The 115,343-nt window shown below is 39.3% G+C and carries 97 protein-coding genes and 1 pseudogene (2 of these 98 cut by a window edge); 28 read left to right on the top strand and 70 right to left on the bottom strand.

Annotated elements, in window-relative coordinates:
• From H6731_10160 to H6731_10130, 7 genes are all read right to left on the bottom strand, one after another.
• On the bottom strand, positions 1–1,298 hold the 5' portion of the coding sequence (locus tag H6731_10160; GenBank protein ID USN50610.1) for a pentapeptide repeat-containing protein. 16 nt of this gene lie to the left of the window's left edge; only the first 1,298 of its 1,314 coding nucleotides appear in the window; it begins with the start codon at positions 1,296–1,298; the stop codon falls past the left edge of the window.
• Positions 1,299–1,405: 107 nt separating this feature from the next.
• Positions 1,406–2,338 carry a radical SAM protein gene (locus H6731_10155; GenBank protein USN50609.1) on the bottom strand — a complete coding sequence of 311 codons (933 nt, stop codon included), beginning with the start codon at positions 2,336–2,338 and terminating at the stop codon, positions 1,406–1,408.
• A 49-nt stretch (positions 2,339–2,387) separates the two neighbouring features.
• Complete coding sequence (gene secG / locus H6731_10150; GenBank protein USN50608.1) at positions 2,388–2,816, bottom strand: preprotein translocase subunit SecG; 429 nt, start codon at positions 2,814–2,816, stop codon at positions 2,388–2,390.
• A gap of 40 nt (positions 2,817–2,856) precedes the next feature.
• Entirely contained in the window at positions 2,857–3,609 is a 753-nt protein-coding gene (locus tag H6731_10145; GenBank protein USN50607.1) for a triose-phosphate isomerase, read from the bottom strand.
• 8 nt (positions 3,610–3,617) lie between these two features.
• Entirely contained in the window at positions 3,618–4,811 is a 1,194-nt protein-coding gene (locus tag H6731_10140; protein USN50606.1) for a phosphoglycerate kinase, read from the bottom strand.
• Positions 4,811–5,833, bottom strand: a complete 1,023-nt coding sequence (gene gap, locus H6731_10135) for a type I glyceraldehyde-3-phosphate dehydrogenase (protein USN50605.1) — start codon at positions 5,831–5,833, stop codon at positions 4,811–4,813. The genes H6731_10140 and gap overlap by 1 nt, the downstream gene beginning before the upstream one ends.
• A 104-nt stretch (positions 5,834–5,937) precedes the next feature.
• The gene (locus H6731_10130) at positions 5,938–6,369 is read right to left on the bottom strand and encodes a hypothetical protein (protein USN50604.1); all 432 of its coding nucleotides are present in this window, start codon (positions 6,367–6,369) and stop codon (positions 5,938–5,940) included.
• A gap of 119 nt (positions 6,370–6,488) precedes the next feature.
• On the opposite strand from H6731_10130, the gene rdgC reads away from it, so the two are divergent.
• A complete protein-coding gene (rdgC, locus tag H6731_10125) occupies positions 6,489–7,178 on the top strand; it encodes a recombination-associated protein RdgC (protein ID USN50603.1) in 690 nt (229 codons plus the stop codon).
• A 10-nt stretch (positions 7,179–7,188) separates the two neighbouring features.
• Positions 7,189–7,839, top strand: coding sequence for a hypothetical protein (locus tag H6731_10120; protein USN50602.1), 651 nt, complete (start codon positions 7,189–7,191; stop codon positions 7,837–7,839).
• 125 nt (positions 7,840–7,964) lie between these two features.
• Here the strand turns inward: H6731_10120 and H6731_10115 are convergent, their stop codons facing one another.
• On the bottom strand, positions 7,965–8,273 hold the full coding sequence (locus H6731_10115; GenBank protein ID USN50601.1) for an SCP2 sterol-binding domain-containing protein: 309 nt from the start codon (positions 8,271–8,273) through the stop codon (positions 7,965–7,967).
• A gap of 205 nt (positions 8,274–8,478) precedes the next feature.
• Here H6731_10115 and H6731_10110 point away from each other — a divergent pair, with 205 nt between their 5' ends.
• Complete coding sequence (locus H6731_10110) at positions 8,479–8,904, top strand: hypothetical protein (protein ID USN50600.1); 426 nt, start codon at positions 8,479–8,481, stop codon at positions 8,902–8,904.
• A 129-nt stretch (positions 8,905–9,033) separates the two neighbouring features.
• Here the strand turns inward: H6731_10110 and H6731_10105 are convergent, their stop codons facing one another.
• Complete coding sequence (locus tag H6731_10105) at positions 9,034–9,654, bottom strand: hypothetical protein (GenBank protein USN50599.1); 621 nt, start codon at positions 9,652–9,654, stop codon at positions 9,034–9,036.
• A gap of 387 nt (positions 9,655–10,041) precedes the next feature.
• On the opposite strand from H6731_10105, the gene H6731_10100 reads away from it, so the two are divergent.
• Positions 10,042–11,307 (top strand): HD domain-containing protein, encoded by a 1,266-nt coding sequence (locus tag H6731_10100; protein ID USN50598.1) that lies wholly within the window; start codon positions 10,042–10,044, stop codon positions 11,305–11,307.
• A gap of 75 nt (positions 11,308–11,382) precedes the next feature.
• The gene (locus H6731_10095) at positions 11,383–12,036 is read left to right on the top strand and encodes a hypothetical protein (protein USN50597.1); all 654 of its coding nucleotides are present in this window, start codon (positions 11,383–11,385) and stop codon (positions 12,034–12,036) included.
• Here the strand turns inward: H6731_10095 and H6731_10090 are convergent.
• The 3 genes from H6731_10090 to hutU all read right to left on the bottom strand — a co-directional run bounded on the left by H6731_10090 (position 12,026) and on the right by hutU (position 15,944).
• Positions 12,026–13,231, bottom strand: coding sequence for an imidazolonepropionase (locus H6731_10090; protein USN50596.1), 1,206 nt, complete (start codon positions 13,229–13,231; stop codon positions 12,026–12,028). The two genes, H6731_10095 and H6731_10090, sit on opposite strands and share 11 nt — an antisense overlap.
• A 61-nt stretch (positions 13,232–13,292) precedes the next feature.
• On the bottom strand, positions 13,293–14,162 hold the full coding sequence (locus tag H6731_10085; GenBank protein USN50595.1) for a hypothetical protein: 870 nt from the start codon (positions 14,160–14,162) through the stop codon (positions 13,293–13,295).
• 117 nt (positions 14,163–14,279) lie between these two features.
• Positions 14,280–15,944: a urocanate hydratase gene (hutU, locus tag H6731_10080; GenBank protein ID USN50594.1), complete on the bottom strand. Its 1,665-nt coding sequence runs from the start codon at positions 15,942–15,944 to the stop codon at positions 14,280–14,282.
• 1,045 nt (positions 15,945–16,989) lie between these two features.
• Between hutU and H6731_10075 the strand changes: the two genes are divergently transcribed.
• The 3 genes from H6731_10075 to H6731_10065 all read left to right on the top strand — a co-directional run bounded on the left by H6731_10075 (position 16,990) and on the right by H6731_10065 (position 19,495).
• The gene (locus H6731_10075) at positions 16,990–17,901 is read left to right on the top strand and encodes a hypothetical protein (protein ID USN50593.1); all 912 of its coding nucleotides are present in this window, start codon (positions 16,990–16,992) and stop codon (positions 17,899–17,901) included.
• A gap of 467 nt (positions 17,902–18,368) precedes the next feature.
• A complete protein-coding gene (locus H6731_10070; GenBank protein USN50592.1) occupies positions 18,369–19,226 on the top strand; it encodes a S8 family serine peptidase in 858 nt (285 codons plus the stop codon).
• An 8-nt stretch (positions 19,227–19,234) separates the two neighbouring features.
• Complete coding sequence (locus tag H6731_10065; GenBank protein ID USN50591.1) at positions 19,235–19,495, top strand: hypothetical protein; 261 nt, start codon at positions 19,235–19,237, stop codon at positions 19,493–19,495.
• A gap of 127 nt (positions 19,496–19,622) precedes the next feature.
• Here the strand turns inward: H6731_10065 and H6731_10060 are convergent, their stop codons facing one another.
• From H6731_10060 to H6731_10015, 10 genes are all read right to left on the bottom strand, one after another.
• The gene (locus tag H6731_10060) at positions 19,623–21,083 is read right to left on the bottom strand and encodes a hypothetical protein (protein USN50590.1); all 1,461 of its coding nucleotides are present in this window, start codon (positions 21,081–21,083) and stop codon (positions 19,623–19,625) included.
• Positions 21,084–21,396: 313 nt separating this feature from the next.
• Positions 21,397–22,983: a hypothetical protein gene (locus tag H6731_10055; protein USN50589.1), complete on the bottom strand. Its 1,587-nt coding sequence runs from the start codon at positions 22,981–22,983 to the stop codon at positions 21,397–21,399.
• Between the two features lie 604 nt (positions 22,984–23,587).
• The gene (locus H6731_10050) at positions 23,588–24,112 is read right to left on the bottom strand and encodes a hypothetical protein (protein USN50588.1); all 525 of its coding nucleotides are present in this window, start codon (positions 24,110–24,112) and stop codon (positions 23,588–23,590) included.
• 73 nt (positions 24,113–24,185) lie between these two features.
• Complete coding sequence (locus H6731_10045; GenBank protein USN51980.1) at positions 24,186–25,691, bottom strand: SpoVR family protein; 1,506 nt, start codon at positions 25,689–25,691, stop codon at positions 24,186–24,188.
• A gap of 21 nt (positions 25,692–25,712) precedes the next feature.
• On the bottom strand, positions 25,713–26,822 hold the full coding sequence (locus H6731_10040; GenBank protein USN50587.1) for a DUF444 family protein: 1,110 nt from the start codon (positions 26,820–26,822) through the stop codon (positions 25,713–25,715).
• A gap of 10 nt (positions 26,823–26,832) precedes the next feature.
• A complete protein-coding gene (locus H6731_10035; GenBank protein USN50586.1) occupies positions 26,833–28,893 on the bottom strand; it encodes a serine protein kinase in 2,061 nt (686 codons plus the stop codon).
• Between the two features lie 21 nt (positions 28,894–28,914).
• Entirely contained in the window at positions 28,915–30,567 is a 1,653-nt protein-coding gene (locus tag H6731_10030; protein USN50585.1) for a hypothetical protein, read from the bottom strand.
• A gap of 65 nt (positions 30,568–30,632) precedes the next feature.
• Entirely contained in the window at positions 30,633–32,057 is a 1,425-nt protein-coding gene (locus tag H6731_10025; GenBank protein ID USN50584.1) for a metal ABC transporter permease, read from the bottom strand.
• An 8-nt stretch (positions 32,058–32,065) separates the two neighbouring features.
• Entirely contained in the window at positions 32,066–33,163 is a 1,098-nt protein-coding gene (locus H6731_10020; GenBank protein ID USN50583.1) for a zinc ABC transporter substrate-binding protein, read from the bottom strand.
• A 17-nt stretch (positions 33,164–33,180) separates the two neighbouring features.
• Positions 33,181–34,413: a hypothetical protein gene (locus H6731_10015; protein ID USN50582.1), complete on the bottom strand. Its 1,233-nt coding sequence runs from the start codon at positions 34,411–34,413 to the stop codon at positions 33,181–33,183.
• A 281-nt stretch (positions 34,414–34,694) separates the two neighbouring features.
• On the opposite strand from H6731_10015, the gene H6731_10010 reads away from it, so the two are divergent.
• Complete coding sequence (locus H6731_10010; GenBank protein ID USN50581.1) at positions 34,695–35,465, top strand: hypothetical protein; 771 nt, start codon at positions 34,695–34,697, stop codon at positions 35,463–35,465.
• A 162-nt stretch (positions 35,466–35,627) separates the two neighbouring features.
• Here H6731_10010 and H6731_10005 read toward each other — a convergent pair whose 3' ends face one another.
• From H6731_10005 to H6731_09990, 4 genes are all read right to left on the bottom strand, one after another.
• Positions 35,628–36,062: a hypothetical protein gene (locus tag H6731_10005; GenBank protein ID USN50580.1), complete on the bottom strand. Its 435-nt coding sequence runs from the start codon at positions 36,060–36,062 to the stop codon at positions 35,628–35,630.
• Between the two features lie 237 nt (positions 36,063–36,299).
• Positions 36,300–38,135 carry an aspartate--tRNA ligase gene (gene aspS, locus H6731_10000; protein ID USN50579.1) on the bottom strand — a complete coding sequence of 612 codons (1,836 nt, stop codon included), beginning with the start codon at positions 38,133–38,135 and terminating at the stop codon, positions 36,300–36,302.
• Between the two features lie 28 nt (positions 38,136–38,163).
• Positions 38,164–39,339: a molybdopterin molybdotransferase MoeA gene (locus tag H6731_09995; GenBank protein USN50578.1), complete on the bottom strand. Its 1,176-nt coding sequence runs from the start codon at positions 39,337–39,339 to the stop codon at positions 38,164–38,166.
• A complete protein-coding gene (locus tag H6731_09990) occupies positions 39,336–40,493 on the bottom strand; it encodes a ThiF family adenylyltransferase (GenBank protein ID USN50577.1) in 1,158 nt (385 codons plus the stop codon). The genes H6731_09995 and H6731_09990 overlap by 4 nt, the downstream gene beginning before the upstream one ends.
• A gap of 66 nt (positions 40,494–40,559) precedes the next feature.
• On the opposite strand from H6731_09990, the gene H6731_09985 reads away from it, so the two are divergent.
• From H6731_09985 to H6731_09975, 3 genes are all read left to right on the top strand, one after another.
• Positions 40,560–41,096, top strand: coding sequence for a GNAT family N-acetyltransferase (locus H6731_09985; protein USN50576.1), 537 nt, complete (start codon positions 40,560–40,562; stop codon positions 41,094–41,096).
• An 85-nt stretch (positions 41,097–41,181) separates the two neighbouring features.
• On the top strand, positions 41,182–44,886 hold the full coding sequence (locus tag H6731_09980) for a hypothetical protein (GenBank protein USN50575.1): 3,705 nt from the start codon (positions 41,182–41,184) through the stop codon (positions 44,884–44,886).
• A gap of 39 nt (positions 44,887–44,925) precedes the next feature.
• Positions 44,926–46,344, top strand: coding sequence for a hypothetical protein (locus tag H6731_09975; protein ID USN50574.1), 1,419 nt, complete (start codon positions 44,926–44,928; stop codon positions 46,342–46,344).
• Between the two features lie 168 nt (positions 46,345–46,512).
• Here the strand turns inward: H6731_09975 and H6731_09970 are convergent, their stop codons facing one another.
• The 6 genes from H6731_09970 to H6731_09945 all read right to left on the bottom strand — a co-directional run bounded on the left by H6731_09970 (position 46,513) and on the right by H6731_09945 (position 52,744).
• Positions 46,513–47,238, bottom strand: a complete 726-nt coding sequence (locus H6731_09970; protein USN50573.1) for a DUF2141 domain-containing protein — start codon at positions 47,236–47,238, stop codon at positions 46,513–46,515.
• Positions 47,239–47,242: 4 nt separating this feature from the next.
• The gene (locus tag H6731_09965) at positions 47,243–48,064 is read right to left on the bottom strand and encodes an NTP transferase domain-containing protein (GenBank protein USN50572.1); all 822 of its coding nucleotides are present in this window, start codon (positions 48,062–48,064) and stop codon (positions 47,243–47,245) included.
• Positions 48,042–48,521 (bottom strand): cyclic pyranopterin monophosphate synthase MoaC, encoded by a 480-nt coding sequence (moaC, locus tag H6731_09960; protein ID USN50571.1) that lies wholly within the window; start codon positions 48,519–48,521, stop codon positions 48,042–48,044. Before moaC ends, H6731_09965 begins: the two co-directional genes overlap by 23 nt.
• Positions 48,522–48,543: 22 nt before the next feature.
• On the bottom strand, positions 48,544–49,191 hold the full coding sequence (locus H6731_09955; GenBank protein ID USN50570.1) for a hypothetical protein: 648 nt from the start codon (positions 49,189–49,191) through the stop codon (positions 48,544–48,546).
• Positions 49,192–49,374: 183 nt separating this feature from the next.
• Positions 49,375–51,690: an ABC transporter substrate-binding protein gene (locus H6731_09950; protein USN50569.1), complete on the bottom strand. Its 2,316-nt coding sequence runs from the start codon at positions 51,688–51,690 to the stop codon at positions 49,375–49,377.
• Positions 51,691–51,697: 7 nt separating this feature from the next.
• Entirely contained in the window at positions 51,698–52,744 is a 1,047-nt protein-coding gene (locus H6731_09945) for a hypothetical protein (protein USN50568.1), read from the bottom strand.
• 280 nt (positions 52,745–53,024) lie between these two features.
• Here H6731_09945 and H6731_09940 point away from each other — a divergent pair, with 280 nt between their 5' ends.
• From H6731_09940 to H6731_09930, 3 genes are all read left to right on the top strand, one after another.
• Positions 53,025–54,221, top strand: a complete 1,197-nt coding sequence (locus H6731_09940) for a thiolase family protein (GenBank protein ID USN50567.1) — start codon at positions 53,025–53,027, stop codon at positions 54,219–54,221.
• A 13-nt stretch (positions 54,222–54,234) separates the two neighbouring features.
• A complete protein-coding gene (locus tag H6731_09935; protein ID USN50566.1) occupies positions 54,235–55,455 on the top strand; it encodes a 2-isopropylmalate synthase in 1,221 nt (406 codons plus the stop codon).
• 427 nt (positions 55,456–55,882) lie between these two features.
• A complete protein-coding gene (locus H6731_09930; GenBank protein USN50565.1) occupies positions 55,883–56,416 on the top strand; it encodes a hypothetical protein in 534 nt (177 codons plus the stop codon).
• A gap of 699 nt (positions 56,417–57,115) precedes the next feature.
• On the opposite strand, the gene H6731_09925 is transcribed toward H6731_09930, so the two are convergent.
• Entirely contained in the window at positions 57,116–57,331 is a 216-nt protein-coding gene (locus H6731_09925) for a hypothetical protein (GenBank protein ID USN50564.1), read from the bottom strand.
• Positions 57,332–57,359: 28 nt separating this feature from the next.
• On the opposite strand from H6731_09925, the gene H6731_09920 reads away from it, so the two are divergent.
• The 4 genes and pseudogenes from H6731_09920 to H6731_09905 all read left to right on the top strand — a co-directional run bounded on the left by H6731_09920 (position 57,360) and on the right by H6731_09905 (position 60,703).
• Positions 57,360–57,614, top strand: coding sequence for an IS1 family transposase (locus H6731_09920; protein USN50563.1), 255 nt, complete (start codon positions 57,360–57,362; stop codon positions 57,612–57,614).
• A gap of 199 nt (positions 57,615–57,813) precedes the next feature.
• Positions 57,814–57,978 (top strand): annotated as a pseudogene (locus H6731_09915) (transposase).
• A 462-nt stretch (positions 57,979–58,440) separates the two neighbouring features.
• A complete protein-coding gene (locus H6731_09910) occupies positions 58,441–58,899 on the top strand; it encodes a hypothetical protein (protein ID USN50562.1) in 459 nt (152 codons plus the stop codon).
• Between the two features lie 280 nt (positions 58,900–59,179).
• Complete coding sequence (locus H6731_09905; GenBank protein ID USN50561.1) at positions 59,180–60,703, top strand: hypothetical protein; 1,524 nt, start codon at positions 59,180–59,182, stop codon at positions 60,701–60,703.
• Here H6731_09905 and H6731_09900 read toward each other — a convergent pair.
• The 3 genes from H6731_09900 to lnt are packed head-to-tail and all read right to left on the bottom strand — an operon-like array spanning position 60,645 to position 64,552.
• Complete coding sequence (locus tag H6731_09900; protein USN50560.1) at positions 60,645–61,511, bottom strand: A/G-specific adenine glycosylase; 867 nt, start codon at positions 61,509–61,511, stop codon at positions 60,645–60,647. The genes H6731_09905 and H6731_09900 overlap by 59 nt on opposite strands.
• Positions 61,512–61,520: 9 nt before the next feature.
• On the bottom strand, positions 61,521–62,618 hold the full coding sequence (gene prfB, locus H6731_09895; protein ID USN51979.1) for a peptide chain release factor 2: 1,098 nt from the start codon (positions 62,616–62,618) through the stop codon (positions 61,521–61,523).
• 35 nt (positions 62,619–62,653) lie between these two features.
• On the bottom strand, positions 62,654–64,552 hold the full coding sequence (gene lnt / locus H6731_09890; GenBank protein ID USN50559.1) for an apolipoprotein N-acyltransferase: 1,899 nt from the start codon (positions 64,550–64,552) through the stop codon (positions 62,654–62,656).
• Between the two features lie 308 nt (positions 64,553–64,860).
• Between lnt and H6731_09885 the strand changes: the two genes are divergently transcribed.
• Complete coding sequence (locus H6731_09885) at positions 64,861–65,931, top strand: hypothetical protein (protein ID USN50558.1); 1,071 nt, start codon at positions 64,861–64,863, stop codon at positions 65,929–65,931.
• Between the two features lie 118 nt (positions 65,932–66,049).
• Here H6731_09885 and mnmA read toward each other — a convergent pair whose 3' ends face one another.
• The 3 genes from mnmA to H6731_09870 all read right to left on the bottom strand — a co-directional run bounded on the left by mnmA (position 66,050) and on the right by H6731_09870 (position 69,892).
• Complete coding sequence (gene mnmA, locus H6731_09880; GenBank protein USN50557.1) at positions 66,050–67,150, bottom strand: tRNA 2-thiouridine(34) synthase MnmA; 1,101 nt, start codon at positions 67,148–67,150, stop codon at positions 66,050–66,052.
• Between the two features lie 28 nt (positions 67,151–67,178).
• Entirely contained in the window at positions 67,179–68,948 is a 1,770-nt protein-coding gene (locus H6731_09875; GenBank protein ID USN50556.1) for a protein kinase family protein, read from the bottom strand.
• A gap of 98 nt (positions 68,949–69,046) precedes the next feature.
• Positions 69,047–69,892, bottom strand: coding sequence for a hypothetical protein (locus tag H6731_09870; protein ID USN50555.1), 846 nt, complete (start codon positions 69,890–69,892; stop codon positions 69,047–69,049).
• Between the two features lie 382 nt (positions 69,893–70,274).
• On the opposite strand from H6731_09870, the gene H6731_09865 reads away from it, so the two are divergent.
• A complete protein-coding gene (locus tag H6731_09865; GenBank protein ID USN50554.1) occupies positions 70,275–72,914 on the top strand; it encodes a leucine-rich repeat domain-containing protein in 2,640 nt (879 codons plus the stop codon).
• 324 nt (positions 72,915–73,238) lie between these two features.
• Here the strand turns inward: H6731_09865 and gmk are convergent, their stop codons facing one another.
• Genes gmk through H6731_09840 form a run of 5 tightly spaced genes read right to left on the bottom strand, consistent with a single transcriptional unit; the run spans position 73,239 to position 79,538 of the window.
• Positions 73,239–73,847 (bottom strand): guanylate kinase, encoded by a 609-nt coding sequence (gmk, locus tag H6731_09860; GenBank protein ID USN50553.1) that lies wholly within the window; start codon positions 73,845–73,847, stop codon positions 73,239–73,241.
• Positions 73,848–73,860: 13 nt separating this feature from the next.
• Positions 73,861–74,778, bottom strand: a complete 918-nt coding sequence (locus H6731_09855) for a YicC family protein (GenBank protein ID USN50552.1) — start codon at positions 74,776–74,778, stop codon at positions 73,861–73,863.
• Entirely contained in the window at positions 74,762–75,892 is a 1,131-nt protein-coding gene (locus H6731_09850) for an ABC transporter permease (protein ID USN50551.1), read from the bottom strand. The genes H6731_09855 and H6731_09850 overlap by 17 nt, the downstream gene beginning before the upstream one ends.
• 8 nt (positions 75,893–75,900) lie before the next feature.
• Positions 75,901–77,808, bottom strand: a complete 1,908-nt coding sequence (locus tag H6731_09845) for an ABC transporter permease subunit (GenBank protein USN50550.1) — start codon at positions 77,806–77,808, stop codon at positions 75,901–75,903.
• Positions 77,809–77,834: 26 nt separating this feature from the next.
• Positions 77,835–79,538: a peptide ABC transporter substrate-binding protein gene (locus H6731_09840; GenBank protein ID USN50549.1), complete on the bottom strand. Its 1,704-nt coding sequence runs from the start codon at positions 79,536–79,538 to the stop codon at positions 77,835–77,837.
• Positions 79,539–79,710: 172 nt separating this feature from the next.
• Here H6731_09840 and H6731_09835 point away from each other — a divergent pair, with 172 nt between their 5' ends.
• Together H6731_09835 and H6731_09830 are read left to right on the top strand one after the other, a co-directional pair.
• Entirely contained in the window at positions 79,711–80,226 is a 516-nt protein-coding gene (locus H6731_09835) for a hypothetical protein (GenBank protein ID USN50548.1), read from the top strand.
• 4 nt (positions 80,227–80,230) lie between these two features.
• On the top strand, positions 80,231–81,199 hold the full coding sequence (locus H6731_09830; protein ID USN50547.1) for a phosphoribosylaminoimidazolesuccinocarboxamide synthase: 969 nt from the start codon (positions 80,231–80,233) through the stop codon (positions 81,197–81,199).
• A gap of 270 nt (positions 81,200–81,469) precedes the next feature.
• On the opposite strand, the gene H6731_09825 is transcribed toward H6731_09830, so the two are convergent.
• The 6 genes from H6731_09825 to H6731_09800 all read right to left on the bottom strand — a co-directional run bounded on the left by H6731_09825 (position 81,470) and on the right by H6731_09800 (position 86,181).
• On the bottom strand, positions 81,470–82,201 hold the full coding sequence (locus H6731_09825) for a Fic family protein (protein USN50546.1): 732 nt from the start codon (positions 82,199–82,201) through the stop codon (positions 81,470–81,472).
• Positions 82,191–82,730, bottom strand: a complete 540-nt coding sequence (locus H6731_09820) for a hypothetical protein (GenBank protein USN50545.1) — start codon at positions 82,728–82,730, stop codon at positions 82,191–82,193. Before H6731_09820 ends, H6731_09825 begins: the two co-directional genes overlap by 11 nt.
• A 65-nt stretch (positions 82,731–82,795) precedes the next feature.
• Positions 82,796–83,281 carry a tRNA (uridine(34)/cytosine(34)/5-carboxymethylaminomethyluridine(34)-2'-O)-methyltransferase TrmL gene (locus H6731_09815; GenBank protein USN50544.1) on the bottom strand — a complete coding sequence of 162 codons (486 nt, stop codon included), beginning with the start codon at positions 83,279–83,281 and terminating at the stop codon, positions 82,796–82,798.
• Between the two features lie 77 nt (positions 83,282–83,358).
• Positions 83,359–84,186 (bottom strand): hypothetical protein, encoded by an 828-nt coding sequence (locus H6731_09810; GenBank protein ID USN50543.1) that lies wholly within the window; start codon positions 84,184–84,186, stop codon positions 83,359–83,361.
• A 116-nt stretch (positions 84,187–84,302) separates the two neighbouring features.
• Positions 84,303–84,731, bottom strand: coding sequence for a nucleoside-diphosphate kinase (gene ndk, locus H6731_09805; protein ID USN50542.1), 429 nt, complete (start codon positions 84,729–84,731; stop codon positions 84,303–84,305).
• Positions 84,732–84,741: 10 nt separating this feature from the next.
• The gene (locus H6731_09800) at positions 84,742–86,181 is read right to left on the bottom strand and encodes a glutamate--tRNA ligase (protein USN50541.1); all 1,440 of its coding nucleotides are present in this window, start codon (positions 86,179–86,181) and stop codon (positions 84,742–84,744) included.
• A 242-nt stretch (positions 86,182–86,423) separates the two neighbouring features.
• Here H6731_09800 and H6731_09795 point away from each other — a divergent pair, with 242 nt between their 5' ends.
• Together H6731_09795 and H6731_09790 are read left to right on the top strand one after the other, a co-directional pair.
• Positions 86,424–86,789 carry a hypothetical protein gene (locus H6731_09795; protein ID USN50540.1) on the top strand — a complete coding sequence of 122 codons (366 nt, stop codon included), beginning with the start codon at positions 86,424–86,426 and terminating at the stop codon, positions 86,787–86,789.
• Positions 86,790–86,958: 169 nt separating this feature from the next.
• Positions 86,959–87,273 carry a hypothetical protein gene (locus tag H6731_09790; protein ID USN50539.1) on the top strand — a complete coding sequence of 105 codons (315 nt, stop codon included), beginning with the start codon at positions 86,959–86,961 and terminating at the stop codon, positions 87,271–87,273.
• Between the two features lie 81 nt (positions 87,274–87,354).
• Here H6731_09790 and sucD read toward each other — a convergent pair whose 3' ends face one another.
• The 6 genes from sucD to H6731_09760 all read right to left on the bottom strand — a co-directional run bounded on the left by sucD (position 87,355) and on the right by H6731_09760 (position 94,642).
• Positions 87,355–88,227 carry a succinate--CoA ligase subunit alpha gene (gene sucD, locus H6731_09785; protein ID USN50538.1) on the bottom strand — a complete coding sequence of 291 codons (873 nt, stop codon included), beginning with the start codon at positions 88,225–88,227 and terminating at the stop codon, positions 87,355–87,357.
• 21 nt (positions 88,228–88,248) lie between these two features.
• Entirely contained in the window at positions 88,249–89,406 is a 1,158-nt protein-coding gene (gene sucC / locus H6731_09780) for an ADP-forming succinate--CoA ligase subunit beta (GenBank protein USN50537.1), read from the bottom strand.
• A gap of 281 nt (positions 89,407–89,687) precedes the next feature.
• Positions 89,688–91,358, bottom strand: a complete 1,671-nt coding sequence (locus H6731_09775; protein ID USN50536.1) for a leucine-rich repeat domain-containing protein — start codon at positions 91,356–91,358, stop codon at positions 89,688–89,690.
• An 87-nt stretch (positions 91,359–91,445) separates the two neighbouring features.
• Complete coding sequence (lipB, locus tag H6731_09770; GenBank protein ID USN50535.1) at positions 91,446–92,090, bottom strand: lipoyl(octanoyl) transferase LipB; 645 nt, start codon at positions 92,088–92,090, stop codon at positions 91,446–91,448.
• An 84-nt stretch (positions 92,091–92,174) separates the two neighbouring features.
• On the bottom strand, positions 92,175–92,978 hold the full coding sequence (locus H6731_09765; protein USN50534.1) for a hypothetical protein: 804 nt from the start codon (positions 92,976–92,978) through the stop codon (positions 92,175–92,177).
• A 317-nt stretch (positions 92,979–93,295) separates the two neighbouring features.
• Positions 93,296–94,642 carry a sodium-dependent transporter gene (locus H6731_09760; protein ID USN50533.1) on the bottom strand — a complete coding sequence of 449 codons (1,347 nt, stop codon included), beginning with the start codon at positions 94,640–94,642 and terminating at the stop codon, positions 93,296–93,298.
• A 301-nt stretch (positions 94,643–94,943) separates the two neighbouring features.
• Between H6731_09760 and H6731_09755 the strand changes: the two genes are divergently transcribed.
• The gene (locus H6731_09755; GenBank protein ID USN50532.1) at positions 94,944–97,334 is read left to right on the top strand and encodes an AAA family ATPase; all 2,391 of its coding nucleotides are present in this window, start codon (positions 94,944–94,946) and stop codon (positions 97,332–97,334) included.
• A 25-nt stretch (positions 97,335–97,359) separates the two neighbouring features.
• The gene (locus H6731_09750; GenBank protein USN50531.1) at positions 97,360–98,013 is read left to right on the top strand and encodes an IS1595 family transposase; all 654 of its coding nucleotides are present in this window, start codon (positions 97,360–97,362) and stop codon (positions 98,011–98,013) included.
• Positions 98,014–98,240: 227 nt separating this feature from the next.
• Here H6731_09750 and lipA read toward each other — a convergent pair whose 3' ends face one another.
• From lipA to H6731_09735, 3 genes are read right to left on the bottom strand one after another with little or no spacing between them, the layout of a single operon-like run.
• Complete coding sequence (gene lipA, locus H6731_09745; protein USN50530.1) at positions 98,241–99,116, bottom strand: lipoyl synthase; 876 nt, start codon at positions 99,114–99,116, stop codon at positions 98,241–98,243.
• A 1-nt stretch (position 99,117) separates the two neighbouring features.
• Positions 99,118–99,624, bottom strand: a complete 507-nt coding sequence (locus tag H6731_09740) for a DUF2505 family protein (protein ID USN50529.1) — start codon at positions 99,622–99,624, stop codon at positions 99,118–99,120.
• A 16-nt stretch (positions 99,625–99,640) separates the two neighbouring features.
• The gene (locus tag H6731_09735; GenBank protein ID USN50528.1) at positions 99,641–101,053 is read right to left on the bottom strand and encodes a sodium:glutamate symporter; all 1,413 of its coding nucleotides are present in this window, start codon (positions 101,051–101,053) and stop codon (positions 99,641–99,643) included.
• A gap of 297 nt (positions 101,054–101,350) precedes the next feature.
• On the opposite strand from H6731_09735, the gene H6731_09730 reads away from it, so the two are divergent.
• On the top strand, positions 101,351–102,355 hold the full coding sequence (locus H6731_09730; GenBank protein ID USN50527.1) for a hypothetical protein: 1,005 nt from the start codon (positions 101,351–101,353) through the stop codon (positions 102,353–102,355).
• Positions 102,356–102,798: 443 nt separating this feature from the next.
• On the opposite strand, the gene H6731_09725 is transcribed toward H6731_09730, so the two are convergent.
• The 11 genes from H6731_09725 to mreC all read right to left on the bottom strand — a co-directional run.
• Positions 102,799–103,470: an ABC transporter ATP-binding protein gene (locus tag H6731_09725; protein USN50526.1), complete on the bottom strand. Its 672-nt coding sequence runs from the start codon at positions 103,468–103,470 to the stop codon at positions 102,799–102,801.
• Positions 103,471–103,475: 5 nt separating this feature from the next.
• Entirely contained in the window at positions 103,476–105,395 is a 1,920-nt protein-coding gene (locus H6731_09720) for an FtsX-like permease family protein (GenBank protein ID USN50525.1), read from the bottom strand.
• Between the two features lie 45 nt (positions 105,396–105,440).
• Positions 105,441–107,141: a lysine--tRNA ligase gene (locus H6731_09715; GenBank protein ID USN50524.1), complete on the bottom strand. Its 1,701-nt coding sequence runs from the start codon at positions 107,139–107,141 to the stop codon at positions 105,441–105,443.
• 12 nt (positions 107,142–107,153) lie between these two features.
• Positions 107,154–107,600 (bottom strand): 3-hydroxyacyl-ACP dehydratase FabZ, encoded by a 447-nt coding sequence (fabZ, locus tag H6731_09710; GenBank protein USN50523.1) that lies wholly within the window; start codon positions 107,598–107,600, stop codon positions 107,154–107,156.
• A complete protein-coding gene (locus tag H6731_09705; protein ID USN50522.1) occupies positions 107,587–108,540 on the bottom strand; it encodes a hypothetical protein in 954 nt (317 codons plus the stop codon). Before H6731_09705 ends, fabZ begins: the two co-directional genes overlap by 14 nt.
• Positions 108,541–109,128 (bottom strand): OmpH family outer membrane protein, encoded by a 588-nt coding sequence (locus H6731_09700; GenBank protein USN50521.1) that lies wholly within the window; start codon positions 109,126–109,128, stop codon positions 108,541–108,543. It abuts the gene before it with no gap.
• A gap of 372 nt (positions 109,129–109,500) precedes the next feature.
• Positions 109,501–110,940: a pyruvate kinase gene (pyk, locus tag H6731_09695; protein ID USN50520.1), complete on the bottom strand. Its 1,440-nt coding sequence runs from the start codon at positions 110,938–110,940 to the stop codon at positions 109,501–109,503.
• 27 nt (positions 110,941–110,967) lie between these two features.
• Entirely contained in the window at positions 110,968–112,287 is a 1,320-nt protein-coding gene (locus H6731_09690) for a rod shape-determining protein RodA (protein ID USN50519.1), read from the bottom strand.
• On the bottom strand, positions 112,284–114,452 hold the full coding sequence (mrdA, locus tag H6731_09685; GenBank protein ID USN50518.1) for a penicillin-binding protein 2: 2,169 nt from the start codon (positions 114,450–114,452) through the stop codon (positions 112,284–112,286). The genes H6731_09690 and mrdA overlap by 4 nt, the downstream gene beginning before the upstream one ends.
• Positions 114,449–114,976: a hypothetical protein gene (locus tag H6731_09680; protein USN50517.1), complete on the bottom strand. Its 528-nt coding sequence runs from the start codon at positions 114,974–114,976 to the stop codon at positions 114,449–114,451. The genes mrdA and H6731_09680 overlap by 4 nt, the downstream gene beginning before the upstream one ends.
• Positions 114,976–115,343, bottom strand: partial view of a rod shape-determining protein MreC gene (gene mreC / locus H6731_09675; GenBank protein USN50516.1) — the end only. The gene runs 511 nt beyond the window's last position; the window shows 368 of its 879 coding nt (coding positions 512–879); the start codon falls outside the window, past its right edge; it ends in the stop codon at positions 114,976–114,978. The genes H6731_09680 and mreC overlap by 1 nt, the downstream gene beginning before the upstream one ends.

Genomic DNA, 115,343 nt, shown 5'->3' with positions numbered 1-115,343 from the left:
GAGCTGAGATTATCATGATTATGATGCGCACTTAGATGCAGGTGATCCATGCCATCGCTGCCACATCCTCCAGTGTAGACACCATGAGTATTGAAGAAGCTGCTCAATGTCATGTGAACATTTACTGCTGTATTAAGCACACCGTGGGCTGCTCCATGCACAGCACCAACGCCAGTATCAAGCACCCCATGAACCAAATTGCCTGCCACATTGAGAACAGTGAATCCACCATCTATCAAAAACGCACCAATGCCAACACCTGTAGCTGCAAGATCAGCAAAACCATGAAGAATATGAGTAGCCATATCTGCTGTCACTTGAACCAGTCCATGATCGGTGACGATATAGGCGCCAATGAAATTCACATGACTGCCAATTTGTACTCCTTTAAAGGAAACTCTGTGGTCAATGAAAGCACCACTAAAATTCACATTATCAAGCTTAGCTCCGGCAAATGAGCTTATTACAGTTGATTTTCGTCCTTTCGCTACGCCAAAGTGAGCACCATGAAAGTTTGTATTGGTGATCATGGTATTTTGAAAACTCACACCCATTAACTGACCACTCATGCTGCTTTGACTGATGGAACCTTTAGAAAAATTAACCTTATACATCGGTCCATTCCAAGAAAGATCATTGATGACCGCCTTAGAAAGGTTCAACTTTGACCAGGTAGATTGGGTAAAGCAATTATGATTGAGCTTTAGATTTTTATGTTTAGTCCATCGGAAGTGGTGTTTTGTTCCCCAGACATGACCATGTACATGGTGATGATGAAAATCGCCATTGTGCATTAGCAATGCGATATCGACATCATCACCCAAAAGCTGACAATTAGACTGTGTGATAGTTGCTCCGCAACCTGCTTGTGCGCTTTGCTCTAGAGAAAATTTTTGTTGCACTGCTTTCGATTGAGAACATTGACCCATATCATTTTGAGCACTTTGCTGAGCAGCACCGCATTGACTGATTGTTAAACCTGCATCATCGTCGCTGCTGCTGTAGCTATCACTATCGCTATCACTGCTGCTATCATTAATTTCAATAATTTTTACGCCTTTTTGGAGAAAGCTTTGTTGAGCGCTTTGCTCTGCACACTGTTGAGCCGACGCTTGCTTGGCACATCCGCTTTGTTGCAGGCTCGTTTGCTTAGCACATGAACTTTGTTGGACGCTAGTTTGCTTAGCACATGCATTTTGTTGAGCAGCACCTTGTGCTTGGCCTTGATTCATGGCCTGAGCTCCCAAGGACATGGCCATCGCCACTAGACCACTTGCGATAACTGGTTTATTAAACATATGAGCTGACCTCGTTAGTTTTTGTGTCGTTACTGGGCTAGCATTTGGGGTCAGCTTATTATTCCTAACTAAAAATTCTTATTATTTTTTTATTTGCTAGCTTTTACCTATCCTCCTGTCTGCGACATAGAAAATAAACGCCGACGATGTTTGTTGAGACTTGGATGAAATGATTCTTTATTCTCGACCGATTGTTTTATGCATGCTTCAAGTTTTTTTTCGTCTTCTTTTAAAAGATCTACGCCTACGGAATCATAGAGACAGCCATAGAGTTTTCCCGACGCACTCAGACGCAAGCGATTACAATTTTCACAAAAAGGTTGAGTATCTGAAGCGATAAGGCCAAAATTCACATTCAATGCTGAAAAATAAAACTGCTGTGCCGGATCGCTTGCATGTTTGCGAGGCATAGCAATCACTTCGCCGTAACTTTTAATTTTCTCAATTATTTTTTTTCCACTCAAAAAATTTTCTTTCACAAAATCTTGGGCTGATCCCGTATTCATCAATTCAATAAAGCGCACTTCGAGCTTATATTTTTTTGCCATAAGTAAGAAATCTAGCAGTTCATCGTCATTGTTCGACTGCTGCACAACCATGTTGAGCTTAGTTTCAAAGCCTATGGCTTGAGCTTTTTCAATGGCATTTAAAACACTTGCCACACTTCCTTTGCCCATAAGATTTGCATAGCGAGATTCATTCAAACTATCTAAGTGAAAAGTAATGTGCCTGAGACCTGCCTGCCATAGAGATTGAGCCCTTTTGGTAAAAAGCAAACCATTGGTAGTAAGAGCACGTTTACTGCCAGGAAAATATTCAGAAAATATTTCAACTATAGACGGCAACTCTTTTCTCAACAAAGGTTCTCCGCCGGTGAAGCGAATTTTTTCAATGGGAATTGTTTGCAGTGCACAAGCAAGTTTTTGGTAGGAGCTCAGCGATAATTTTTGATTGGAAAACTTTTGTGGAGGATCACAATAATTGCAGCGCAACTGACAATTTTCCAGCACGCTTATGCGGAGCGTATAAGAAGAGAGCATAAAAAAAGACTCCCATAAGAGAGCCTCTATAACAAAAAGTCAGTACAAATTATTCCTGAACATTTTCACCATTCGGAGCTGCTGCTGGTTCTTGTAGTTTTCCAGCCTCACCTGCATCTTCGGCTTTCATGCCTTCTTCTTGATTCAAAGTTCCTTCAGCGGGCTTATCAGACGCTGGAACTTTGCTTGGTGCTGAAGATGACGCTTGCGAACTTTTTTCTAATGCATCGAGAACTGATTTATTGCCCGCCGAAGACGACATATATGAGAGAGCGAAATTTGTTACCATGAAGCATACCGCTGCTCCGAAAGTAATTTTTGATAAAAAAGTATTGGCACCGCGACCGCCAAATACCGTATCACTACCCGCGCCACCAAGAGCAGCACTTGCACCACCTCGGTTGCCCGGCTGCAACAAAACCACCATGATCAAGAACAAAGCCACCAATACCTGCAATACAACAACCAATGCTAACATTTCGTTTTATCCTAAGCTTAAGAGTCCATTTAAAACTGTTTTAGTCTAATTCATTTTTGTTCAACTCTTTGACCATAGACAAAAATGATTCAACCTGCAATGATGCGCCCCCTACCAAGGCTCCGTCCACATGAGGCATTGCTACAATTTCCCTAATATTATCAGCTTTTACCGAGCCTCCATAGATAACTTTGGCAGGTCTTTTATCTAAAATCTTAAAAATTATGCCATGAGCTTCATCCGCTTCTTTTGCAGAAGCTGAGCGGCCGGTCCCAATGGCCCACAGCGGTTCATAGGCAAAAATAATTTCACCATCCAGATCTTTAATGTGCTCCATCACAAGCTGACACTGTCTATTTAAAACTGCTTCTAGTTGACCTTCATCTCTTTCTTTGAGACTTTCGCCTACACAAATTATTGGAGTTAGCCCACCCAATAAGCAAGCTCGAGCTTTTTTCGCAACATCACTATCGCTTTCTTTAAAGATTGACCTTCTTTCAGAATGACCAACAATCGCCATACTGACTCCGATTTCGCGTAACTGTGCAACCGACCACTCTCCAGTAAATGCTCCTTTTTCTTCATAAAAAACATTTTGAGCGGCAACTTTGATAGAACTTTTACAAAGTTTTTGAACGCTAAAATCAAGCATCAAGGCGACAGGCGCAATAGCCAAATCAACATGTTTCACAGCGGCAATAACTGGAACTACACGCTCAAAAAAGTCCCCTGCACTTGCTTTGCTATGATGAAGTTTCCAATTGGCAATCAGTAATGGTTTTTTACTGCCCATATTTTTTCCTAATAAAATCCTAAAGCTTCAAGACCAGGCAGCACTTTTCCTTCGAGAAGCTCCAAAGCTGCACCGCCTCCGCTAGAAACAAAATCAATTTTTTCAACCAGGCCAGCATGTTTAAGAGCAGCGATAGAATCTCCACCACCAACTACCGTATAGCCTTGAGTATGAGCCAATGCATTCATTATTTCAGCGGTTCCATGAGAAAATGCTTCAACTTCGCACATTCCTAAAGGACCATTCAAAAATACGGTCTCAGCTCTTTTAATCACCCCACAAAACTCAGCCCTGCTTTGAGGACCTATGTCAAATCCTGCCTGTGTCGGCGCAAATTCACCTGAAGCAACAACTTTTATATCACTCTGGTCCTGTGCTCTGGCAACAACATGGTCAGTCGGCAAATAAATTTTTACTCCAAGTTCTTGCGCTTTGCGCAGCAGATTCGATGCCTGCATGAGTTTATCATTTTCCACCATGCTTACGCCCACTTCAAAGCCTTGAGCCTTCAGAAAAGTATATGCCATAGCCCCACCTATAATGAGTGCATCTACTTTTTTTACCAGCTGCGTGAGCACGCCGATCTTACTGCTTACCTTTGCTCCACCAACAATGGCAACAAAGGGACGGTCTGCATGATAAAGGAGCTTATCAAAGGCCTTTAATTCTTTTTTCAACAACAAACCGCCCATGGGTTTTTCAAAAAATTTAGCCACGCCTACTGTTGATGCGTGAGCACGGTGAACAGCACCAAAGGCATCATCTATATAAAAATCCATCCCGCGAGCAAGCATCTTAGCAAAAACTGGATCATTTTTTTCTTCACCACCATGAAAGCGCAAATTTTCTAGCATGATAAGGCTGGCAGGAGGAGCATTGGAAATGATACGGCTTACTCCATCACCCACGCAATCATGAACAAAAATTACTTCTTGATTGAGCAAATCTCTCAAATAATCAGCTACGGGCTGAAGACTCAGCGCTGGTCTCACTTTAGCTTTGGGGCGCCCAAGGTGAGATATAATAACAACTTTGGCGTTGGCTCTTAAAAGTTTGCGAATACTGGGAATTGCAAGCTCAATTCGTTGAGCATCTAAAATATTTCCCTCAGTATCTATGGGAACATTAAAATCCACCCTGCACAAAACATTTTTGCCAGATAACTGATCACTCTCTACTTCATCGAGCCATAAAATTGACATTATTTTTCACCGTTTGTGCATAACAACTGTAATAAATCCACTGCGCGATTAGCAAAACCCCACTCGTTATCATACCAAGATAGAACTTTTATCAAATCGCCATCGATCACTTCAGTACACAATGAATCAACAATAGAAGAGCAATTAGTTCCCAGCATATCCACCGAAACCACCGGGTCGTCACAATAACCTAAAATCCCTTTCAAAGTAGTTTCCGATGCTTGTTTTAATGCATTATTTATTTCTGCTACGTTGGTATTTTTCTCCACATGGCAAACCATATCGATCAAGCTGACATTTGGAGTTGGCACACGAATCGCCATTCCTTGAAAGCGCCCTTCCAACTCAGGCATAACCAATGAAATTGCTTTTGCTGCACCTGTGGTAGTTGGAATCATCGACACAGCGGCCGCACGAGATCTGCGCTTATCTTTGTGGGCTTTATCAAGAATATGCTGATCATTGGTATAACTATGAATGGTGGTCACTGAAGCTTTTTTAATAACAAATTGTTCATGCAGAACTTTTGCTACCGGAGCAATACAATTAGTTGTACACGAGGCTGTGGAAATAATTTTCATATCTGGACGATAGTCACTGCTATTAACTCCATAACAAATGGTTGCATCTGGAGAATCTTTAGCTGGCGCGCTCAGAAGCACTTTTTTTGCACCAGCATCGATATGTTTTTGCGCTTTGTCTCGACTCAAAAAAAGTCCTGTAGATTCCAAAACCACATCAACACCAAGCTCTCTCCAGGGAAGCTCGGCTGGTTCCCTTATGGCAAGAGCTTTGATCTTTTGTCCGTTGACATTAAGATAGCCATCTTCTCTGGAAACATCGCCTTTAAACCGGCCATGTACTGAGTCATACTTAAACAAATATTCCAGTTCATCTAGCTGAGCCAAATCATTGATAGCCACCACTTGAGCATGCGCTCCGAGCAGTCTACGCTCTTCTAAAATACGCAATGCAACACGACCAATACGTCCAAAACCATTGATAGCAATTTTGTAACTCATAGCTTAAGGCCTTTGATTATTTTTTATGCGCTTGAAAACTTAGCAACACGAAGTTTCGTGTCAAGTTGAGCCTGCTTAAAGTTCTATCAACTTTACTAAATTCTTTAGCGTTCAATTGGGCGCTTTGCTAAAAGCTCACTCCCAGAGAGATGCTTACATGCTGTTAAATACTCACAATATTCTTCTATCTGCCTGACAGCATCTTTTGTCTGATCCAAGGATGAAAATATCAATTCAAAATTTTGTGCTAGCCTTAAAGAATCTTCCTTGTTGAAATTTTCATTAAAGTGCACCTCTATAAAGTCATAGTAGCGATATTTATCGGATTCATCTAAGCTCGGCACATCATAAGCGTTGACATTGTTCCACCATATTTCTTGACTAAGAAGAGCATAAAAAATATCTGCTTTGACTGAAGGAATTTCAAACATATAAAAGCTACTATTTTCTTCAAAATCTGCTTTTTTATCTTCTAAAGCAAACAGTAATCCGCCAAAAATATAAAATATTAAAACCATAAGAGTTTTAGTTTGCATGCTTCCTCTCAAATTAACTTTTAATAAAAAATGAATTAGAGGTTTATAATATTTCTTAATTTTTATGATTAAATTTTTTCGAGACACGAAACTCCCCCATTTGCATTGGAGTCTTGACTGTGATTGAAGCCTTACAATTATTTTCAAAGCCTTACTTTGCTCATAAAGGATTTTCTATGTCGTTGCTCCAAGGAACTATGGGCTACCAACGTTTTCGCTTAGCTCAATCTGATTTAAGCGCTGCTGATATCGCTCAGAAATTATCTCTTTTTAAATTTCGCCCCCTTCACCCTCAAGGCGAAGACAACGAAAGCGCAGGATGGGTAGCTTTTCAGTCTGAATATGATCACGAAAAAAGCATTGAAGTGTCTGATTTTTATTACGATGGCAAAATTATTTTATGTTTAAGAGTAGATAATTTGATCGTTCCTAAACAGCTTTTAAAGTCATTAGTCAAAAAAAGCTTAAATAATTATTTTCGTGATCATCAAAAAGCTGCAGATAAGACAGTACGCAAAGAGATCGAACGCGCTGAGATCCAAGGTTTACGGCAAAGAATTTTAGCCAAAAGCCGTTTTGTAGAGGCAGTCTGGGATCTTAGTGGCGAATTAAAAATACTAAGCCGCAGCCATAATTTGGTGGATAGATTTTTAGGAGTATTTCAGGATAGTTTTTTGACTCGCCCAGAGCGTCATGATTGCGCGTCACAGACCTACGATTATTGCCTAAAAAACGACTCTATTATTGTTATGGATGCCCTCCATCACACACCACTTTTTACGCCACCAACACGAATCGATGTGCAGTAAGGGGATAAACATGCTTACACACACAAAAGAAATTGCTCGGCTTAGAGATAATGCTTCTTTCTTGGCTTATGAATATTTAAGCTGGCTTTTTTTACTGCTCGACCGAGAAAACGCCGGTGAAATTATTTCAGACATCACCAAAGATGTGCTTTTTAAGGAAGATATTAAAATCACTCTTGGCACCAAACTTGTCACCTGTCTTTTTAATCATAAGGAGCAAAAAACCTCTATCACAAGCCCTTGCTTAGAGGAGAGCCACGAAATTTTTGCCAGTCTTCGCAATGGCCACATGGTGGAATCTTTGGCAATAATGATTGGGTTTTCTGACTATTCCTTGCATGTTCAACTCAATGCCACTGACTTTGCCCTCACTCAAATCAAATTAAAAACAGATTATGAAAATGATGATCTCAATCAAGAAGAGAGCTTGAGCGAGCAGGATAAAACTCGAGAAGCGATTTTCTTACGTATGAGTGCAATAAAGGATCTAGAAAAAATACTCGACGCGCTTTTTTCAAGATTTTTGCAGATTCGCTTAAAAACATATCAACAAGAGCTTAGCCACATGCGCCAACACATTGACAAGCGACTGAGCCAAGTTAACAAAAATAATGAAACACCACCTGCACCACTTCATCAAGAAACGCCATTGGAACTTTAACTTTGGCTCTCAACTTTTTTGTTCATTTTGGTCAATAAAAAAGGCGGATACACCGCCCTTTTTCAATACAACAATTCTAACAACTGCTGATAATCCACTTTATTTTTGCAGTACTTTTCTACGAGCTAGCTCAACAAGGACTGCAGTTTAAGCGCAAGGGACATATCGCCCTTCACTCGGATCTTCCCTTGCATAAAAGCCATAGTGGGATTTAATTTTCCTGTGGCAAGCTTCACCCAATCATCAGATTCTTTGATGGTGATAGTACATTGCGCATCGCCATCAGATTTTTGTACCCAGCCATCTTCCTTAGTAAGATCCACGAGCCATTTTTCACCAGCAATATCAAACAAATAGCTTGCATTGATCTTTTTTGCTTTGTCCTTAGTAAGACGTTTACTCATTTCATCAAACACTACCTGAGGAGTTGCCATAGCTCACCTACTTATCTTATCAGAGGCGTTTAACGCCAATATTGTGCCTTGGCCTTGTGACAAATGCGATTACTAATGTCAAGGAAAACCTGAGAGGCTGTTGTGGAAGGCACGGAAAAATTTTTGAGTTACATTTTTATGGGCGCTACTGGGAATAAATTATCATCAAGAAACTTTATACCACACATAGATCGGGTGATTATATATGAAAATTTACACTACGGTGCTGCTTTTTTATTCCTCTTTAATAAATCTTACAGCACGCACTAATTCAATATTATCGTCAGGCTATTTAGCAGACAATGAAAGCAGTATTGAACAAAAATTATTTGACCCTGATGACTCTTCGCAAAGCTCTATAGGAAATAAATATTTTTCGTTTTATCATGCCGCATTAAAACTTGATACCAGTGACTCTGGAAAGCAACACTCGAAATCAAAAACTGAATTTTTTAATTATTCTGGCACTAGTGATGACAATGATTTCTATAAAGATTATCTACTTTTTTTGCGCGATCAAAAACACATCAAAGCCAATGATGAAAGTGAGCAAGCTCTCTTTGATTCTAAGGCAAAAACTGAAATTTTCAATTGTTTTGGCAGTAGTAATGACAATGATTTTCATGAATAAAAGCTGCTTCGTTTTTGCTCAGCAAGAAAATAACAAGGCCAAAAATGTGGCTTATTAATCAAGCCAAGAGTTTAAAAGCAAACTACAAAAAAATCTGCATAATTAGTTTTATCGTAGAAATCTTAGCTTTTACGCATGAGAACTTGCTGATCTTCGCTCATAAATATGTACCGGTGTGCTGCGCATCCAACTCATATCCAAGCGTAAAATTTTAAGCAGGCGAAAATGCTTTTCATCGGGAAGCTCTTGCAGACTTACTAGGCGGAAGGGGTGCGTAAATTGTGCCAATCTTTTACTTACCTCTTTCATAAATTTAATTGAAAAGGCTGTGGAACATACATAGATGACCGTCGCTTCACTTAGATCAACACTCATCAAATCTTTGTGCAAAAGAGTAATTTTCGATTTGAGTAGTGGTTCGTATTCGCATGCTCTCCCAAAAGCAACGGATGCCTCTTTGTAGCGTAGTAAAGACAATTCAACACCAACGGATTTTTTTACCAGCGTAGTAAGCGCGGTATGAATAACAACTTTCCCCACTCCCGAGCCCAAATCATAAAAAACATCTTTTTTATCAAGTTTGAGAAAAGCTAATAACTTATTGAGCGCAGCATGTCTTATCTCGCCGTAAACGGGTGATCCTTTGCTTTTTTTCACCCGCTGATTATCTTCCGAAGGAATTTCAAAACCGCAGAGATCTTTATAAATTCTATTCATGAGTGTGCGAGTAGTTAAAAGTTGCTGTGTCACCTGTGCTCCTTATTAAAAACCTTTAAGGATATTTTACGAGCCGCTGATAATAATACAATAAAACAACTGATTTCATGATGTTAGACACAGAAATATTCATACGTATCCTCAAGAATAAACTGCAGCTTTAATTTCTGAACGCCCGCAGTGATAACGAGGACTAGGAAGAAATTAAACTGAAGTTTATTTTTGTAAGCCTTAAAACATATCCCAAGAATAAACTGCAGCTTTAATTTCTGAACGCCCGCAGTGATAACGAGGACTAGGAAGAAATTAACTGAAGTTTATTTTTGGGATTGAAACTTTACTATGAAACTGAACATCTCTTTTTTTACCAGAAGATAAAAGTAATAATATATAGGAATTTAAATTATAAGAGGCGATACCATGACCACAACATCGCAAATACGAGATCCCATCCACGGCGTTATTTACCTAAACTCTCAAGAACGAGCTGTCATTGAATCTCATGCTTTCCAAAGACTAAGGGGTATCAAGCAACTAGGCTTTGCTGATTTTGCTTTTCCTGGCGCGACCCACACACGCTTTGCCCACAGTTTGGGGGCAATGAATTTTGCAGGTAAAATGTTTGATAGAATCATGGCTAAAAGCACGATTAATCAAACTTCACTCAGTTTATTTCGCCAAGTTGTACGCTTAGCCGCACTGCTTCATGATGTCGGTCATCCGCCACTATCTCACACAACAGAAATGTTGATGCCATTAAAAACTCCATCTCAAACTTCGAAAAAAAACGAGCGAGTAAAGCACGAAGACTATAGCTTGAGCATAATCTTAAACTCTTCTCTCACAGAATGTATTAAAAAAAATTTTGGTAGCGACATGGCAATTATGGTAGCCGCATTGCTTGCCAAGGATTCCCAAAATAATTTTTTTGCTGTTGCTAATATCGATTACTCCCCTTTACTTCGACAAATTATTTCTTCCGAAATTGATTGCGACCGCATGGATTATCTTTTGAGAGATAGTTTTTATTGTGGAGTAAACTACGGCAAATTCGATAGCGATTGGTTAGTTGAAAATCTGCTCTATATTATAGACCACAAAAAAGCTTATCTTGCTATTAAAGCACGAGCCCTATTTGCTTTTGAAGATTTTTTACTGTCACGCTATCACATGTTTTTGAGCGTTTATCTACATCATACTCCGGTCATTATGGAAAAAATGCTCGCCCATTTTTTTAGTGAATGCCCTAAAGAGTTTATACTCCCAAGCGATATCGAAAATTATCTAGCCATTGACGATGTTGATCTATGGTGGGCTTTAAGACATAGCAAAAATTCCTGGGCACAACGCATCGTTCAAAAAAAACCCTATGTTTTACTGATTGAACAAGTGCTGAGCTCAAGCAAAATTCCCCCGCCCAATCAGCCTCAAATAATTGAACAAGCGCTCACTAAGGCTGGCATCGAGGTCATAAGTACCCACTCCAAAAGTTCTATTTCGCATTATTTTAATACTTCTAAATCGATGCTCTTTGTCCAAGAGCCACGCAAAGATCCCATAAAATTGGAAAAATTTTCTTCACTTTTCATTCGCTATCAAGTGCCCACACAGATAGACAGAATTTTTGTTGATCCCCACTACGTATTAGAAGCTCAACAGATCGTTGATAAACTTCAAAGAGCATGAATATTTTTTACTTGAACAAATCATGCGAGAACCAAAAAATTGAGCTAAAACTCTAATAATTATCTGAGGAAATACATGTATAAAACTTTATTGCCCTTATTTTTTGCCCTTTTTACCTTAAGCTTTCCCTTAAAATGTGACTCTGCCCGCTATGCGATAGCTTTTAATGGACTTCAGACCATGGCTTTTTACAGCGCCAACAAAATTTTTGTATCCCCCCAATTTCCTAAACTGGTCTTTCTTCCTTTCCACTTTGATGCTCAAATTCGGCTCGATGATATTAAGGCTTTGAGTTTTGGTTTAGTTTATCGCTATGAAAACTATCATGACAATGGTCCTCTCTATTCCGATAAAGGTAGCTTGCGGGTCATGAAACTTTGGACCAACTACCATGAAGTTTTTATGTTAGCGGGAATGCGATTTAGCCCTAAAAATACGGGGCTTGAGGGCCTATATTTTCTGGCGAGAGGCGGTTTAGGATTAGCAATGAGTCCCGATTATTTTGCTTTGTCGGCACTTGCCCAGCCTGAGGTTGGCTATTCTTTTTCTTTCGGCGCTCCAGGATTAAGGCTTGATATCGGACTGGGAGTTTTATTGAATCTCCCCTTTTATGAAACAATCGACTTTGCTGTTCCATGGAAAAAAAATTCCATGAGCTACAGCCTGGTTGGAATTCTCGTCCATCAGGCAATACCAGTACTCAATCTAGGCTTAGGATTTAATTGGTAAGTTGTCCATTTTTAATGGTTAGTCGCGCAGGATGCATGGTCCAGTCATAAAAAATTTCATTCCAATCATGACAGTGGGTCAACAAAATATCTGCTTTTTTCCCTGGAGCGATTACTCCGCGATCAGTAAAACCAAGTGAAAGCGCTGCATGAACTGTTATTGCTTTAAGAGCGTTGGCTGGCGCAACCTCCATCAATGTGACAGCCAGCCGTGCAGCCAAAATCAAATCGTTGCACATCGCCGATCCCGGATTAAAATCAGTAGCTATGGCAAGCTTCACGTGAGAATTGACAAGCTCATGCACCGGCGGCAATTGTTGTGCCCGCAGAAAAAGTGCAGCAATGGGCACAAGCTCAACAATACAATTGTGCATAGCGATAATTTTTATATCGTCCGCCCTTAAAAAATCGCCATGACTGATACTTTTAATGGGAAAATCCAACAACAGTTGAGCACTGCCTTGATAAGAAAGTTGCTCTAGGTGCGCTCGTAAACCAAAACCTAAATCACATGCCTTTTTAAAAATGGTTCGCGTCTGTTCAATGGAGAATGCGCCCTTTTCACAAAAAACATCACAGTCTACCGCCAGTTTTTCATGAGCGATCTGAGGCAGCATCTCATTAATAATCGCATCCACGTAGCTTTGAGCGTTGGCTTTATATTCGCTTGGAATAACATGAGCTCCCAAAAAAGTAGCGCTGATATCTACGGCGTGTGATGCATTGAGTTCTTTTAAAATACGCAGCATGGCTAACTCATGCGTTGAGCTCAATCCATATCCAGATTTTGCCTCGATGGTCGTCACGCCCTTATGCAACATGGACGTGAGATATGCGTGGGCTGAATCAAAGAGCTGTTGATGAGAAGCCTTACGCGTAGCACTAACAGTGGATTGAATGCCACCACCTTTTGCCATGATTGATTGGTAGCTCTCACCTGACATTCGCCAGGAAAATTCTTCTGCTCGTTTAGATGCAAAAATTAAATGAGTATGGCAATCAATGAGCCCCGGCATTACAACTTTTTTTTCGGCATCAATAATATTGTGCACCATTACCTGAGGTAGCTCTTTTTGCGGACCACACCAAAAAATAGTTGAATCATCGATGAGCAATGCCGCATCTTCAATGAGATCAAGCTCATTTTCATGATTCGCCATGCACAACAATTGGCTGATATTGTTGATCAAAAGCACAAAAATCTCCTGCCAAGGTAAATCTTTATTTCCATTTCACAAATACCGACACATCCATACCTCATCGTTCTTTGAACAGATCTAGTAATTTTATGATCGGAATTTGCTCTTTCAAACTGCTCATTCTTAGTTTGTTTAGTAATTCGCGTAAATTAAGAGGTGCTTTATCAAAAACATCCCAATACTTAGCTTCATCATCACTGTTTAACAGCAAATGAAGGGTAATCGCTGTTCTTTTATTTTCTTTATTTATTTTATCTATAACTACTGAATAAAAATACTGAGATTTATTGCTATCTATTTTAATTTTCGCAGTTCTAGGTGATAAAACAGAATCATGTATATGTACTTCGAAATCTTTTAATGCGCCTACTTTTATTTCATTTTCATAACTAACATCAAATTGGTTTTCAAACACACCTATATCCACTCTGGTGAGTAAGCGAGTACCGTCAAAATTTAAAGGGGCATCAGTATCAAGCCAAGTATGCGACATAATACCTGTTGTATATTGAGATGAATCTTGATCTTTATGGTCTTCTTTTTCTCCTAAAGTGCTTAGTGATTGACCCACTATAAAAATATCAATAAAGTCTTTACTTATTTTTTCCATTGAAATTTGTTTTTGCACAGAATTAGGTAAAACATCATAAAAACTTATAGGCAATTTAATTGCCAAAAATGGATATGAGTCCTGTTTTAAAATACCTGATTTGGGATAATCTTGTAAAAATATAGCATTTGGATAACAGCCTGAAATTTTTTTATAAATATTCGATTTTTTCACATTTATAAAATAGCCAGAATTTATATCGAGCACTGAAGTATCTAAGAAATTATTTTTAGCTAACACCTGTGTAAAAGTAGAACGTGAATCATTTTTTATAGGTGAACAACCAATAAATAAAAAAAATATTAAAAAGAAAATCATATTATCCCGTCCTTTATGCGGTAATTGCCAAATACTAAACAGAGATAGGCTAATTTAAGTTATAGCGAATCGCTGCAAGCTTTCTGTATCCAAGGCTTAAATCTAAAAAACCATCTCTTAATGGCACGCCATAGGAATAACAACGCCTCTTTCTTTTGCCACCTGTAAAGCCTTTTCGTAACCGGCGTCGGCGTGACGCATAATTCCCAAAGCAGGATCGGCTGTAAGCACGCGTTCAAGCATAGCATCGGCTTCTTTTGAACCATCGGCTACGCACACTTGCCCTGCATGAAGACTATAGCCCATACCAACTCCTCCACCGTGGTGAAAGCTCACCCATGAAGCTCCGCATGCAGCGTTGCTCAAAGCATTTAGGATTGGCCAATCAGCAATAGCATCGCTACCATCAAGCATTTTTTCTGTTTCACGAAAAGGACTTGCTACAGAACCACAATCAAGATGATCACGCCCAATGACGACTGGCGCTTTAAGCTCACCTGTGCGCACCATCTCATTAAATTTTAATCCAGCTAAATGTCGCTCTTTATAACCGAGCCAACAAATACGAGCAGGCAAACCTTGAAACGAAATTTTTTCTTTGGCGAGCTTTAACCATCGCACCAATGACTTTTTATGTGAAAAAAGTTCCATGATAGCGTGATCGGTTTTGAAAATATCTTCTTCATCTCCAGAAAGAGCCATCCACCGAAAAGGCCCCATGCCTTCGCAAAAAAGCGGCCTAATATATTTGGGAACAAAGCCATCGTAGTCAAATGCACGAGCACATCCGCCATTTTTTGCACCAGCACGAATATTATTGCCATAGTCAAATACCGGCACTCCCAGATCAAGATAGCGAATCATGGCATCCACCTGTTGAGCCATAGAGTGCTCTACCAGTTTGAGATAGCTTTGGGGATTTTTTTCGCGCTCGATCACACATTGTTCAAGGCTCAATCCTTTTGGCACATATCCATACATGGGATCATGAGCAGAGGTTTGATCGGTAATTAAATCGGGGATAAAATTTTTCTCGATGAGCTTAGGGTAGACTTCGCAGGCGTTAGCAATGAGGGCAATACTGCGCCCAACCTCAGATGCTTTATATTTTTTTGCCCGTTCGATGGCCTCATCAAGCGAATAGACAATCTCATCGAGATATTTGCTATGCAGCCGTTTTTTCGCTCGCATTTCATCTACCTCTATAGCCAAACATACTCCGTCAAGCATAGTGACTGCCAAGGGTTGAGCTCCACCCATTCCCCCAAGCCCTGCGGTCAAAACAATTTTTCCTCTAAGATGGCCATCGTTATTAAAGTGCTGCCGGGCAGCCTGAGCAAAAGTTTCATAGGTGCCCTGCACAATTCCCTGAGAACCTATATAGATCCACGAACCTGCGGTCATCTGCCCATACATGATAAGCCCTTTGCGTTCTAGCTCATCGAAATGCTCCCATGTAGCCCACTTAGCAACTAAATTTGAATTTGCGATCAAAACCCTGGGAGCATGATGATGAGTTTTAAGCACCCCCACCGCTTTTCCTGATTGGATGAGCAAGGTTTCGTCGTTGTCAAGAATTTTTAGCTGCCGAACAATTTCATCATATGCTTCCCACGAACGCGCAGCTTTTCCTCGACCGCCATAGACAATAAGCTCCTCAGGCAATTCTGCAACCTCACTGTCAAGATTATTCATCAAGCATCGCATTACTGCTTCTTGCGCCCATGATTTACACGTGATGTCAGTTCCTCTCGGTGCTTTGATATGTCGTATGGTATCCATTCTTTGTCCTGCTAAAAAATCTTAATCATGAAATCAGCATAGTGGACATAAACCAATAATGGCACTTACTTATTGCTCAAAATTATTTTGAGAACATATTTTCAAATAGTCTCGATCGTGAGGTTTAGTTAAGAATTTTGGACTCAGCTTCATGCTACCACTCATCGCTATCTGCATATGCTATGGTTACGAAACGAAGACCTACTTTTTTAACCTTGTTAAGCTAAACCTATTTGCTATTCATGGAACGACAATGTTTCAGCGCACATACTAAAATCCCTTCTGGTGCTCGTATTTTCGTAGGGTCAAGCCCATATCAGGTACTTCTAAGAAATGCCGTGAAATTTACAAAAAGATTATTCACGCATTATGGCGAACTTTCTGAAAAAATGATTTTTAAAAACGTCACCTTTGCAAGAATTCGCGTTTATGTCACCTGTGGGCTTACTTATGAGTAGGGAATCTAGATATTCTGCTCATTTATTTAGTACGCCAGGCATTCAAATATGTATTTTTTTGTCGTTTGAGCCGTCTGGCTGTACAGGCACAAAAAACCACATCAATAAGAGAAAAAGCTGCGCTAGCTAGTGAAATAAGAAAATCCAACATAATACGGCCAACTAGCCCTCATCACCCGATTTGTCAAGTTTTATAAAAAAACAATAAATTGCTGTGTTTTTCTTTTCGCCAAGAGAAGAAAATGCAAAAAAAGCGTGGTCATTACTATAGGTTGCATATTCATGATGAGTAGAGCGGTTAGGTTAAATCACGGCCATAAGCACTGGAAAATTCCCCTGGTAGCCAAGGAGCTTTGCCTATAATTTTTTGGACCCAAAGAAGCTCGTGGTAATACAAAGAACTAAGCATTTCAAATCAGATAAAGGCAAGCCACAATTAAACACATACACAATACACTTAAAAATACTCTATTTACAAACATAAAACTGCCATTAAAATACACCTATAAAACAAATACATCAACAGAATAACAATGAAATTAATATGCATATTTACACTATTGATTAATCACTTAAACATATTTTCAATGACTTTTTATGAAACTATCGAAGAGATTAACCAAGCATTTGCTAAGCTTTCTCGTGATGAAAAAATAAAGCTATTAAAAGCAAATTCAGCAAGAAAAAATGCTGTCGCTATTTTAAGCCCATTATATGGCACCAAAAAAGCTTTTGATTTTTTTGAATATTTTACACCGAATTTAAACATTGAGGACTTTCAACTTTTAGGAGAATCCGATGACTGGGAAACCCTTCCTGCGCTCCCTATTAAAAAAATAATCGAATCCGAAAAATTTCCTCGTCAATGCGCAGAAATCAGTCTAGACCCAGAAATAAATTATTTGCTTCGCCAAAGAAACTTTAATAAAGAAGTTGATGAGCGGATAAAAACAATGAATAACGGCAATGTTTATAAGGTCGCGTGTGGGGCTATTTGTCTTGCTATGGCAGATTGGACATTGAATGAACAAAATACAGATTGGCAAGAAAAAGTGCTTAGCTATCCCTTCTTTGGATTAGGGATATTACCTCATAACTTGGTTAATCATTTCAATAAAATGAGTCATGAAACCAACATTACTATTAAGCACTTAAAAATAAATAATTTTGCTAATTTTATCGATATAACAAAAAATGAATTAAATAAAAATAATCCGATCACTATTCTTCTTCCAATTTCAGCAATCAAACAACATTATGTAAATATCGTTGCCATCAACGACCGAGAACAGGAAATCATTATTTTAGATCCGGCTGGATTTTTGTCGGTCGTTGATTATGACTGGCTCAAAGAGATCATGTGCACCGATATAAGCTGTTCTTCAGGATATGCTTATGGAGCTTGCTCTGTGTTTACTTGGCCTTTATTCAAGATGTTTATATCTTTTGGTCCCTACAATGCCTTTGTTTACCGTTCTCAAAAAGAAAAACTTGATTAAGCTTAGACACTCTCTTTTTAGAGGCTTTTTGAAAGTATTAAGCGAATGGTTTTTGAGAAAATTTTTTTTGTGATGGACAAAAAATCTGCAGCTCATATCCTGCATATTGGCAAAAACTTTGTTGTTCATCACGGAGCAAATTAACCAAAAATGCTTCGTTAAATACTTTCTCTGATTAGCGCAAAAAAATTCCCAAAAACAGTTTCTAACGCATCTGATTCGTGCAAGTTTAATCGCATTCAACAGCAAAATGTTCATCCATTAGAACGTTTGCATAAAGTTCTGCATCTAGCTTGCCATACCATGGTAAATCATCAACTTTAGTTTTTTTGATTGAACAAACTAAAAGGTACTTCAAATATTTGCATAGCTAAAAACGGGGGTTTTTCACTATAAGGTGCAAGCCATTTTTTCATCTCATCAAGCAATGGGTTTAATGGCGGAATTTTTTTGTCAAACTCTTTGGAGTGGCATCGCTCATTAGTACATGTGAAAACAATCCCTTACAACTTTTAGGTATTAATCCTAAAGCTTCTCTACAATGGATAGATACACATGCAGAACATGATGGAGTAACTCTTGAACTTCTTCAGTGGGCAGCAGGAGACCAAAATATTTGCGCAAATGCTCACTATATCCATTGCACAAAAATAAATGAAAACCCGGCCCATCTTGTAAATATGTCTTTTGGAGCTGTGATTAAACCAGAACAAGCTTATCTGGCCAGAAAAATATATCTTCCTATTATCTCCAGCATTAATAATCGGGGAAATGCCATAATAATCGCCTCAGCGGGAAATGACGGAAAAAATGCCGATTTACAATTTCCGGCTTCAGCAACAGGTGTTATCACGGTTGGTTATACGAGAGCCCAGGGTAGAGCAGATAAAGATAGTAATTGGGGCGAAACTGTAGAGATTATGGCACCAGGCGACGATATTTCTGTGGCAAGCAATAATGGCGTAAAAAATGGAATGAATGGCTCTTCATATGCAGCGCCTATAATAACAGGAATTGTTTCACTTATGCGAACGGTATACCCTCTCCTCAATTGGAAGACAGCTGTTTATTTACTGCAATCAACAGCGATACCTATGGATTGTGATGCTTATTGCGTTACTGGGCGCTCAGGGAAACAAAAAGATGCCTGTCAAAAAGCTTGTTGCATTGGTAATAAGCAGGTTTGTACTCCAGGACTAGTAGATGCAGGTGCTGCGGTAAAGGCAGCCAAGAAAACTGCTCAAGAAGGATTGCCTAAGATTGCGCTGATAGATGCCAATAAGTACTGGTGGGCCTTGAACGTAATTTTAAGACAGGTCGTCTAGAAGGAAAGTTGAAACTTTTTAATGTGGGTGGTGCAAAAGGTTCTTATCGTATAAGGGCTGTTCAGGCTAGTGCATCTTTTAATGGCCAAAACGAACTAGAATTCAATTTGGAGGCCAAAGGACATGCAAATGATTCCCTGCTCATTATGCTTAGTGTCAATCCCAATGAAGTAAATAAAACAAAGGAAGTTCAAATTCGTATTGCGAGCCCAGAATCAGGAATAGTAAATACTTTTTCTGACGAACTAATTGTTTACGCAGGGCAGTAGCCAAGATCAAATCTCTAGCAAAAACCAGTCATTTTAGCGTGGCTAATGTGCGACTTGGCTCTTGCTGGGCATTCACCACAATATGGAAGGGCTTTTGAAAAAACCTTTTAAGCTACCCATAAGTTTACTATGGCCTAGCCTTAATTCTATTTACCTCGGCAAGGATATCATTGAGCGATATTTTAATTTGGCTAAACTTATCATCAGTATCGAATAATTTATAACCTTGTTCAGCAAAATTTAAATAGGTTTTTACTTCTTCAAATTTACTAAAGTATTCGTCATTTTTTAGTGAATTATTCAAGAGCACTATTGAAACTTGCTTTGCATTATTTTCTGTGCCGAACATAATCCCTTGGGTAAAAATTAACCAAGCTCTTTGGCCCGCATTATTTTTTATTATGATTCTGCCTTGTTTACGCTCTTCCTCGTTATATAGGTCGGTGGCATATCTTTCTAAACTTAACACCTTGCCAAAAGTATCATCGAATTTTTTCTTAATAGCCATGCTTTGCTCTTTCCATTCGTTATATTTTTTGGCAAGCATTACTACTCCACTAATTACATCAATTTCAGCGGCACTCTTTTTGCTAAAGCTTTGTTTGGTAATTGTATTTATTTCGCTTAGACTAATCCCAGCCAGACCTTTTCTGACTTCTTTCTCTCCATAGATAGATGACAAGCCTAGTTTTTGCTCTATCAGCGCATAGTAAACATAAATGACCAAATACTTTTTCTTTGCTTGAAGGTTTTTCGGTTCTTTCATTGTAAATACATAGTCATAATTTTCACTATACTCAACATAAAAATCAAACAAAAACCCCCTATCTTCTCGATTAATTCTATCCTCTATTAATCGACTTACTGATACCATTTTGCCATTTTGATCAATTGCAAAAGTGGAAGTTAGTTTTTTATCATATGGTTGTAAGGCATTGTTTAATTTTACTTCGTCACTATTTTGTAGGTCACTAAATAATATTTTTTTAACTAAATTTTCTCGGCTATAGACCTCGTTTCCAACGATGACCGAGGGTGTAAAAATTTCAAAAAGTTTTTGTCGGTCTGAATCCTTAAATTCAGTAAACAATTTTTTGGCTGCGTCTTCTTTTTGATTGTAGTCAAAATTATTCAGCACAATTCTAAAATTTTTTGCTCCAACCTTAGTTTTTACCTTAAGAAGGCTGTCTAAATTTCCTTTATTAAAATCTAAAGTTATTCCAAGTTGCTCGGTTATAAACGCGATTACTTCCAAATTTTCAGGGTGCTTAGATGTAGCTAAGTCTTTGATTTTTTCAGCACTTTCAGGGGCGATATAGCATTGTTCACGAGATGAATTAAATATTTTTTTATTTTCATCAATACACTTATCTTTTTCCTGCTTGAGCTTTGCTATTTGAACTGTTTCAGCGCCAAGAATTTCTAGCATTTTTTCAACATAAGGACGTGATATTTTGGCTCCCGTAGAGCTTTGCTTAAAGTCTTTGATTGGTATATTTTGGCTGTTCCGAGACTCTTTTTCACAAGCTGGTAAAGTTAGAAAAAAAACTAACATAATACTAAGTATTAACTGGCGGATAATAAACATCTTGAAGGGGGTCCTAAAATAAAATGGGCTGGCACAACCTAACATAGTCTTTCATGCGCACAAGGAGCTTAGTTATTGAGTATCCTCTGCATCTGATCACATTCTATCTCCAGATTTTACCAAGCTATAGAATCCCTGACCTCACCTAAAGGCCAATACGGCCACACAGTGGTCAACCATGGCTGTTTGAGCACCTTAGAATCTGTTTTGAAAATAATTTTTTATATTTATTGAGCGATTGTAACTGTTTAGCTAAAACGGCTTATAAACAGCGCGATTTTGATTTTCAAAACAGTTTCTTAGTGAATGTGGTTTATTTAAGCCAGCGTGCGCAATTAGCGGAAAGCTTGCGATAAGTATAAATATTTGTATTGGGAATATATCGAGAATAAGCCCCCTGAAAGGATGTATAAGACAAATTGCTAGGAGTACTACAGCCAGAAAGTTTGGGAGGATAAAGTTCCTCTCCATGTTCAATTTTTCTATAAAGATTTAAAAATTCTCCGGGGATATAACGATCAAAAGCATCGGCAAGCTCTTCGATGCTAAAATACTTAGTTCCTCCAGCAGCATCAGCCTGGACTAATAAATCTTTCATTACATCATCCAAGGAGTATTGATGATTAGAATTTTTTCTTATCAACATATTGAGGTTAGCTGCCATAATTTCTCCCTGCTGATAGGGAATATTTTCCAACTCTCTCGTGGAATAACCTTTGCGATAAATGCGATGTACAAGATCTCTCAACTTGGTACGCTTTTGTTTTGAGGTGTAATATTTTTCGAGGCTCGCATCGAGTGTTTTAAAATAGGTTACTTCACTGATCAGGCCAGCTCTATATGCCATGATGCGACCATAGTAATCGGTAAAGCCTTCGCTAAAAAATTTGCCATCAAATCCTCCAGGGACTTGACCTACTTTAATTTTTTTACCTATCCACCCATGCATGAGTTCATGGGAAATGAGCTCTACCATCTCAGGTTTCATAGGACAATCGGAGGGGTAATAAGCCCTAAATGAATTTATGTGAGCAGTTCCACCAAAACGTGCCTCCCGCCTTTGTGAACAACCTGTTCCTAAAGCAACAAAGCTGATGAGAAAATAAGGGAAATTATCATCATTCCAAACTTCGCGCTGTTTTTCCAGTAACCTTGTGACAACTTCTACAAATTGGCTATCACTGATGCGATCCCATTGCCCTTCAAAAATTATATTGACCGGCTGCCCCCTCACGTATTGCTGATAAGCTCGCAGATCAGCTCCGCCAATGTAGACGCTGTCTACCAACTCGTGCGCATTTACTTCAATCTTTTGATTGGTTTTATTGGCACCGAAACTATCAAAGACTTCATAACCAGGGCTGAGATGCCATTCGAACTTCAATGGAATTTTTTTGCCATTAAAAAATGCAATAGGAAATACCAAAGCCATTGTCCCTGCAAATTGAAAATACTTACTGTCGATCATAGGAGCAGAAAAACTTTTAAGCTCTCTAATATCGTCACCATAACCTCTGACAAAATAACGGATGCTTACTTTTCTTCCTGCTGGAGCTATCAAAATTTTTTTATTTTCATATCCAGAAATATCTTCAATACTTCCATCTGATAAAGTATCGAGCAACTCAATCCGATCAAATAGCCTGTTATTTCTAAGAAATTTGCTGGGCAATCTTAAAATAATACGGGAGCGCGGCATAATAAAAGAAAGAACCACTTGCAAACGCGGCTCTCCATCCAGTGAAACCAAAGCAAAATCAAATTTTGTATCCATGCTTTCCATTTCATCACTAGAAAAAGCGTGTTCACTGGAAAAACCAAAATCGCATGCGCCTAAGAGTCCTAAAAATAGGGCTCCTGCGAGTATCAATATGAGACATTTGCAGCGCAGCATGGTCATAACACATTCCTTGGCTGAGCCCCAAAGACTCTGGGACGGCCAAAAATGGACAAATCAGCGCTGTATTACTAGCAACTACCTTAGCCGCATGCAGGAAAAATCGTATAAATTCTTCAACAGCAACGCACAAGAAAATTAATCACTTATATAATCGCAAGACACCTCAGCTAATTCGTGAAAACAACTAACATAATTTCTAACCACTTTAATTACTGCTTGTTTTTTAGCATAATTATCAGAAAAAATTGTTTTTCTATTAGTTAAATTAATCATAAATTTCTCTTTAGTAGCTCTTATATAATCGTATTCAAATGCTTCTTTTTTAAGTTTTTTTGATACGCAATTTACATAATCTTTACTTACCAACCTATGTACGGTTAATTTGCTAAGAGCCTTAAATTCACTCAAATTAGAAAAACTGCGGTCCTGAAGATCTAAGTAAAAGTGTAGCTCGTGATCTTTGGTATTGGAGTCACTTTTTTCAAAAGAAATTAGGTTCCACACATGACCATAGTCGGGATGTTTCCATTGGCTATTAAAAATATCAGCAGAAACAGATCGAATTTTTCCATTAATAGGAAATCGCGGATTGCTAAATATTTTACTAAAAATAACTAACGCTAAAGAAGAAAAATGGCGCCCAAGTGCCTATGTGAAAATCGGTTTTGGTAGAATCTATTATCTGAGCTTGCAAGTGTGTTTGAGCATCTTCATCTAGGTTAAAATCAAGTTTTTTCTTAACTCTTGGACTTTTTTGTAAGTACACTTTCGGATTAGTGAGTTCCTGAAGAGGGCTCCCCAAACATATGCTTCTAGGCGCAGTTCTTGCTGGAGAAAAACCGGTTGTTAGATTAGCAAAATTTTCATCACATATTTTTTTAACTTTATCTGTTTGTAAATTAACATGCAAAGCAGTTGCTCCAAACCTTAGAATTTTTGAGCTTTTTTTGCTAGATTTCTTTTTTATTGTTGACCCAGCTTTTGGAATTTTAAGACATCCTGGAAATCCAGGCATTTCGCTTAAAACTACAGGCTTACAAGTTATACAAGAAAAATCAGGTACAGGTATAGAAGCACCTTCACTATGAGCGTGATTTGATGCATATAAGTTCCCAACATTAAAAATCAACTAATTACATAAAAATATTTTTTTTGTACCCCAAATTTTGAGCGAAGCTTTCCTAACAATTCATTGGATATTTTTAAATCTGGCGACCAACAACGTTGTCTTTGAAATTTTCGCCATCGTGCGAGAGTATGGTTTCGCGTCCTTCAAATTTAGTAAGGATGTGCACCGGGCGGCTCCACAATGAAGCTAAATTTTTTAGTGTTTCTCTGGCATAATTCAAATCGAGCTCAACACTAGCAAACACATGTTCAAGCAATAACTCTGATCGGTTTTCATAATTGCCGTTGATCACCTGTATCTGAGGATGGCCCATATTGGTAAGGCTATTAAGCAATTTTTGTTTTATTGCTGAAAATTCACGTGATTCTATAACAAAATCTTGCTTGCGTTTATCAAAACCATAGGTGAAAATTTTTGCCCTCTTACAAAAATCAAGGGTCAAAAATTCGTCGATGAAAGTCAGATCATTATATATTTTCCGCACTTGAAATATTTTTTCTTGCCCTAAAGCTAAATTCTTATCCCAAGTTTGCTTTTGGCTCATATCAGAACAGTTATCCCACTCTGAACCAAAGCGCCCTTTGTTCCAACGCTCTTCAATATCTCGATATAATTCTAGGCCAAGTTTATAAGGATTCAAGCTTGTGGGAGTTGTAGCCATAACACCAGAATGCCGGTCAGCAAAATCTATTAACTCAGAAGGCTCCATCATTTTTTCCGACATAAGCTTAGCGTGCCAATAAGATGCCCAGCCTTCATTCATTATCTTGGTCATAGCTTGGGGAGCAAAATAGTAAGCTTCCTCACGCACCATCGCTACCACGTCGGCCTGCCATTTTTTTAACGGCGCGTTTTCCATGATGAATGCCAAAACATCTTTCGCTGGTTCTTTAGGGAAACGAGCGGCTGCTTTTTCCTCTTCTTCTTTCAATTTTATTCGTTGTTGTTCAATAAAACTTTCAGGATTAATATAGCGCTCCATATATTCATGTTCATTAGGAATACGCTTTATGGTACCAGCAATACCTGGTGGTGTATTTTCGTCTTTTTTAACAGGGCGCTTGCGAACAATATAAGGAGAGTTGACATCAATAAGATTTTCTAAAGACAATACTCGATCGATAAATGATTCGACTTCGCTCACCCCATACCAGTTCATATAGCGGCGAACATTGGCCGCATGGTTAGCCATTTCATTGATCATTGAGCGGTTAGTATGAGAAAAGGAAAAGTTATTCTTAAAAAAATCATTGTGCCCCGTCACATGGCACATAACTAATTTTTGATCCACATTGGTATTGCTCTCGAGCAAATAGGCATAACAAGGATCATTGTTGATAACCATTTCATAAATTTTATTTAAACCATATTCCGAGCTCTTTTTGAGGCGCTCGTATTCCATTCCCCATTTCCAATGCGGATAGCGTACAGGAAAACCCATGTATGCAGCGACCATGTTGATTTCGTCATAATCAAGCATTTCATAAATAATATCAAAGCAATCAAGACCGTAGTCTTTTGCACATTTATCTACGTGCTTTTGCATTTCGCGAAGATCTGATGGCAGCGCTTTTGGCATCATTGCCCCTTTGATGGTGAATTATTTTCCCGTTGCTAAAAAATCCTTAATCGACTTATAAATTCCTTCCTTGTCTTTAATTTCAGACAAAATAAGTCTCTCGTGATTTTTTAGTTGCTCTTGTAAATCTTTAATGAATTGCCCTGATCCATAGGGCGATTCTACCTGCCCGTAACTAAACTGATTGACAAAGGGTAAAATACGTCGATGCAAAAGATTAACGCAAAGACGCGTATCATCGACCGACCAATTATCACCATCGGAAAAATGGAAAGGATAGATATTCCATTGATCGGACGGATAATCATCCCTCATGATATCAGCGCACAAACGATATGCGGAACTAATCATCGTACCACCAGATTCACGTGTGTGAAAAAAAGTATTACGATCCACTTCTTTTGCCATGGCATCGTGAATAATATAGCGACACTCTAGGCCATCATAATGTCGCCTCAACCACGTATCTATCCAAAAGCTTTCTATTCGAACAATCTCTTTTTGTTCATCGCCCATAGAACCCGATACATCCATCATATAGATGATAACCGCATTGGATTCTGGCCTTGTGGTGCGTTTAAAACTTCTAAAACGCATATCATCTTTGATTGGTATGATCACCGGATTGTCGGGGTCATAAATTCCCATAGAAATTTGTCTTTTAAGCGCATTTTTGAACGTACGCTTAAAATGCCGCAAAGCATTGGGTCCCGTGTTGTGAATGCCAGTGTATTTATAGGTTTCGCTCTGAAGCATGTTGTTGCCGCGCTTTTCAATGCGAGGAAGCCCTAACTCTTCGCCAAGCATATCAGCAAGTTCAGCAAGTGAAACTTCTACTTCAAGCGCATGCTCTGCACTGTCTTGCCCAGCTTTTTGATCGCCTGCGGCTTTTTCTTTACCACCATTGGCAAGACTTTCACCATTTTCTCCTTGCCCTTGCCCTACACCACCTTGTTGATCAGAAAAACGAAAATGCGGCAAATCAACACGAGATATCGGTACCGCAATTTTTTCGTTTCCCTGCTTGGAAATAAATTCTCCGCTTTTAATGTAATTTTTCAGATTTTTTTTAATCTTTCCTCGAATTACATCGTTAAAGCGAGCATGATCATTATGAATGCGCAGCCCCATGATACTGCTCCTAGTCTGCCCGCACGTCGCCTCGAGCAAAAATACTTGCTACGAAATTTAAAACGTCAGTGGCACTTTCTTCGTTGTATCCGTAGTTTTTAATCAACCTTTGTTTAACAATATCAATTTTTTCTTGTGTCTCACGATCAACCACATTGGACACCATAGTTGTCAGCTTGATCGTATCCTTTTGGTCTTCAAACAATTTGAGTTCAAGAGCTTTTTGCAAACGCTCGTTGGTCCGATAATCAAATTTTTTCCCATCGATGGCCAATGCACCGATGTAATTCATAATTTCTCTGCGGAAATCTTCTTTACGGCTGTCGGGAATATCAATTTTATCCTCTACAGAACGCATAAGTCTTTCATCTGGCTCTTCATCTTGGCCTGTGTACTTGTTCCTAACGCGCTCTTTTTGCGTATAGGCTTTTACGTTATCAACGTAATTGGCACACAATTTAGCGATAGCATCTTCATCGGCTGCAATAGCTCGTTGGACTTCATTTTTTACAACATCTTCATATTCTTGGCGTACAACCTGCAAAAGCTCCAAATATCGGCTGCGTTCATCTTCATTGGTAATCAATGAATGGGTTTTTAGGCCGGCCTCCAGCTCATTGAGCACAATAAATGGATTAATGCTGGTTTGACTCATATCGCTTACCAATGCATTAGAAATTTTATCTTGCACGTAGCGAGGAGAAATTCCATCCATTCCTTCTCGTGAAGCTTGCTTGCGCAACTCCTTAACACTGTCTTCGGTAAAACCAGCCAAACTCTTACCATCATAGAGCTTGAGTTTTTGTAAAAGCGTAAGATTATATCCCTTAGGAGGCTCTAGCCTCGTCAGCACGGCCCATAATGATGCCATAGAAACAGTATGCGGTGCGATATGTTTTCCTTTGATCATGACATTGTTGTAATCACGCTCATAGATACGCATCTCTTCTTTCATTTTTGTGATGTATGGAATGTCGATTTTTACCGTTCTATCCCGCAGCGCTTCCATATATTCGTTGGCCAGTAATTTTCTGTACTCCGCTTCGTTGGTATGACCAATGATCACTTCATCGATATCTGTTTGAGCAAATTTCTTGGGCTTAATCTTGTGTTCTTGCGTAGCTCCCAACAAGTCATATAAAAATGCTACATCAAGCTTAAGAATTTCAATAAACTCGATGATCCCTCGGTTTGCCACACAAAACTCACCGTCAAAATTAAAAACCCGTGGATCAGAATCTGAACCAAATTCGGCAATCTTTCGATAGTTAATATCACCAGTAAGTTCTGTTGAATCTTGGTTTTTTTCATCTTTTGGCTGAAAGGTACCAATACCAACGCGATCTTTTTCGCTCAAAAGCAATCTTCGCACGCGCACATGAGATAAAACCTGTGTGATATCGCCTTTATAATGCTCCATCAAAAGACGAAAAATATAACGGCTGGAGGGATTAAGATCGCCTTTGATTCTAATGGAATGATGATCACTGCCAAGCTTAAGTTCAGCAATGGCTTTTTCTCGCAGCTCAACAGGTAAAAGCTTTAAAGGCTCTTCATGCAATGGATCTTCAATAACATCTTGGCCTCCGCTGACATGGTGTAATTCCTTAGGAATATGCCACGAGAATGTAAAAAGGCGCCCCTCGGGAGTTTTTGAATAATGCTCGATGCCTTTTTTTAACAAGCGTGCAATGGTTGACTTGGCCGATCCTACTGGACCATGTAAAAGAATAACTCGTTTCTCTGTCCCATAGCCTAGTGATGCACTCTTAATAACATTTACCAAACGCATTAAAGGAATATCTAAGCCAAAAACAGCATCTTTTCCATTTTCGATGGGATCATCAAAAAAATTGTAATGAACTAAACGCTTTTTAGAGTCAATGTACTCTTTTTTTCCAAAAGCAATAATCATGTCATAAAGACGCTGGAAAGCTGTGCGAGTAACTTTTGGATCTTCTCTGATTATTTTTAGGTAGTCTTCAAATGAACCTTCCCAGTGTAAATTTTCATACTCTTTTTTGTTCTGCAAAGAGGCCAAAGTTGCCGTCAATGATTCTGAATGATTCACCTAAATCCCCCGATGCTTAATCTAGAAGGTCATAGCGAACTCAACCCCCAGACCAAAATTTAAGCTGCGCGTTTCATGCGCATTGGAAAGCCATGTTTCTTTACTCTCACCTTCCTGCAATCTCGATGCTTTATACATGTCTTCGACACCAAATGAGTGCTTTAGCCATGCATCAAAATACAGGTAAGACAAAAGTTTTACTTGTCCTCTTAAAGATAATAACCCACGACTTTTATCAAAATCAAAGAGTTCATTCATTTGATCAATTGTTGATGCTTGATAAGCCACATATATGCTCATTAATTCATGTATAGTTAAAGCGCTTATCCAATGAAATTTCCTTAAAGATTGCTGTGAACTATGATTTCTAAGTAAGTATCCATCTTCGAAACCAAGCTTTGTATTTATAATTCCATTAAGCCCGTATGCAATCTCCACCAAATAACCATAACGCCATGATGAATCTGTATCATCCAGCCCAACAAATTGTGCTTTTGAAATGGGTTGCGCCTTGTGTTGAGAATAAATTTGTCTATCCAGCAAATAATGGTCACCAAAATAATTTGGTTGAAAGTTTGCTGAAAAAAAGCGGCCTTCAGTGCGAAAATAAAGAATCGAATCTTTTTTATTTTGACTAAAGTAAAAAGCTAACTGATGACCAAGATTAAGCCCACACCCATAGGTGTTTTCGCCAAAGGGAGCATCGTGCCCTCTCAACTGGTTGAGAAATAAATGAGAATAAGAAAAGTAAGGAGTCAATGACATCCAAGCCAGAGGAAAGTAACTGCTTTTTAAGGTATTTGAAAAAGCTTGAGCGTTGCCTTCTTTGCGCATAAGCAAACGGCGCTCCTCATTCAGGACGAAAGCTCCTTCGTGTTGGCCTTGTGGGGCTAAAGGCATAAAAAAATCGCTCACATAACTTAAATCAACACTCATTTCCTTAATGAAAGAAACCAAAGGCAGGCTTGTGAGCGGTAAAAAACGCATATTGAAACCAAAAATATGAGGTTTTATCAGCGGACCCAGTACGGCATCAAAGCGAACTTTATTAATTTTTAAAAATCCGCTTAAAAACATATAATCCTGATCATATAAGCCATCGGTCACCATATCCTTCATCAACTCGCCTTGGGCCAAAGTGTAGGCGTTGCTGCGACTTAATTTCAAAGCATAAGTGTCATCTGACTTTAGTTCAAAGTGACGCAATAAGCGCTGTGCGTCATAAAAGCTACGAAAATCCTGATTACGAGGAGTAACAAATCTCAGCCCATCAACAAAACCCTTGTGGCGCATTTTTGCTAAGGTGCCAGAAATATTATCATAGATAGGAAATCGCAGTGGTACTCCCACACTTCCCTCTATTTTCCATAGTTTAAAATGACTTTGGGGAAATACATTGAGATGAAAAACACGAGCAATGACTTCGTTACCACTAAATACCGAAAGAGAGCGTTCACTTCGCTCTACATCCCGTAAGGAAAAAATATCATCAGAATTGCCTAGCACATTATTTGCAAGCTCATCTGAAAAACTATCCATTGATCCATTTTCGATCTCGAGAAAATCATCGTTAAAATCAGGATCAAACTCGAAGTTTTCATCAAAAATATCTTTATTTTGGGAAAACAAAGTACAGCTAACCAAAAAACTTAACAGCGCTATTTGTTTCAGCATAAGACACCCAACAAAATCAAATAACAAATCGAATTATAATTTTAAAAGTTTTAGGGATCTAGTTCTCACTTTAATAGGTACTTTTTTGTTTGAGCATCAAACTCGAAACGATGGAATTTTTTAAGCATAGCTTTAAGCTCTTCGATCGATTGTGGTGCATTTATGATCCAATTTTGCGCAAGTTCAAACGCATCGATACGTACAAACTCAGCAGAATTTTCTAAAAGTTTGGCTATGATAGCAAAAGCCTCTTCATCATCTAAATCCAGCAGGCTTTGGGCAATTTTCATCAATATAAAATCATCGTGTTCTTGCACACTTAATCGCTTTAAATGATCGAGCGCTGCATAATTTTTCATTTGTCCTTGCAAAGCCACAGCCCTTTCCCTCACCGATGCCGAATCCGAAAAAATAAGCTTAATGGTTTTTGGCATCAGTTGGCTTAGACTCATGCTTTCAATATCCATCAACGCTTGCTCAAGCTCGGCACTGGCAGATGAATCGAGCATTTTCTTTATCAGGGCAATATTTTCAGGGTGACTTGTGTCTAAAGAATGAGTTTCATCCTGCAACAAAATAGTTTGGCGAAATATTTTTGGCACAGACAACAATACAAGCAGCGTAACAAATATAAATGTGGCATGAAGCAGGCCCACGTTTCGTGTGGCAGAATGTATCAGCTCTTTGTAAATGGCGGTAAGAATCAAAAAAGTACCCAAGACCACAACAATCGTTGGACCTGAAGGCATGTCCATTATATAAGAAATACAAACACCAATAATGCTTGCAACCACTCCCGCAGCCCAACCAATTATAAGTCTTGTCTGATTTTTTTTGGCAAGCATAAGCCCTAAAACCGAAGGGATGATTAAAAAACCAAATACCAGCAGCACTCCCCCCATACCAACCGAACTGGTGACCACTACACCAAATGTGGCATAGAATAAAAAATCCCACAGCCGCGCTTGAGAGCCTGCACTTGCCCCAGAAGCATGTTCATTAGATAAAGCAAAAAATTGTTTTCTAAAAATCCAGTGGATTAATCCAATACAAGCATAAAGCGCTGCTGTAGAAATAACTTCGCGCGGCGTTACCCATAAAATACTTCCAGCCAACATCTGTCGAACTTCATCTGCTCCATGAGGCAAATTAGCTGTCAATAAGACTGTCATAGAAAGCGCTGCAGCATAGACTATACCGATGATGGCTTCATGGGGAATAGCATTATTGCGCGGGCGCGTAAGTGAAACGAGTGCAGCACCTACCAGAGTAAATGAAACCGAAACAAGCTTTACAGCCATGGCATTGTTATCGAAGCTTAATCCTATGAATACACCATACACTGCCCCCAAAGCTGCTATCTGTGCGAGCGCCAGATCAACAAATATCACTTTTCTGGCAATGACATGAATGCCCAAGTATGCATGTATGCCCACCAAAATAAAACAGGCCAATAAAGGCCACATCATATGCAAAACCATGTCAGACATTTATTCACCTATTGAATATGCACAGCGTTAGGCAGAGCTTGCATTGCCCCTCTAAATTTCACCAAAGATTGAATTATACGATCCATCATGGCGATATAACTCTCGCCTTTAGAGCAATCCACCTGAATAAAAATTTTGCTTCCCCCAATGGACTTAGCAATATTTTCAAGCAGCTTAGAATTTCCGGCATAATAAGTTGCGGCGACAATATGTTTCAAATGATTCTCTTTGGATTTTTTTATGAGTTCATTTTGATAGCGAGCGCTAGGAGCGACACCTGACTTTTCTTCAACGTGCCCTACAATATTGAGACCAAAATCATGTGCTAAATAAGAAAGCTCGCTGTGATAGGTAAGAAATTTATAATCGATACTCTGTGCACTCTTGAGCCACCCACCAGGCTGCTTCTTATTTTTGACCAAATATGCCTTTAGTCTGTTGCCCTGTTGCAAGCGCCACAAAAAATCTACATTTCCCGAGGCCTTAACCAGCTCTTCCCCAAACATTGCTTTACTCAATAGTAGCTTGAACTCAATATAATTCTTTTCGTATTGTGGCGCATGCTGAGCATCAGCTTTTGAAAATGCATTTTTGATATTTTCGGCCACTTTTAGAACGGCTACTGGGCTTAACCAAATGTGAGGGTTCCCCTGCGGGTGAATATCTCCCGCAGCCCCTCTATCAAGGCTTTTAGGAGCTTCAAGCACATAGACTCCATCAGAAACACTAACAAGCCTTTCTCCTGAAATAAGTTTTTTATTGCTCGATGAGTTGATAACTAAAGGCACCCAAAGCTCTAAGCTACGCCCCACCTGTAAAAAAACATCAGCCTCGCTTACCCACTTTTTAAAAGTCGGCTTGGCTTTAACAAAGTGTGGATCTTCTGAGGCAAGTGACAGAGCATTAATTTCTATAAGATCTTTACCTATGGCTGAAGCAACAGATGCAAGTGCTGATATGGTGGTCACAACTTTAAGTTTTGGTTTCACCACCACAACTTTTTTTTCATTATCGCTTTTGGGGTTTGCAGTTTTTACAACACCAGTATGAGCACCCGCGTGAACAACAAAACACAAGCAAGTCAGCACTGAGATAATTTTTTTCATAGCTACCACTCCACCGATTAACGATTGGCAAAATATGGCTCAACCGGATGGCTGCCCAAAATAAAATTAAACGACAATAAAAAGCGATGATCCCCATCTAAGGAATTCAAACGAGGCATTACATGCTCATAACCTAAGCGCACGCGCATAAATTCGGTGGTATAAACTCCGGTATAAATACCGATAGCATGTTGCATCTCACTAAAATCATCTTTGTGAGGAGCAATATCGTAGCGCATTCCAAAGAAACTCGAGCCCAACATTTTTACCTGTGCCCATGTAAAATTCCCTAAAGGCCAGCCTTTATCCGTCTCTTTATTAGCCATGTAAAATTCGCTACCGAAAAGAAAAACTGGATTTTGCCCATGACCAGTGGGGAGATAGCTATAATGAAAATCCGCTCCACTCAGCCAAAATGTACCGCTCTCATATTTTCCCTTGCGGCCTACAAGGGAACTGATTCCTAGATCAATAAAATGAGCGTCATTTAATTCTTGATGCCACCACAGATGCCCAATGCCGCTTGGTACTTCTTGTGCACCTTTATCTTGCATAGGCAGCCTGCTACCCGTGATACCTTCCAAAAACCAAGTCAGCGCACTCTTTGATGAAGGTACCCACGAAGAATTAAATGAAAGTCCCTGAGATGCATATCCCTCTTCGCCCAAAAAGACTTGTAGGGCCAAAGGATAAGAAATATGCGGAATATTGTGCAAATGAATACGATTCATGCGCCCAATGGCAGTTCTAAATTTTCCAAGCCGCGATTCAATTCCCAAGGGTGCATAGTCGAGCACAGGCCATTTTTTCAGACGCACAAAAGCCTCTTCAACATCGATTTCGAAATGTTTAAGCCCGTGTTGCTCGATGGCCACTACCACCAAAGCATCGGCCCAAGGGTCTATTGCACCTCGAAATTCAAATTCCAGTTCGCGAACATTGACACCATTTTGAAAATCATGGCTATGGCTATGATCATGGCTGTCTTTAGCATGACCATTTTTTGGCTCTTCGGGCACCCCAATTCCATATTGCCCAACAATATCGCCAATCACTGATATGCTCGGATTAAAAGCACTTGCCCTTTCTTGCTGAGCTAAAATTTTGGTTTGAGCAAGTTCAGATTTGATCGTCTCTAACTGAGCTTCCATTTCAAATATTTTTTCATCAAAGTGGCTGGTTTCAGCCCACAAAAACGGCGATAGCAAAGCCAGCAAACAGCTTATCAACACGCTACAGTTTAGAAACATAATCGCTCTCCCCAAATTTCTCACATACCTTTCATAATCGTTAAAATTTTATTGTCTATTTGGGTAATAGGCTTTACGGCCCTATCTTCGATCTACAAAGGACCATTCTCCCCTTCAAGAACTTGCTCATGATCTCAATCAACAGACAGAATCTTAGCTCAATTATTTTTACACATGAATCACAGGCACAAAAACCATAATCACTCATATTACAAGTGAACGCATTGACACTTATAAATCATATAAATACAAAAATTAAATCCCATTAAAAGGAAATAAAAATGTTTAAAATCTACCAAATGACTATTATCGTTTTCCTATTTCTTTTGACGGCTTGCGCAACTGATAAGAAATCCACGTCTGAAGTTTTTAATATACCGGCTCATCCATCTCAAAATTATAAAGTCTTCCATATTACTCAAGAAGCTTCTCTACAGCACTTTAGCCCCATTATTGGTCTCTATTTTTTTAAAGACAATAAAGCCTTGAGCACGCAACAAGAAGTGCTCGAAGCCTTGGCACAAAAAGATGACTGGTCGCTTTTGGCGATGAGGGAATTCGCACAAATTTCGCAGCACTTCTTTTCTTCTCGTGGTTTCCATCTGATTGGCTCTGGAAGACATAATAATCAAAAAGATCCTTACTACTGGCAACTTGTCACTCGAGCAGGAGATAATTTTAAAGAGCCAGAAATTCGTTTTGAGCAGCCTTACTCAGAAGACAGGGCAAAAACTTTTGTCGATGAGTTAAAAAACTGCGATAACAAGCCAAGCAGCTTTACGTGGTCGTGCGAGGCATCCAAACTTAAATCATTTATCGATGATGGGCACGGTATCCGCAGAGTGGTTGCTGTTCGAGGAAACTATATCAACTTCACAGATTTTGCTGTTCGTGCTAATCAAGCCGAAATCAGTGACTTTTTTGGCAGCATCCTAAAAAATGTGCGTTATGTAGAAAGGAATTTTCATAAGGAAGTTTTTATCTCTAATAAAAGTGGCTTTGGGCAACTTACTCCTCATTTGTATTTTTTGATTTGGTCCCAAGAACTTTAATTGAGAGACGGACACTTGAATTCAAGCGATATATTTTGAGTTCTTGTCATAAAGCACTCGTGTATTAAGAGGGCCCCCAGCAAATGTTGTTTTTGACACTGCCAGCACGGGCCTTTTTTTTCTTACCCGAGACATAATCCTGCTAAGAGCGACAGCACACTTTTAGTTCATTAATAAAACCATCTGTTGCCTCACAATCAAAGCGTCTTCATCCCAAAAATGATCCTCTAATATTTTTTCTTGGCCCGACATAATTACAAAAGCACTATTTTGTAATTCCTTTACAACAACGCCTTGATAAAAAAGTTCCTTCTTAACACTCACCAGGATAAAATCTTTTTCAATATTATTGTGAAATTCCGGCGATGCCTGAATAGAAATTTTTATTTTATAATTCTCACAGTGGTTTAAGCATAAAGGCCATTCATCAATCCAGTAGCTTTGCCTAACCTCTTCTTCTTTAACAGAAATAGTTGTTTTAAACACTTCATCATAGCTAGCAAGATCCATGACATCTCTTACTTTTATCTCTAAGTTGCTGCCTAAAGCTGTCAAAGCCCAAAAACATATCAATAAACTGCCTAATAATTTTTTCATGCTTGCTCCTCTTCTAAAACAGATAAGAGCTCTAGCGTGGGACAAAACATTTTGGTGCATAAAATTTTTTGACAGAAATTTATTCAAGATCCTTCGGATAGCAAATGGATGTAAGATAGAAGTTCCAAAGCAAGTTGGGGATCTTTTTGGCGAACAAACCACGAAGAGATATGCAATTCCCCACATCACGCTGGTGAGTGGAGCACTACTGGATAATTTGTTTTAGGGGCTTTTCGCTCAATCAAGCTCTTTTTGCTTCTTGATCGACATGATGTTGAGCTCAGCTAACTGGGCGGGTTCAACCTCTGAAGGAGCTTTAGTCAGCAAATCAGTTCCTTTTTGACTCTTAGGGTAAGCGATTACATCACGAATAGAGCGTGAGTTAGTTAAAAGCATACACAATCGATCTAAACCAAAAGCAATACCGCCGTGAGGTGGCGGACCATAACGCATTGCATCCAACAAAAACCCAAATTTTTCTTCTTGTTCGGCTTGAGAGATATTGAGCGCATCAAAAACTTGCGACTGAATTTTCTCATCATGAATACGAATTGAACCGCCACCGATTTCGTTGCCATTGATTACCAAATCATAGGCCCTGGCATAGCACGATCCAGGATCGCTTTTTAATTTTTCCATATCATCTAACTTGGGCGCCGTAAAAGGATGGTGACTTGCTACATATCTGTCATTTTCAACGTCATGCTCAAAGAGAGGGAAATCTGTAACCCACAAAATATCCCACTGCTTGACTTCAGCTCCTTCTTGCTCGATCAATCCAAATTTCTTAGCTAAATGAAGCCTTAGCCCAGAAAGCACCGTATGACAGACTTTTGCTCTTCCCATCTGGAAAAGAATCAAATCTCCATCACTAGCCTTTAGTTCTTGATTAATTGCTTTGATAGCCTCAGGATTAATATTTTTGGCAAATGGAGATTGTGTCCAACTGCTTCCCTGCTCAGCGACTTTGGCACGACCGAGTCCCCTCCCACCTAGGCTTTTCACTTTTTCTTCCAGCTTATCTAACTCAGCGCGCGACAACGTATGTTGTTTGGGAATAAGCATAGCTTTAATCATGCCTTGAGCTTTAATTGTAGCCTCAAAGAGTGGCACACCCGCGCCATCAAATTTGTTGATGAGCCCGCTTAGATCATGATGCTCAAGCCCAAAACGAGTATCAGGTTTATCAGAGCCATATCGCGCCATAGCCTCATCGTAGCTCATTCGCTTAAAGGGCGTTTTTAAATCAATTTTCAAAGTGGCCTTAAAAATATCCTTCATTAAGCCTTCGGCGTAACCCAAAACCATTTCTTCGGTGGCAAAGCTCATCTCCACATCGATCTGGGTAAACTCAGGCTGCCTATCACCTCTAAGATCTTCGTCGCGAAAACATTTAACAATTTGAAAATATCGGTCGAATCCAGCCATCATAAACATTTGTTTAAAAAGCTGAGGACTTTCTGCGAGTGCAAAAAAACTTCCCGGAACAAAACGGCTGGGCACCAAAAAATTTCTTGCGCCACCTGGCGTATAGCGCACAAGAGTTGGAGTTTCTATCTCCAAAAAATTATTGGCATCAAAATATTTTCTGCATGCTTGCATGATGCGATGCCTTATAAAAAAATTCTTTTGCACTGAAGGTCTGCGCAAATCAAGCACTCGGTGGGCAAGGCGTTTATCCTCGTGAGTATCGATTTTATCTTCGATTAAAAACGGCGGCACTTCACTTTTGGAAAAAATTTCTAAAACTTTGACATCAACTTCAATAGCACCAGTAGGAAGGCGATCATTATAGGCTCCGCCATTTTCTTTTCTATCTTCGACAATGCCCTTAATGCCGATACACCATTCGCTGCGCAATTGATGAGCAAGCTGATGGAGCGCTTCATCGGTCTCTGGCTTAAAAACTATTTGCGTAATTCCGTAGCGATCGCGCAAGTCCAAAAAACGTCGTCCTCCGTGGTCACGCAAACTTTGCACCCAACCCATTAAAATAACTTCATTATTGACATCGCCTATTCTCAATTCATTACAGGTGTGGCTTCGTTGGGCACTAAGAAGTGGTGTTGACATGACTCATCCTTACACAAGAGCTCTATTACTAAAGCCTATAATACTGCACAGGATTGCCTGCTTTGACAATGGTGGTGGGTGCATCAATCAGACAAAGCGCGTTGCTTTTTGCCAGGGTAAAAATTTGATGGGATTGCTGATTCTTTAAGAGTCTGAGTTTATGGTCATTGTCCACCTGGGCTCTCAAAAACATCGTCCAACCGGGATTTTTTTCAACTTCACTGCCAGCCAAAACACCCCATCTTAAGTCAGAAAGATCAGCGCCCAGTGTTACCCCTAATAGATGCTGCACAAAAATCCTAAAACCTACAAAAACTGCCACAGGATTACCAGGCAAACCAAATATGCGCGTGTGTTCTTTTGAGCCGAAGTAGAGCGGTTTTCCTGGACGCCAGGCTCCTTGCCAAAAAACTTGCCGTACTCCCACTTCATCCAGAGCAGGTCGAACATAATCATGACTCCCCTGCGACATACCGCCGGTGATAAGCAAGAGATCCGCATCAAGAGATTGTTCAACGATTTTTTTTATAAGCTTTTGATCATCTGCGACTTTGATAATGGTGACATCTTTGAACCCTAACGTTTCACATTGGGCTTTGAGCATAGGCCCTACCAAAAAATATACTTGCCCAAATTTCAAAGGGGCTGGTGCTTCGACCAACTCATCACCGGTGGAAATTATTTTTATTTTTGGCGAGCAAAAAACTTTGATTTGATCTACCCCCAACCCCAACAATAGACCTATGAGCGCCGCATCGATACGCGATCCTTTTTTTGCTATCAAAGAGCCCTGCTCAATATCGCCTCCACTCTTTCTTAGGTGATCGCCACAAAAAAATTCATTAACAAAAATTACTCTATCGCCTTCAATACGGGTGTGCTCTTTCATAACAACAGTGTCTGCTCCTTCAGGCACAGGAGCTCCCGTCATGATCGACACACAGGTGTTAGCAATTAATTTTCTTTGCCTCTGTGGGCGTGCGAAAATTGTTGTATCAACTTTTAAAGAATTATTTTTTTTTACATCGGCAAAACAAAAAGCAAATCCATCCACTGCTGAATTATCAAAGGGTGGTAAATTTATTGGCGCAAAAATATCTACCGATAAAAATTTCCCCAAAGCATCTTTAATACACAGCTCCTCGCTTTTAAGCTGCAATGGGTTTAGAGAAATCAATTCCATGGCATTTTTAAAATGAATCATAATGCACTATCACTAAGTCTCAGTGGACTACAGACGCTGCAGTTAGGATCTTTTTTGAGTTCGAATTCATCAAACGAAGACCTATGCCAAATAATCAGACGATTATTTATTTTTTGAGTGCCTAAAAGAGCAAGTCCCTCTTCAGCTGCACGGGCGGCAATCATTGAGCACGTGTGAGTAAATACACCGCTGTCACTACAATTTACAGCAATACTTTTCCTACGAAAGCACGAAAAACATGCTGATAATCGGTGAGAACTAATCACACTCACCTCTCCTTCTGCTTGGTAAACGCTGCTTGATATAAAGGGAATTTGATAACGCCAGCATGCTTTAGCGAGCATAATTTTTGTTTTCATGCAGTCAGTGGCATCAAACACTGCATCATAATTTTTTACAAGTGAAATGTTTTTACTACTGAGCTTACAATCATGTTCCTGCACGTGAAGATTCAAAAAACGCTCTCGCAAAAAATCACCAAGGACAAAAACCTTTTTAGCACCAATATTTGCTCTGCTAAAACAATACTGGCGCCATAGATTGCTTTCGCTCACCACGTCGTGATCCATTACCGTTATGTGAGCAATGCCAAGCGAACTTAAATTTATCGCCAAAGGGCAGCCTAGGCCACCTGCTCCGATCAAAAGTATTTTTTTTGAGGCTAAACTTTTAACTTCAATTTTTTGTCCAAGCAGCGCTTTTTTAACTGGCTCGGCGCCACGATCATTCTCACTGCACTGGCATAAGCCCTGATCCCAAGACTTGGATCCGTCGTCATAATATTCGCATTTCCAAATGGGCACCGATTTTTTCAACTCATTCATAATAAAACGAGCAGCCATAAAAGCAGGTTCACGGTGGACAGCCCGTACATTGACGACGACAGCAGCATCACCCACCAGCACAACCCCTACTCTATGCACAGCATCGATGGAAAGCAGCGCAAATTTTTTATGGGCTCTCTCTTCGATACAAGCAAATTCTTGAACAGCTAATTGTGGATGAGCTTCGTAATCAAGGTGGCTGACATTTTTTTGATGATTTTTGCAGCGCACCCTTCCCAAAAAGACTACGTGGGCACCAGCACGTTCATCTCCTAACAGATTGTTTAAGCGCATCATTTCTTCATTTGAATGAGCAAATTGCAGGGGCATTGTCAGATCCCTCAAAGAAGAGCAAACTAACTCACAAAAATTATTTGACTAGATAGTAAAAAACTCGTGGCTCACTTTGTATTAAAAAATCAACAGTCTGTAACTATTCGTAGCATCATTCGCGATGATGCATTAGAGCGACATAAATTTTTTTGTAAGCTTTCCCTCGCTCAGATTGGTATGCTTCACTCTATCGATGAGATCGATGAAGATCCTCAAGAAAGTTTAGAGCACATAGATGATTTTATTAGCAATAAACGAGGTTTGTGGCTAATAGCTCTTGACCAAGAGCATAAAATTATTGGGGAAATCGATATCACCATCAAATCCTTCCGCCGAGTAAGGCATATTGGATCACTCACCATGGGAGTGTGCCCCTCAATACAGGGACAAGGATTAGGCTCGCTTCTCATGCAAGAAGCCCTTCGATGGGCTAAGGCTCAAGGGCTCAGCAGAGTAGAGCTTTCAGTCTTTGCCTCTAACATCAAAGCGCAAAATCTTTATAAAAAACACGGCTTTACACAAGAAGGTTTACGAAAAAACTACCTAAATCATGGCGATAATCAGTTTGAAGATGATATTTTATTAGCAAGATTAATTTAAAATATTAGCACCAAGTAATTGCTGATTTTTTACCCCATAATAATTACATAACTACTGTTATTAAATATTTTTATGGGAATTTGCTATGTTAGCTCAGTTCAAAATTTATTCGCTCATAGCTCTTTTAGCTTTTGTATTCCTCAGTGCGTGCAATGATCTTATTCGTCCTGATCAACTGCAGGCGCCGAAAGATATACTGCAAGATTCTTTCCCTCAGGCGCCAAAAACAGAATGTTTGAGCGACCCAAATTGTCAGGATATAATTAAAGACTACGCGAAAATAAGTATTGGTGATTCTGCACCGGATGGCACAAAAGTAATAAAAGCAACCGATGCTGCAGAAATTCATACTCTTTTAGCCCAAGCCAACAAAAAGATTTTTATAAGATTGCCAGAATCAATTAATAAACAAGAACATGTTTTTAAGAGCATATTAGCAGCATCACTAAGAATGCAAAATGATCCCACTGTTAAGGGGGAAATAAAATTTATTAAACTTAAAAGTTTAAATTTTGCACGGAAAAGATTCGCATTTAATCCATCGCAAATCAAAGTTTATTACCTGAGTATGGCTAAAAAGATCAACGGCTTTTTTAAGGCTGGCCAGACAGCTGTGCTTGATCTTGATGAACTGCCTGATGAAATAAATAAAAAAGATTTTTTAGCTGAATTGAGCACCCCAAATCTTGTAGTGCTGTCCAAACAAAATTTTAGTGCGCTTAAACTATTTGATGATGATTCCAAATCAAATCAATTTTTTCCGCAGGGACTCACAGCAAATCAAACCTACGTGCTCATGCAAAAAGAATTTGCCAACAGCGTTAACCAAAACATTAAAGACGATGCCGAAAATCTTGCTTTAGAAAACTCTAAAATAATGCAAGCAATGAAACCCAAAAGCAGTTTAGGCTTGGTGGCATCATTCTTTAAAAAAATAAGCTCCTTACTAAAGAACCCTACTGCATCTGGCAATGTTACACGCGAGCTTACGAACCTGTTAAGTACAAGCCCCGATTTTACCGGAAGTTTAGGTTTTGAAAACTATAGCCTTCAACAGCTTCAAGAAAAAGTTGATGCAAACAAAGATGCATTTAGGGGGGCATTTGCTAGCCTTGCCCAAGCCCAAAGCACGCTCGATGATATCCGCAATAAAGATTTGCCGGCAATCAAAAACGAGACGGATAAGATTAAAACTCTGAGCGATCAAAGCCTACTAATAAAAACTCAAACCGATAAAATTCAATCCATCAAAGATGACACCACTGCCCTGACTTCAACTCAAGTGCCTCAAGTTATTTCGGATATTTCTGGCATAAAAAATGATATTAAAACTGCGCAAACTGCCATCAATAGCCATACAACTAAAGCGATTAATGGAATCGACATGGCAGCATTAGGATCAAATATTAAAGATGCTATCACTCAATCAAGCAATGCACTGCAGAGCGCATTAAGCGCATTGGGCACATTTGATAGTGGAAGTATTACTGATGCTATTAATAATCTAAAAACAAAAGTTGGCTCTGGAGCTTCTACAAGTACTGTTGAACTCAAATCACTGCAAGATGCTATCAATGAAATCAAAAACAAAACCGATACACTGCCTAATGACATAGCAACAAAGCTTGATGCTCTTGCTAGTGAACTTAGTAAAGCAACAACAGGCTCTGGAGCTCCTGTAAGTGCTGCTGAACTCACATCATTGCAAACTGCTATCAATCAACATACGACTGATGAAATAAATAAACTTGGTATTGCTGATATTAAAACTGCTGCCGAAGCCGCTAAAACTGCTGCTGAAGGAATTTCAACCAATCTCGCTAAGTTTGATTTTGAAGCTTTGCAAAAAGCTATTAATGACATTGTAACTAAGGCAACTGGAATCAGTAGTCTCGATACAACTGAACTTACCAAGCTTATTTCAGATACAACTAATAATTTGAAAAAGATTCCAGACACCGATGCACTTAACAAGGCTATCACTGAGGCAATGACAAATATCAAAGGGATTAAGATCGATCCTACTGATATCAATAATGCTATAAAAACTGCGGCAGATAATTTCGCTAAACTTGCTGTGCCTGATACCACAGAGCTCACAAAAGCTATCACTGAGGCAATGACAAATATCAAAGGGATTAAGATCGATCCTACTGATATCAATAATGCTATAAAAACTGCGGCAGATAATTTCGCTAAACTTGCTGTGCCTGATACCACAGAGCTCACAAAAGCTATCACTGAGGCAATGACAAATATCAAAGGGATTAAGATCGATCCTACTGATATCAATAATGCTATAAAAACTGCGGCAGATAATTTCGCTAAACTTGCTGTGCCTGATACCACAGAGCTCACAAAAGCTATCACTGAGGCAATGACAAATATCAAAGGGATTAAGATCGATCCTACTGACATCAATAATGCTATAAAAACTGCGGCAGATAATTTCGCTAAACTTGCTGTGCCTGATACCACAGAGCTCACAAAAGCTATCACTGAGGCAATGACAAATATCAAAGGGATTAAGATCGATCCTACTGACATCAATAATGCTATAAAAACTGCGGCAGATAATTTCGCTAAACTTGCTGTGCCTGATACCACAGAGCTCACAAAAGCTATCACTGAGGCAATGACAAATATCAAAGGGATTAAGATCGATCCTACTGATATCAATAATGCTATAAAAACTGCGGCAGATAATTTCGCTAAACTTGCTGTGCCTGATACCACAGAGCTCACAAAAGCTATCACTGAGGCAATGACAAATATCAAAGGGATTAAGATCGATCCTACTGATATCAATAATGCTATAAAAACTGCGGCAGATAATTTCGCTAAACTTGCTGTGCCTGATACCACAGAGCTCACAAAAGCTATCACTGAGGCAATGACAAATATCAAAGGGATTAAAATCGATCCTACTGACATCAATAATGCTATAAAAACTGCGGCGGATAATTTCACCAAACTTGCTGTCCCCAATACCGACGAACTCACAAAAGCTATCACTGCTGCAACCAAGGCCCTAAAAGGCATCGATCCAGCTCCGCTTAAAGCTGCCATTGCTCAAGCGGTAACAGATGCTGTAGGAAATAAGATCGATACCCAAAACAAAAGCATTAGTGAAATCAAAACTCAGACCGATGAGATAAAAAATATTAAAAGCAAAACTGATAAAATTCCCGATAACTTTTTTGATGGCAACGAAAACGGAGTTCGAGCTGATACCAAGAAGGACTCAACGGATTTGTTGCGAAAACTCGCCACCTACATTGAAGGTATAAACTTTACTCAACAAAAATTTCACACTGCTTTGACCCAAATAGCGTTAACTGTAAAAAGGGGAAAGCTGACTCCTGATGATATGCTAAAATTGCAAATTGCCAGTCAAGCGGCATTAAAACAATGGTTAGAAAATCCAGACATTTCCCAGATAAAGCTTGCAGCAAGTAAACTTTTCGAAGGTTATAATAAAACTATAGAGGATGATATCAAAGCTGACACCATATTTATTGCAAATGTCGTTAACAGCTTACCCAAGCTCGACTCTATTTCACGCGCTCCAAGGCAAATTGCTCCAAGCTTTGTTAGCAATGCGCAGCTGATCGATTTCGTGAGTGATAATTTTGATACTTTGGAGACTGTGTTAAACAACGCTGATGAATATTCTGGTGACGATTGGCAAAGCAATCAAGAAACACAAGCTTTCTATCTATTCATACAAGAGCTTGATTTATTGAGAAAAAATTTTGAAAGCTTGATGGATAATCAAGACCTGTATTGAAATAGTTTTTTTATAATATTATGAGCGATGGAAGTGGCGATGAAATTTTATGAAGAAATAAATAAAAATATAAAACTAATGGCCTATTTATTAGTTTTTGGAATTTTAACTATGTCAGATAAGTTACTGTTTTTTATAGCAAGTTTTAATCTTATTTTTATTATGAGTGCCTGTCAGGGTGAGATTGATGCAAAGCATTTGCCCACACCTGAAGGCGTACTGACAGAGCCAAGTGTAGATGCCACCACACAACTTCTTAAGGATTATGCCCAAATAGAGCTTAATGACAGCATTCCTGGGGGCCCAAGTATAAACATCGCCACCGATGCTCAAGAACTTGAAAAACTATTAACTATTCCATCAAAAAATATTTTTATTTCGCTGCCAGAATCAAAGCATGAAAAGCGACAGCTCAACCATAGTATCGAAGCGGCTTTTATGCGTCTTCAACGTCCAACAGCTAAAAACAAACAGAAATTACATTTTGTAAATTTAGAAAAGCTTTATAAAATTGACAATCTCTTTCATCTTTCGCCAAAAAAGCAACAAAAATATTACATAAATACTGCAGAAAAATTTAATAAAAATTTCAGCCAAAATGATTTAGTAGTTGTTGATATTGATAATCTTCCTGAATCTGTAGATTATGTAGAATTTGTGCAAAAATTTACTGGGCCCAAGCTTATTGTGCTTTCAAGCAAAGCGAAAAAATTTATTTCATTCCCTAGCAGCGAAACAAAAGATAAACTCTTCTTTCCTAGGGGATTAACAGGCAAGCATATTTTTTATTTGATACAAAAACATTTTTCTCAGGCCCAAAACCAGACAATTAAGAAAAACGCAACTCAACTGGCCTTGATGTGCTCGCAAATTTTCACTGCCCTTTACCCAAAAAGCGATTTAGAAATGTTGGATTTGTTTTTCAAAAAGATTGAAGGCCTGCTTGATTCAGCTCATAGCGGTGTTAATTACCACGATGCTCTAAAAGCCAGAGCAGCTGATACATTGCAAGCAAATATTTCCTTTATCGACTCTTTGGAACTTAGCAAACTTGGCCTTGATGCTATTCAGAAACGTGTTGATATTGACCCACAAGCTTTTTCGCAAGCAACAGCGGCTTTTGATGCTCGATTAAAGCAAAATGAGAAAAAAACACGAGATCAGTTTTTTTTAGCACGTAATCTAAAGCTTATTATTGAAAGAATTATCCAACGTTCTGAAGGTATCGGTGATAATGCAAATCTATCCGATAACCACTTGCAGCGAATCGATAATGCTGTGAGCGAAGCTATGAAAGCTTTTATGCTCGGAGGAAACGGTAAACTTGTAGCACTAAAAGCGAGCGAAGGTTTTGCTCGCTCGCTTAGTTTAATTTCTCTGGCCGCAAATGGGGCTACCGTCACAGCCATCAGAAACTCAAAAAAACTTATTGACCTGATTAACGAGCTCAATAATTAAGAGATTGTTTTGAAAATAGTTTTTTGACAACCTTCGAAACTATTTTGACCACTATCACATGTCATCACCTCTGTCCGCTATCATCCCCGCGCCAGGCGGGGATGACACGTGATCTGGTTCAAAAAGGGATGACAACGTAATAATAGGCATAACGGATCTCTCTTGAAATCAAAAACTCATCTCGATCTCTTGCCCAGGCGTTGTGTATGTCACCAAAGTATTTTCATATTTTGGTGGAGAAAGCCCCTCGCGAGTAAGGCCAGGTCCTTTGCCTTGGTTTTTATTATTGCTAAAAATATATGGTTCAGTTGGAATACCAAAAAGTCTGTTTACTTTTCCATTGTTGCTTTTATCGAAGTGAGCAAAAAAAGCATACTGTTTACCAATCTCTAGCCCACCAATTTTAAAAATCATCTCACCATTAGGCGCTTCTTTGGCCCAATAAGAAGACGAACGAAAAGGCTTCATATTCTCTTTTCCATAATTTTCAGGACCATCCCAAAGCACCACGCGAATGCGTCCCTTTTCGTTCTTTCTGATCTTAAAATTTTTCACTCGCACCATCACATAGTGCTCTTTGGAATGCGTCTGGCTTTGGTTTTCTATCACATGAAGCACTTTCCCCTGCTTGTCGCGCACAGCTTGGCCTAACAATTTTTCTAACTCAAATTTAAAAGCCTCAGCAGCATTCATAGATGTATTAGAATTTTTAGAAGTAGTTTGAGTGTTTGTTGTAGCCACAGTTTGAGATTGGGTAGAGGAAGCTTTTTTGGGAACCTCTAGCTTTTGAAGTTGGGCATCATTGGTATTTTGAGCGTTAACAAAAAAACCTGCCAATCCAATTACTGCTATCAATATTTTTTCTTTTAAACTCATCAGATATCCTTTTTTCATCCAATCATCCACCCGAGACAGGAGGAATAAAAATAATACTGTCTCCATCGTGTATCGCACATCGCGCATCGACCAATGCGTTATTTTTGGCAAAACGCACGGCGGTATCATTGAGAGAAAGATTATAGATACGCGAGATTTCACTAAATAATTCTGCCACATTTGATGCTTGACTATGAAACTCCATGCTAGAGCACCCCATGCTCTCTCTTAGGCTTGCATAAAAGTTAAGCCTAAGCTTTTTTTTAGAATCGTCTGATTCAATCTCATGTGGAAAATTAATATTTTTTAGCCAAGAAAAATCTTGAGGAGCAATACGCTTTACGTCGAGACACGATAGAATCTTTCTGGGGCAATTTTTCTTCTGACTCCACATTTTTAGCAGATGTGGAAAAATGGCAGGTTCATAGATACCACATAATGGCTCAATGTTTTCTTGTTGATTAACAAACACCGTCGCCAAATGCTCTAAAGAGCGCCTGGAAAGTAAAAACTGAACAGCATTCTCGTTAAATTTAGGCATATCGCAAGCCAACACAAAAAATGCATTATTTGGCATGGCATAAAAGGCCGAAATTATTCCTCCCAAGGGACCGCATGGCTTTACAAAAATATCCTCTATTAAGCGCTCATTATCGACATCTATCGGCTTAGTTAATAAAGGCGAAGTGGAAAAAAACACTTCATCACATACCAATGATAAAATTTCTTCACATCTTTTCCATTGTGGAAGGCCGCTATAATTTATCCAGGCTTTTGGCTCTTTCATACGCGAACTCTTACCGCCTCCTAAAACAAGCCCCTTAAGTTTTGGCAGTGTAGTCATGCTTTCCTCCCGTCTTTTTAACAACATGGATGTCCTCTATGACTATTTCCGAAGAAATGGATTTACACATGTCAAAGATAGTGAGCGCTGCAACACTCACCCCTGTGAGGGCTTCCATTTCCACACCGGTATTGGCCTGTGTTTTTACGAAACAATTAATTTCAATGACACAATCTTTTAAAGAAATATCAAACTTAATGCTGCTCAAACTGATGTTATGACATAAGGGAATAAGCTGAGCCGTATTTTTTACGGCCATGGTGCCAGCCAAAATGGCGGTCTGAAAAACCGGACCTTTTTGATTAACCTGAGAACTTTTGGACAATTGCTCTCTAAGCTTAGCAGGAATTTTTACACGCCCACGTGCTTGAGCTTGACGTAGAGTCGTTCTTTTATTGCTGATATCGACCATTCCTGCTTGATCGTCGACAATATGGGAGAATATGTTTTCATTCATTTCTCCCAACTAGCTAAAAAAATTAAAGTGTAAAACCCAAGGTTGCTTGTAAGACTGGAGAAAAGCCGGCAAAAAGTCGCGGCATCTTGGCGATAGGATTAGTGTGATAGGTCCACTCTTCACCTACTTCAAAACCAAAAGCAAAAAAATCTTTCACCCACGTATAACCCAATGTAAGCGTATGGGTAAAAATAAGCCCATCCCTTATTCCCTCTGCCCCAAAGGCATCAAGTCTTTCCATGCCAATCAATGCTGTAGTTTTGATAAAAAATGCATCATTCATGGATTCTCCAAAAGGAAAATATTTAACTCCAGCTCCCCCTGAAAAATGAATTTGTGAATAATCAAAATTCCATCCTGGTTTAATAACGGCATCGGGGCGATACCAGTACTCAGGCACATCAGCGTCGCTAAATAGACTCCCAACGCCCTTAATTGCCCAGCGATAATCCATCCATTTTGCCTCAAGAGGAAAAACTAAATTTAATTTTCGGTGAAGACGGTATTCCACAGCGAGCTTTGCGCTGATCGGATCACTCAAAACGAGAGGAGTAAACATCACTGCCCACTCTTTTGGAGTAATAAATTCTACTCCCACTACAATCTCTTTAGAAAACAGACCTTGGCTCAAAAAAAGTGCCAGACATAGCGCCAATATTTTTTTAATCATTCGCTCTTACTCCCACTGCGCACCAAAGCAATAATAACGTGAACTTTACAAACATCTCAAAAAGATAAATTTATCTCAGACCATACGAGGATTTAAATTTACATTCATCTAACAATAACTAATCAATTAAATTTGGTACAGCCACCTATAGCACATCGTTTAAGCGGCCAAAAGCCTGCTTTGTCATCGTTCATATTCCATTTTTGTTGTCGACACTCGCTGCCAGTCTTCATCTGCTTTTGTCTCGAGCCACATAAACTCATTTAAAGTTTGATTTTTAGGATTATAACTGAGATTTAGTCCATAGAAATTGTAGTTTTTCAAAGAAGTTAGTTTTTGTAACACTTTTTGCGGAGTAACTTGACTACCGATGTTTTCAACTACTTCAATAAAAAGTCGAGCCATTATATAGCTTTCCAAGGAGTAGACATCGTAGGGTAAATCAAGTTCGTCAAGAGTCTCACGGTAATCTACAACAATAGGTAAAGCACTTGTTTTTGGATTTGGAACAACAGCGGCAAAAAGAATATCAATTCCATTACGAGCCGCAAAATTCTTTATCGTTAATTCACCCGCAAAAGAAATTCCAAATAATTTCATATTGGCAACAACATTGATGCCCGCTTGGCGAATAAACTCCCTCGCTGCTTTTGCTGTACAAAAAAATCCTAAAGCATCCGGCTGAGTTTTTTGTAGTTCTTTTATCTGCGTATCAAAACTAATATTGCCCCTTGTATAGGGTAATGGCACAACAGAGTTAAGCCCCATCTTATGGAGTTCTTTGACCGCTGTTTTAAAAATTGGCAATCCAAAGCTATCGTTCTGATATAAAAATGCAAACTTAACTACCCCGTATTCTTTTTTTAAATGCTTCACCAATTCAATAGCTTCACTCATATAACCTACTCTAAAATTTATAATATTTTTGTAGCTATTGTTTCTTAAAGCCTCTGCTCCCGTGATAGGAAAAAGAAGAAGTGCGTCATTTTTTTGTAATTCATCCACATAAGAAAGCGTTGTTGGAGTACCTACAGGAAATAGTATGTATTTTATCCCCATTTTTAAGTATGACTCGACGTTATTTCGAGCCAATTGCGGAATATAATTATCGTTATCAATATACAACCTGTATACAGGTGTCTCATTTTCATGAGTTCTATTAGCATGATTAACAGCTACATTAAGCCCTAGTTTTGCCATCTGCCCCATAGTTGGAACTCCTTGGACTAACGACATACTCGATGCAAGCTTTATTACCTGACGTGGCTCGTTTGATTGATTTAAAAGAGCTAATTTCCCGGTCACAACATTGAGCGGACTGTTAATCTCATAGCCTCGCATCATCCTTGTATCTTGATGAAAGAGCGTTATGCTCGCATCAGACACTTTCCCTCCGACATCAAGTCTAACAAAAGCATCAGAATGAAAATCTAAATATTTTTTATGAACCAATATTGGTGAAGACAAAACAGCCCAAGCAGAAGCTCCATGATCCTGGTCTAGAAAGCCTAATCCTTTTTTTATGCGATTATGAAGACGCCAATTTTCAGTCTGAAAACTTGCAATTACATCAATACTTTTTTCAGATTTCTTCACATTTTTTAAATCAATATTTTCGACATTTTTTTCATGCTCAACAATATCGGTAGAAATAGCACTTTCATCATATTTTAAATCACTCTTTGGATGAAATGATATTCTGATAACTTCGGCTGTGTCGTCTTCGCCGCTTATATACACAGACTGCGGAAGAGTTTTAAAGAATGTAAGAACCTGTCTTTTAAAAGGTATTTCCTGATGCGACAACGCCCTGCCTCTAATAAATAATTCTCTTTTAAGTCCAAAATCCTCCCAGTGCCCATTGTATTCGTGATTGCCTGGGAGGTAGATCACGCGCTCAGGATTTTTTTCCAAAAGAATTGTCATTAATATAAGTGAATCTACATTGTAAGCCGATCTATCTATATAATCACCATTAAATACAAAGAAAACTTTTGGTTCTATGATTTCTAATTCATTATTTATCACACCTCTTTTCTTTAAATAATTTAGATTTCTCACCATAGAGTGAAACGCACCTTGAACGTCGCCAAAAATATAGGCTGATACGGAACCATTTGCCTTAATATGAATTATATTTTTACTACCATCTTCCCTGCCTAATTTTTTACTTTCCAGACTCAACTTTATCATTTGGGATGCCAAAAATTGGGGGCTCCAAGGCTGCGACTGCCCAAGTTTAAGCCACGCCAAAAAACGCATGGGCCAAGCTGGCAATCGACTTTCATCAAATTTAACGTAATAGGGATCCAACCAATTATTATCATCGGAAGGAGGCTGCTCGGGCAGCGTATTTGCATAGTCAGTTATTTCATGAAGTGTTTTATATTCTTTTACTGGTTTAGGTGAAAATACAAAATACGTTGTAATTCCAAATGTGATTCCTGCAAGAACTGCTGGAATAATAAACAATAATATATTTTTAAAAATTTTTTTCACGACTAACTCACGGCAAAAGAAGCGTTATAGAAACTCCCAGGATAAATAAATTTATAACGACTAAAGATATTTTTTTAACATACATTTTTAGTCCACCTAAAAAAATATCTAAACTTATTAAAACAAAAAGCATCAAAGCGCCGGCTAGTATAAGAAAAAAGAAGTTATCAGAGAGCATTAGATCACCAGATTTAGGTGAAAGTTGTTCGATAACAAAGCGATAAGCTATAATAGCTGTAACTCCACCTGATGCTATAGATAAGCTTTGAGTAGGCTCTAATGCCAAGGAAAAACACATAATACAAAAAATCAGAATAATTGGTAACAATATAGTCAATAAAAATCTTATACCATAACGTTCTACTTCTAAACTAAATTGAACAACTGGTTGAGAAAAAACAAAACTATTTTGTTGCTCGGATAAATGGACACTCGCAAATCCAGTACGCGCTGATTTAGTGTTCAGCTCCCACCCAAAAGGCTGAAGCTCTGAATCAATCGTAAAATTTGCTGTTGAAGTATCAAACAGTGCTTCTTCAGGCTCCAAAAATGGATTGCTTAAAATAAGGGTTACCAGGTGATCATCAAGTGGAAAATCTTGAAAATTAAGCCCAGAATTAAAAGCAACACGCACCAAATAGCGCACAATGATACTGTTGCGGCTAATACTCATATTAGGTTCTGAGCGATGCAAAATAGTACCACGATCAAAGCGAAATTTTTCTAGAGTTTCTAAGGATAGAGACCCCTTACCCATGGAAAACCATAAAGTCCCCGAAAACTCAAAGTTATCTTTGGCGACATCAAATACCTGAAACTGCTCTATATTAAGCCCCACTGTTATCAGATCGGGAAAACCCTCAAATTGTTTGAGAACTTTAGGAGTAACTTGCTCATAAATAAAAGCTTTGTCGGTCGAGTAAAAATAACTAACACGCAAATAAAAGCTCAAAGCCAATAAACACACCGTAATCAACACGACTAAACTAAGAAATAGTGGTGACAATTTCTCATTGATGCGAGTTTCTTTACGATCTTTAACTACATCAACCATCACATATCTCTATGTTTTTTTAAAAAATTTACTAGCAGGTACACCATGTTATCATTTTATTACCTAAACCGTAATAAATATACTTTTTTATCCGCCAACCAACTAAGCAATTTCACTGATTAAAATTAAGAAATTTGCTGTTTGATTTTTAATTTTAAAATTTGTTATCACTTTTCAAAAAATTTAAGAGTATGAGTTCACAACACGCATAATTTTCGCATAAAACAATCCTCATCTTTGTTTTTTAAAAGATTCTAACTTTTGATTGACGAGGCATTGCATGAAGAAACTCAGTGATGAGAAAATATTTTTTGTAGCAGCCAAAAGAAATCCCTTTGGCACCTATCTCGGATCCTTAGAAAAGCTCAGCGCAACTAAACTTGGTGTGCATGCTTCAAAAGCCGCTCTGACGAGCGCACATTTAGCTCCTGAGCATATTGAACACGTTATCTTTGGCAACGTCTTACAAACTTCAAAAGATGCGCTTTATCTTGCACGGCACATTGGGCTTGAATGTGAAATTCCCAATTCGGTGCCAGCGCTCACTGTAAATCGTTTATGCGGATCAGGCTTTGAGGCCATCATTCAAGGGGCTCGCCTGCTTTCATCAAAAGAAAGCCAGTGTGTGTTGGTAGGAGGGGCAGAAAATCTAAGTCAATCTCCCCATATTATTCGAGGGGCTCGCAAAGGTTTGAGTTTGGGCCAGGGAAAACTGGAAGACAGTCTTTGGGAAAGTCTCAATGATACCTATGTCAACATGCCCATGGCCATTACAGCTGAAAATTTAGCGATCAAATACGAAATAAGCCAAGACGAGGTTGATGAGTATTCTGTCTTAAGCCAAACACGCTACGCTCAAGCTTTAAAAGAAGGTAAATATTCAGATGAAATAAGCCCCATTGAATGTGGTTCTTCCAAAAGACCACAGATACTTGAGCACGATGAACACCCTCGGCCCACCACAACTCTTGAAGCATTAAAAAAACTTCCTAAAGTTTTTAAAGCGGATGGAGTCATTCACGCTGGAGCTGCCTCAGGTATTTGCGATGGAGCAGCAGCCTTGATCATGTGCAGAGAATCATTTGCCATGAAACATGGCCTTAATCCTTTAGGAGAGCTGATCAATTTTGGCATAGCCGGCTGTGATCCAAAAATAATGGGAATTGGCCCTGTTCCAGCCATCAAGCAATGCCTAGAAAAGTCTCAACTAGACCTTGCAGATATGAGCATGATAGAAGTCAATGAAGCATTTGCTCCGCAGGTGCTCGCGGTAAAAAAAGAATTAAAAATTGACGAAAATAAACTGAATATTCATGGTGGAGCCATTGCGATTGGTCACCCTCTTGGCGCATCTGGCGCACGTATTAGCGCTCATTTACTTCACTCACTTAAAACGTCAAGCAATGCTTTAGGACTTGGCTCAGCCTGTATTGGCGGCGGTCAAGGCATAGCACTTCTGATACAATCTTTTCTATAGATAAGGAGCGCTTATGAGCGAATATGATTTGGTTTTCGATTGGAATACTTACCAAAAAGAAAATTTTTTTCCTGCCGTTGAATTGTGCGACGAGACACTAAGAGACGGTATTCAATCTCCATCAATCCATGATCCGAGCATCGAGAAAAAAATTGAGCTTTTAAAGCTTATGGATCGATTGGGCATCACTATCGCAGACATTGGGCTCCCGGGCGCGGGTCCAAGAGCCTACAATGACGTTTTAGCGCTGGCCAAATTCGCGGCTCAAAATCGACTTTCTATCAAACTTAACTGCGCTGCGCGTACACTTAAGAAAGATATTGAGCCCATCGTGCGCATACAACAAGAAGCTGGCATTGAAATTGCGGCCTATTGTTTTTTGGGCACCAGCCCAGTTCGCCAATTGGTAGAAAATTGGAACCTCGATACACTCAAGAAAACTTCGGAAGAAGCTTTAAGTTTTGCCATAGGAGAAAATCTCAAAACTGCATTTGTTACAGAGGATACAACCCGCTCTCACCCCTTAACACTCAAACCTCTGTTTCAACACGCTATCGACTTGGGCGTGGAGCGTCTGGTTTTGTGTGATACCGTCGGACATGCTACTCCCTTTGGTATCAATGCTTTGGTAAGCTTCACCAAAGATCTTATTTCACAAAGCAAAAAAGCGGTAAAAATTGACTGGCATGGTCATAATGATCGAGGCCTTGGTTTATCAAATGCTCTTGCAGCAGCAGAAGCTGGTTGTCACCGAATCCATGGCACTGCACTCGGCATTGGAGAGCGCGTTGGCAATACAGCCATGGATCAGTTGATCGTAAATTTAAAACTTCTCAACGCATATCCTCATGATGTTCGCTCTTTGGTAGATTATGTTGAAACTGCAGCAGCAGCATGCAAAATCACAATTCCCTACAACTATCCAGTTTGCGGGCTCGATGCTTTTCGCACAGCAACAGGAGTTCATGCGGCTGCCGTCATCAAGGCTTTAAAATTAAACAAAAATAGTTTAGCTGATACCATTTACTCGGGCGTACCTGCTCACTGGTTTGGTAAAAGCCAACTAATTGAAATCGGTCCTATGAGTGGCGCATCTAATGTTAAATATTGGCTTATCAGCAATAAGATGGAAGCAAATGAGGAACTTGTTTTGGCATTGCTTGATTACGCCAAACAACAAAACCATACGCTCAGCAATGATGAAATCAAAAAATTTTTATTCAACAAAGCCTAAAGCAATTTCACCTTCAATATTCTTTTAATACAGGAATTTTTGGAGGTTCTGTCACGGAAATAATATCTAGCAATGTTGAAAGAGTAGCACGTCGCACTACTGAAAAAAATGCATAACAGAAATATGAAGACGCTAAGAAATAAGTTCAAAGCAAAAAAATAAATCACCAGTGCAAAAGGAAAAGGATCGCTTTTAGAGCCCAATTTTATTTTACAAATTCTTGACCCACTAGTTTTTTTTAAGGCTCAGAATAGATTGTTTAGCAGACTACCTAACATAGTTTTTGCCCGATGGCTCTGTTCTGAAATTTTCTTTTACACAGCTGTGAGAGTCCCTAATTAAAGCAGCGCTAAAGAAAGTATCGGCAAAAAACAAGCAAGGCCGCAGTGAAAATGACGTTAGGCGCTGTTAATCCTTGAGGGAAAAAATGGTAAAAAATCTAGTTGTAATTTTTATTGCTTTCAATTCCTTATGCGGTACGTTATGTGCCACCGATATTCTTGATGCAGATGTGGACTGCAAACGTGAAGAGGATATTAAGCTTGAGTGTTCTTGTTTTAAAGGAAGCTATTTTGAAATCGTCTTTAACGAGCTTGGAGGAGCTACTATCAAAGCCTTTTTGCCACTGCCACCCATGACGGTAAAGACAAAGAAAAATAGCACTCAACAAATAGAGAGTCCTGACAGTGTTATTAGTGAATTTGTTATCGAGAAACTACCTTTAGAAGATGGCACTACTTTGAAAAAAAAATATGATGACATTGAGCTAGAAAAAGAAGGAAAACTTGAGCTCACATACGAGAACCAAAAATTAATTCTTAGCAATAGTTTCGGGAGAAAAGGCTTTGGAGCTAAACGCGAAAAACGCTGGGTCTCGATTTCCTATAAAATAAAAACAGATCCCTACCTAAAAAATCCCAAAAATTTTTCACCACAGTACCAAAGTTCTCCTTTACGCTAAGAGGATTTTTGAAAGTATTTTATTGAATGATTTTCAAAACATTCTCTTAGCTCGACTTTGGCCGAAATTTGATGATTTGATTTTTTATCATCCACGTTATGCGGCCTGGCAAAGTGCTTGAAGAATAAGGTTGTCATTCTCATTGCTATTATTCAACAGCCGCACGGTGCCTGGGCTGTTTTGAAATAGGTGATGCTTCCAAAGATAAAATCTTATGCTCAAGAGCATGTTTGAGAAGGTGGTATTTGTTTTCTTGGGGCACCACAAAGTTTTGCAATCAGAAAGCTGCTCATTGTTTTGGTGATAAAGAAAAACTATTAGGCTGTATGAAGCAAAAATCAGTGGCACGAGAGTGAGTACTGAGTTTTTGCACCAAACTCGGGTTTTTTCTAGTTGCAAATGCTCTTTGCATTCTTGAAAAGCCACTTCAACAGCCCATCTACTTGTGTAGATTGATACGATCTATTCTGGCGTGAGACTCATATTTGTGGAATAGAGATACTCATCTCAATGAGTGCCTGATTTATCTCGCACGTAGACTCAGCGCACTGTAACGAGTCCATTTCCTTGGCGAAACCAAAACCCAAGACCGCTTATCAAGTCTACAACCCTTGAGCCACCGCCATACCAAGAAAGATTGGTTGTGATTGCTTTACTTTCAACAAACAACATCCTTGGGCTTCTTGAGTTTCAAACCTTTTACACGTGGTCTACCAATTTGTCCTGGGTATTTTGCAGGTGGAGCTTGATGCAACACTGCATCAGGATAGAATTTACTGACACTGGTTTAGAGAAAGCTTTGGCGCTTGCATGTTGACCAAATCCTTGATCACCGACGATTATGAAAGGTACATCAGAAAATCGGTAGTACCAAGAAAATGTTGAGCCAAAATTTTTACGTGACCTCGACAACAAATTGAACCCACAATCTGTTGAGGAAATAATGGCTGTCCTAATACAGGTGCGCTGCCCTGCGTGTGGAGATACTGAAACGATAGTTACGTTTGGTTACACCCACAACGAAAAGCAAGGTTATCGTTGTCAATCGGCAGAATGTAAAAAAGCTACTTTCACAATCGAGCACGAACGCAAAGGCTGGCTTCCAGAAATTAAGGAAAAGAGCATAGCGATGACTTTAAATGGCTCAGGCATCAGAGATATTTCCCGCGTTCTTGGGTTTGCACCGAAACTGTTATAAGCGAAATCAAAAAAAAGAAAGCAGCCTTCAGTCCATAAATATATAGCTATGCTTGAGCGCGAAAGTGATCCATCACGCACTGTTGATTTGGTCAGTCTTTCTGAAACTTAAAGCCTTGCTCGAACTTTTCGGCGTAAGACATTTTTTCACCGACGGCTGGGGCGGATATGAGCGCTACATCAGTGAAGAGCAGCTATCTATAGGCAAGGAGAACACTCAAAGAATAGAAAGAAAGCACCTTATTCTGCGCACAAGAATCAAACGCCTGACGCGGAAAACTATTTGCTTTTCAAAATCTGAACGAATGCATGATATCGTTCTTGGCTTATTCATCAATACGCATGAATTTGGCCTCACTCTATGATTTCAACATTTTCTGGACACGACCGCCAAGGTTCGCTTGCCATAAATCCTACGGACGAGTCATTGCTCACCATGATACAGAGTGCGCAGTTTTTTTTAACATAAAGAGGCCTAAGAGCGCTCTATTTGGATCCCCGCCTGCGCGGGGATGACACGTGGTGGTATTTAAAACGGGGATGACACGCGGTGGTATTTAAAACGGGGATGACACGAGATCGTGGACAAAAATGTTTTCTCAGCTTAGAGAAAAATTATTTTCAAAACAGTTTCTAAGCCTCAAGAAAAGCACCCCTTTTTCTGACTCAAGATAAAATAGCGCTAAGTAATATCCATTTCACCAAATTACATGAAAGAAATACAAATAGCTGATTTCAACTTTAGGGTTTCTCCTAACGTTGGCTCGTCCATTGCCTTGTTTAAAGCTTTGGCTATAGTGCCAGTGGTTTTGATTAGGAGATTAGCTGTGAATTTTAATGAATTACTGAAAAAGATTTCGCCTACCACCTTTGCTGAAGTTATGGAGATCGCACCTCGTAAAGTGAGAGAATCTTTGTATTCTCACTACGGCATCAAAAATAAAAGCCGAGGTCTACTCAGCTCACTCAAAAATAAAAAAGAAAATCGCATTAAAAATCTACACCTTGCTTTGCAAGAAGCCTATAAACCAAGGGAACAAGAATTTCTTAAAGAATTGTTTCGTAACTGGCTCTTTCACCAACGACCACTCCTGAAAGCAACGCTCGATTATTTAAAAGTAGAAAACGATAATGGCCTGGTTGAAACTGAAACAGACTTCTTTAAGGAGCTCAATGAGACCCAAGTACAAGAGCTTATTGAATTCCTTAAACCCAATTTTTCTCATGAAGCAATATTGATCTATCTCAGCTTCATGGAAGTTCCTAAAATAGAAAATTATTTCTAGCCTTTTTTGTTTCTCTTTGTTTATAGCGTTTGGAATAAATTTCTAAAAAAGAATCGCTCTGTAATTTTTGTATTTGTTCTTTAATTGTGTGGTGACATGGGAGCATTTTTAGCATGTCACCATTTTTACGCCTTTATTAAAAAAATCCGTCATTTGAAAAAATACCAAGCGAAGTTAAAAGAGTGAATTAATGGAACTTTATTCTTAGTTACACTACTTTACTCATAGAAACTTCTTGCTACTAGATGACTCCACATGGTCACTTTAAAAAGGTCATAAGATGAATGACGGTATCATTTTGTTCATACCACTCCTACTTTCTCTCATTCTTTTTGGCGTTTTTAAAAGAATATACAGTGCGCTCGTTATAGGAACGCTGAGCTCTGTAGTGATCATTAATCAATTCAATTTCAAGGCAAGTTTTTCTTATTTAGCGAGCGAAGTCATAAGCCCTGTGCTTTTAAATGCTAACCACTTTGCCATTATAGTATTCACGATCATGATTGGAGCTCTTACCGGTTTATTAAGAAAAAGTGGCGCCATCGATACTTTTATTCATTACTTATCATCATTGATCGTGGGTAAACGTTCATTACAGTTCGTAACAACGCTATCTGGTTTGCTCATATTTTTTGACGATCATGCTAATTGTCGTTCAGTGGGCTCAAGCATGCGAAAAGCTTTTTCTAATTTGGGTGTTTCCAAAGAGAAGCTTGCCTATATTGCAGATTCAACGGCTGCACCGGTCGCCTGTCTAGCCTTAGTATCTACATGGATTGCCTTTCAGGTTGGATTGATTGACGATGCACTGATAAGCAGCAACACCAACTTAGATGCATATGCTCTATTTATTCAGAGTATCCCCTATAATTTTTACGCGCTTTTTACTCTGATGATCGTTTTGACTGTTTCTGTTACAGGGAGAGATTTTGGCCCTATGTACAGCAAAGAAAAATTCTCCACCAAGAACATAGAAAAAACTTCGTTTCCTCTTCAAACTATAGATAGAAAAAAACTTCTGCTTTTCTTCATTCCCACCTTGGCATTAATTTTCATCACCTTTTCGGTATTGCTCGTCAGCCCTAAAACTAATTCTTTTATGGCCATGCTCATCGGAGCGAGTCTGTCACTTTTCATTGCTCTCTTCATTATTTTTGCCAATAACTTGGCTGAACCTCACGATGCTTTTTCCTGGATAGAAAGCGGCATTAAAGATCTTCTCCCCTGCGTAGCCCTTCTCATTTTTGCCTGGTTATTTGCCAAAGGCTTGTCTCAACTTTTATTGGCTCCCTATTTAGCAAATTTGATTTCTTCATCTTTGCACCTTGCCTTGCTACCAACCCTTGTTTTTGCCATTTCAGCTTTGCTTTCTTTTATTACTGGGACTTCTTTTGGTACAATGGCTTGGCTTATGCCGACTACTCTACCCGCAATTTTTCTGTGCAGCGACGATATTTCCTTGTACTGTGCCGGCACCGCGGCACTCTTGGGAGGCGCTGTTTTTGGAGACCACTGCTCTCCCTATTCAGACACCACTATCCTATCCAGCAGTAGCACTCAATGCGATTTGAGAGCTCACAGTTCTACACAAATGCCTTATGCCCTCCTTGGAGCAGGCGTCTGCGTTATTTCTGGCATACTTGTTTTGGTTTACGATATCTCTCATACTCAAGTATTAGTACTGGGAATCGCTTTTATTTATGCAACGTTTAAGATTATCGGTAAAAAAACTGTTTTTTCCCTGGCTAAAGAAAATAAAACCCACTCTTCTCCTTTACCAGACCTTCCAGACATAACTGATTAAGTATTGGCTCAAATCTCCAAGCATCTTCACTGAAGGTATTTTGTAAAGATTCTAAGGAAGAAGTGCGATTAGTTAATAAAAATTGTAAAATTTTTCCTCGCAACTGCCTGTTGGAGCCAACAAAACTACTTTGCTTTTTATAGTGTGCACTTTGGTGATTGGGATTACCCAAGTTTTTTTTCAGCATCGCACCAAAGTCCATGAGAGCGTAATACCACTCACGGGGCTGCGCTCGATCAAGATATTTTTCGACCAAAACTTCAATCGAGCGATCGGAGATTTTGCTCGTTTCATCTTTAAAGAAAAAATGCAAAAATACGCTACGAATATTTGTTTCAATAAAAACAGTCGGCTCATCAAAAGCAAAGGTATAAATCGATCGTGCTGTGGCCTTACCTATTCCAGGAAAAGTTTCAAGTGTTGCTATGCTCTTGGGTAAAATACCGTCATATTGTTCTGTAACCAGACCTGCAATTTTTTGCAGATTCATGGCGCGGCGATTATAGCCCAGGCCTTTCCACTCCCTCAGGACTTCATTAAAAGGCGCTTGAGCTAAAGAAAAAAAATCTGGAAACAGCTCTATAAAAGATGCGAATTTTTTACTCACGCGTTCTGTCTGAGTCTGTTGCAGCATAATTTCCGAAACAACTACATGATAAGGATGTAATTTTTCTCGCCACAAAAACCGACGTTGATAGTGCTCATAATAACGCCAAATTATTTTTTGAAATTCTTCGATGGATTTTTTCTTGCTGCTAAATTGAAATTCTTCTGCATCGAACAAATTTATTTTTAGTGCATGTGACAAAATAATTACCTATTTTTCTTGTTTCGATTGATTTAATAAATACGCTTCTATAAAGGGCTGAATGTCTCCATCAAGCACCGCATCCACATTGCCAACTTCATAGCCAGTCCTAAGATCTTTTACCAAACGGTAAGGAGCCATCACATAATTGCGAATCTGTGATCCAAACGAAGCCTCAAGCTTTTGTGCCTCGGCTTTATCTCTTTCTTGCAGGCGCTTGCGCATTTCCAATTCATAAAGACGCGCCTTTAATAATTTCATGGCGGTAGATCGATTTTTAATCTGACTGCGTTCAGCTTGACACACCACGGCAGTATTAGTGGGTAAGTGGGTAATTCTTACGGCAGAGTCAGTTTTATTAACGTGCTGCCCACCTGCCCCACCTGATCGAAAGGTGTCGATACGCAAATCGTCGTTGTTTATTTCAACTTCGATACTGTCATCAATTTCAGGAATCACCCATACCGATGCAAAAGAGGTATGCCTTCGAGCTCCTGAATCAAAAGGCGATATTCTTACCAGACGATGAACACCAACTTCTGCTTTCAAATAACCATAAGCATAAGTCCCTGATACCAACATGGTAGCACTTTTAATTCCTGCCTCTTCGCCATCTTGCCATTCCATAATGGTGATACTGAAGCCTCGGCGTTCAGCATAGCGACGATACATTCGCATGAGCATTTCAGAAAAATCTTGTGAATCGACACCACCCTGACCAACGTTAACGCTTAAAATAGCGTTATTTTTATCCTGCTCACCGCTGAGCAGACATTCCATTTCAACGCTGTGAACTTGCCGTTCTAATTCCAGTACGTCGCTCTCCAACTCAGCTAATGCCGTCTCGTCATCGCGCATAAGTTCAATCAGTTCTTTATAATCTCGGTAATTTTGCCCAATATTTTTTATGCGCTCTACTTCTCTGCTGAGCTGAGATTTTTCCAGCTGAATTTTTTGAGATGACTCACCAGCTTGCCAAAAATCGGGTTCCGCCATTTTTTCATCGAGCTCTTTTAATCGCTTTGATTTTTCGTCAAATTTTATGGCCTGCTCTAAGGAAGCTAATTTAACTCCTATATCGCCTAACTTTTTATTAACTTCATACATTAAATTAGCGGTATCTTTTGTTGCCATATGAATATCTACTGCAAGGTTTTTTCATCAAGACTCATACGGAAGGCCATAAGATAAATCAATACGCCGACTATTAAGCCGAGCAAAAAATACAATGATTCAAAAACCGCCAACAGCACCGATAAAAAAATCACCAAAGTAGCCACGCTCAACAAAATTGCTCTACTTCTCGCACTCTTAGCAATGCTGCCAAACATCATCACAAAAGATAAAATGATGATAAATAATTTTTTTGTTCGAGCGGACTCATCGATCAAAAATATATCCCGACTAAAATAGATATAAGCCGCCACGCCCACCGATAGAAAAAATATAACCAAAGCGAGGCTTTTCCATTGTCTTTTTTTGAGCATACTGCGCAAAGGAATTACCGCCCATAAAAAAATGATAGTGAGCAATAAAGCACATAAGATAGGCACAATATCGCCTATAATCATGTAAATTGTTGTCCTTGTATTAAGAGGTATATCGGCAACAATCAGCCCCCTTTCAAAAAGCCCCAGACTTTTTTGTATGCGCCCGTGATCATCTATGAATGCAGAAATTCCGCTATTGGTTGCGCGAACATAGGGTCTGCCGCTTTCAACTGCCCTCAACTGGTACATCAACAAATGTTGCAAGGGAGCTGAGGACTCCCCATACCAAGCATCGTTAGTAATATTAACCAGCAATTTTGCACCATTGTTGGCGTAAGCTCTACTTATCTCAGGAAAAATACCCTCATAGCAGATAGTGGTCCCCACATCGATACTTTTAGAATGATTGAGAGCTAAATTGACCGGAATAAAATCCTTGCCGGGCCTAAAAGCACCCATCCCAGGAACTACTTTATCCACAATATTGGCCATGGGCCACGGTACATATTCTCCAAAGGGCACTAGGTGAGATTTATCATAGCGGGCTACAACTTCACTCTGATAGTTGAGTAAAAAGGCAGAATTTTGATAATAGGAAAATTTATTTTCATCATTGAACCTATAGGTTGTCGCCCCAACGATACTTGCTGCACCAGATAACTTGAGCTCTAAATCTGGTCTTTTTTGATCTACGAGCAAGGGATATCCTGATTCGGGCCACACAATGATCTGCGCTTCTTTTGCGAGAGCCTCTTTGTGTAGATCATCATAAATCTTTAAAATCTCATGAACATATAAACGCGCATTGCTTTTAATTTCTTGCTCAATATTTCCCTGCAGTAATGCAACCCGAACGGATGGAGCAAAGTGATTTATTCTTAATTGAAGCGCCCCGAAAATATAGACACTGCACAACAAAAGCAACAATGCCAGAGCAAACTTTTGACGTTTTCTTTGGGTTGCTCGAAAAATTGCCAAAACCAGTGCATTAACAAGGCCAACAAAAAATACCAAGCCATAAATGCCAACCAGTGATGCAAGCTGCAAAAATTCAGGAACTCGAGCAATAGAATATCCAGCATGCCCCCAAGGAAATCCGCCAAAAAGATAATAATTGCGAAAATACTCCGCCGCACACAAGGCTAAGGGTGCATAGAGCAAAAATGATTTTTTATAATGGAGACTTAAAAATCGCGCTAAACTAAAAAATACTGCTCCCATCAACGCCAAAATCATAGGAAGCAACAATGTTATGGCCGAAGCAGGAAGTGGAGCTATGTGGCCATAGACATGAAGCGCAATGTATATCCAAAATAAAACAATAGTGTACTGAGCAGTGAGCGTAAAAAAGGTGCTAAAAAAAACCTGCTTAATATTCGATTTTAGAAGCACACTAAAAAGCGGAACATAGCCTACCAAAGCCAGTAAACCAAAAAATTCAGGTGCAGGATGCGAGCCAAAAAGCGCAGGCATCAGCAAGGGTTCAGAAACTCCCAAAAGCAGTGCTGACAGTAAACACAGGCCCAGCGATTTTAGAAAATTATCTTTCACGTTCATTTCCTTTTTACATGTGAAAAAAATTATTTTATTTATACTAAATCCCAGAAATTAACCAAGCCTTTAACTTCTAAACGCCCACAGCAAAGCGAGAACTAGCAAGAAATTAAAAGGCTTAGTTAATTTCTGGGATTGGAATTACTATGAAAGAACTCGAGCTACCAGAGGTATCATGACATAAAATCTAGCTATTTTACTCGTGCTCAGGTAATTATAGGAAAGAATTTTTCTCTGCCTAACTTTGATTAAGCACCAATTTTTTTTTAGGACAGATAATTTATTAGCACTTGAGGAATATGCTCATGTTTAAATTTTTATCTTCGCCTTTTTCGTATTTGTTGCTATGTCATTTTGCATTTGGTGCGATACCAAATTACTCATCTTCTTCTGACACTCAAGTATTTCACTTTGCAGCTTCAGAACAGGGGAAAATTAAAAAACGCTATCACAAAAAAATTGAAAACTTATTTGATGAACAACAATTACAACTCATTAACAACCAGAATAAACATGACATTATTAAGAAACTTTTATTACATGAATATATCATCTTCAATGAGCCTCAACTTGTTATAGATTTTGCCGATAGTATTCAAGGATCAGGATTTTCTTTTATTCGCCTAGAAAAACACCTCATAAATTATCTAAAAAATGGCCTAACTCCATTTAAAGCGCTTGATAAAGCAATCAATAAATTAAAAAATGAGGAATGGACACGAAAACAACACTATAATGTCAACACAGGGCATACACTTCTAAAAAATATCAATGAGCTCAACCTTTCTTTGGATGACCACGATAAAATCGTGCACGTCTATGCTGTCTGCATCAATTCATGGCGTGATCCAGAAAATCGTCAAGGAAGGCTCAAACCAAAAATTTGCGAGCCTGTAAAACACTACAAAAAACCTCGTCATGATAAACATGCCCCTAAGGTACGACAAAGCTTTTCACACAATGCAAGCAAAAAAAGCCATGCCTATAATTATCTTGTCCAAGAAGCCTGGAGTGTCGCCCAAGATTTTGGACTATCAAGCGCCGAAAAAGTTGTCATGATCAAATGCGTTGCCGAAAAAAGTCTGAAATTTTTTGAACCACTCCACAGTCCACTCAAATCTCTTAGTAAGATTCACAAAGCTCGCACGCGCTCTGTAGAAAACGAATTTTTTAGTCATTCAGGGGTGTGTCTCAATTTTGCCGGTATCGCCTACAACCTAGGAGAAAAATTAGGTCTCGAGAACAGCATCCATTTAGCTGACAGACATTTGCATAGCTATTTAGAAGTAGAAATAGATGGAGAGTGGTATCACAGCCATCCTTTTAATAGCAACCATAAAAGCTGTGACCTCACACGTTTCGGAACAATTGATTAAGAAACTGTTTGTAAATTATTAAAGTCGACATTTAATTTGCTTTCGTTAAGTTAGAAGCTCAGCAAAAATAATTGTTAGACCCAAGAAACCAAAAGCTTTTGATAATTTTTTTGGCAGATCACGCATCTATAGTGCGAGGAAAAGCTCCATCGAGCCTGCCGCTTAATATCCCACCACCGAGCATCACGTCGCCGTCATAGACAACCGCAGCCTGCCCTAAAGCCACTCCATACACTGATGCATCAAATTGAAAATCAAAAAATTTTCCATCATTGATTAGAAGCTTTGCTGGCTCTGCCGCAGAGCGCGCACGAATTTTTATTTGAATTTTTTCTGGCCATAGCTCATGAGGCACAAGAGCACGGAAGTCGCGAACTTGAATTTTGCTGGTAGCAAGCGCATTTTTTTTCGCCAAAACAACCTTTTGATCTTTGCTGTCGATGTCTGCAACAAATAATCTTTCTTTGCTTGAGACTCCCAGACCACGACGCTGACCAATGGTATATTTATGGACCCCACGGTGCTCTCCTAAATTGTTTCCTTTATCGTCTACAATGCTTCCCGAAAAAGTTTTACCCAAGGCTTTTTCAACCACTTTGGCATGATCCCCATCTGGGACAAAACAAATTTCATGGCTGTCTTTTTTATCGTGCACTAATAAACCAATTTTTTGCGCTATCTCGCGCACTTGAGGTTTTTTTAGATTTCCCAAGGGAAACTGAATTTTATCGAGTGATTTTGGGTCTGTTCCATAAAGATAATAGGTCTGATCGCGATCCAAATCATCTGGACGAGCAAGAGTTAGGTGTCCACGATATCCCACAATTTTTGCATAGTGTCCTGTTGCAAGACCTGCTCCTAGCTCTTGTGCACTCTGCAGCAAATCGCCAAATTTTACAGTGTGATTACAGGCAAGGCATGGAATAGGTGTTATTCCATTTTGATAGTCTTTCACAAAAGGATCGAATACTGTCTCTTTGAACTTTGCTTGAGCGTCGATGGCATAAAAAGGGATGCCGATTTTTTCGCAAACTCTGCGAGCATCGATCATGTCGTCGATAGAACAACATCTCCCTGTGCGCTCTATGTGATCATCTTTGACATCGGGAGCAAGACGCAAGGTAATACCAACAACATCAAAGCCTTCGCTCTTGAGCAAATAAGCTGCAACGGCTGAATCAACACCGCCCGACATGGCTGCAACAATTTTTTTAGACATAGATTTAATAAGCCTTATTGAGTTATTTTTAGGGCTTGTAATGATAAAGATCCCACAATGCCTTTCCAATACCATTTGGCTCATTAATATCAAGTTCGTGTCTAAGTATTGAAGGGTAAACTAGACTAATAGGGTATTTTCTTGCTAAAAATTCAAAAGTTTCTCTCATAAGGTAGGGCGAATAAGCATCTAAAATCCATTCTTTAAAATTTTTGTCATGAGCACCAGCAAAGTTAAGCACGAAGTTATAATCTCCTGATTTAGCAGGGTTTTCTTTGCAGTATCTTTCATACTTTGAGTAATAAGCCGCTCCAGGCATGTGTGGGCTCCGCGAGTTTGCAATTGCCTCAGAGCAATATGTTTTTCCTATCTCACTTTTTTTATTAAAAAAAGCTTGCCAATTCACACTATGATCGTCACTGAGATTTGGATACGGCAATCCAGTTTTATAAGGAGCAGCCAACCCCTCATCGTTTGTACCGGAAATATCATTTCCGATGAAGTGCTCGTTATTTTTAAGGCCTATCGCTTTTAATTGAGCAGGCGAAAATAAAAGAAACATTTGAGCGAAAGACGCTACGTTGTTGCACCGCTCATCGTGTACAGATACTTTTTCTTCCTTACACACCATAGGATACCAAAAGCTCAATAAGTATTCTGATGCAATATTACCTTCTCGATACTTTGGGTCACTAAACTGAAAGTAGCGATCAAGCGATACATAACCTCCAGCCAAACTTCTTCCTATAATATTTTCCAGCAAAACGCGCGCAAAAAGTTGACCGTTAGTGCCATGATAGCCTCGCGTAAATGTTGAAGATATATCAATTATTTTAAGTTTATTATCTTGATCAAGAATTATATTTCGATCTTTTATATCCTTATTGCTTATACCTAAACTTTTTTGAATGCTAATCAGCTGAGTGAATTTCTTTACAGCATCAAGGAGCTGATCTTTGGAAAGCTTCTCCTTACTTTCATTCATGCTCTTAAGATCTTTTATTCCTTTCTCCATCAAGAGATGTGTTTCTCCGTTCATAGAAAAAGAAGCAAAAGTCTTAACTACAGCATTGCTAAACTGTAAACGCTCAAGGTCCCAAACTTCTAAAGCTTTTTCCTTTAAGGCATACTCTTTGCCCTTATAAGAAATCTGATAGACCTTAGACTCTCCTCCCTCTCCCAATAATTTTTTATTATAGCCAGGAAAAATTTGTTCGAGCTCAGCAGGCTGCACCACCTTAGGCGATAGTTTGTTTACTTCTTTCCCTCTTCGCCACAGAGACATAGAGTTTTGGCCCGTTATAAACTCAAGTGAAAAACCATTAATAGAAGGGCGAGTCAAACTCAATTTTTCAATATCTTTGAATGGGTTATTAAGAAATTGCTGTGAAAACCAATGGGATTGTGGCAGCAATACATATTCGACACCTTGAATACCTTGATAACTAATAATGGCAAGCTCATTTTTTTCTTCGACAGTGCCATTAAGCAAAACGACGACTGGCTTTGTGCTGGGCTGCTTTATCTGGTAGCGATAATCCTTTTCCCCTCTTTTCTTAGTAATCTTAAGATAGCTGTTATCCAGCACAATATCTTCATCAAAATCTCGTGGTTTATCAGATGTGCTTGTGTCGCTTTGGCGTAATTTTGATTTACTCGTTTTGTCCTGCTCGAAGTGATAGGTAGTGACTTTATCCTTTAGATGAGATGCATTATCGCTACACGCATTTAAAATATATATCTGGCAAAAAACTATCATCCCATATAACATATAACGAAATTTATTAAATATTTTCATATAGTTACCCCAGAAAACATATCTTACTTCATAACGGCTACTTCACAATATTAACTCCAAAAAAATCAACGCTCGACGACACTTATATTTACAGAAATTCACTTCGAATAAAAATATGGCATTCTGCGATTAAAATAGTACTCGATGGAAAGATAGGATAAGCCTGTAGGGTGCACCGTGGATTGTTTTTGAGCTGGATCCATCCACCCACCATCAGCGCGCTGAGCGTGAATGATTATATCAATCCACGCTTTTTTTACCAAATGACCTGCACCAGCCCAAAAGAGACACGCTACTCTTTCGGCGTATAAGTCACTATAAACCTTATCTTTTTCTAGAGCTTTGATGATATGCCCAATAATATTCTTCTTGGCCGATTCAAGGGCTTGAGGATTAAGACTGAGACATTTATTGCCCTCCAAAAAAAATATTCCAAGCAAACTGTGAGTATCGGCATAGCCGCCCTGATAGTCACGCATGCTCAGCAGTATGGCTAGGTCAAGTTCGTCATAAGCACCTTCATCGCAATAGAGAGCTTTAATCAAAACATCATCATAGTTGTGCACTACTCTTTTTTGAATGGAGGGAGGGAATTGGTAAAAATAGTTACTGAATGTACTGCTATTTTTTTTCACAAGAGTTTTTAGCTCGTTTAAGCTCGATATTTTTCGTTTTATGGCAATACTTCTCAAGGCATATTTTTGGTCAATAGTCCGCGAAAAGGGATCTCCTAATGGGACATCTCTTTCACTCACTGATTCTGGCAGCGATAATTTTTTTAAAAATAAAGATCCAATATCTTGAATATTGTGCTGATTTTTCAAATAGTTCTCAGCCCTCATCACTATAGGCTCAATTTTATTATCAAGAGCATCATTGATGTGATCCGCAAAATTTCCTAAAGCCGCCATCAACAGTCCAGCAAACACTAAATATAATCCCATAAAAATACTCACAAAATTATATGGATAGATAGCTTACCCATTTAGCTATCAATTCTATTAAGTAGAATCATATTCTATTTAGCTTTATCCAAAAAACTTTCCGAAAAAAGAATCAGCCCGTTTTAGAAGCTGTAAAAAAAATCAAAGATCCCTTAATAAGGACAGTTCAAAACATAAAATTAGAAATTTTATAAATAAGTTATTTACAGATTTAGAATTAATATTCTTACAAAATCCTATTGTTTCATTACTTATAAAAACCCTAAGAACACACCGTATTGCATTAAAAACATAACACTATATAATAATTAAATTTCATACACCACTTAAAAATCATAATTAATTATTAAAAATAAACACCAGAAAAACACTTGAGTTTGTAATGAATTTTTTAAAAAACGTATTCAAATTTTTATGCTTAACAGCACTGTTTGTAAGCATGCAGCTGCAAGCAAATATTTCACTCTTGGCTTTCAAAGGCGTTTTCGCTCACTTTAAGCCAGGGTATGAGCTATATGCACCAAATATTGGTGCTGCAGCCCTCAATAACGGCACCATTGATGCAATCCGTTTTTACAACGTGCAGCCAGGACCAAAGGATGCTCAAGAGCGTCGTCTATATATTCATGATAAAGCCCTTAAAAACGATCCATTTGCGGAACTAGCTATCTTGTTGTTTCCGTCGCCTGCTGGCCAGTTGACCGCTATGACTAGTCACAGTCAAAGTATTGGTGCTCAGTTAAGCGTTAAAGATATTGCTGCACTCTTAAACTTTTGCGCTCGCGTGCGATCAACCATCAACTCTTTTGAAATGAGAAACGGGCAAAAGTTTTACTTTATGGGGGGGAATGAATTTGGAAGTAACTTTGCAAAAGTTATTAAGCGGCTTCAATCCGCCGAGCAAAACCAAGTACATATCGATTACTATAAAAATCTCTTGACCAACAATCAACAATTCAACCGCTTTCTGCCTCGACTAAAAGAACTGCTGTGCTTGCTATGCAAATGCATTGAACTTGAAGAGCGCGATGACCGTAGAACTCTTTATGATACTCACCCAGAAAATTACAGAAATTTTGCAAAATATAACGAGGCCATGTTTTACTCCAAATACACGTCGGAAATGCTTGTAAACGCCTTCTTTTGCCTAAAATTTGGCTCGGAAAATATTCAAGAACTGATTAGTAATTTGGATGATCAGATTGTTGACCACCAAGTCATGTTTGAAAATGGTCTGCTCGATCAGTTAGATCTAAAAATTGCTGCTGATAAAAAAACTGAAGATATAACCCTTGATGACCTCTGGGTAATTCAAAACCGTAATTTGCTTGAGAGCGTCACTCCCTATGAACGCAAGTCTATCCCAGTTAACAATGGCCTTGCTAGCGCTTATGATCGAACAAACAAACAGTTACTCACAGACAAGAAATATGCTGACTGTACTGAAACAATCATTCGTCACTTGTGCAATTTAGCTTTGTATAACAAGCAGACCAAACATTGGAAGCTTGACCATGTACAACAAATTAAAAATCGACTAATGCTTCAAAACTTCAATAATTTTTATAGGATTCAAAAACCCGAACAAGCGAATTCTGGTGAACAAGCAATACGCGATGCTTGGAGTAAGGTTATGAACAATCTGAATGCCAACATTCGCTATAACAAAAAGTTTTTGCAAGTTGGCCCAACTCATAACAATGACAATGAAGTTGACAGCGGTCTTGTTAACATCATGCGCGTACTCAAAACTGTTTTTGAAATTGAACTTAAGCCAGAGCCAATGCATCAAAACGATCAACAATACGTTCATGCAGTAGTGCAGTGGATTGAACAAGGTCTTAAAACCTTTTTCCAAACGCTTGCTCCTGAGAAACAAAATGTAAGCGTTCGGATTATTAAGGTTGAAACCTACACAGCAAAGGATGGTCGAAAAGATTGTTTTGGGAAAATTGAAGGAAAAGTTGATGGAGATTTTAAGTTTGTTATAAATATTAGTCCTAGCCACGCGCAATTCGATTCAATCACCACGCTTGCGCCTGAAATAAGTAATATAAACCCAAAAAAAGTCTCTTCGGCTACCCAGTACCATTATCAAAAACTGCAACACTCTGGCGAACAGATTTTACTATTTGATGCTGCAACAAAAAATTCTATTTCAACACCATTGCTCAAGCTGTTTTCAGAAAATGTTACTGATAGCAATGCAATTATCGTCATGCTTAAACAATTGCATCAACTGCTTGAAAGCAATATCATTACCCCTGCTCGTGCGGCCTTGATTTTGCGCAGTGCTCTACAGCGCTTTTTGTGGCAAGATGAACACATGAGTAGAAATATTCAACCTGTTTTAAAAAATCTCTACAGACTAAACAATAAAAATATTCAGGAAGTCCTAGCTGAAGAGGTTAAAACAATTGCTGGTGATGAGTTGCTGAGCGATTGTTTCAATCTTGAATTGGATCACTGTAACTTGGATAATTTACTCATTTTTTTTAAAAATATTAACACAATTAATCTTTCTAACTCAGGAATCAAAAAACTACGTATCTCTGGTGATACCTGTCCTCATCTAAGAGAACTAGACCTGAGTGACACAACAAAGCTTGAATCTCTTGAGCTCTCAGGATCTTTTAATGCACTTCAAATAATTGACCTTGCTGGCTCCGAAATCAAAACGCCAAAAATCTCCGGCGATAGCTGCCCTCAGCTAAAGGAACTGGACCTGATTATGACAAAAAACCTTGAATCTCTTGAACTCTCAGGATCTTTCAATGCACTTGAAATAATTGACCTCTATGGCTCCGAAATCAAAACCCTAAAAATCTCTGGCGACACCTGCCCTCAACTAAAAGAACTCTACCTGAGCATTACCAAAAAGCTTGATTTTTTTGAGCTCTCAGGGGCTTTTAATGCACTTGAAAAAATTGACCTTGATGGTTCAAAAATCAACTCTCTCACTCTTGATAGAAATTTATTTCCAGTACTCAAAACGCAATACAAGCATCAGGTTATTAACTAACTTGAGTTTTGCTTAAGCTTTTGAAAAAAAGTATGTGAGGAATGGCTCAAGACATAGAGCTGTTGAAGTGTTTGACTAAAAAGATTTTAAAGGAGGCCTATCTTAACAGAACTCTTCTGTTGCATTGATGATTTCTAAAAAATCTCAAAAACTCAGCTAGGTTAAGACCATCAAAGATAATAAGGGTAGAAATCACTTATGTTCGTTAGCGACCGGCGAGCTTGTGGCTATCGTTATTTTTCGCTTCCAAAAAATATGATGCCAAATTTCTATCAAACTTATTCGGAAATATGCTAAGCGCTATAGAATCATTGAATAAATATTTTACTGAAACAAACGGTTTTCAATTTTTTGCCGGTCAATGCGCATTATATGATGCGTTCGAATAATAGAAGTTAAATCAAACAAAGCTCTGTCCAGTTTTTCGTTATTGATAACATAATCGTATTTTTCAAGCCCAATTTTAATTTCATCCCTTGCAGAGGCAAGACGCTTGAGAATATGTTCATGCGATTCAGTTCCACGACTCAAAAGACGCTTTTCTAATTCTTCGAACGATGGTGGTGTAATAAAAATTGTTACCGCATCGGGGTAATGAGCTTTGATCTGCAAACCACCTTGAACGTCAATATCAAACAAAACGTCTTTGCCGCTCTCTAAACTTTCAGCTGTCCATTGGGCACCTGATCCATAATAATTTCCATGCACGCATGCCCACTCTAAAAACTCATCCTTGTCGATCATCTGCTTAAAACTATGATTATCGATGAAGTGATAATTCACTCCCTCTTGCTCGCTCCCGCGAATAGGACGGGTGGTATAACTCACACTCAGCGCCAATTTGTCCATACTGTTATTGAGCAAATGCGCCAAAGTGGTTTTGCCTGTACCACTTGGAGCGCTTAATACAATTGGAAATCCCTTGCGTGCCATCTGTCACCACCTCTTACTCAATATTTTGGACTTGCTCTCGAATACGTTCAAATTCTGCTTTTAGATCGATCGCCTTGGCCATGATTTCATGCTCATGAGCTTTGGTGAGCAAGGTATTGCTCTCTCTCAACATTTCTTGACACAGAAAATCAAGCTTGCGACCTTTGAGGCCTTGCTCCTGACAGATTTTTGAAAAATGTTCAATATGTGCAGCCAGTCTATCAGTTTCTTCTTTAAAATCTGAACGCTCCACTAAAAGTGCGCATTCTTGATAAAGACGGTCCTTATCGATTTTAAAAGCAGCAAATACTTCTTTCACTCTTTGCTTAAAATTACAAAAACGCTCTTTAATAAGTTCCTGACTTCCTTCACTAATTGAGTTGACAATATCCCGACAAAAATCAATCGATTTTTTTAAGGGCTTAGCCAACAAAATTCCTTCTTGACGACGAGTCTTTTGAAGGTCTCCTAAAGCATCATTTAGTCCTTCTAAAGCAGCTTCCCTCAGTTCTTTTTCATCAATACTACTGCTTTGAACATTCCATAGATGCTGGGTTTTTAAAAAATCGCCAATGCTTACATCACCTTTAACAAGGGGATTTTCCTTGCTAAAGTTCAGAAGTTTTTCAAGCATTTCGCCTGCCGCTTGATTATCAAAACTTACCTGATGAGAAGTTTCAAAAGATTCTAATTTTAATGAAAGTTCTATTCGACCTCGGCAAAGAGACTTGGACATTATTTGCATGATTTCGGTTTCAAGAAATTGTAATTCTCGTTCAAGCCTGACTTTTAGATCAAGTCCCTTACTATTTACCGACTTTACCACCAATTCTAAATTAAAATCCGGACGACTGAGTCTCGCATGACCGACCCCCGTCATACTGACGAGGCTCCATGTGCGTTTTTCAACGCGATTATTTTCCTTTTGCACTTTTCATTACCTGATGAGGATCTAAAGCATCCCGCATGCCATCACCCAAAAAATTAAAGCAAGCAACCGTAACTAAAATAAAAAATCCAGGCCAAAAAGCCAGACTTGGCGATGTTTTTATGTAATCCACAGCATTATTGAGCATGTTGCCCCAAGATGAAACCGGGGGCTGGATACCTAAGCCCAAAAAACTTAAAGAAGCTTCATACAAAATATTTTCACCCACCGCCAGAGTGGTTGCCACAATGATTGGTGCAAGAGAGTTTGGCAAAATATGATGAAACATAATGCGAAAATGAGAAGCCCCTAAGGCTTGTGCAGCCATCACAAATTCCATATTTTTCAGCTGCATAGCGCTCGCTCGTGCAAGACGGGCAACAGTCATCCATCCAAAAAAAACTATAATAAGTATCAACTTGATAACTGAGGAAAAATTTCCTTTGCTGATACTTCCCCAAGGTACGGCATGAAAGAAAAGCCAATAGGCTGAAGTCATGACCACGGCAAGAACAAGACTATCGCGCATCATTTTAGGAAAATAATTTTTTTGCTTTTTTTTGCTGTATGAGTCAGCCAAAAATCTATAAAGCAGCACAAGACTAAAAATAATGAGCGCGATAGAAAATAAGCCTGATGGAGAACTTTTAACGTGCAAAAGCACTTCTAAATCCAAAGCCGCAAAAACTATCATCAAAGGCAATACAGGAACCGATAACATTGCATCGGTAAAACGCATCAAAAGTGTATCAATACGTCCGCCATAATAACCGGCCAATAAACCAATAAATGCACCTGTTATCGCCGAGGTAATGGCCGCCAAGAGGCCAACGCTCAGGGAAATTCTTCCCCCAAAAATAAGCCTCGTGAACACATCCTGCCCTAACTCATTGGTACCGAGTAAATGAGGATAAGAAGGGCTGAGGTTAGTATCAACAAGGATCGCATCTATGTGAGATACGCCCAAATAGTTTTCAATGAGCGTGGCACACAAAGAAAGCAGCAGCAAAAAAATTAAGACGATCAATGAGTAAAGTGCAAGTCGGTGTTTTTTGAAGCGACGCCAAATCAGACTGGCAAAACTTTCTAAAGGTTTGTCGGCAATAAGAGCTGTCATAAGCCCACCTATTGTTTGCGTATACGTGGATCAACTAAAACGTACAGAGCATCTGCCAAGAGGTTCCCCACCATTACCAAAACAGCAGAGATCAGAAACACTACAATGGCCACATAATAATCGCTATTTAACACGGCATCGTATTGCATTCGCCCAACTCCTGGCCATGAAAATACCGTCTCAGTCAAAACTGCTCCCCCAAATAAAGAGGGAAGCGACAATGCAAGAACAGTTACCACTGGAATCAAGGCATTGCGAAAAGCATGTTTTAAAATCACTTTCGCTTCACTCAAGCCCTTTGCTCGCGCAGTCCGAATATAATCTTTGGGCAAAACTTCAAGCATGCTTGCTCTCATATAACGTAGCCATCGTCCCACATAAAAAATTGAAAGCACCATGGTGGGAAGAACAGCATATTTGAGACGGTCGCCAATAATTTCAAAAGTATTGAGTCCATAGATGCCCGGTGTCTGCACCCCTCCTGCAGGAAAAAGCTGCCAATTTTCAGCAAAAAGGTAAATCATCATGATACCAAACCAAAAAACAGGCAGAGAAATACCCACAAACGCCAAAAAATTAACGACGTAATCAAGTCTTGAATATTGACGATACGCGCTCAACACACCCAAAGGAATTGCTATCAGAAGCGAGAGCAGTAAAGCCGGCAACATGAGCTGAATCGTATTCCCAATACGCCCCGTGCTCATAATATATCCGCTCATGCGAGTATCAGCCCTTTGTATTAAACTGTCATTTTCTCTTAAGCACTTACTGCTGCAGCCATCGCCATCGATACGATTTCCATCATCGCAGCTTTCTGATGGAGAAATATTGTTATCTCCGCAAATGGCTGGGGTTCCAAAAAGCAACTCATATACCGGCCTTTTATAAGCTTGAGAAAAACCCAAAGCTTTTTGATCTCCTACAAAAAAGAATAAAAATCCGCGGTTAAATTTATGCTGGTTAGCAATAACTCCATGTTCAATATCGAAAGCAAATTTTTGATTAGCACCATTCTGATCGCTCACTTGCACAGCTATCACGCTCTGCCCAGCTTTTTCAAAAAAATTACGATAATGTCCTTGAGAGTCAAGTTCCCCTAAGCTTGAATCAATCAATTTAAAACTGAGATCTCTTTGTTCAGGGTTGATGAGGAACTTTTTCAAATCAAGTTCAAAAACTCGTTCATCATTCTCGACCAATTGTGTAGTGATGGGCTTAATATAATTTCTGTTATTTAGTTCCTTTGATCCATGGCGAAGTAAAAAATGTCCTATCTTTTCCTGGCCATAACTATTTTCAATTTTGAACCAAACCTCATCTTTCAACTGAGGATCAAAACTCAACGAAAGCCCCTCAGCTTGAGCACCAAATAACCCAGTTAGCTTTAATTTTTTAGCACCTGCTTCTTCAATCAGCGCCATCAATTGGTTTTGCAAAGAAAGATTATGACTTGCCACAACTAAAAGAAGGTCTGAAACATTTTTTTTACTTAAGTACTCATTGATATCTGCGCTAAGATTGGATTTTTCCCAATCAGGCCAAATTTGTAAAAGCCATTTTTTAAGCTGCTGCTCATCGGGTTCAAAATTCGGATCAGAAATATAAGAGCCGAGTTCTATCCTAAGCTTGGATGTTTGCGGCGGCACATTGATGGCTGCTATGGGTAAAATAACAGGCGGACGGGCAGGATCTGGATAGCCCCATAGCCAGCGGACATACTGTATGTACCAAGGCTTATCGAGCCCGCGCAATTTTTTAAGTCGTGCTACATCCTGTGGTTTTATATTGGGATTACTGGTAATCAAAAGATCAACTGGATTACCAGGCATCGCTGTCAATAATCCAAAGAGCGCAGCACTGAGAGCAAATAAGATTACTATCATCTGCAGCCCACGTTGAAATAAATACCACATAGCTCCCCCCAAGTAAGCGCGTTGATTTAATTCCACGTCCACATAAAGGCATTCCATGTAACAGGCTGCAATGTTCCCGTGGGTTTCCAATTCTTAAGTCCCTTTTTCGTCACACTTACTTCAACTCCAAAGAACATAGGCAACGCCGGCAAATCTTGTGCGATCAAGCTCTCGAGTTCTTTACCTAACTTTACTCGTGCTTTTTCATCGAGTTCCAGTGATGCTTGTGCTATCAGATCGTTTGCTCTTTTGTTGCACCAACCCGAAAAATTTTGCCCTTGAAAATTATTCTTGGCACTGGGGATATAGTCACAACGCCATAGGGTATCAGATAATTTCACAGGATCTTTAATCCAGGCATACATAGCCATGCCACTAAACTTTCGTTTGCGCATAGTTTGACCAAAAAAAACTTTGGCCGGTTCATTTTTTATTTCAATATCAATGCCGATTGCACGCCACTGGGATTGGAGGAGCTGTTCCACTCGCTCCCTGGTTTTGTTCCCTGAGGTTGTCTGCAAAGTAAGCTTAAGCGCTTTTTTATCTTTTGTGCGAATGCTTTGACCTTTCTCAAGCTTCCACCCGGCCTCATCAAGCAACCGCTTTGCTTTCGCTGGATCGAAATTATACTTTGTAATCTCCTCATTAAAATATGGCGATTTTGGTGGTTCTGTTCCGTGAGCCACAGGTTGACGATCGCCAAAGAGCGAGCGGGCAATCCCTTCACGATCAGCGCCGTATGCCAAAGCCATTCGCACTTTTAAGTCCTTGAGAATTTCATTATCAAGATTGAAATCTATATGCTCCCACAACAACCCTTCAGTGTAATAAAAATCAAATTCATTTTTATGGCGCTTTTCAAACAACAAAGCCTGCTCCAAAGATAATCCTGTCGGTGAGATGGCATCTATTGTTCCCGAAATCAAATTCGATTCGAGCGTATTGGTTTGCGGAATAATACGCCAGATAATCTCTTTGAGTTTTGGCTTGAACTTACCTCTTATGTGAGGATTTTGCTCCGCAATAATATATGACCCTGCAGCCCATTCCTTGATACTAAAAGCTCCTGCAAGAGCAGGAGTTTGCCCAAAACGTGCTTTCTTAAGCTGTTCAGGAGCCTGGTTATAAAGCGGCTCTACAATATGTTTTGGCAAGGCGTCATGTTGCCGGTAGTTATGGTAATAAGCATAAGGCTCTTTCCATGTCACAATTAAAGTTCGTTTATCCTTATCAGCACTTTCCATTTTCTCTATTTTTTCGACAACTGTTCTATCAAGGATTTCCTGGTTAGGATTGGTATAGATTTTGTGAGCAAAAACAAAATCATCAGCAGTTAAAGGCACTCCATCGGGCCAAGCAAATTCTTCTCGAATATGCCAAGTAGTGCGCATTTTCTTAACACCATTTTCCTTAAACAACTCTAACAATCCATTCTCTTTAGTAGGTATTTCTTTTGCCGCCCAAGGAACTAAGTGCCAATTTTCATCAAAATTAGTCAAAGAATAATTACCAACCCCTGACACCTCCTCAGAAGCCAACATTTCTTTGAACGGAGAAAAAAGTGTGTCTGGCTCTTGTGCTATTCCAATGGTAACTGAATTTTTTTGCTCTTCAGATTTTTTGGCAGCAGGCTGACTTGATCCTGAGCTTTTATTCTGACATGCATCGCAGGATGACCAAAAAACTAATGTAGACAACCAAAAGAGTGTGATTAAGAATTTTTTTCGCATGAATCTTGGTCCACTGTTAACAAGAAATAGTTTCAGTTAAAGTTTTGATGCCCTTCTATTCTAAAGCTTAACAACTTGGCTAGAAGTAATTGGCGTATGCATTAATAAGTGGCATACTTCGCCAGGCACCTTGTCAATAGATGAAGGGTTTTAGTTATATAGGTGATAAAAGATGAAAAGCGCAAATTATTTTTTGAAAACAAGCTCCTTAGTGCTACTGATGAGCACAATATTCTTCTTGCAAGGCTGTAAGCCACGCTTATTGCCAAGCACTAACGTACCTGCAACTCGAGAAAATAAAGAAATAATTAATTTTCTTGAGCAATACAAAGCTGCAGTTGAAAAACGCTCTGTAGAAGCCATAATGGAGCTTGTAGCCAAAGACTATAAAGACAACATGGGCAACCCCGAGGATCCTTCTCTCTATACCGATTATTTAGGACTTAAAGAAAGACTCGAAAAAATAATCCCTCGCATTCGAGATATCCGTCTAGGGCTATTCATTCAACACATCTCCCATCTCGACAAACACCGATATGAAGTAGTTTTCTACTTTAACAAACAGATATTGACAGATGTACCCTCAGGAGAAAAATGGATTTCCATAAAAGAAGTAAGCCGTATGGTGCTTCGTCGTCGTGATGATAAAAATGCGCCTTACAAATTTGAAATTTTACAGGGAATATAGAGCTATGACCCCGATCGAGACAATTAAAAGCACCATAAAAGAGCACCTCAACAGTGCTCTTTTTTGTATGGAAACCCCTCCACCTACCTTTCGAGGCAAAGTCAGAGATATCTACGATCTTAAAGAGCGTTTACTCATCATAACCAGCGATCGTGTCAGTGCCTTCGATAGAGTTTTAGGGAGTGTACCTTTAAAGGGAGCGCTTTTATGTGAGCAAGCATACTGGTGGTTTAATCAGCTTAAACATATCTGCCCAACTCATTTTATTGAGCGGCCGGATCCACAAGCCTTTATTGTTAAAAAAGCTACCCCTCTTAAAGTTGAAGTAATTGTGCGAGGATTTCTGGCAGGCTCGTTGATGCGTCAAGAAAAGAGTACGCGAGGCCAAGAATATGGCTTAACAATTGATCCATCCATGAAAGACTATGAGCGTTTTGATGAGCCAATACTGACTCCCACAACCAAGGGTGAGGTTGGAGAAAAAGATTGTGCTCTTACTCCTGATCAGATCATTTCTTCTGGTTTGCTCAGCTCAACTCAGTGGCAACAAGTAGCCGAATATGCCCTCGCTCTTTTCAAGTTTGGTAGTAAAAAGATGCAAGAGCACGGGCTTTATTTGGTTGATACCAAATATGAATTTGGTGTGTTAGGTGATGACATCATACTGATCGATGAGATTCACACCTCAGACTCATCGCGTTTTTTTGTCATCGATGACTACAAGAAAAAAATTGTTCATAACTCAACACCTATGATGCTGGATAAAGAATTTCTGCGACAAAATATTTTAAGCACCTTAGGCACTCATACAGCTGAACAGCTTGAAGATTATAAGCTTAGTGATGATGTGCGTACAGAATTGGCTGCACGTTATTGGTACCTGACTGAACAAATTACAGGGCTTGATTTTATTGCTCCACCAGTGGGAGCCGCTGAAAGACTTAGAGACTGGTTTAAAAAGATCAAAAGCTAAAAGCTTATCAACATGGGTGTTTTCATATGAAGCGCCCATCTTTGAATTCACTACCCACACATTTCTATGCTATGGATGCCAAGGATGTAAGTTATTCTCTTTGGCAAAATCTAAGTCATTCTCAGGTTCATAGGTGTTGTTCCCAAAACTTTATTTGAGGGCCCTCTTACGAATCGTTGGAGCAAGCTTTCGATAGAAGGTACACCAGCAAAACGATCGCCTCATGTCGCTAGGTTGGTGGTTTAAAGAACACTGCTGTTCTACAACATGTCAGTCAGCTTTGACACAACGGTAGAGCTCACTCAAATCATAGGCATTAACGATGGTTTGAATAAACCTTTGAAACGCTCTTTTGGGATTCATGTACGATCTTGTTTCATGGTTGCCAACCACGAGTTTTTCAAGTCGAGAAAAAAATATCTGCGGCAGATAATTGTTTCGCAACAAAAAATAATCAGCCATCAACTGAGATGTTCTGCCATTGGCATCACTGAAAGGATGCACTGAAACAATAAAATATCGGCACATAAATGCCGCATAGATAGGATCTTTTACCAAGGCTTCATTGAGCCATAAAAAAAATCTTGACATTAAAGTACTTAGTTCAGCTGGTGATGGATGTTTGACCCCAAAAGTAAAAATATCTTGAGTTCGAAAAAAAATTTTATTTTTGCCCGTCAACATCGCATTAAGGTGAAGTAAATCTCCGAGCGCAGGTATTTTTTCCTTTAGCAACCAGTCGTTGAGTAATAGCTGTGCATTTACCCACTGCATCATTGCTGATTGAGACCGACGCAGAGTGTTGGATGCATGGGTGCGATAAGTATTTAGACAGGCTATAAATTCATGGGTGATATTTCTTTCATTTTTGGTGAACATATTTTTTCTGCGTTGCAATACTAAAAGCTCATCTGCCCGCAGAGATTCCTTCGAAACATCACTCATTAAAAAATTATAAAGGAGCTCACCAGATTGCTTCTGGTACAGAAATTTATTTTTCATGCAATGGCATCGAGTCAATATTAATTGATATACTCTCTCTACCTTGATGGAACTCTGATACAAATTTTGTTTTCATAGAGACTCTCCAACTTCGGCTGTTTTCATTATAAAATAGCTCGAGCTTCTCATTTCCTTCCAAAGATTCACAATCATTAAAGCTTGAAGAACAACGTGCTGCCACATATTTCTTGACATTGTTTTCATGGGATACCATTTGAAACACAGCATTTCCATCGCTATCATAGTCACCCAACAAAAAACGTTTCTTTGATGTTCCATAATTAAGATAGACTCTGCCCATCAGTTCCACTGCTACATTGCGTGAGCTATCGAGAAAACTTCCTAACTCAAGCTCAAAGTGCACATAATAGTCACCTCCATTGTACTTGAAATTTTTTTCTAGGCTCAATGAAGAGATGGTTCGTGCCCCAGTATTTACCACAGCAGCATGAGACAAGGATGGAAGCGTAATGGTGCCAAGTGTTTGCGTTAAAATAAGCGATGATAACGAAATTGCTTTTTTCTTCACTTTTTTTCTCCCTAGAAAAGTGAAGCTAAAACATGAACGGCAAAATTTTTATTTTCCAAAAATAATTATGGTGAAGAATTATTACTCTGCTGTCTGATTGCCTCAAAACTAACGATGGCTGCACATTGAGCCAAATTGAGAGAACGCACGGGCCCTAACTGAGGAAGCGTGATGATACGCTCAGGATTTTTTTTTAAAACCTCATCTTTGATGCTACCAGTTTCAGGACCAAGTACCACTACTGAAGAGCGTTTGAGTTGGACGTCCCACGGCCGTTGCGAGCTACCAACTTCGAGGAGCCATGGCTCCAGTCCCAACAGACTTAGACAACGCTCCAAACTCTGATGAAAATGCAATCGTGCTCCATAAAAATAATCTAGACCGGCTCTCCACTTAGTTTTATCTGCCTTATCAAAAATCAAAGGCCCACAGACATGCACTGCGCATTGAGTAGCCACACTCAAGCGAACGATGGCTGCAATATTTCCTGCAATACAAGGGCGATCAAGCACGAGATGAAGAGTTGGACTGGTTACAATATGAGCGTTCACAATATTTTTGCTATTTTAATAGTGGCTTAAGAAACGGTGCCCACGCTAGCATAAGATCTTTTATCGTCAAGCAATTACTATTTAAATAACAACGGACTATAGCTTGAAAATGATTTCAAACGGCTTTTATAGCTCTCTTTGCCAGGGGCAAGTTGAATAGCCTTTTCCATGAGACTTTTCGCCTTTAAAGTATTTCCCTTACGATATTTAACTTCTGCAAGCGTATCGATGTAATCAGGATTTCTAGGTTCAAGCTTGATTGCCATCTCGGCATAACCCTCGGCAAGATTGAGATCCTTCGTGTCATGACTATAATTTTGCGTGATAATATACGCAGCGTTGTTATAAGCATTGCTTGATTTTGGGTTGAGACGTATAACTTCTTTATAAATATCAAGCGCCTCGTTATCTCTCGTTTCCTTTTGCTCAAGATGGGCGATCCTAAGCCATAATTCCGATGCCTTTGGGTTGAGACTTATTCCATTGATGAGAGTCTCTTTAGCTTGGAAACTATTTCCTATAAGCTCAAGAGCCCCTGCGACCCTAAGATAAGCCGACACATCATGTTTGTTTTCAAAGATTTTTTGTTGCCCCAACAATATTTCATCGTCCAAAAACAGCTCAAAACTCTGAACTAACAGTGCGCGAAGAAGCTCGTCTTCCTGGTTATTCTCTAAGGCCCCCAAGAGAATATTCATGGCTTCTTGATGTTTTTTTGCTTTGTTAAGCTCAAGAACTTTTCTTGAAAGAGCTTCTAAATCTACGATGCCATCATTATTTTTTATTGATGCGGGAGATACATCTGGTCTCGAGACGACCCCCATCAATATCGCTGGAGCGATCATACCACTTAATAGCAGTAACAAAACGCCGCCCAAAAGGTGCTGAAAATTCTTGCTTTTCATGTCTCTATGTAACGTTTGAACACAACAGGTGCCAGAGAAATGTTTAAGATCCAAAACGTTCTCATAAAAAAACGGCCTTACGGCCGTCTCTATTTTCTATAACCTGTATTTTTAGGCTAGTGGCGACTACACACTTCACTTCCCTTAAAAAACCAGCTTACTTCAAATGAAGCTGTTTCAGGCGCATCTGAACCATGAACAGTGTTTTCACCTATGGATTTTGCATAAAGCTTTCTGATTGTTCCGGGTTGGGCGTCTGCCGGATTGGTTGCCCCCATGATTTCACGGTTCTTAAGAATGGCGTTTTCGCCTTCCAAAACCATCAAAAGCACAGGCCCCGAGCACATATACGACACGAGCTCACCAAAAAATGGACGTGCCTTATGCACAGCGTAAAATCCTTCAGCTTCATGACGACTCATGATCTGCATACGGCTCGCTACAAGCGAAAGACCATTTTCTTCAAATAAGCTAATGATTTTACCAATAAGATTTCTGCTCACGCCATCAGGTTTAATAATCGATAAAGTTCTTTCAATAGCCATTGGGCATCTCCTATTTTTTCAAAGCGTTAATAGCAGCCCTCAATCGAGTGCGGCACCTCTCCTTTCCTAGCACAGCCATAGTATCAAACAACGGCGGTGATGCTTTTTTACCACTCACCATCATTCTCAATGGCATGAAAAGATTTTTAGCAGGCATACTTTGCTCTTTAAGAAAATTCTTTAAAGCACCACTGATTGACTCTGAGGAAAATTCTTTAAGATTTTCCAATACTTCCAGCGTTTGTTCAATCACAAGCGCACTTGATTTTGCCTCAAGCTCGCCGATCAAGTAATGTTCTTTTGCTACAGCTACATCCGCTTTGAAAAAAAAGTCTGCGTACTCAATAAAGTCCTCCGATTTTTCAACGCGCTCTTTTACCAGCGGTACGATTTTACTAAGGTACTCACTGCTAAAGAGTTGCTCTTGCAAATAAGTTACAATTTGATCTTCACTGCGAAGCTCACGCAGATAACGCCCATTTAACCAGAGCAATTTCTTGACATCAAAAACAGGACCGCCCAAAACAATTTTTTGCAAATCAAAATTTTCTACAAATTCAGTCAAAGAAAATATTTCATTTTCTTGGCTTGAATAAGCCATGAGCCCCAAGAAGTTAAGCATGGCATCCGGAAGATAGCCTGCTTCTTTGAAATAATGGAGTGAGACAGGATTTTTTCGCTTTGATACTTTTGATTTATCTGCATTGCGAAGCAGTGGTAAGTGACAAAACTGAGGTTTTTCAAACCCAAGCGCTTCATAGAGTAAAATATGTTTTGGCAACGAACTAATCCACTCTTCTCCGCGAATTACATGAGTGATACCCATGAGATGATCGTCTATAACATTGGCCAGATGATAAGTAGGAAAGCCATCACTTTTTACCAAAACCTGATCATCAACCTCAGTGCAATTGATAACAATCTCCCCACGCAGCGCATCCTGCATATGCATTTGCCCTTCAAGAGGAGTTTTTAGCCGAACTACAAATGGAGTGCCTTCTTGAATGGCTTGTTCAATAATCTGAGGATTTTGCTTTCGACAGTGGCCATCATATCCTGTGGGTTGTTTCAAAATTTGCTGACGCTTTCTCAGTTCTGCAAGTCTTTCACCCGTGCAAATGCATTTATAAGCTGCTCCATTGTCAACAAGCTTTTGAGCGTAGCTTTTATATATGTGTGAACGTTCACTCTGACGGTAGGGACCATTCGGGCCCCCTACATCAGGCCCCTCATCCCAATCAAGCCCCAACCATTTAAGAGCCGCCAATATCTCATCCTCACTTTTGCGTGTCGAGCGAGCTCGATCTGTATCTTCTATTCGAAGAATAAATTTACCCTTATTTTTTCTCGCAAATGCAAAATTAAAAAGGGCCACATAGGCAGTACCAACATGGGGGTCACCGGTTGGAGATGGCGCTATACGAACGCGTATTTCGCTTGTCTTACTCATTTTTTGCCTCTTTCAATAAAAAATTCTCAACGTGGCGAAAATGAACTGAAGAGGCTTACTAAGCAATACCCGAAATCACGTGTCGTATCATGATCTAATTTTTACATAATAAAAACAGGCAAATAACTATTTATACATGCACCCACATTCAACCATCGTTACATACAGACCAAGACATATTAATGCTGATCTTTTTCTTGTTTTTAATATGGTCTTTTTGTTTAATCAGCCGCTCGTTGGGGGTGGCAAGGAGTAAGGTCATGAGAATTCGTTTTGGTTTGTCTGTGTTGGCAATCCTATTTTTGGTTCCATTGGCATCATCAGTAGCAAATGCTGAAGTTGCAAATTCTGATGAAGCTGTATTGAGCATTGATGCAGTTAAAAATGCATTGGACAACACTGCAATTGATAATGCTGATTTCAGCAACGCTGACGACAGTGCTATCAATCTTGATGATGGTGCTTCAGACAGCTGGCGTCGTCATCATCGTGGCTGGGGACGTCGTTTCTGGCGCGGTGGCTGGGGTGGTTACTATCCATATTATGGTTATGGATATGGATATTACCCATACAACTACTGGAACTACTACTATCCTTGGTACTGGTAAAAATTACACAGGATATAGCCAGACATGAAAAAGAAGCTGCCATTTTGGCAGCTCTTTTTTTTACTAAATTTTTATCTGATCTATAAAAACACAAGAATTAACTGGGTGACTTGGTTAGGCTCAATTAATAACAACAAAAATAAAATCATATAAAGAGGGAGATATATTCATGCAATTGAGGTTATTTATTGCTCCGTTAGCTATTTGCACTTTTTTTTTAGGAGCTAATCTCGCATATAGCGAAACTCCAAACAACGATGAAAATACTAATGCCAGCCTTTCCTTAGATGAGCAAGCTGCAGACTCATTCGTCTATTACCCAGGTACCAACTATTACTGCTATCTCTATCCATATGATCCAAGCTGCTATGGCTCGGGCTACTATCCTTATTACGACTACGGTTATTATGGATCGAGTTATGGCCACCATCGTCGCGGACATGATCGCCATCATCGCCATCATCGCCGACACCATAGACGCTAATTTAGTTTAATGGGCTAAAAAAATCCCCCACGGCTATTACAAAAATGGCCGAGGGGTTTTTATCCGAAGTTCCTACAAATCCTAACCTATGACCTCTTTAACCTTGGCCCCAATTTCTACGGGAGTCGGCGCTATAGCGATGCCTGCTTCTTTAAGAGCCTCTATTTTTGCTGATGCAGTCCCTTTGCCACCAGAAATGATAGCACCGGCATGCCCCATGCGTTTACCTGTCGGAGCGGTAAGACCAGCAATAAAACCAACCACAGGTTTTTTCACATTGTTACGAATAAAGTAGGACGCTTCTTCTTCATCGCTGCCACCTATTTCTCCAATCATAACAATAGCCTTTGTTTCCTCATCTTTTTCGAATGCTTCTAGTGCATCGATAAAAGATGTCCCTATGATCGGATCCCCACCGATACCAATGCATGTTGATTGTCCAATACCCAGCTGAGTGAGCTGATAGACCGCCTCATAGGTCAAAGTCCCTGAGCGAGAAATAACACCAACAGGCCCAGGTTTGTGAATAAATCCTGGCATAATCCCGATTTTGCATGCATCTGGCGTAATGATACCTGGGCAATTTGGACCTATAAGACGAGTTTTTTTGCCTTTGAGCGCTTGTTTGACGCTCACCATATCGAGAGTAGGAATTCCTTCAGTAATACACACAACAAGATCAAGTTCAGCATCGATCGCTTCTAAAATAGCATCTGCAGCCCCAGGCGCAGGAACATAAATGACCGAAGCATTTGCTCCTGTTCTCGCTTTTGCTTCGTGGCAGCTTTCAAAAATATCTACCCGATCGAGAAATTTTTTTCCACCTCTTTCAGGGGTAACTCCGGCCACCAATTTGGTTCCGTATTGAAGCATTTGCTCTGCATGAAAGGCACCAGCTTTTCCTGTAATACCTTGAACCATAACTTTTGTGGAATTATCTATATAAATCGCCATGCTATCTATCCCTCTTTGTTATTATTTGACCTGAGCCACAGCAAGCTTGGCACCTTCCAACATGTCATTGGCAGCAATGATACTCAGCCCCGATTTATTCAATATCTCTCTTCCCGCATCCACGTTGGTCCCTTGCAGGCGCACAATAAGAGGCAATTTTAATTCTAAAGATGACGCAGCCTTAACCACGCCCTCAGCAATGACATCACATTGAGCTATTCCACCAAAAACATTGACAAATATGGCTTTGACCTGTGGATCACGCACAATAATGCGCAATGCTTCTTCTACTCGTTCTTTGGTAGCGGAACCGCCAACATCCAAAAAATTTGCAGGTTGCCCACCAACGTGTTTAATAATATCCATTGTCGCCATGGCAAGTCCCGCACCATTGACCATGCAACCAATAGAACCTTCGAGAGCAACGTAGCTCAATCCATGATGTTGAGCCTCGATCTCTTTGGCATCTTCTTGACTTGGATCACGCATTTCACTCAATGCTCTTTGGCGAAAAAGCGCATTGTCGTCGATTGTCATTTTGGCATCTAATGCAACAACGCGATCTTGATCAGTAATAATCAAAGGATTGATCTCAATCATTGAGGCATCACAATCCAAAAATGTTCTGTACATTCCCATAAGCATTGCAACAAATTTTTTCTGAACAGCCTTATCAAGTTCGAGTTCACGAGATAGCAAACGAATTTGAAAGGGCATGAGACCAATACTTTTATCGATATAAACACGTTTGATGCTTTCTGGATTTTTTTGTGCGACCTCTTCAATATCCATGCCTCCTTCTTTGGAAGCCAAAATACACATCTGGCTGCTTGCTCTATCCACCAGCATACTCACATAAAGCTCTTTTTTAATGCTGGTACCCTTTTCGATCAAAACACATGAAACCTTTTGCCCCAGCCCTGTTGTCTGAGCTGTTTTAATAGTCATGGCAAGTATTTCTTCTGCATACTGGGCTGCTTCCTGCTCATTTTTGGCAAGCTTTACGCCTCCAACTTTCCCACGTCCTCCAGCATGCACCTGAGCTTTAACAGCACACGGTACGCCGATCTCTTTGATAGCTTGCTTAGCTTCTTCGAGGGTAAAACATACTTGAGACTCCAGTGTGTAAACACCGCGTTTACGCAAAATATCTTTTGCTTGGTATTCGTGTAACTTCATGGGCATCAACCTATCTTTTTGGACTTTATCATTCTCTTAGCGATGATCCCATGGCTTCACAAGGAGGGCTCCTTTTGAAGGCTTCAATAAAAATTAGAGGCGCAGAAAATTCTGCGCCTATCGATTTGAGCTTAGATTAGATCTAATACCCAAAGCCATAAATCACTGCGCCTTTAACTTCTAAGCGCCCGCAGCAAAGCGAGGACTAGGAAGGAATTAAAGGCTCAGTGATTTATGGCTTTGGTATAAACCGCAGCTTATGACAATAAAACCAAGGCTTTCTAAAATTGGCATGTTCCCGCTGGGCAATAATCTGATGTCAATGGATTTTCGTGAAGATGCAAATAAAATTGCTGACCTTTGAGCGCCTCGAGGGGGCTTATATCCGAGATATTATTGTAGCTTAGAGCAATATAGTAAGAAATATTCTTGAGACTAACCAGCGGGCTTACATCACTGATTCGATTGTGTGAAAGATCGAGAGCACTAAGCTTTGTTAAATTTCCTAGTCTCGAAATATCAGTTAGATTGTTTCTGTTCAAAACTAAGCTTTCAAGTTCACTCAAAAGTCCAATTTCAAAAATATCATGTAAAGAGTTATCGCTTAAATTCAGTTCTTTTAACTTCCTAAAAGAAGCTAAGCCTTGTGAGTCAAATATTTTGTTGTGGCTTAAATTAAGGCTTTTTACCTGATGTAGTCCCACTAAATTCTCCAAAACAGAGACATCAGATATTCTATTATCATCGAGAGTTAATTTGTTTAAATTTATAAGCACATTAAGTGGTTTTATACTATATATTTTATTTTTTCTAATGTTCAGTTCACGCAAATCAGACATATTTTTGACGCCATCTATTTCATCAAATTCATTTTCACTGAGGTTTAAGAACTCCATATTAACCAGATTTTTAAAATAGCCAGAGTTAGATAAATTATTTTTTTCAAGGTCTACTTTTCTAAGCTTGGTTAACATAGCAATATCATTGACAATGCCGATAATATTATTTGATAAATCGAGTTCTTCAAGTTCAAATAAATTCTTCAAGAAACTAGCATAACGAAGCTGAGAATTTGTAAAAACTAATTTTTTAAGCTGAGAAAATTTTCTGATACTATCAACGCCTTTTCCTATTTCGACATAGTTCAATTCCAAATTCAAAAGCTTTGAATTTATTTTTTCAGGCATCAATAACTCATCAATCGTGCTATTTCTTATTTCTAAATTTTGTAGTTCTCTAAGTTCATGTAGGCTATCGATACGATTAAAATCTAAGCCTGCAATACTCAGCCTCTTAAGCGCTATAAGCTTGCTAAAGATTGTAAAATCCTTAAAAGTTGCAAGCCGGTATCCTGAAACATCCAGTGCTTCCAATTTTATTGCCGTATCAATGAGTGCGAAATTGCCAATCTGACCATTATGCGAATGATAAGCTGTTACTCTGAGCTCCTTAAGCTTTGCAAAATGTGAAAAATCAATTAACTGCGAACTATTAAGCTCTAAACTTTCCAAAGAACTTAATTGATCGAGATTGACTAAAGGTTGAGAACCAATCAAAAGTTCCAATTTTTTCAGCGCAGGCATCTTGGCAAGCGGTGCTACATCAAAAATGCCTATTTCCTCTGCTAAGTACGCAATGCTAATTTCTTCGATCCAATCAAGAGCTATCAATGGCTTAAGAGCCCCCAAGGGCTCTTTGGGAGCGGCAAAAGAACTTCTATGATCAGCAAAATAAAGCTTTTTCTTTTCTTGTAATCGAAGCGCTATTTCTTCGCAGCTAAGGGGAAATGACTCTAGTTGCCCTTGCACAGCATCGTTAATTGCCTTTATGCTTTGACGTTCGAGACTGGGCAAATTGCTATCTCGGCACATAGCTAAGAAATCTGCAACACTCGCTTGTGATTGCAATGAAACAAAAAAAATAATTGTTGTCATCAAAAGAAAATTTTTCATACTCCCTCCGTGTTTCAACTTAGAAGGAAACTTACAAAAAAATGATTATTCGCTTTTAACTATGGTGATGATAGATGCTTCTTTCGCCTAAGCATCAAGGTGTTTTTGTAACTCTTTTTGAAAATCTTCACTTAAGCAAGAAAAAAATTGCTTAAGCTCAACATTTGGCGCGCAACGATGTAATGAAGTAATAGCCAAACCAGCAATACCGCACGGATCGATAGCACCAAATAATTTTCCATCGTTGAGCACATTAACGGCCATACCGTGAGAGGTGATGTAATTTTTTATTCTCAGCCCGATAAAAGCAACTTTTTTGCCATCGATAAAAATGCCCGGACCCAAGCTTGAGCATGTACCTGCCACTCCATAACGCACAAAGGTCCTTAACAAAGCACTTTCTAAAATGGAGATCAAGCGGCTTGGATAGATACGATGAAATTTAATATTGAGAACGGGATAGAGCACCACTTGCCCTGGCTCATGAATAGTTGCACCACCGCCGCGTTCAATCGTGCGCAGCAAAATATCTTTTCGTTTGCTAAGTACATGGTGATGAATAATGGATAGACGAGGGTTTTTCCCCATAGTGATCACCGATTCTTTATGACTTCCTATGCCGATAATGATCAACGAAGGATCTTTAGTAACCTGAGCACGAGCTTCTTCCATAAAAACAAGTGCATCGTCATAAGGCCATTGAGCAAAAGTTTTGATGATAAATGCTGTCATGTGCTCTACCTAAATAATGCATCGGCAATAAAAAAGCCCCGAAATAAATTCCGGGGCCAGGACTATTGATATTTTATTTATTTATTATTGAGGAGCGACGTTTCTGTTTTTTCCTTCACCAACACCATCGGGATTACCGAGGTCTCTTCTAGAAAAGGCACCTTGGCTTCCGCCTTTGTAGAATGAACCTTGCTCATAGGTTTCATTGCTTGTGTGGTTATACATTCCAGGAAGTACAACTTCCAATGCTGTTGCATCAGCAGACTTCACACCTGGAGCAGGAGCCTTAGCACCACGAGCGCCCGGAAGAAATGCTGTTTCTCCTGGATAGTAGTTGCTTAGACCACGAACGCTTAAGTTGTTGTTGTTACCTGTTGCATAGGTACCTTGGTTGATTTTCTTAGCCAGTGGAGCTGCAATCGGTACAACTTCTGGATTAACTCCTGATCCAAATGCAACATTACCAGCCATACCACCATCAGGTTCGGTCAAGAATCTGAACCAACGGGTCATTTGCATACGGTTTCTAAAACCACCAGGTACCCCAGGCCCACCACCAGGAATTTTGCTTACGTCTGGGAAAAAGTTATGTCCTTGAGGAAAGTCATAGAGACTTAGGTCACGCAATGGACCAACGTTAATATGGCAATCTGGATCTTCTGGACCAGCAAGTCCATCACCATCTACATCCCAAAATGCACGGCAACGACCATATTGAGTAAAGCTTGGTAGACCGTTGTACATTGCTGGTAGAACATTGGAGCTTGCATCACTGAGAGCCGTGCTCTCTTGGCTTGCCATATCTTCCACTGGACCACAGGCATTCATAAGAATTACCCCAAACGGTACCATGAGAATTCCTAGTATTTTTACAATTTTTTTGTTCATATACCCACCAACTTTTTACTGTTAAATGCGAAAGACAGTTGGGACTTAATACCCACACTTACTTCACATGTGTTGTTGGCGCGTATATAGTATCAAGCAAAACCTCATGCAGGTTTACATGTAGCTTAATAGATCACTTTAACCCAATTCAATTAATTAGAAATACTCACTTTTAACAACAAAAAACTTTACTTAATTTAAACTTATTGATTATTTGGGGGTTAGCAAAAAAAATGGCTAGTTAAAGCACCAGCCAAAAAAACGTGGATTTTTTAAAAATTTTCAACATCTACCATGAAAATATATTTTATATCTCTTTATAAGGCACTCATCATCACAATCAAAATGGCAAGGGGCGCAACAACCCCTATGAGCACACGCCACATAGGAAAGAAAAATTTTCTTTTAAACGAATTATCACCAAACAGATGTTCGGATTTGATGACGCGCGCAGCAAAAAGTGAGATAGCAATACCACCGATAGGTAGAAAAATATTGGTAGAAAGATCAGCAATAAAATCAAATACTCCAAAACGACCAAATAATTTAACCTCTGACCAAAGATTAAATGAACAAGCGCAGATGATGCTCCCTATAAAAGTAGCCATACCCACAATCACGCTTGCCGTACGGCGGCTCATTCTCATTTTGGCTATGCAGTGCTCTACTAAAGGCTCTGCAAAAGATAGTGAAGATGAAAGAGCAGCAAAAAAGAGCAGGAGAAAAAACAATGATCCCCAAAAGGCTCCAAAAGACATCTTAGCAAAAACAATGGGCAAAGAAACAAACATCAAGCCTGGCCCCTGAGCAGGAGAAAGGCCAAAAGAGAAAATCAATGGAAAAATTGCCATACCAGAAAGAAGCGCAACCAACACATCAAGACCAGCAATCACCAATACAGCACGCGTGACCGAAATCTTTTTAGGAAGATGCGAGCCATATACCATCATGGCACACGCACCCACAGCCAAAGTAAAAAATGCGTGGCCCAAACTAGAAACAATGATTCCAGGTTCAATTTTTTGTGGTTCAAAACTAAACAAAAATTTTAAAGCTTCTCTAAAACCATCGCTCAAAGATGCATCGAGCACCAATACAAGCAGTACTACCAACAAGGCGGGCATCATCCATGAGCATGCGCGCTCAATGCCTTTTTGCACCCCAAAAAAAACAATGGCCATAGTAAAAAAAATAAAGAGCAAAGCGCAGCTCATCAGCATTGTTGGCTGAGATAAAAAATTTGTCCAAATGATTTGTATTTGGTCGGGAGTTTTTTGAGAAAATTTCCCTATCACCGAAAATATAAAATAGGCAATACTAAAACCTGCCACAACGCTGTAAAAACAAAAAACTAAAAATAAGGTCGTAAGCCCAAGGTACCCTGTGTAACGCCATTTTTGCGAAAGATTATTGCTACAAGCCAAACTTGAAATGCTGCTTATGGCATCACTCTGCCCTAGTTTTCCAAGCATAATCTCGGCAATCATGACAGGAACTGCCACTAGTAGAACAAAAAACAGATACATGATGACAAATGCAGATCCGCCGTGGCTCCCTGCCATATAAGGGAATTTCCAAATATTACCCAGACCAACCGCAGCCCCAGCAGCAACCCAAATAAAAGATAAAAAAGACGACCATTTTTCTCGCTGATGTCCGCTCATTTATTCTCCACTACTTTTCATAGGCAATTTAATCTTCATCTATACACCCATTAACTTTTTCAATTCTTTTATAGGGCGGATTCTTTGATACAAGCAGGTGAAAAGCCTCTTTCTTCCAAACAATACATCAAAAATACTTTTACCATACTCATGTATTACTTTTATTTACTTTTTTAATTCAAACATTAATATCAATTAAATTTAACAATATTTACCAGCAAATAAAAAAGTTAAAACACGATCATTAGAAATAAAAAAACAAACAGATATAATCATAATTCAATAAATATCAGGGATCTTCATGAGCACTATTAAACCGATAAAACCTCTTAATTATTTATTATTACGCTCTAAATGTGACCCCAACAATTTTTCGTTTACAAGTTCTGCCGACATACCTGACTTGGAAGAGTTTGTCGGTCAATCACGAGCCCTTGATGCAGCCAGATTTGGTATATGCATAGCACGCGATGGATTTAATATTTTTGCCTTGGGACCTAAAGGTGTAGGCAAGCTTTCCATCATGCAGGCACTTTTAAAGCAGCAAGCCCAAAGCATGCCAAGCCCTCATGACGCCTGCTATGTGCACAATTTTGAAAAGCCCAACAGTCCTCGTCTCCTTCTATTGCCGCAAGGTCTTGGTCAAAAATTGTCACGAGATATGTCTTCACTTGTGGAAATTTTAAAAACTTCCATACCAGCTATTTTTGATATGAAAGAATTTGCTCAGCGCATCAAAGAAATCGATGAAAAAACTCAAAAAAAAGAATCGAGCGCTTTAAAAAAACTTGAAGATGCCGCCCAACAGCAAGACGTAGCTATTCTTCGCACCGCTGAAGGATTTGTATTAGCTCCCACGCACAACCAAGAACTTATTTCTGAAGCTGATTTTCAAAAACTTCCCAAAGAAGAACGAGAGATAAGAGAAAAAAATATGGAAGAGCTAAGAAAACAGCTCACCAATTATTTAAACCAAATTTCCGCCTGGAATAAAGAACACCGTAAAGAAGTAAAAGAGGCACTCAAATATTTCACCATGTTGCAAGTGGGAAATAGTATCGACGATATCAAAAAAAATTATCAACATGTGCCAGAGGTCATCACCTATTTGGAACAGGTTCAAAAAGCCATTTTGGATAACCCCACAGATTTTCGTAAACAGACTGCGGGAGCAGCATATTTAATGGCTCAGGAATATGAAAGCAGCTCTCTTAATCGCTATAAAGTCAATGTCTTTGTTGATAACAGCAAACAAAGCGGCGCACCTGTTGTCTATGAAGATAATCCAAGCGTAAGCAATCTTGTTGGTCAAATAGATCATATTTCAAGGCTTGGCGCTCTTACAACCGATTTCAGTTTGATAAAATCCGGCGCACTGCAAAAAGCCAATGGCGGTTTTCTTGTACTAGATGCCTACAAAGTACTTACTCAACCATTTGCTTGGAGTGTTTTAAAACGTTCACTGCGTGCTAAAAAAATTGTCACAGAAAATATTAACCAGATGCTGGGTTTTTTAGGCAGCGTAACTCTCGAACCAGAACCTTTAGCATTACAGCAAAAAGTTATTCTACTGGGAGATAGAAGAACCTATTACATGCTGTGCCAACTCGATCCGGAATTTTTAGAGCTTTTTAAAGTTGCAGCCGATTTTGATGAAGAGATCGATAGAAACCCAAAAAATGAATTTCTATTTGCTCAACTTCTAAAAAAATTATCCAAAAAAGAAAACTTAAAACCTCTGAGTAAAGCAGCTGTTGCCAAAATGATTGAGCATGGGTCACGATTAAAAGAGGACTCGCAAAAAATTAGCACCCATGCGCGCAAACTTTCTGATTTGTTGCATGAGGCTGATCATTATGCGCAGCTTGAACAAAGTCAAAACATCAATGAACTTCATGTAAACAAAGCTATTGCACAACAAGAAATACGAGCCTCTCGCATTAAAGAAAAATTTTTTGAAAGTATTCATCGCGGCATTTTTATGATCGATACCAACGGTAAAAAAATAGGACAACTTAATGGACTGTCTTATGTTTTGGTAGGAGAGCATGCCTTTGGTCATCCCATGAAAATTACCGCTCGAGTAAGTGCCGGAAAATCTCAAGTAGTCGATATTGAACGAGAAGTAAAACTCGGCGGACCAATTCATTCAAAAGGTGTGCTCATTTTAACCGGATATCTCAATGGAAAATTTTCTAAAACAGAACCAAGCTCTCTATCGGCCAGCATCGTCTTTGAACAAAGCTATGGAGGAGTAGAGGGAGATAGCGCCACGGCAGCCGAAGCATGCGCACTCTTATCAGCCATCGCACAAATTCCCCTCAGTCAATCAATAGCCATCACAGGCTCTATGAACCAACACGGAATTATTCAGCCGGTGGGAGGTATCAACGAAAAAATCGAAGGATTCTTTGACGTGGTACAAAAAAATGGATCTAAAAAAGGCCATGGAGTCATCATTCCCAAAGCCAACATGGATCAGCTCATGCTCAAAGAGGATGTGGTCAAAGCCGCGCAAAAAGGGCTATTTAATATTTACGCCATAGAAACCATTGACGAGGCCATCGAAATTCTAAGTGGTCACCCAGCTGGCATAATAAACAATAGAGGCAACTACCCAAAAAATAGTTTTTACCAACAAGTTGCCAACGCACTTAAAGATTTTAATAAAAAAAGGGGCTGTAGTAGCTAAGCCCAATTAAGGGTAAGCTACTTCAATGTATAAGAGACGCAGCCGTTTAACAGTGCGCCAGCAGAGCGAACTGATAAAATTATTTGTTGCTGGTGTAACCGCCAGAGCAGCATCAGAACTGGTTATTATTCAATCTAATACAGCCAGTAATTTCTTCTTAAGGTTAAGAAAATTAATAGCCAGCAAACTTCCAAGCTATGACTTAAGCGGAGAAATTGAAGTAGATGAAAGTTATTTTGGCGGAGTTCGAAAAGGCAAGAGAGGACGTGGAGCTGGAGGTAAAGTAGCTGTTTTTGGCCTTCTTAAGCGAGGTGGCAAGGTTTACACAGCCATCATTCCTAATGCAAAAACAGAAACTCTTCTGCCTATTGTAGAAGAGAAAGTTCTTCCGGACAGCATAGTTTATACAGATACCTTTAAATCATATAATGCCTTAGATGTATCTGCATTTCACCATATGCGCATTAATCATTCCAAGCTGTTTGCTGATAAGCAAAACCATATCAATGGGATTGAGAACTTCTGGAACCAAGCCAAACGCAATCTGCGTAAGTTTAATGGGATAAAACAGGATAATTTTTATTGGTTTCTTAAGGAATGTGAATGGCGCTTCAACGGAGGCAATCACCAACAGCTTCTAAAACAGCTAAAATACTGGTATAAACACACTAAACATTAACGCTTAGCTACTACAGCCCCTAAAAAAATCAACGCTCTTTCTAAGAAAAGCTGAGTGATGTTTGCTAAATAATTTTTTAAGAAGCAAATAAAATAACTACTTAATTTCTTGGCTTGAATTTTTTCTAATACCAATTTCCCAAATTAACTGAGTCTTTAATTTCAGAACGCCCGCAGCAAAGCGAGGACTAGGAAGAAATTAAATACTCAGTTAATTTGGGAATGGTATTAACAGGCAAAAGCCAAAGAATCTTCATGAACTTCTTTTGCATGATACGAGCTTCTGACCAATGGCCCCGCAAAAACGTGCTTAAGCCCTATTTTTTTGCCATGCTCAATAAATTTTTCATAACTTTTTTGCGTGACATAACGTTCAACTGGCCAATGTTTAAGCGATGGACGCAAATATTGCCCAATGGTAACAATGCTCACTCCAAGATCTTTTAAAAGATTCAGAGTTTCAAGCACTTCATCGTCACTTTCACCTACACCCACCATCAAGCCACTTTTGGTGCTAAGCTTTTGAGCTGCATGTGCTAACACTTTTGTTGTGGTTAAAAAGTTAGATTGAGGTCGCAACTTTTTATAAAGTCGCTGCACGCTTTCGATATTGTGCCCAAAAACATCAACTTCACTCCCTAAAATTTTATCGATCAAAGAAAGATGACCTCGAAAATCTGGAGTAAGCAATTCTATTTTTGTATGAGGATTTTCTTTCTTTATGGCCGATATTACTTTAACAAAATGATCTACCCCAAAATCTGACAGTTCATCACGATCAACGCTGGTGATCACAACATAGTCAAGCTTCATTTTTCTCACTGCATCAGCCACAGCTTGGGGTTCATTTTGATCGAGAGGCAATGGTTTTTTAGTAGTAACTGAACAAAAGTGGCAACGGCGAGTACAGCGATCGCCCATAATCATAAAAGTTGCGCTTTTACGCGAAAAACAATCTCCGATATTAGGGCATCGCGCTTCTTCACAAACAGTTGAGAGCCTCCCCTCCCGCATGATGCGTTTTACTAAACGCTTTTCACCATGACTTTTAAGAGCGGTGCGAAATTCTTTGGGCAGGCGCAATAGATCTGAAGAAGCAGGCATATCAAGCTACCGAAGCATAAAATTTCTCTTGAATTTTAGGCTCAATTTCATAGGTGTTTTTAAGTTCATTGACAATGAAAGACTCAACAACTTTTCCCAAAAATGGAATATCGACGCTGATCTTTCCTTCGATCACACGTTTACACCCCTTTCCAGATTTGCTGAGCTTCCATACACCTTGGCCGTGAAATTTTATGCCCTTGATCTCCGGCACAATCTCCCAATGCACACAATGTTCTTCAGGAACATAATGCGAAATTTCTTGCCAAGAAAATGAATCGTTTTGAATAATTTTTTTAACAGCAGATGGCCATTGACCAAGTTTTTTTACTCTGAAGGTCCACACAACTTCTCCATTTTTTTTATCGTCTTTGATGAGAAGCTTGCGCTCTTCAAAATCTAACCCCTTCTCAAGCATGGTGTTGAGAGCTGGATCATTGAGATGAGCCTCAAATTTTTCCAAAGAAATATGAGGAAAACAGTGTTCGAGAGAAAAACTCGTAGCCATCGACATCTCCTAAAACTCAATCGTCGGCAAAATCGCCACCCATAACTTTTGCTTCTCCCTCGCGCAATGCCGTGGGTGAAGGCCCTGCCCAACCAACTAAAAGACGAGAAAGTAGCAAGCATGCTAAAAACCCTCCCACCAAAACAGCGATTGGCCACGCTACTATTCCCTGCATCACCAAATGAGGAACCAAACTAATAATGGCAATCTCAACAAATGCGACCCCAAAATAAGAAATACCGAAATCTTCAAGAACACCAGATTTCATGCTTGGATCAAGAACGCGAACCAAAACCATAGACATGGCTACTGATCCCGTGTTCCAGCCAAACAACAACATAGATCGCTCAAACCAAAAATTGCGGCACACACGTCTTCCGATAACCCACACCATAAAAAGTGTTAATAAAGTGCCAAAAGTGAACATGGCCATAAGAGGTAAAGCAAAATTAATAACAAGTTTGGCAGAAATAGACGCAATTCCAAAAGCCACCAAGAAATCAGTAACCATAGAGCCAATCCGGTGAATAACTGTTCGATCTACATAACGGCCAATTTTTATAAGGTTCATTATTTTTTGAATCACAGCTCCCGTAAGCAAGGCCACACAAAAAACCGGCACACTTATGCCCAACAGATTTTGCACAATTCCACTAATTTTATAAGCAGCAACAGCGGTAGAGATAACAATGGCAATATGCCAAGTAAGCGGATCAAGCGCGATAGGACTCACTGTTTCATTTCCCATCGAAGGTTGTTCTTCTTCGGGAACAAAACCGGTCTTCATACTGATGGGCATTTCTTGGACTGATTGCACAAGGCGCGTCCACCCCAGGCGAGTCCCAATATTTATGAGAATCATACCGCCCAAAACTCCAACCAAAATACCAACAGTAGCGGAAGCATAGCCAATACTCAGAGCACCTTCAAACCCGTAAGATTCAAATACCGAACCGATCGCCGCAGCAGTACCATGCCCCCCAACAAAACCTGCAGGCAAAAGCAAAACAAAACCTTTGGGAAGGTAGCTAAAGATAGGATAAAGAAACAAAGCTCCAAATAATAATGTGAAGCCATACTGCCCTAAAATAGAAGCTAAGTTGAAAAAAAATGTATCTCCAGCATGTTCAATAGTTTTCTTTACAGAAATCTTTTTCTTGCGCTTCCCTAAAAATAAAGTAGCAAAGAGGAGCACCACTAAAAACGATGGATATGATGCTATATTCTGCTGCCCATCAATTTCGCTGAAAGGCAAAATATCTAAAAACTGAGGTCCACCAACCAATGCCAATAAACCTGCAATGATAGCGCTAGGGATATAAGTATTTTGTAAAAATTTTATTTTACTTCTCAGTAAATGAGAAAATAGGATAAGGGTTGAAATCACTCCAAAATCAGCCAGGACTGGCAGTGAAGAAACCATGGCCATGAAAACTCCCATTAAAAGTTGAAATCAATATTCAGCTTCTGACGAACTCATCCCATACGCAAAAAGGAGAAGGATGTTTTAGCGCCTTAGGCTCTCTTGCAGTGGCTTGATAAAAAACAAAGACCAGATATAGCAAAAGCTGATACGAAAGCTCTATTGCACAAATTAAATGCTTGGAAAACCCAGGTGCAAGCAAAGTTTATTTTGCAAAAAAATAATGCTTTTGGCGTGTTAAAATGAAATTTGTAGAATGAATTTGTATAGTAGGTTTTATTCTTTTACCCAAAGGAACCCTAGATGGCTGATTCAAAAATTATTTTGAGGCTTGCGGTGGTGGTGCCCGCATTTTTATTTTTTTCATGCGCAAAAGTACCTATTGAAGTAACGCTCGAGAATTTTATCTCTATACATGAAGATAAAGTAAGCGAAATGACTACTAAATTGCTCAATCGATTAAAGCAAGCCAAACTTGCCGAACCAGATGCGCCAGACAGCCCTGGTAAAGTTAAGAAAGCAGATTGCACAAAAGCTTTTAATAAGTGGCTCACGGGCCAATTCAACCATAACCTCGTCCCTAAGCGTATTATTACGCCAAGCATCTATGCCAAAGACAACCCAAATCCACTTATAAAACAATGTAGGGATGTAAATCTCGACGTTAAATTTTCCGAAACAGCTCAACAAGTAGCTCTTGAATACAAAGATCAGAATTTTACTGGCACGCACTACAACTTAGATAACCTACGAGAACAACTTAACTCAAAAAAATGCAGCAAAAATTTTATCGAGCCAAAAAATAAAAAATTTAGTATCAACTCCGTAAATTTTAAAATAGAAAATAACACGCTCAATATCCCAAGCCCTGAGTATAAAATATATATTTCTACCAGAGGAATTGATGACAGCGAGTTATCAGCAAAAAACGCTGAGGAAAATTTAGTAACTTCTGGATCTATTATAAGTTTTGCCCAAAGCAAAGCTATTCCTCCACATTTTACGGGGCTTTGGCACGCAACAAACGCGGGTAATCACAATTTTGATATCGTGCAAGAAAAGCTAGGCCTTCCCGATACCGATATCATAGCTATCCCAGGACTTTTAAAAGTTCAGGATTTGATCAAAGAAATAGATGGTTCAGCATATTATATTGTTCCCAAAGGTCACCTTGCCTTTTTCATTATGGTTGAACTTTCCATTCATGCATCACTGTCGGATGCTATGTGCGCCTTGGATGAATACAAAAAAGAAGTAAAAAAAGAACAAGAAGAGCAAAAGAAAAATTTTTATAAGTCTAAAAAGTGATGAAATTTTAAGCATCCGTTGGGTTCAATAGAGATCTTTTTCAGGGATCACTATTGTTAAGTTTCATCATTTCTTTCAAAAAGCGCTTTGAATACTAGATCTTTCTACTCAATGCTCACCATATTTCCCTTAATAATTTTTTGGACATCATTTGATGGAACAGCATAGCGCAACTGATTATAGAATTAAGACGCTTTTCTTTTGCGCTATTTTCTCGTCTTGGCAACTTGATATTTGCCAATAACTCTAATCTCTTTTTATTCGGATAATTTTGTATTTCTTGAGATTGATGTTCTATTTTGCAGTGTTCATCTTAATCAGCAGTTTTTATTCTTATTTTACTGTGTATTAATATCAAATTTAAATACTTTATTAACTGCTAAATTTCAGAGTTTTATTCTGCAAACTTATTCACGCCCTATTATTTATGAAAAAATTCTAATCTAAGCGACATATAAATTTTCTTTATCAAGAAAAAATTTTCTATGAAAAGAATCACTGATAGCTTTATTGTGGGTCACCAACAGTACCGTCACTTTTTTTTCTTCATTATATTTTTTTATAAGTTCAATAATATGGTGCCCAGTTTTATCATCGAGATTACCGGTTGGCTCGTCGGCTAACAATAACCGTGGTTCATGAGCCAGGGCCCGAGCTAGTGCTACTCGTTGTTGCTCCCCACCTGAAAGTTCTCCTGGTTTATGGCTCAACCTATCGCCAAGCCCTACATACTCAAGAACTTCACAAGCTTTAGGATAGGCTTTATTCTTAGAGACTCTGCGCATCATAAGCGGCATCATCACATTTTCTACAGCGCTAAACTCGCTCATCAAATGATGAAACTGAAAAACATAACCAATATTTTCATTGCGAAAGTCAGCAATTTTAGCCTCTGACCAATGCATGATATTGGCAAAATCATAGGTGATTGTTCCTAAAGTGGGAGTATCAAGGGTGCCAACCACATGCAAAAAAGTACTTTTTCCTGCACCTGATGGACCTGTCAGCGATATGAGGTCACCTTGAGCAATTGACACGTTAATATTTTTTAAAACCGGAATCGTTATGCCATTGAGATAATAATTTTTTGATAGGTTCTTTATTTCAACATTCATGTGCTTTACTCGTAGCGCAAACCTTCAACCGGTTTTAGGCGGGCAGCAAACAAAGATGGAGGTATGGTTGCTAAAAAGCTAATAATAATAGCAGCCAATATCACCAATAAAATTTCAACGCTTTCAATCCTCACTGGGATTTTAGAAAAATAATAAATATCTGAGTCAAGCCTGATACCAATTTTATCTATCAGCCAACAGATCCCTAAACCTAACATCCCACCAAGAATAGCTCCCAGCCCCCCTACAAAAAGACCATAGCTTACAAAAATTTTCATCACTGATGCATCGGTCGCACCCATGCTTTTAAGAATAGCGATTTCTTTTCCTTTTTCCATCACCACCATGATCAGGGTCACCAATATTAAAAGGCTCGCCATAAAAATGAGCGTACCCAAAATAATTAGCATAGCGATTTTTTCTAATTGTAGAGCTGAAAACATGTTGCGATTCATCTGCATCCAGTCACGAGTGTAAAAAGGATAGCCGCCAATGGCATTGTCAATTTGCAAAGCCACCTCGCGCGTTTTTTCTACATCGCTTAGCCTGTACTCAATACCTGTTACAAGGGATTTTAAATTAAAAAATTCTTGCGCCGCCTCAAGTTTAATGTAGGCAAATTTTGCATCGTATTCATACATGCCTGAATCAAAAAAACCGGCAACTCTAAAAGCTTTTGCCTTGGGAATGGGGCCCGTTGGTCCTATATCACCGATAGGGCTAATGATATTGATGCTATCCCCTACAAAAACCTGAAGTTCCTTAGCCATCTCTTTACCAAGGATAACTCCGGGCAATTCATTGACAGCTACTTTGTCATCCAAAATCTTGCCAAGATTTCCATGCATATTTATTTCATGTACAACAGGAATTTTTTCTTCGTGATTTAAGTAGTTGAGGGTCTCTTGGCTCACATAGCGTAACAAATGAGTTTTATCGCTATTATTAAGATCAATTCCTGTAATCAAAGCACTGGATAAATTTTTATCCTTAGAAATCATCGCCTCATTAACAATGAAAGGGCTTGCGCTCACCACCCAAGTTAGATCTTTTGTTTTTTGAACAATATCTTTGTACTCTCGAAAATCTTTTCCGTATTTAAGCACCATCAGATGAGGATTGGCCCCTAAAATTTTTGTTCGTAAATCAAAGGTAAAGCCGTTCATCACTCCCATGACAACTATCATGCCACAGCACGCGATCATGACTGCAAAAACAGAAATGACCGAGATAAGCGAAACAACCTGACTGCTCCGTTTTGTCATCAAAAAACGCATGCCAATAAAAAATTCATAACCATAGGAAAAATTAATGCGCCTCTCACCACAAAACAAATACCCTAAGGCACCGCCCAAAGTAGAAAATATAAAAAATAAAAAATTTGCCGTCAGTGTTAGTGCTGAAAAATAAGCAAGCGAAGTTCCGTAAGAGAAAACATTATTAGCCCACTCACCTAGACTCAGCGCATAAAGAGAAAGAAAAAAAGTGGTCCAGCACGTCTCAAAAAAAGCTACACGATGAGTGATCAAAGCATGGGCACTACCACAAAGAAATCCCACTATGATTAAGAAAATGCCTATATGCCCCATCAAAGCTTCACTAGAAGTGGTCACTTGAAAACTATTGCTTACATAAAACCAATGAAATAAAGCGATAGCAAAAATAGAAGCTAAAAAAATAGAAGCATAAACTCTGAGAGTTTGTTTAGGCTGCATAAGTTTTTTAGATTGTTTTTTAAAATACCATGCCTCGTAGAGCCATGCAGCAATCATGGCTAAAGGGCCAAAAAACAAAGCCATCAATAAAGATACCGAGATACCTCTATCACATCGCAACATAATGCGTGCCGTGCTTAAAGCCGAAGCCAGCCACAAAAAAACCATGGCATTTATGATTGCCGATTGATAGAACAGTTCACTCACCATAATGTTTGTTCCCATTTTATCGAGCAAAATAATTTATTTGTGCGACTAGGATTTTTTTCTCATTTTAGGAAACAAGATAACTTCTCGTATGGAAGGGCTATCGGTTAAAATCATTACCAATCTATCAATGCCAATGCCTTGGCCAGCCGTCGGAGGCATGCCATACTCAAGTGCATTGACATAATCTTCGTCGAGATCAGGCGCTTCTTCATCACCCATACTTTTTTGTTGCATTTGTTTTTCAAAGCGTGCTCGCTGATCATCAGCATCACTCAACTCTGAAAAAGCATTGGCAACTTCCATTTTGGCAATAATCAGCTCAAAACGATCGACCACGGCACTATCACCATCCCGCTTTCGAGCCAAGGGTGAAACTGAAACACTAAAATCGGTAATAAAGGTAGGCTGGATTATTTTTTCTTCAACTTCATGATCGAAAACGCCATACAACAAATGCAAAGCAAGCCTTCTTTTTCTTTCGTGACTCAAAGCTTGATCAAGAGCTTTTCCGATCATGCTTAGATCTTTTGCGAAGTCTTTGCAGATTCTCTTGGCATGAGTCATAGCATCACTTCCTTCTACTACAGGCTCATCCTTAAAGCAAAAAGACAAAATGCTATTCATTTCGTCGTGACTTAGTTCCTTAAGACAAATAACAATCGCTTCCTCATCGCTCACCAAATGCCCATGAGAGAGCAAAAGCGCTTGCTCTACTGAAGAAATATTTATGAGCTCTTGGGTTTGTTTTTCGTTATAGCCCAAATGTTCTGCTACCAGTTGTGCGATAGGAACTCTTCGAAATGGCTTGGAAAAATCGATCTCATGATCTTGAAACTTTACAACATGGCTTTGATTTACCTCCCAGGCAAGCTTACGAAAAAGCTCCTCACTTAAATCCATGAAATCCTTGTAGTCTGCATACGCTTGATAAAATTCTATGGTGGTAAACTCAGGATTGTGCCTGGTACTTACACCTTCATTGCGAAATAATCTGCCAATTTCATAGACCCGCTCAATCCCGCCAACAACCAAGCGCTTTAAATGAAGCTCAGTTGCAATTCTAAGGGAAAGATCTTCACCAAGAGTATTATGGTGAGTCAAAAATGGTTTAGCTTCAGCTCCACCAGCAATATCCATCAAGATCGGAGTTTCAACCTCCATAAAATCTCTCTCATCGAGAAAATGTTGAATACCGCGAATAATTTTTGAGCGAGCATTGAAAATTTTGCGGGTCTTTTCATTGACAATGAGATCCAGATAACGCTGCCGATAACGGTGTTCGACATTGCTTAGACCATGCCATTTTTCAGGCAGCGGCCTTAGGGATTTAGTCAGCATGCTAAAACTATCGAGTTTGAGGGAAAGTTCACCCGTTTTAGTCTTCATAGGTGTACCGCTTACTCCAACAATATCTCCCACATCACTCAGCTTAAAAGCTTGGAAATTATTTTCTCCGATGGCATCTTTTTGTAGGAAAAGTTGAATTTGTCCGTGGCGATCTTGCAGCTTTATGAAAGCAGCTTTTCCCATATTACGAACGGCCATGATACGGCCAGCCATCAGAAAGCTCTCGCTACACTCTTCAAGCTCTTCTTTAGATAGCTCACTATATTTATAAGCAAATTTATCGGTAGTAATTGTAGGAATAAAACCATTAGCATAAGGGTCTTGCCCAATTTTTTTTAACTCTTCGCCTTTTTGTCGTCGCTCACTCATTATGCGATCGATTGCACTCACATTTGACATAAAAACTCCTGCTTATAATGATTTGCTCACCAAGATAATTTCAGCCGAAGAAGCGATTTGATCTTCAACTTTGGTTTTTGCTTGAACTTTAAGAAGATTTTTTCTTTGATTGATAATTTCAACTTCTATGAGGAGTTGATCGCCTGGCACAACTTGCCGTTTAAATTTTGCATTATCAACACCAGCCAAAAAAGCGATTTGTGATTTCGTATCAAAATCGCCATTAAGAGCAAGCATTAAACCCGCCGCCTGCGCCATTGCTTCAACTTGTAAGACTCCGGGCATTACGGCAAAATCAGGAAAGTGTCCGTTAAAAAATGGCTCATTGGCACTCACATTTTTCAGAGCACAAATACTTGTTTTGTTTGCACTCAATACTCTATCGACCAATAAAAATGGATAGCGATGGGGTAATATTTTTTTTATAGCTTCAAAATCAATAGTCTTATTTTCGTTCATTTTTCACTCGATATCTTCTTGAGATGCGCGCGTATTCTTGCAAATAAACTTTATGAGGCAAACTCGGATTACCAGACCAGATTTCATGTGGAGCAATCACACCGCGAGCTAATGATTTTCCACTGACTCGCGCCCCTTGACCTATCACAGCGTGAGGGGCAACTCCAACTTGCCCGCCCAAAGTTGCAGCATCACCAATGTCAACAAATCCTGCCAAGGCAGTCTGCCCCGCAATCACAACGTTTTTACCAACGCGCGCATCATGCCCAACGTGTACCTGATTATCAACCAGGGTATCTTTTTTTATTATAGTCTTTCCAATCAAGCCGCGAGCGACACTGCAAAGGGACCCAATGCGGATATTATCCTCAATGACAGTACTTCCCAAAGAAGGCAATAAAACAGCTTCATCATAGCCATAGGGAGCAAAAGCTTCAGCGCCAATAACACTATTGGCGCCAATCACCACATTATTGCCAATGTGTGCGCCATCATGAATAACTACCCCAAAACCTATGTGGCAGTCCTCCCCAATGAAAACACCATCACCAATACATGCATGAGCATCTACTCTTGTGTTGTGCCCAATAACAGCTTCACCAATAACGGCCTTTTGGTTTAAGCGCGCACTTGGGGAAATATTTTTTGTGATTATTTTGAGATGTTTTTTAAAAAAGCTTTTTAAGCTTAAAAAAACCGCCAAAAAATCTTCGACAACAATCACCGTTTTATTGATATCTAATAAATAATCTGCGGCCCAATCGCTTGGAATGATTAATGCTGCAAAATGGCCCTTTTTGGCTAGTGCAACGTCATGCGGCCAAGCAAGTATGCTTAAATCATTTTGTGATGCCTGAAACAGGGGCGCTAACTGGCACAACTGCGCATCGTCACCGATCAGGCGCCCATTAATCGCATGGGCAATTTCACTAGCAAGCATTTATTTTTTTACAGGTGCCTTAGGGGCTACAGAAGTCTTTGGCGAAGTTTTTGAATCTTTTTTAACCGGATAAGCTTTATTGTATGATTCAACCAATTTTGGTGTTAGATCATTTTGTTTCATTTCATCAGAAACGCTTACAATTGCTGCGGCGTTAAAAGTTATGTCACAGTTATTGTTTCTCGCCAAAGAATCGATCAGTAATTTATTTTTTGCTTCAAGTTGTCGAGATATTTGTTCTCGCTTTTGGTTTTGCTCCATGCGGCGTTGAGTAAATTGCTGCTGAAGCTGAGAGATTTCAGCACTCAACTTAGCTTCTCTTTCCTGACGCGCTTTTTCGCTCAAAGATGCCATGGAGGATCTAAAATCGGTCATTTTCTTTTCAATATCTGCTCGAGCTTTTTGCTCGTCATTATTGATATCATTCTCTGCTGTTTCAAGGCCTTGTAAATAATTCTGCGCCTCGGCTTCGCGGGCAATAGCAGTATTAAAATCCACATAACAAAATTTTTGAGCACCTAAGGTTTTGGCCGATAAGTGAGCTGAAGCACATAGAATTAACATCGATACAAAAAATTTTTTCTCCATTACGGACCCCAATTTTTACTTTAGCAAAATCTTTCACAAGCCTTATGGGATAATTTTTTTGCCAAAAAAAGCGGGTTTACTGAATTATGCTGAGTTTTTCTTAAGAAGCTGTAAAAAATCTTTTAACCAATCCTGTTTAGAGTTTTATTTGCTAAAGTCTCTAAGCTGAACTCTCATAGACAAATCTAAAGACTATTTTGAAAATAAAATTGTACTGTTTCTTTCATTCTGCCTAGCATAATAACCACCAACAAAATTAGAACAGCAAAATTTAGTGGTTAGGTAGCTCTTGTCAAACAATTAAAAAGCTATAAAAGTTATTTACATTATTAAAGAAAGGAAAGCACTCTGATCGTTAATTTTTTCAGACTCTTAGTGAGACAGCACACTTTTTAAAGTATGAACATGCACGGTATTAGTATGTTCTTTTGAACGCAAAGGGATTTTGGTGAGAACTATAACTCGCTCCCCAACCTGAAACTCTCCTGTTTCTAATAACTGCTTATTGATACTTGCAAATAACTCCATACTTCGTTCCGGAGCTTTTAAAACAAAAGCTCTCACGCCCCATGAAAAAGCTAAGGTACGCTGAACTATGGCATCGGGAACAAAAGCGATGATAGGTTTTTGCGGGCGATAAGCGCTAACCATGCGGGCAGTCATTCCTGAATTGCTAAACATGACGATAGCACTTGCCTTTAACACTTCGCAGGCCTGCACCGCACCTAAACACATGGTGTTTTGAATATCTCGTTTTTCTTGCTGAAGAACGAGACGGCTGGTTCTCCAATAACTTGCACGATTACTTTCTTCAACGTGTCGGGCAATTTTACTCATCATAGAAACTGCTTTGATAGGATGAGCTCCTGCCGCAGTCTCAGCAGAGAGCATGAGCATATCCGTCCCATCGAGAACTGCATTTGCTACATCGCTCGCTTCTGCTCTGGTAGGACGCACCTGGGTTATCATAGATTCGAGCATTTCCGTTGCAACAACCGCTGTTTTTCCGTGGGCAAGCGCTCTCTCAATAATTCTTTTTTGTACCAAAGGTACATTTTCAGCGGGCATCTCAACCCCCAAATCTCCTCTGGCCACCATAACCCCATCACTTACTCGCAAAATATTTTCCAAGTCATCAATGGCCTGCTGTTTTTCCAGCTTTGCTATAATAAGAGGCCTAGTTTTGGTAGAGGCAAGCTCAGCTCTTAGCTTAATTACATCTTGAGCGCTTCTCACAAAGGATAGCGCCACAGCATCCACCCCTGCATGAGCACCAAAGTTAAGATCGCGAATATCTTTTGAGCTAAGGCTTGGAGTGGAAGTTGCTGAATGGGGTAAATTAATTCCTTTATTGCTTTTGAGCACTCCTCCCTGTTCTACTCTACAAAAAAGGCGCCTCGATTCTTTCTTTTCACAAACAAGGCTAATTTTTCCATCATCAAGCAGTATAGGATCGTTTACATCAACATCATTAATTATTGCAGCATAAGGCGTGTAAAACTGTTGACTGCTGCCAATCATTTCATCGATGCTAATGAAGACATGCTGCCCGTCTTGAAGCTCAACCCCACTTTCAGGCATTTTGCCAACACGGATTTTTGGCCCTTGTAAATCTTGTAATATAGCAACAGGTACACCTAGTTTAGCTGCTGCATGACGAATTCTATTAATCAAGATCCTATAAAATCCATGGTCTCCGTGAGAAAAATTAAGACGGGCAATGTTCATACCAGACTTAATTAAATCTTCAATTATAACCTCGTCATAGGAACTAGGACCTAAGGTACAAATAATTTTTACTTTTCTTTGCATAAAGTCCAACACAAAAAAGTCTATTAACTACTTCGCCCCTCGCCACAAAGCCACATTTACCACCAAGCCAAGAGCGATCAAGGTCGTCACCATCGCAGAGCCACCATAACTCATCAGGGGTAAAGGTACACCCACCACGGGCAATATCCCTGTGACCATGCCAATGTTAATGAAAACGTGCAGAAAAATGCTTGCAGCAACACCGATACAAACAAGTTGCGAAAATTTATCTTCTACCCTAGGAGCCATTTTTAAAATTGATACCAACATTGAAAAATAAAAAACTATCAATAATAAAGATGCAGCCAGGCCCCATTCTTCAGCCCATACACTAAAAACAAAATCTGTGGCATTTTCAGGTAAGAAAGACAATTGAGTTTGCGTACCTTCGCCAAAGCCCTTTCCTGTAATACGACCAGAGCCAATAGCGATGATGGATTGCATAGAGTGATAACCTTCTCCATGCACATCTGCTTCAGGATTTATAAAAGTGAGAATGCGTTGCCTTTGATAATCTTTGAGCAAGGTAAAATAGGCTCCCACACTCACCAGCGCTGTTCCAACAAAACCGATCAACAAAGAAGAAGGTCTAATCCCCACATACAAAAACATAATTCCTGCAATGGACAAGATAATCAGTGCCGTACCGAGATCAGGCTCCACAGCCACTAACAAAAAGGGAATCATAGCCATATCGATGGGCGCTACAAACGCAGTAAAATGATACTTTTCATGGCGAAGCAAAAGCAGGGCAAAGAATAACCAAACCAGCCCAATAATGAGAAGTCCCGCCATGACCGCCATCCCAAGCTTCGACTTAAGTAATTCATTACTAAATAATTCTGAGCTGTGCCGCTCTTTTACTAGGAGGAACACTATCGCCATTAAATAACCCAAAGGGCGAGAAATATTGAAAGGGCGCAGGAGAGTAAAAAGTGTGTAGCCTTTCTGAGGCCAGTAGTGCGAGCAGTAGTGAGCAAGAGCCAAGACTAAAGCAATCTTTGCGGGATCTGAAGGCTGGAAGCGCAATCCACCAATAACAAGCCAACGTTGAGCTCCCTTTGCGCTTGCACCTACCAAAATCACCATAAGCAGTAAAAAGCAGGCGAAAAGAAATGCTGGATAGGCAATGCGCCGGATTACACGAGTATGAATTAACCCAACCGCAATCATAAGCCCAAAAGCAAAACCAAATTTACTTATGTGATTGAGATACAAGTCTGGCCGGGTAGCTTGTGCCGCTGAAGAAAGATTAAGAGCTCCCATGGCTACTATTACAACCATAGGTAAAATTACTGACAAGGGCATACGCATGCCAAGTTGCCTAAAGGCGTTTCGATCGATCAAGGCACTGACTCTCCGTTTGAATTGATATTTAATTGCGTTAACTCATGCCATTTTTTCATTAAACGCACCGCTACTGGCGCTGAAACAGAGCTAGCGAACCCTCCGTGCTCAGTCATAACCACAGTTACAATTTGGGGTTTTTCACGGGGAAATATTCCCACAAACCAAGCATGGTCACGCTGTTCGTATGGAATTTTATCTACCTCATAAAGATGGTCTATATTTTTTGCCAACTTAACAACCTGGGCAGTTCCAGTTTTACCCACTACGCCCAAATTGTTCTTTTTAAGCCACTGAGAAATATCGCTAAACTCTGGCTTATACCTCAAACCATAAGCTGAGCCTCCAGGCTCTGCAACAAAGGCCAATGCCGCTAAAATTTCGTTGAGATTGTAGGAACTATCTGAAATTTTTGATTTTATGATAGGAGGAAAACTCTGCACAACCTCACCGCTCTCATCTAAAAATTCTGTGGCCAACTGGGGCTGGTAGACGACACCACCGTTAGCTATAGCACTATAGGCCACTGCTAACTGCAAAGGCGTAATATTAAGATCTCCTTGGCCTATAGCCATATTTACTACGGCACCAGGAGGAACGTAACCTAAACGTTTTTTGTAGTATGAACTGCTTGGTAAGATGCCCGCGCTTTCTCCCAACAAGGCTATATCTGTCTTTTGTCCAAACCCCATAACAGCAGCAACATCTGAAAGGTTATCGAGTCCCAGCTGGTAACCTAAATCATAGAAAAATGTATCGCATGATTTTTTAAGCGCATCGAGCATATTGGTGTCACCATGACCATAGCGCCTAAAACATCGCCATGTTGTCCTATGAAGACGAAAACTTCCCGAACAGTGATAGCTGGAGCTTGTTGTTACCAGATGCCTACTCAGACCAGCTATCGCTGTAATAGGCTTAAAAGTACTGCCAGGTGAGTAGTGATCCTGCAAAGCTTTATTACGAAATGGTCTCTTTTTGTTCTCCATCAACGCTTTGATGAGATCACCGTTATCTGCTTTCAACATGATATTAGGATCAAAAGAAGGAAAACTTGCTAAAGCCTTGATAAATCCGTTTTGCGCATCCATAACCACCACGGAACCAGAAATACCTTGAAAGTACTGCTGCGCTGCTTTTTGTAGCTCGACGTCAATGCTTAACTTGATGCTTAGTCCCGGTTTTGGCTCTATGATGCGATTATCTCCAATGAGCTCTTGTTCCCATGTTTTATTGTAGCGGCGTCCTTTAGCATCTACGACCAAACGCTCAATTCCATCCTGGCCTTTTAGATCATTTTCATAGGTCGCCTCTACTCCTCTCCGACCCACAAAATCTCCCGAGCGATATTTACCACCCGACTGTTTCAACTCATCCAAACTTACTTGATTAAGAAAACCAATTAAATGTGTCGCCATATCACCATAGACATAGCGACGTTTTTTAGAGGAAACTACATTTATACCTGAGAGTTTTCCTAAAGAAATTGCATTTTCTATTCGTGCATAGCTATCAAAACCAATATCAGCTATCAGCAAGTTGGGTTTGAAACGTGCAAGCCCTTGCGATTTACTTTGCGCCTTTTGCCATTTTTCACTCAAAAATTCTCGTTCGTGTCCCAATAACTTCACTAAGTTTTGAAAGGCCTGTTGGTGGCTAGGAAATTCTACACTATTAATTTTTAGTGAACATGAACGCGCATTATCATAAATTATTTTTACCCCTGATATAAGCTGTGTATGGAGCAGTTCTTCAATTTTGTGGCAATCATTCTCTTTGAGCAACCCTGGCAAAGAAAGTTCTTCACTCACTTGATTTTCGGCTCTGAGTGAAATTTCCTTTTCCAAATTGACCAGCTCCGCCCTGCTCAAATCAAGTGAAGCAGAAATCAAACGCAAGTACCTTAAACTGTTCGGCAACATAGCAAAGGTAACATAGAGATCATAAGACAGACGGTTATCTACGAGTATCTTACCGTTTGCATCAAATATTTTCCCGCGACTATGTTTAATCACGCGCTCTTGAATAAAATTACTTTCGCTGCGCCTTACGTAATATTCGCCTTTTATGACTTGCAAATAATAAAGCCTGGCCAATAAAACAAAAAATGCCACAGCCATAAAGCAAATAAAAATATATATTTTACTGTTAAACAATTTGCTCATGAATATATTCCAAAACTCTCCCCTTTTGTGTCAGAATATTCAACTATCCTCGCCATAGAGAATAGCTGAAATAAAAAATAATAAAATATGACACTAACTATCCCATCAACCAATGGTCCAACAATAAATTGTGATATTAAAATATTCTGCCTATTGCCCATAAAAATAGATTCTATTGAAAATAATATTAAGCGATAAAAAAATGACACACCCACCACATAATAACAGAGCTCTAGCCGAGAGATACGACCCAAAAATGCATTGCTTGCCCCCAGTAAAAAAGAAAATCCAAGCATCAAAAGCATATTAAGACCAAGCGAAAAACCATTGAGGGCATCTATGATAAAACCGCATATCAAAAATAGCACCACCCTTTCAATCGACTGAAAGTATCGCAGTCCAAGACATAAAATTATCGGCGGCAAAAAATTTACATTAAGCCACAACGGCAGTGAACGAGCCAAAGAGGGCCACAGCGAAGCAAATACAAGCACAGTGAGCGCGCTTAAAAATATCTTTTTCATTACTGAACCGAAAATGGCCAAGGAGCAGTCATAGATTGATTTTTCCCATTTGGATCTCCCAAAACAATAACAACATACTCAGTTTGATCCACACGAACAAAGGGCTTTATGCGTGCAGACACATAAAGTTCATCGCTACTCGCTGATGAATCAATAATCTTACCTATAGGTATCCCATCGGGAAAAAAGGAATTTTGTCCACTTGTTACAACGGTATCACCCTCCTGAACTAAATTAAGCCCCTCAATATCACGTATCTCGAGCAAATATTCATCGCCACTGGTAATTCCTCGCAATAATCCTCGAGCCCCAGATCTCACTATTTTTGCTTCAATAGCGCTTGACGCATCGCTCACTAATAAAACAT

The sequence above is a fragment of the Myxococcales bacterium genome (assembly GCA_023898405.1).
Lineage (GTDB): Bacteria > Myxococcota > UBA727 > UBA727 > JABDBI01.
The sequence above is the reverse complement of the archived record's forward strand: the minus strand, read 5'-3'. Positions and strand labels throughout refer to the sequence as shown.

What these genes read in the sequence shown, in the direction of transcription:
- H6731_09830 (USN50547.1), top strand. Translation starts at nt 80,231, where the DNA reads ATGACCCCGATCGAGACAATTAAAAGCACCATAAAAGAGCACCTCAAC.
- H6731_10010 (USN50581.1), top strand. Translation starts at nt 34,695, where the DNA reads ATGTTTAAAATCTACCAAATGACTATTATCGTTTTCCTATTTCTTTTG.
- H6731_09800 (USN50541.1), bottom strand. Translation starts at nt 86,181, where the DNA reads ATGAGTAAGACAAGCGAAATACGCGTTCGTATAGCGCCATCTCCAACC.
- gmk (USN50553.1), bottom strand. Translation starts at nt 73,847, where the DNA reads ATGGCACGCAAGGGATTTCCAATTGTATTAAGCGCTCCAAGTGGTACA.
- sucD (USN50538.1), bottom strand. Translation starts at nt 88,227, where the DNA reads ATGGCGATTTATATAGATAATTCCACAAAAGTTATGGTTCAAGGTATT.
- H6731_10100 (USN50598.1), top strand. Translation starts at nt 10,042, where the DNA reads ATGACCACAACATCGCAAATACGAGATCCCATCCACGGCGTTATTTAC.
- H6731_09835 (USN50548.1), top strand. Translation starts at nt 79,711, where the DNA reads ATGAAAAGCGCAAATTATTTTTTGAAAACAAGCTCCTTAGTGCTACTG.
- H6731_10060 (USN50590.1), bottom strand. Translation starts at nt 21,083, where the DNA reads ATGTTTATTATCCGCCAGTTAATACTTAGTATTATGTTAGTTTTTTTT.
- H6731_09870 (USN50555.1), bottom strand. Translation starts at nt 69,892, where the DNA reads ATGGGATTATATTTAGTGTTTGCTGGACTGTTGATGGCGGCTTTAGGA.
- H6731_10095 (USN50597.1), top strand. Translation starts at nt 11,383, where the DNA reads ATGTATAAAACTTTATTGCCCTTATTTTTTGCCCTTTTTACCTTAAGC.
- mnmA (USN50557.1), bottom strand. Translation starts at nt 67,150, where the DNA reads ATGTCTAAAAAAATTGTTGCAGCCATGTCGGGCGGTGTTGATTCAGCC.
- H6731_09790 (USN50539.1), top strand. Translation starts at nt 86,959, where the DNA reads ATGCAATTGAGGTTATTTATTGCTCCGTTAGCTATTTGCACTTTTTTT.
- H6731_10115 (USN50601.1), bottom strand. Translation starts at nt 8,273, where the DNA reads ATGGCAACTCCTCAGGTAGTGTTTGATGAAATGAGTAAACGTCTTACT.
- H6731_09735 (USN50528.1), bottom strand. Translation starts at nt 101,053, where the DNA reads ATGGCCATGGTTTCTTCACTGCCAGTCCTGGCTGATTTTGGAGTGATT.
- H6731_09930 (USN50565.1), top strand. Translation starts at nt 55,883, where the DNA reads ATGGTAAAAAATCTAGTTGTAATTTTTATTGCTTTCAATTCCTTATGC.
- H6731_09720 (USN50525.1), bottom strand. Translation starts at nt 105,395, where the DNA reads ATGGTGAGTGAACTGTTCTATCAATCGGCAATCATAAATGCCATGGTT.
- H6731_09875 (USN50556.1), bottom strand. Translation starts at nt 68,948, where the DNA reads ATGAAAATATTTAATAAATTTCGTTATATGTTATATGGGATGATAGTT.
- H6731_09730 (USN50527.1), top strand. Translation starts at nt 101,351, where the DNA reads ATGGCTGATTCAAAAATTATTTTGAGGCTTGCGGTGGTGGTGCCCGCA.
- H6731_09825 (USN50546.1), bottom strand. Translation starts at nt 82,201, where the DNA reads ATGAAAAATAAATTTCTGTACCAGAAGCAATCTGGTGAGCTCCTTTAT.
- pyk (USN50520.1), bottom strand. Translation starts at nt 110,940, where the DNA reads ATGCAAAGAAAAGTAAAAATTATTTGTACCTTAGGTCCTAGTTCCTAT.
- lipB (USN50535.1), bottom strand. Translation starts at nt 92,090, where the DNA reads ATGACAGCATTTATCATCAAAACTTTTGCTCAATGGCCTTATGACGAT.
- H6731_09980 (USN50575.1), top strand. Translation starts at nt 41,182, where the DNA reads ATGTTAGCTCAGTTCAAAATTTATTCGCTCATAGCTCTTTTAGCTTTT.
- H6731_10145 (USN50607.1), bottom strand. Translation starts at nt 3,609, where the DNA reads ATGGGCAGTAAAAAACCATTACTGATTGCCAATTGGAAACTTCATCAT.
- H6731_09885 (USN50558.1), top strand. Translation starts at nt 64,861, where the DNA reads ATGTTTAAATTTTTATCTTCGCCTTTTTCGTATTTGTTGCTATGTCAT.
- moaC (USN50571.1), bottom strand. Translation starts at nt 48,521, where the DNA reads ATGAATGAAAACATATTCTCCCATATTGTCGACGATCAAGCAGGAATG.
- H6731_09935 (USN50566.1), top strand. Translation starts at nt 54,235, where the DNA reads ATGAGCGAATATGATTTGGTTTTCGATTGGAATACTTACCAAAAAGAA.
- secG (USN50608.1), bottom strand. Translation starts at nt 2,816, where the DNA reads ATGTTAGCATTGGTTGTTGTATTGCAGGTATTGGTGGCTTTGTTCTTG.
- H6731_09740 (USN50529.1), bottom strand. Translation starts at nt 99,624, where the DNA reads ATGGCTACGAGTTTTTCTCTCGAACACTGTTTTCCTCATATTTCTTTG.
- H6731_10075 (USN50593.1), top strand. Translation starts at nt 16,990, where the DNA reads ATGACTTTTTATGAAACTATCGAAGAGATTAACCAAGCATTTGCTAAG.
- H6731_09840 (USN50549.1), bottom strand. Translation starts at nt 79,538, where the DNA reads ATGCGAAAAAAATTCTTAATCACACTCTTTTGGTTGTCTACATTAGTT.
- aspS (USN50579.1), bottom strand. Translation starts at nt 38,135, where the DNA reads ATGTCAACACCACTTCTTAGTGCCCAACGAAGCCACACCTGTAATGAA.
- H6731_10120 (USN50602.1), top strand. Translation starts at nt 7,189, where the DNA reads ATGCTTACACACACAAAAGAAATTGCTCGGCTTAGAGATAATGCTTCT.
- H6731_09700 (USN50521.1), bottom strand. Translation starts at nt 109,128, where the DNA reads ATGGAGAAAAAATTTTTTGTATCGATGTTAATTCTATGTGCTTCAGCT.
- H6731_09715 (USN50524.1), bottom strand. Translation starts at nt 107,141, where the DNA reads ATGTCAAATGTGAGTGCAATCGATCGCATAATGAGTGAGCGACGACAA.
- H6731_09850 (USN50551.1), bottom strand. Translation starts at nt 75,892, where the DNA reads ATGACAGCTCTTATTGCCGACAAACCTTTAGAAAGTTTTGCCAGTCTG.
- H6731_10130 (USN50604.1), bottom strand. Translation starts at nt 6,369, where the DNA reads ATGCAAACTAAAACTCTTATGGTTTTAATATTTTATATTTTTGGCGGA.
- fabZ (USN50523.1), bottom strand. Translation starts at nt 107,600, where the DNA reads ATGAACGAAAATAAGACTATTGATTTTGAAGCTATAAAAAAAATATTA.
- H6731_09905 (USN50561.1), top strand. Translation starts at nt 59,180, where the DNA reads ATGAATGACGGTATCATTTTGTTCATACCACTCCTACTTTCTCTCATT.
- H6731_09845 (USN50550.1), bottom strand. Translation starts at nt 77,808, where the DNA reads ATGTGGTATTTATTTCAACGTGGGCTGCAGATGATAGTAATCTTATTT.
- H6731_09965 (USN50572.1), bottom strand. Translation starts at nt 48,064, where the DNA reads ATGACTACACTGCCAAAACTTAAGGGGCTTGTTTTAGGAGGCGGTAAG.
- H6731_09755 (USN50532.1), top strand. Translation starts at nt 94,944, where the DNA reads ATGAGCACTATTAAACCGATAAAACCTCTTAATTATTTATTATTACGC.
- H6731_10085 (USN50595.1), bottom strand. Translation starts at nt 14,162, where the DNA reads ATGATTTTCTTTTTAATATTTTTTTTATTTATTGGTTGTTCACCTATA.
- H6731_10055 (USN50589.1), bottom strand. Translation starts at nt 22,983, where the DNA reads ATGACCATGCTGCGCTGCAAATGTCTCATATTGATACTCGCAGGAGCC.
- H6731_09975 (USN50574.1), top strand. Translation starts at nt 44,926, where the DNA reads ATGAAATTTTATGAAGAAATAAATAAAAATATAAAACTAATGGCCTAT.
- H6731_10005 (USN50580.1), bottom strand. Translation starts at nt 36,062, where the DNA reads ATGAAAAAATTATTAGGCAGTTTATTGATATGTTTTTGGGCTTTGACA.
- H6731_09705 (USN50522.1), bottom strand. Translation starts at nt 108,540, where the DNA reads ATGCTTGCTAGTGAAATTGCCCATGCGATTAATGGGCGCCTGATCGGT.
- mrdA (USN50518.1), bottom strand. Translation starts at nt 114,452, where the DNA reads ATGAGCAAATTGTTTAACAGTAAAATATATATTTTTATTTGCTTTATG.
- H6731_10030 (USN50585.1), bottom strand. Translation starts at nt 30,567, where the DNA reads ATGCTGAAACAAATAGCGCTGTTAAGTTTTTTGGTTAGCTGTACTTTG.
- H6731_09725 (USN50526.1), bottom strand. Translation starts at nt 103,470, where the DNA reads ATGAATGTTGAAATAAAGAACCTATCAAAAAATTATTATCTCAATGGC.
- H6731_09765 (USN50534.1), bottom strand. Translation starts at nt 92,978, where the DNA reads ATGAACAAAAAAATTGTAAAAATACTAGGAATTCTCATGGTACCGTTT.
- H6731_09990 (USN50577.1), bottom strand. Translation starts at nt 40,493, where the DNA reads ATGCCCCTGCAATTTGCTCATTCAAATGAAGAAATGATGCGCTTAAAC.
- H6731_09945 (USN50568.1), bottom strand. Translation starts at nt 52,744, where the DNA reads ATGGTTGATGTAGTTAAAGATCGTAAAGAAACTCGCATCAATGAGAAA.
- H6731_09955 (USN50570.1), bottom strand. Translation starts at nt 49,191, where the DNA reads ATGATTAAAAAAATATTGGCGCTATGTCTGGCACTTTTTTTGAGCCAA.
- ndk (USN50542.1), bottom strand. Translation starts at nt 84,731, where the DNA reads ATGGCTATTGAAAGAACTTTATCGATTATTAAACCTGATGGCGTGAGC.
- H6731_10155 (USN50609.1), bottom strand. Translation starts at nt 2,338, where the DNA reads ATGCTCTCTTCTTATACGCTCCGCATAAGCGTGCTGGAAAATTGTCAG.
- H6731_09970 (USN50573.1), bottom strand. Translation starts at nt 47,238, where the DNA reads ATGAAAAAAGGATATCTGATGAGTTTAAAAGAAAAAATATTGATAGCA.
- prfB (USN51979.1), bottom strand. Translation starts at nt 62,618, where the DNA reads ATGTATGAAGTTAATAAAAAGTTAGGCGATATAGGAGTTAAATTAGCT.
- sucC (USN50537.1), bottom strand. Translation starts at nt 89,406, where the DNA reads ATGAAGTTACACGAATACCAAGCAAAAGATATTTTGCGTAAACGCGGT.
- H6731_10045 (USN51980.1), bottom strand. Translation starts at nt 25,691, where the DNA reads ATGCCAAAAGCGCTGCCATCAGATCTTCGCGAAATGCAAAAGCACGTA.
- H6731_09940 (USN50567.1), top strand. Translation starts at nt 53,025, where the DNA reads ATGAAGAAACTCAGTGATGAGAAAATATTTTTTGTAGCAGCCAAAAGA.
- H6731_10110 (USN50600.1), top strand. Translation starts at nt 8,479, where the DNA reads ATGAAAATTTACACTACGGTGCTGCTTTTTTATTCCTCTTTAATAAAT.
- H6731_10040 (USN50587.1), bottom strand. Translation starts at nt 26,822, where the DNA reads ATGGGGCTGCGCATTCATAATGATCATGCTCGCTTTAACGATGTAATT.
- H6731_09865 (USN50554.1), top strand. Translation starts at nt 70,275, where the DNA reads ATGAATTTTTTAAAAAACGTATTCAAATTTTTATGCTTAACAGCACTG.
- H6731_10020 (USN50583.1), bottom strand. Translation starts at nt 33,163, where the DNA reads ATGAAAAAAATTATCTCAGTGCTGACTTGCTTGTGTTTTGTTGTTCAC.
- H6731_09810 (USN50543.1), bottom strand. Translation starts at nt 84,186, where the DNA reads ATGAAAAGCAAGAATTTTCAGCACCTTTTGGGCGGCGTTTTGTTACTG.
- H6731_09680 (USN50517.1), bottom strand. Translation starts at nt 114,976, where the DNA reads ATGAAAAAGATATTTTTAAGCGCGCTCACTGTGCTTGTATTTGCTTCG.
- H6731_10015 (USN50582.1), bottom strand. Translation starts at nt 34,413, where the DNA reads ATGTTTCTAAACTGTAGCGTGTTGATAAGCTGTTTGCTGGCTTTGCTA.
- hutU (USN50594.1), bottom strand. Translation starts at nt 15,944, where the DNA reads ATGGATACCATACGACATATCAAAGCACCGAGAGGAACTGACATCACG.
- H6731_09920 (USN50563.1), top strand. Translation starts at nt 57,360, where the DNA reads ATGGCTGTCCTAATACAGGTGCGCTGCCCTGCGTGTGGAGATACTGAA.
- lipA (USN50530.1), bottom strand. Translation starts at nt 99,116, where the DNA reads ATGCCTGCTTCTTCAGATCTATTGCGCCTGCCCAAAGAATTTCGCACC.
- H6731_09750 (USN50531.1), top strand. Translation starts at nt 97,360, where the DNA reads ATGTATAAGAGACGCAGCCGTTTAACAGTGCGCCAGCAGAGCGAACTG.
- H6731_10140 (USN50606.1), bottom strand. Translation starts at nt 4,811, where the DNA reads ATGTCAATTTTATGGCTCGATGAAGTAGAGAGTGATCAGTTATCTGGC.
- gap (USN50605.1), bottom strand. Translation starts at nt 5,833, where the DNA reads ATGAGTTACAAAATTGCTATCAATGGTTTTGGACGTATTGGTCGTGTT.
- H6731_09760 (USN50533.1), bottom strand. Translation starts at nt 94,642, where the DNA reads ATGAGCGGACATCAGCGAGAAAAATGGTCGTCTTTTTTATCTTTTATT.
- H6731_09775 (USN50536.1), bottom strand. Translation starts at nt 91,358, where the DNA reads ATGAAAAATTTTCTTTTGATGACAACAATTATTTTTTTTGTTTCATTG.
- H6731_09995 (USN50578.1), bottom strand. Translation starts at nt 39,339, where the DNA reads ATGATTCATTTTAAAAATGCCATGGAATTGATTTCTCTAAACCCATTG.
- H6731_10025 (USN50584.1), bottom strand. Translation starts at nt 32,057, where the DNA reads ATGTCTGACATGGTTTTGCATATGATGTGGCCTTTATTGGCCTGTTTT.